Here is an 87,441-nt window from a genome sequence, read left to right as displayed (position 1 = left end):
CTGGGAGAACAAGATCGCCTTCTTTTCGCCCAAGGGCATCAAGGTGCCGGTCGCGTTAAGCGTCTTCCCGGACGAATTATTCGCAACACCGCGAACCTGGGCCGAGGCCGCCTACCCTAACCTCATCCACTACAACAAGGTGGCAAAAGGCGGGCATTTCGCAGCCTGGGAACAGCCGAAGCTCTTCACGGACGAGGTTCGGACGGGCTTGCGAAGCCTGCGGAAAGCTAGCTGACCTGTCCGGCGCGCGCATATGCGCGCCTCCCTCCTCCACCAGGGTACGAACATGCAACATGTGCATACTGCCAGGACAGAGACAATCGGCAGCCGAGAGAACGGCTTCGCGCGCAGCTCGGACGGTGCTCTCGACATTAGACTTTCAAATCCCGCCGGCCATCGGCTCGGCACGAACCCGGAGCAGCTTGTCGCGATTGCCTGGTCAGTGAGTTTCGCAAGTTCGCTGAAACATGTCGCCGACCTCAAGCGAGTCAAGCTCCATTCCGATGTCAGGATATATGCCAATGTGGATTTATCATCGGACGATCAGGGATATGTCGTTGGTGTCCGCCTTGATATCTATCTCCCAGGACTGGATCGCGACATTGCATCGCGTTTGATTGAAGCGGCTCGACTTGAGTGTCCATATTGCCGGGCGACCCGCGGGAACATCCATGCCTTTTACAATCTCGTCTGAGTGCTCGGGGCGTGCGAAGCGAATGTTGAGCCACAATGGCCCCGAAGAAGGCGTTAGAGTATAACGAGGCTCGGTGGAGGTGGTTAGAGGGAATGAAATGACGCGGGCGACAGGCGATGCGGCAGGTGAGCTGTTCTTCGGCCCCTTTTGTCTGAACGTGGGTCAGCGCCTCCTTGCGAAGGAAGGAGTTCCTGTCGATCTTGGTGCGCGCGCTCTGGACCTTTTGATCGCACTTGCATCCGCTCCAAATACCCTTTTGAGCAAGCACGAGCTGATGTCCCGGATATGGCCGGACGTTGTCGTAGAAGAAGGCAACCTGCGCTTCCATATGACCGGTTTGCGCAAAGCTCTCGGCGATGGGCAGGATGGGGCCCGTTACATCACCACGATTCCCGGCCGCGGCTACTGTTTCGTTGCACCGATCAAAAGCTCGTCCCCTGCACATGTCCCCGGTCACGACGCCATAAAATTCAGGCATGCCAATCTTCCCCATCGTTTGGAACGCATGGTCGGGCGCGATGGTGATATTCTTAATCTCTCGGGTCGGGTGTCGAAGTATCCGGTCGTTTCCATCGTCGGAGGTGGAGGCGTCGGCAAAACCACCGTCGCGATTGCGTTGGCCAATCATTTGGCGGGGTCGTTCGATGGGGCCGCGGTACTTGCCGATTTTGGAACGTTAAGTGATCCATCTCTCGTTTCGCCGGCCCTGGCGTCCATGCTCGGAATACCAGTCGGCTCCCACGACGTACGCCCCAGCTTGCTCGCCTATCTTCGTGACAAGCACATCCTTCTAGTGTTCGATACCTGCGAGCACGTAGTGGACACCGTGGCAGACCTCGCGGCGAGCATAATCGATGCCGCGCCACAGGTGCGCATCCTCGTCACGAGCCGCGAAGCGCTTAGGATCGAAGGTGAAAGCATCTACAAACTCGAAACCTTGGCTTGCGCTCCGGACGAGCCGGGGATCACTGCCGAAACCATCCTCTCCTATCCAGCCTCGCAATTGTTCGTCGAACGGGTTGCCGCGAGCGGAGCTGCCTTCGCAGCGAGTAAGGAGGACGCCCATATCATTGCAGCAATCTGCCGTAAGCTCGATGGTATGGCACTTGCGCTGGAGCTGGCTGCCAGACGGGTCGAGACCTACGGCCTCTCCCAGACGGCTGCCCTGCTCGATCAGCATCTTGCCCTGGCATGGGTGGGCTCGCGCAACGCGCCACCTCGTCAGAAAACGTTGCAGGCAACCCTCGACTGGAGCTTCGGGCTGCTGTCGGAACTTGAACGCACAGTTCTACGAAGACTGGCAATCTTCGTGGGCGATTTCACGCTTGATGCCGCGTGGGAGGTTATCGCCACACCTTCCCTTGACCGACCTGCACTCTTTAGTGCCATCGATAGTCTCGTTGCGAAGTCACTGCTCAGCGCGACCTCGTTCGGCGCTATGATGCGCTATCGATTGCTGGATACCACGCGCGCCTACGCGCTCCATGGGCAGACCGCAGACGATCGCGCCGGGCTGGCGGCGAGTCACGCGTCGTACTACCGGCGTTGGTTGGAGCAGTTCGGCCCGGATTGGCCAACACTCTCGAACGGACCTGAGCGACTGCCCTATTTCCTTGGCATCAACAACGTCCGGGCGGCCTTGGAATGGGCGTTCGGCGACAACGGTAACGCCGACATAGGCATCAGTCTGGCCGCTGCGGCAGTTCCCGTCTTTCAGGCGATGTCGCTCTTTCCGGAATGCCAGCGCTGGTCCGAGCGCGCTCTGTCCTCAATGGGCGACCATTATCAGGAAAGCCGTGAGGAGATGCATCTTCAGGCTGGCCTTGGCATGTCCCGCATGTATCTCCACGGCGGCCGTGACGCGCTGCCCGCGCTCACGAGGAGTCTGGAGATTGCCGAAGGTCGAGGAAATGCGGTCGATCAGCTGAAGGTCCTCGGCCCATTGAACATGTTTCATCTCCGAACGGGAGATTTCAAATCGGCGCTCCAGTGTGCCTATCGCTGCTCTTCCGTCGCTGAGGCGACCGAAGAGCCGTCCGCGATTTCGCTTGGGCATTTCTTTCTGGGCAATTCATTGCACTTCGGCGGCCAACTTAGCCGCGCCAGGCTCGAACTGGAGGCCGCGTTAGCGAGCGATCCGCTCCCCATCCGCGCGCCGGGAAGCTATGTCGGCTTCCAGGGACGCGGGCTCTCTGGCGGAATACTTGCCAGGAATCTCTGGCTTCAAGGCTTCCCTGACCAAGCGGCCGCCCGGGCGCGGCAAGCGATCAAGGAAGCGGCTGAGGCGGACCATTCGTTGACACTTTGCATCGCGCTGCTCGGTGGCATCGCCGTTTTCCTCTGGCGCGGCGACCTAGAGAGTGCACAAGAGCACATTGATTGGCTGATTTCGCGTGCCGGGCTGCACTCCCTGTCGCCATACGTGTTAGTAGCGAGAGGCTTCGAGGCGGAAATAGCTATCCGCCGGGGAGACCCCAGCGCAGGCGTCGACGGCCTCCGTCGGTGCATTGAACGGCTGCATGCCTCCACCTATGAGGTCTTCACCACCATGCTTGAAATCTCGCTGATAAAAGGGTTAGCGGCGCTCCGCAAAGTCGACGAAGGATTGATGCGGGTCGAGAAAGCCATCCAATCGGTCGAAACCAAAGGGGACTTCTGCTACGGCCCGGAACTCCTGCGAATAAAGGGGCACCTTTTGGGATCGACTTCCGCTTCGGATGAGGCACGCCATTGCATTGCAGGTGCCATCGCCGCCAGTCGAAAGATGAGCGCACGCAGCTGGGAACTGCGCGCCTCGTGCGATCTCGCTGCACTCGAAGCGGACCTGGGAAAGAAAAAGGAAGCCGCAACGATCCTTCGGCTAGTCCTTGATGCGTTCGACGAGGGCCACGATACAAACGATCTGCGACTAGCCAAAGACATGTCGATGCATGACGGTGATGTCCCGATCGGAATCCATCCCCCACAAGCGAACGGAGTTCCAAGAAGCAGACAGTTATGAGCGAGCCGGCAGCACGCAGCCGCAAAATTTTCGCAAACACCTCGCTCAAAGGTACACGATTGCTCCCATAGCGCCTTGATTCTTCGAACGGTTAGCGAAGTTAAAGTGACCGGCGCTCTTACCGGGACAAACCTGTGGCGGCCGACAACAAACTCCGCGCGGTTTCGCCAGTGGTCGTCTACGCTGTAAGCCAGGGCAACTTTTGACGGTTCGCGGATATTCCAGCCGTCTTCTGCAAGCCGCACCTTCTCGATCGCGGACTGAAGCGTGATGAGCGCCATCACGCAGGGAGGGGTGCGAGCTGGCCAGGCCTCGATCTAGTTTCGGCTGAGCTTACGATCGAGGAAATCGTGGATCAGAGGCGCCATCTCTGGCAGCTTGTCTTCGAGCGCGAAATGCCCAGTGTCGAGAAAGTGCATCTCGGCGTGGGGCAGATCCCGCAGGTATGGCGACGCGCCATCGGCCGGGAAGATCTTGTCGTTCTTGCCCCAGACAATAAGGGTCGGCGGCTTCTTTTCGCGAAAGAACTCCTGGAATTTCGGATACAGGGGGACGTTGGTCCCGTAGTCGTGGAAGAGGTCCAACTGAATGTCATTGTTTCCGGGACGATCAAGAAGCGGCTGGTCGTGCCCCCAGTTGTCGGGGTCGATGTGTGCGATGTCGCTCATCCCATCTGTGTACTGGAACTTCGTGGTTTCAGGCTTGATCAGCACCATCAGGGCCTGGCGGTTCTCAGGCGTATCGTTCTTCCAGTATGCCTTGATCGGGTCCCAGAATTCCTTGAGCCCTTCCTCATAGGCGTTGCCATTCTGGACGATTAGCGCCGACACGCGATCGGGGTGCTTCAAAGCGAGCCGATAGCCGACAGGGGCGCCGTAATCCATGACGTACATCGCGTACTGCTTGACATCCAGCTTGCCCAGCAGGCTATCGACGATGTCGGCATAGTGCTGGAAAGTATAGTCAAATTTGGTGTGGTCGGGCGCGTCGCTCTGCCCGAAGCCGGGATAGTCGGGTGCGATCACATGGTACTTGTCGGCGAGTATCGGAATCAGGTTCCTGAACATGTGAGACGACGTCGGGAAGCCGTGCAGCAGGAGCACGACTGGAGCGTCGGCTGGTCCAGCCTCACGGTAAAACACCTTGGTGCCGTCAATATCAACCGTGTGGTAGGTAACCTGCGGCACGACGAGCCCGTGCTCGACTGCGGACTTCTTGGCAGCAAGGGATATCGTTGGAATGGCTGTGGACGCGGAAAGCGCGAACACCAAGACAAGCGTTGCCCTGCTCAACATCAATCTGTTCATTTCAACCTCCAAAGTGACGGCGAAATTGATGGATCTTGGGCATGGTCGGCCGTCGGATGCCATGGATTGCTACGCCTGTCGAAGCTCCAGGACGAGTTAATTGTCGCAAGGCGTCGTGAATTTGCGTGAGGTATCGACCTCCAGAGGTCGCCGATCTGGGAGGGAGTGGCAGCCAGGCTCCTTAGGACTCTGTCGTCGCCATCGCAATTCCCTTGCTTGGCCTCAAATACGACTCCGATTATGTCTCGACCCAATTGAAGTCGATCAATGGCCCGGTCATAATTGTCGGCTGCTCTTACACCAGCTCCCTCATAATCGGCGCGGCGATCCAAGAAACAAATGTCAAGTCAGTGGTGTTCGTCGCAGACTTGCACCGGACATTGACGAGAGTGCCAGCGGGCTGGGCAAGAAGTCCCCAACGGAACTTTTGCCGCCGCGCTCGCACCCCTGTCCTCCAGCCCGAAGGCAAACAGGATCCCGCATTCAAGCTTTCTGACATTTCGGATCCATCTTTCGCGCCAGACACCTACATCCGACGCAATCGAAAGCCCCCGGAGTAGATACGAGCTATATCTGGCTTGGCATCGAATGGCGGGCCGTCAAAGCCAGCTACTCACGCGCTCGTGATCTTCACGAGTGCACGACCGTCAAGAGGCGAGAGCGCTTATATCGCTCCTTGCGCCCTTATCGAACTCCTCAACAGCCCGGGCATGCTCGGGCCGAATGCCTTCGCATGTCCCAACTATGGAGAAAAGAATGACCAACCGGCTAAAAAACAAGATCGCCGTTGTCACCGGAGCCAACGGCGGCATCGGCTTGGCGACTGCCAAGCTGTTCGCTGCCGAAGGCGCCCACGTCTACATCACCGGGCGCCGCAAGGAGCTGCTCGACGCGGCGGTCGCCGAGATCGACGGCAAGGTAACGGCGGTCAACGCTGACTCCACGAAAATGGAAGACCTCGACCACCTGTTCGCGCAGGTGAAGACCGACCACGGCCGCCTGGATGCCATCGTCGTCAACGCAGGCGGCGGCACCGTGCTTCCGCTCGGCCAGATCACCGAGGAGCAGGTTGATGACACTTTGGCGCGGAACGTCAAGGCCGTGATCTTCACGGTGCAGAAGGCGCTTCCTCTTCTCGGCAAGGGATCTTCGGTGATCCTGATCGGGTCCACGACGAGCATTGAAGGAACTGAGGCATTTTCAGTCTACTCGGCCTCGAAGGCAGCTGTTCGCAATCTTGCCCGCTCCTGGGCGCTCGACCTCAAGGGGACGGGTGTTCGCGTAAACGTGCTGTCGCCTGGACCGACTCGCACCCCCGGTCTCGTGGAACTCGCAGGCGATGACAAGAACGCACAACAGGGCTTCCTCGATGCTCTGGCGTCCACGATCCCGCTGGGTCGCGTCGGTGAGCCGGAGGAGATCGCGAAGGCTGCGCTCTTCCTGGCGTCGGACGACTCCAGTTTCGTCAACGGCGTCGAACTCTTCGCCGACGGAGGGAAGGCTCAGGTCTGATTTTTCGGTGGCGGTCGCTTCCCTCGGCTGCCACGCCAGCCGCCATCATGCGCCTTCTTGACGTGGGACGCTCCTGCACTGTCAATAGCGCGGACATCAACAGGCCACGTGAAGATTACAATCATGGACAAAGTCCTGCAGCTTGCGCTCGATCCGATCACCCAGTTCGCGGCGCTTGTCCTCGTCCTGGTGTTCGCGAGAACCCTCGTCCGCGGTAGGCCGACAGAGCGGTTCCTCGTTCACATTGCATTCTTCGTTATCCTCACCATCTTGCTCGTGGGCAACGACGTGGCCCCCTGGACTGCGGGCGTCGCCGATGAAGATCTGACCCACAAGACGTTCATCGGTATCGCCAAGGCGACATGGTGGGCTGGCGGCGCGATGGTTCTGGCCAGCTCGGTGCGCGTCTACCTCATCTTCGAGCGAAAGCCCCGAGAAGGACGCCTAATCCAAGACTTGCTGGTCGCGTTTATCTATCTCGGTGCGGCTCTCTCCATAATAGCCTTTGTGTTCGACCTTCCGGTGCGAACCCTGATCGCTACCTCCGGGGTTTTCGCGATCGTGCTGGGTCTCGCACTACAGAGCACTCTGAACGACGTTTTTTCGGGGATAGCACTGAACCTCGGGCGTCCGTACACCGTCGGCGACTGGATCGAGGTCGAGGGAGGCGTCCGCGGTCAGGTGGTTGAGACGAACTGGCGTTCGACGCATCTCTTGAACGACACCAACGACCTCGTGATCGTTCCCAACAGCACACTCGCGAAGGCCACACTGACCAATCTAACTGGTGCTGACTCCATCCATGGATCCAAGGTGGTCATTAAGGCACTTCCGACACGAACGCCGGCAGCCATCGAGGAGACGATGAGAACCGTGCTCCTTAGCGCGAACTCGATCCTGAAGTTCCCTCCGCCGTCCGTGTCAGTAACAGGCCTCGACGGTTCCGCGGTCGAAGTCGAATTGTCCTTCAAGGTCGCCAGCCTCGGCCAAACCGGAACTGCCAAGAGCGAGATCTTCGACCTGGTTTATCGGCATGCCAAGGCGGCAGGCATCCAGCTCTCCACGGCGGCGAACGTTCCAATCGAAGCAGCGTCGTCAGACCCTTCCAAACATCCCGGCACGCCTTGGCGGCTCCTGACATCGATCCCGCTGTTCTCCGCCCTCACCGAGGACGAGATGGAGACGGTCGCAAATAGCATGACGCGCTGCACGTTCAAGAAGGGGGTGGTGATCGCACCGCAGAATGCCTCAATGACGTCTTTGATGATCGTGCGCAGCGGAGTGGTGTCGGTCGAGCTGGACGACGACAATGGAGGGCGCGAGGAGCTGACCCGACTGGCTCCTGGAGATCTGTTCGGCGAACGTGGGGTGCTGATGGGGGCGCCGGAGCCCGCCACCATGCGCGCCCTCACCTTCGTCGTCGTCTACGAGATTTCGAAGGACCATCTCGCGAGTGTGATGCACGAGCGTCCGGCGCTCGTGGAGGAACTGAGCCAGCTCCTGGCGAAGCGCGTCGAGACCGAGGAGCATTTAAGGGCGGATGGCAGCGCGGGCGTGGAGGCGCATCCGATTTCATTGGCGGCCAAGATACGGCACCTGTTCAGGCTTCCGCATTGAGCTACTCGGCCGCCGGAACGTGTGAAGAGGGCAATAGTTTTCCCTGTGCGAGCAGCGCTATCGTTCCGACGGCAATCGCCCCTACCAGCACGTTGGCGAAGATGAACAGATACGGCGCAAGCTGGGTTCCGATACTGTCACCGCCACGGGACACCATCCTCATGGAGGCGGAAGCCAACGCGGTGGCACCCAGAGTTGCCGCCCAATAGGACGGAGCGAACGGCTGCTTCATGATCCAGGGCGAAACCCGGATCAGAAGCGCGGCCTGAAGCAGAGAGTAGCCCAGCAACCCGTTGGCGAAGAGATCCGGCGGGCCGGACGTCAGGCTGAGATACGCGGCACAAGCCACGGCAGGAGGTGCCAGGAGTATCCCAAGCGTGGGCCTGAGTGGCAACGCCATCTCGGGCGCAGTGAGAAGCCGCTGGAGAAGCACAGACTCCGTCGCAGCCCATGTGAACATTCCGGCACCGAACAGAAGCTGCGCAAGCGCCGTGTATCCGAATGAGCCGAGCACGAGGGCGGATACAAGCGACCCAGCCACTGTAGGCAAGTATAGTATCGCCGTGGTGGCTTCATGGTCGCGTCCACCGCGCCACATGATGCCGGTCCGCCAGGTAGCAAACAGGATTGAGAACCCCATTCCGAGGGCTAGAAGAACTACCGCCATCGAGTGCGAATACGGAAGGACAGCCCGCGCGACAAGCATCGTCGCGACGCCCGCAAGGCCGATGAAGCAACAATGGACGGGATGCTCGGCCTCCTCCATGGCTTCGTCTCGGGCAAAGATCCACTTGGCGGCGAAGAAGACGCTGATGATAGCCCAGACGCAGACGGCAATGACGTTGACCGCCTCGCCGATCATGTCAGGAAGCCCCCATAGCTCGTGCGCCAACCTCCAGTCGCCGCCAAGTCCGGCGAGGCCCAGCACCATCCCGTACATACCCGCGGGCACTCTCGGGAAACCCGGATGATCTCCAGCATGCATGTCCCTAGCCCTCCACAAACTTGTAGGCGCTTCCGTATCGGTCGACGTAACCGACACCGGGGTAGGTCCAGTGATAGCCGAGTACGCGAAGCTTCTCGTTGGCGGCCTTGTCCAGAAGCCCCGCGCGGTTTGCGAGGGCTATTTCCGGCTCGGTGTCGAAGCCGAAGTGCCAGGCGGGGTTTTCGAAAGATATGATATTGTTCGGGATGACATCTCCTGCGATGAGCAAGTTGCCGTCCCCGGCAAGCTCCAGCGAAATGTGGCCGGGTGTGTGCCCGCGTGTGCTGACGACGCTCATGCCGGAGACGATCTCGTCTCCCGGCTTCACGAGGGAGAGTCTGCCGTCGACCGCGAATAGATCCCTCTGCGCGCCGCGGGCAAATTCATGCAAAGCCTTCGGCATCGCGGTTTCGTATTCCGGATTCATCCAGAACGCCCATTCGGCCTCGCTGACATAGTAGTGCGCGTTGGGAAAAAGGAGCGAACCGTCCGGTCGCGTGGTGCCGCCGGAATGATCGGGATGGGCGTGGGTGAAAACGACCTTGGTTATGGATGCCGGATCCGCCCCGATAAAGTGGAGATTGGCAACAAGGCGCCCGTCGGTTGGCTGGAAGTTGGCTCCGGCCCCGGTGTCAACCAGGATGATATCTCTACCTTTCCGGATGAGCGGAACGTTGGTCTGCAAGGGAGCGCTGTCCGAGTCCCCGCCAAGCCGCCCAAGGGTGTCCACCCGCTCCCCGCTTCTGGCATCAGGCATGAGTATCTCGCCCGGCAGCATAATGTAGCCGTCGCTCAAGACCGTAATGTCAAACAGGCCGTGCCGGAGCGTGTGGAAGCCGTTGGAGAAGACACCGGGCGGAAGCATTTCGCGTTCTGGACTCATCGTCAGATCCTTAGCTCGCACGCGGGCGAAACCGTCCCGCTTCAAGCCGCAGTTTGTCGCGTCGAACCCGCTATTGCGAATGCGTTGTAGTGAGTTGTTGTGAGCCGCCGCAGAGCCGATCCCAAGCCTGTTCATCTCTGTGAGTTCTGGTTAGAAGCCCACGAAAAGGACCGCCTCATAGTTGCAAATAATATGACACGGCAGTACCCGATTGAGGCACCTATGGTGAGCGGGAGCAGTCAATGATTTTCGATCTCCAGTCGATCGGCGCCTTGGAACTGGAAGAGGCAGGCATTTTCACCTGGAACGTAGGGACGGATCTCGTTTTTGGCGATAGCTCCGTGGCCCTGCTCTTCGGCTTTCCTTTCGAGGTCTCAATGACCGGGCAAAAGATGTCCGCCTACCTGGCCCGCATACACCCGGACGACCTCCCGGAAGTTGCGCTCCAGATGCACAACGCCATCGCATCGTGCGGTACCTACAGCGTCCAGTACCGGGTTAGAGGCGCACTCAATGTATACCGTCTCGTCGCATCCCGCGGTCGGTGTTTCAGGGGCGGCGAGCGCGACATGACTCAGTTCGCCGGGATCATCTACCCCGTCGACCCAATAGAACCCGTACAGTAGCGATCGTCGCCGTCAGGTTAAGTCTGGACTACGGCCCCTCCCTTCAGCGTGAACGAGAACACGCTGCCCGTCGGTTCGTTCGGCGCCACCCAGAGAGTGCCGCCATGGGCTTCGACAATCGAGCGGCATATCGACAGGCCCATGCCCAGACCCGCTTCCTTCGTCGTGAAGAAGGCGTCGAATATCTGGTCGCTCTTCTGTGGATCGACCCCCGTCCCACTGTCGGCCACCACGATCAGTACCTTGCCATCGTCCCGGCGTTCCGTTCGCAGATGAAGCTGTCGCTTTCCGCCTGGTACCGATGCCATGGCTTCGGCAGCATTCAAAATCAGATTGAGGACGACCTGCTGCAGCTGAATACGGTCCCCGACAACCGCTCCGGCACTGGGATCGAGGTCCGTCGAAAGCACTATGCCCTGCCGCTGCAGTTCCCCTCGCGTCAACACGATCACGCTCTCGATCATCGAATTGACTTCGAGGATCTCCATGGACAACGGTGCCTTTCTTGCAAGCGCACGGATGCTGGCGATGACATCCCCTGCTCTGTGACCGTCGCGGATGATCCGTTCCGCTGCCTCCCGTGCCTCCCCGACGTCGATCTGATCCTCGCTAAGCCACTTCAGACAGGTTGCAGCGTTCATGACGATGGCCATTAGGGGCTGATTGACTTCGTGGGCAATGGAGGCTGTCAGTTCCCCCAGCGCCGTCAACCTGCCCGCTCGCGCGAGCAGGCTTTGGGCCTCCTCCATTCTCTTAAGGTCATCAATGTCGATGTTGGTGCCATACCACTTGATGATGGCGCCGTGCTCGTCCCGCATGGGGGTCGCCCGGATAAGAAAAGTGCGGACGGCGCCGTCAGAGCGGCGCATGCGCGCCTCGATTTCGCCTGCCTCGCCTAGGTGAAGCACCTCCGCCCACTTCCGCTGGACCTTCCCAATGTCTTCAGGATGTATGGCCCTTGCCCAGCCTTCACCCATCGACTGCTCCCGCGTCAGTCCCGTGAAGTCGTACCACCGCTTGTTGAAGCTCAGAAGCGTGCCATCGATGTCGCTGGTCCATGCAAGCGCTGGGATCATGTCGTACGCCTGTCGAAGTTCCTCGGCCGCGCGCCGGGCCTTTTCCTGTGTGTCTCTCGCAGCTTGGTACAGCCCGGCGTTTTCCAGGGATATTGCGGCCTGCGACGCCAGAAGCTCCAGGACAGCCACCTGTTCCTGCGTGAAGAGGTTGGTGGAAAGCCCGTTCTCAAGGAAGAGGACGCCGACCAGTTGTTTCAGCTTGACGATCGGGACGCATAGTATCGAAGTCGAAGGAGCATCCTGGAAGTAGGGATCGCTGGCAAAGGAGTCGTTCAGGACCCCGTCGAGGATCACGACTTCCTGCGTCCTCGTCACATACGCCAGCACCGTTTCCGGAAGGCTGCGCGTGAAATTTTCGAGCCTCACCGAAATCCGGTCGTCGTCGGTGACGGCTTCGGCGACGATCTGCATCTGACCGTCCCTGGGGAGCAGCAATAGCCCCCGGACCGCGCCGGAGTGCTCCAGGACTGTGATCATGAGACGTTCGATCAGGCGATCGAGCAGGATTTCTCCTGAGACCGCCTGCGACATCGTGAACACTGCCGCCATATCCAGCGGCTGGGAATCTGCCAGGACACTGTTGGCCTTCTCTGTTTGTTCAATCAGACCGGGCCACTGTTCGTCCAGCTGCCGTACCTTCGCGAGCGCACCCCAGCGGACGTAGCAGGATCGAGCGCTCCTGAGGAAATTATCCGCGGTAGCCCTCAGGCCGAGGTGAGCGCAGAACCGCGCGGCCAGTTCGTTTGCCAACCCTTCGTTCTGAACGAACCCATAATGGCGGGCGGAACCAGCCGCCTCCTCGTAGAGTTGGAGAGCTTCCACCTGCCTGTCGTCGAGGCGCGCCGCTTCGGCCGCGAGAAGTAGGCTTCTGTTGGTGAAGTTCTCTGGGCTGCTCCGCGCCCAAGCATCGATCTGGACCCGATGGCTGCGGATGGCTTCGAGATGCGATACCCGATCCGCTTTGTTTGCCTCAGTGGCTAAGGTTGCGTGGGCCAGCGCCTTGTAGAAATGGAACTCCGCTATCTCGATGAAAGACCGAACGTGCACGGCGCCCCCCGTGCGGCGGGCGGCCTCTAAAACTCCGGGATAGTCCCCCGACAGGAACCGGGCCTGCATGCGATAGATCCAGTGCCATTCAGACACAATCTTCAGCCGATCACCCGCTTCTTGGAGATAAGATTCGAACGAGTTCATCTCCGGCAGAGCGTCGCCTGTTTCCGGTCGGTCAAAACCGCCGAGCTCTCGTATCAGTAGCAGCTGTGCGACCGCACCGTCTGCCGCGAGCGAGAAACCGGTTCGTCTCGCCCCAACGAGGAAGCTCTGCGCATCCCTCTGCACCATGTCGAGGGGTACACCGCCTACAAGAAGGTGTGAAACGAGGGCCTGCGCCGGAGCGACACTGAACACCACATCCGCCCCGGCAATCGCAACGGCCATCGCCTGGCGGGAGTAATGCTCCGAGGCCGGGAGATGCTGGGTCCAAGGGACTACAAAGCAGCCGTAGCAGGAGTAGACCCGAGCCTTGAAGCGATCCAGCCCATGACTGTCAACGAGGTCCAGACCCAGCTTTCCGAAATGCTTCCCAGTTTCGTAATCGCCGAACCTCAGCCCCAAGGGAATGATGACTGAGACGTAGGCGTAGCAGGATGCATCGCAGTTGCCATGGCTAAGGCTGAGGGAAACCATCTTCGCATAGATGAGGTCTTCGAGGTTTCGGTCCGTAACGATGGCTGGGAGGATGGTGTAGGCCAGGACCTCCATCGCGGCGAGCCAATCCGGATCTCTCATTCTCGGCAGTTCCACAAGCTTATTTACGGGCCGCCCTGCCAATTGCCGATAAAGCTCTTCGACGCCAGCACGCACTTCGTCGTCCGCTGGATGGGCCGTCCATTCGATCCCGAAATCCCGAAGGTATTCCAACGCCACTTCGACAGCCTTGTCCTGATCGCCGAGCGTAAGGTTCAGCGAGGAGCGGAGCCCGACCACCGCCCCACGATCGACGCGGTTGCGGGCATGCGCGGCTAGTCCGCCGAGGTGTGTTTCGGCGACAGCGTGTTCGCCCGTAAGGAACTCGCACTCGGCTTGTTGCAGTTCGAGGGCGAATCTCAGATCGTATTGTTCCCAGGCATCGTCCCCGAGAAGGCTCAAGCCCGTCCTAAGGTACTTCAAGGCTGCGTGATAGGCCACGTTAGCCTTGGCGAGCCTGCCAGCATCGAGGAATGCTTCGGCTATCTGGACGCTTTCGTCCCCGGACAACACTTGCCCAAGTCCCCGTGCAAGCTGGTCTGCGACCTGGAAAATGCGGGTCTTCAATGCATCCGGTGGAAGGTTGGATAATAGCGCCTGACCGATCCGGAAATGGATTTCGGGCCTCTCGGCCTGCGGTATCATCCGGTAGGCCTCTTCCTGAACCCTGTCGTGAACAAGGACGAAGTCGTCTTCAGAGCGGAAAAGCAGCCCTCCAGCTACAGCCTCCTGCAGGATTTCGGCGATCTGCTGTTGCGTCTTGCCCGTGATCACCGCGATGATCTCAGCCGAGGCGCCGTTGCCGAGACATGACATCAACTTCACGATTTCGAGGGCCCGTGAAGGAAGCCTCCCAAGCTTGGAAACGACCAGATCTGCGACGTTGTCAGTGATCCTGGTCGCACTGATCCGACTCTCGTCCCAAGTCCACTCGCCGCGCTTCTGGTCGAATGCGAGCTGCCCCTCTAGCTCAAGAGCCTCAAGAAAGTGCAGGACAAAGAATGGATTTCCTCCGGTTTTTTGTCCCACGAGCTGTGCCAGAAAAGCAACTGATCCGATCTCTCTTCTGAGTATGTCGGCAAGAAGCTGGGCGATCTCGGCCTCGTCCAGCGGGCCGAGCTTCACCTCTTCGAAATGGCGGATCCCATTTCTCAGCGCTTCCCGCGCACCAAGCACCGGGTGTCCGGCCTGAACCTCATCGTCGCGGTAGGCGAAGATCAAGAACAGATGACGGACGTGGTCGTCGAGGGTGATCGTCTTGATGAGCTCGATGGTCGCGACATCCAGCCACTGGACGTCATCGATGAACAGCACCAGGGGGTGTTCCGCGCGCGCGAATACTTCGATGAATCGCTGAAAGACTAGATTGAAGCGCGCTTTGGCCTCGTGAGGCTGCAATTCCGGTGCGGGCGGCTGCTCGCCAATGACGAGGGCGAGCTCCGGGATGAGGTTGATCATGAGCTGAGCGTTTGGACCTAGAGAGGCCAGCAAGGTCGTGCGCCAGCGGCCCAGCTCGCTTTCCCCTAAAGCGAGGATCTGGCGCACCAGACCGCGGAACGCCTGCGCGATGGTCGCATACGGTATGTCGCGGGTGTACTGATCGAACTTCCCCGACGCGAACATGCATTCACTTGACGAAATCAGCTTGCGGAGTTCGCGGATCAGAGACGATTTTCCCACCCCTGTCGGACCCGATACGAGCGCCACGGCCTTGCCGCCTTCCGATCTGACAAAATCGAATGCGGATGCGATGGTCTCCATTTCGGTGGAACGACCATAAAGCCGATCCGGTACATTCAGCCGATCCGCCCCGTCGGCGGTGCCGACTTCGAAGTCTTCGAGAGCACCGGTCGAATTCCAGCTATCCAGACAGCGCCTCAGATCGCTGACTAGTCCCGCAGCGGTTTGATATCGTTCGTCGGAATTCTTGCTTAGAAGTTTGAGTACGATCGACTCAAGAACAGGAGGGACCGCCTCGTTTCGCTCGCGCGGCGGGATGGGTCGGCGCGCGACATGTGAGTGGATCCATTCCGTCGCATCAGTTGCCATGAACGGCAGTTCACCCGTCAGCATCTGGTAGAAGACGACGCCAAGGGAATAGAGGTCACTGCGGCTGTCGACGGGCCGCTTCATCCTGCCCGTTTGCTCGGGTGACACGTAAGGGAGGGAATCTGCCATTCCACGAGCGGTGGCAGGCAGTTCGCAGACGTTTGTCTGTGGACCAGCCTTTCCGAAGCCGAGCAGCCAAACCCTTCCCAAGTCGTCGGCAAGAAAGCGGTCTGCGCGGAGATCCCGGTGGATCAATCCTCTTTCGTGAACCTGTCTCACGGCTGCGGCCGCGTTGGTGGCTACGGCAAGAAATCGGCCCAGCTCGAATGGACGGCCTAGCTCGGCGGTCAGCGGCAGCCCGCCCTTGTCCTGAAGCACCAGGAACTCTCGCCCGTCATGACGTTCCAGCGATAATGGCGTTGCGGCCCACTTTTGATCGAGGCGGTCCGCCAAAGACAGCACGTATTCAAAACGCGGGTGGCATTCGCTGACAGTGTCGGGGGAAGCTGCCGTTACCAGTAGGAGGGGAGCACCGCCGTCACTCGACGTTGCCCGATAAAGCGCGCTGACGGCGTCCTGGCGTAGCAAGTGCATCTGGTAGCGCGACAGGTCCATCACGAAGCTCCGCTATGCCCTCGAGAGGAGGCGGCTCGTGATCCTAATCGAATTTTGAGGAGGCGGCACGGCCTGCCCGACATTATTTTCAAGCTGACTTAAACTACGCGGCGCAGCTCAGGCGGACATGGAAATTAGTGTGAGATACCGTGAGTTACTGTGAGTTTCGGCCGCTGGTTTGGGCGAGAGCCTAGCGATCCGGCTCCCGCCCAGCAGGATTATGCTTTAGCCTTGATGAAAGCCAGGATGTCAGGATTAAGGACATCGGGGTTTGTCGAAAGCATCCCGTGCGGATAGCCCTCGTATGTCTTGAGGGTGGCGTTCTTCAGCAGCTTCGCCGACAGCGGTCCGGCATCGGCGTACGGCACAACCTGGTCGTCAGTGCCATGCATCACGAGTACCGGAATCTCGATCTTCTTCAGATCTTCGGTGAAGTCGGTCTCCGACCAAGCCTTGATGCATTCGTAGTGCGCATTGGCGGCTCCCATCATTCCCTGGTGCCACCAGTTATCGATAAGTCCTTGGGAGACCTTCGCGCCCGGCCTGTTGAAGCCGTAGAAAGGCCCGGTGGGCACGTCGATGTAGAACTGCGAGCGGTTGTCGGCGAGAGCCTTCCGGAGACCGTCGAACACCTCCATCGGGAGGCCGCCGGGGTTCTTCTCGGACTTGATCATCACAGGGGGCACGGCGGCAACGATGACGGCCTTCGAGACCCGACCGGGCTTCGCGCGCGCAACGTAGTGCACGACCTCGCCGCCTCCGGTCGAATGCCCGACGTGGATCGCGTTCTTGAGGTCGAGCGCCTCGACGACTTCCGCCACGTCCGCGGCGTAGGTGTCCATCTCGTGTCCGGTGCGGCTATGTGAGGAGCGGCCGTGGCCGCGGCGGTCGTGCGCGATCACGCGATATCCCTGGGCGATGAAGAAGAGCATCTGGTTGTCCCAGTCGTCGCTGCTCAGGGGCCAGCCGTGATGGAACATGATGACCTGGGCATCCTTCGGACCCCAGTCCTTGAAGAAGATTTCCGTGCCGTCCTTTACCTTCACTTTGTCCATATGCTTATCCTCCGTTTCTGTTGGCTGATGTTTCTGCTTACTGGCGGCCGACGCTGTTGGTGCAATCGCCAGGGCGAGCGCTGCAGCGGATCCAGCGATCATCGCGTCCCGCCTTGTGAGTTCGAAACCCGTCTTCGATGTCATCGGTGTATCCTCTGGTTCTTGGATGGACGTCGGGGCGCGATCACGCGGCGGAGAGTCCAGGTGGTGTTTTGAAGAACGGCACAAAGTGCGGCAGGGACTCGATCCTGCGGAGCCACGCCTGCACATACGGATAGTCCGTGAGATCGATGCCACCTTCCGAAGCACGGGCGACATAGGCATAGAGCGCGATGTCCGCGAGCGTCAGCTTCCCGGTGAGCCAGTCCCGAATTTCGAGTTCGCTATCGAGAACTTTCAGGAGAGCGTAGGATCGGGAAGTCACGTCTCCCGGGACGGGCTTGGCGCTGAACAGCCGCGTTCGCCGTGCGGCGGCCATTCCATAGGCGAGTTCGCCCGCGGCGATGGACAGCCAGCGCTGGACTTGCGCGTCGGGAAGCCAATCCGCCCGGCGATATTTCTTTGCGAGGTAGATCAGGATCGCGTTCGAATCCCCGAGCACGACATCGCCGTCACTCTGAACGGGAACCTGGCCCAGCCTGTTCATCTTCAGGAATTCGTTTTTCTTCTGCTCGCCGCGTCGTATGTCGACTTCAACAAGTTCTACGCGCTGGTTTATGAGCGAGAGGAACAGCCGCACACGATGCGAGTGGCCTGACAATGGATGGCAATACAGAAGCATTCCTGGTCTCCAATCCCACGTGCGTTGTCGGCGCCGTTTGAGATTCGAGTATCCGGGCTCAGTCCATTCAGGTCTTTCTGAATCGTCGGCTGGTCGCTAGCCAATCGGCGGCGCACTAGATGACGACAAAAACGCCAGCGCGTGGCTCATGTTCGCAGTCGGCAGTGGACATTCCGATCCGAAACCCCAAGTCAACTTTGCGCCTCCATTCCGGCCATTAAGATAAGTCGAGCGGAATGTCCAAAGCCGACGTTCCGCTGGACGCCTGAGCCACCTACTGTATGGGCGGCAAGCAGCCATTCCGGACGCCAAACCATGGTACCTACTTTGTCGCGTAGCCGAAACAAGCGAGGCTCTAAAGCCACCTTCTCACGTTACGCGCGTAGTCGTCGAAAGCCGGGCCGAACTGGCGGCGCATCTTGGCTTCCTCGAAGGGGATGTGAACCCAATTGGCGGTAGCAAACACCAAGAGGGGGGCGACGAACATAAGAATAGCGCCCGTCGCCACAGCCACACCGAGGCTGAGGACGACGAGGCCCAGATACATGGGATTGCGGGTGAACTGAAAAGGTCCGCCGGTGACCAGCTTGTTGTTGGTTTCCGAGGTGGGATTGATCTGGGTGCCCTCACGTCTGAACAGTATCAAAGCCCAAACTGGAGCAATGAAACTCACCGCGATAAGCCCGATCCCGACGAAGAGGCTATGTACCCAAGGGACGACGGGCCACCCGGCCAAGTAGCTGGCGCCCGCAGTGAGGATCAAGAAGAGAAGGGCCCATATCGGTGGCGGAAGTTTCAACATATTCGTTCACCTCGCGCAAGGTGACCGGCGCTCTATTGCCGGCACCGGGAGCGACTATAAGGAATGTTGCCCCTCAAAGCCATTTGCGGCCGCTATGGGCCGATGCCGCCATTCTTAAATGGCGGCTTTGCGCCACAAGCGACCTCGATCTGGATTGATCATTTCCGATATGGCGATGCCGAGCTACGAAGGATAATCGAAGACGATCGACTGCTTTGCCATCCGAGCGTGATCGGAGAGTTGTCTCTTGGCAGCCTTCGGGATCGTGGCAGTGTCATTGCTTTTTTGGCAGCTCAGCGCGGAGCTGTTGTCGCCACGCACGACGAAGTCATGACGATGATCGATCGATACGGCATTTTCAGCATGGGTATTGGCTACACTGATGCGCATCTGCTGGCATCCGTTCGCCTTGAGCAGAAAGCAACCTTGTGGACCAGAGATAAGCGACTGCGAACAGCGGCTGAAAAAGCGGGCGTGTCACTACATATTCCGGCTGATGAGCCTCACTAGATGCCCGAGTTTTATGTTCAAAGGTTTTGCGAACCTTTACTGCTCTTGATGAGATACGAACTCATGACCACCACATAAAATCGCTTGTAAAATGAATCTGAACCATCGTTCGCGCGGGCTTCCCAGAATTGGCGTCCCTAAGTGGCGACCACGCGATTGGTGAAGGTTGACATCACCTCAGGAAGTGTATGACCCTGGTCAATCAAGATGCATTGACCGGTAATGAGCCTCTATTCCTTGAAGCTAGGAAAAGCGCGCCGTTGGCGGCTGCCCGGCGTTCTACGCCAAACAGAGGCGGCTCCGGCGGCGAACATCATTGTCCGCCAGCCGGCTCTATGGCACCGCGTAATCGCGTCGAGTCTGCGAGCGGGTGACCGTTCGTCCGCGGCTCAGCTTTGTGTCATGCGGCGGCCGACAAGGCTGATATCGTCGGGATTGATGAGGTCGTCGCTTGTCCAGCCGGACAAGTCGTATTCGCTCATGCAATCCTTGACCATCGCCTGCATGGCCGCGAGATCGCCGGTGGCGGTGGCAGCTCCCAGGGTCTCGATGCGGAGATTTTCGTAGTTACCGGCGTAATTGCGCTCGTAGAGTTCGTGGCGGCCACCGAATTCCGTGCCGATTGCGTCCCAAAGAAGCTTGAGGAGCTTGACGCGGTCGAGTGCTGCATAGCCGTTCGATCCACGGACGAAGCGGTCGAGATAGGGGCGAACGGCCTCGCTTTCGAAGTCTGCGGCGCTGGACGGCAGATAGATGAGACCGCTGGCGACATGGCGCTCTATCAGTTCCTTGATCCGCGGATAGGCCTGGGGCGCGAGCACGCGATAGGCAAGCCCGGCATTCAAGTTGGGCAGGTTGTAGCCGTCGGTGCCCTGCCAGTGAACGGGCGACTTGACCATGGCATCGCTCAGCGCGTGGAACGTATTGCGCCAGGCGATAACTTCACCGACACCCGCCTGCACGCCGCGGAAATCCTTCGAACCGGTCGCTTCCACTGCCATCGAGAACAGGCCGGCGATGAAGTCCAGTTTGACGGAAAGACGCGTGAGACCGTGCAGGGTGAAGCGCGGAATAAAGCCGGATGCCGGGAAGAACTGGTTGATCTTGTCGACATCGCCATAGATGAAGATGTTTTCCCAAGGCACGAGCACGTTGTCGAAGACCAGAATGGAATCATTCTCGTCGAGCCGGCTGGAAAGCGGATAGTCGAACGGGGAACCGGTCGCGGCAGCATTGAACTCATACGACGAGCGCGCAATCAGCTTGATACCAGGCGAGTCCATCGGTGCCGTGAAGATCAGCGCGAAGGACTTGTCCTTGATCGGGATGCCGTAATGGGCGATGAAGTTGTAATGGGTGAGCGCAGATCCCGTGGCCACCACTTTGGCACCCGAGACGATCAAACCCGCATCCGTTTCCTTCTCGACATGCATGAAGACGTCGCGGACTTCCTCGATGGAGCGGTCACGGTCTATGGGCGGATTGACGATGGCGTGGTTCCAGTAATCGAGACGTTCCTGCGTCCGACCATACCATCTGCGGGCATTTTCGGCATATTCACCGTAGAAGGCGGAGTTTGCGCCCAGGGTGCCGAGGAAGGATGCCTTGTAGTCAGGCGAACGGCCCATCCAGCCGTAAGAAACCTTTTGCAGTTCGGCGATGGCATCGCGCGATTTCACAAGATCTTCCGTCGTCTTGGAGCCGAGGAAGAAGGGGTGAGTGAGCTTGCCCGAACCCGTATCGGTCAACACGCCGATTTCGCTCTTCTTCTCATGGAAACGGTCGTACCAGCGGGCGACCATGCGGGCCGAATTCCGGAAGGCGGGATGCTCGGTGACGTTTTTCACGCGTTCGCCGTAGATATAGATCTCGCGGCCGTCCTGAATGCTTTCCAGGAATTCCGCGCCTGTATAGGCATCGGTCGTTCCCTGATGTTCAGGACTCCGCTTGGCAGCCATGTTGTGCATGTCGTTTCACTCCTCCGTTGGCCGGCCAAGAGATCTGCAAGCCGGTTTTCGACGTCGGGGAGCGCACTCCTGACGCTTCCCGTTCGTCAGATTCATGCGCCGGAATGGGCCCGAACGATAGGTATCATGCGATACCGGATCGGGTATCGCCATGACCCATGTCCAGCGGTAGCATCCAGCAAGATCGACGCTTGAGTGCCCATTATCAGGGCTGCGCTCGGTAGCGATCCATCGGAGGAGACCATGGACCAGCATCTTGAATTCCCCACCTCGTTCCATGGACAGGACACTCTGAAACTGTCGGGCTGCGTTCTGACGATTGGTGCGTTCGATGGTGTCCATCGCGGTCATCAAGAGCTGATCGGCACTGCCGTATGCCACGCCCGCAGGCTTGGTCTCCCCTCCGTCGTCTATACGTTCGATCCGCCGCCAAAGGTCCTACTGGCCGGCGCCCAGCCGCTGACCGAAATTGGCGACAAGCTTGCCCGAATGTCGGCGCTCGCACCCGATCATATCGTCGTCGCGCCTTTCGATACCGCCTATCGGGCACGGACGGCGGAGGATTTCATCAGAGAGATCGGCGCCTTCAACCCGCACATGATCTGGGTTGGCGAAGATTTCCGCTTCGGTTCCTGCAAGCGCGGAAATAGCGAGATGCTGGCGCATTACTTCGACACGCGCATTTTGCCGGCCGTACGTTGCGAGGCAGGCGAAATCGTCTCCAGCAGCCGGATCCGCGCACTCAAGGCGGCAGGCCGGTCGACCGAGGCCGCCAGCCTTGAGGGGTGGCCTGGCATTCGGTTCGATAGATGTCCGTCGGCGAATTTTCCTCTGACCAATGGTGCCTATCATGTCTGATGTCGAGCCTCGAGCCTTCCGCGACGCGTGCGGCGCTTTCGCCACGGGTGTCAATGTCATCACCGCACATTGCGACGGGCACGATCACGGCATGACGGCCAACGCCTTCATGTCCGTTTCGCTCGATCCGCCGCTTATAGCCATTTCCATTGCCGAGAAGGCGAAGATGCTGGGCAAGATACAGCGTGCCGGAAGGTTTGCGGTCAGCGTGCTTGCCTCCGGCATGGATCCGGTCGCCTGGCATTTTGCGGGAAAGCCGAACGACAACCTGCAGAATCTCTTCGAGACCATTGGCGGTCTGCCGGTTGTTCGAGGCGCCCTGGCGACCTTTGTCGCCGAGGTTCACGACGAGATTCTGGCTGGCGACCATACGATATTTCTGGGTCGCGTAACCACGCTCGTGCAGGCTCCGGAGCCGCAACCGTTGCTGTTTTTCAAGGGCAAGTTCGGGGAGATCGAGGACACCCGGCGCGCCCCGGCCAGCATGCTGAAAATCGAAACAGAGCTGATGTGGTGAGATTTCCTCATCGGTCCGCAAATACAACGAGACGCATCCAAGGAGGAGAAAATGCGAAACGTCACCCAGCAGAACATATCCGATGTCGTGATCGCGGCATTGTCGGCGGATATTCCCGCTCGTAACCGGGAGATCCTGACGAGCCTCATCCGCCATATCCATTCATTCTGCATCGAAGCGAAGATCACACATGCGGAACTCATCGCTGCTTGTCAGTTCCTGGTTCGCGCCGGCCACATTTCCGATGACGCCCGCAACGAGTTCATCCTGCTGTCCGATATTCTTGGCGTGGAAGTTCTCGTAGACATGCTCGACCACAAGGTGACCGATGGCGAGAGCGAATCCACCGTCCTCGGTCCGTTTTATCGCGAAAATCCGCCCGTACTGCCTAAGGGCGCTTCCATCATCCAGAAGCATTTTGAGGGCAGCCAGACAGTGCGGGTCAACGGCACGATCCGCGATACGGCAGGCCGGCCCATTTCCGGCGTAATCATCGATGTCTGGGAAGATGCGCCAAACGGCCTTTACGAACAGCAGGATCCCGAGCAGCCGGATTACAACCTGCGCGGCCGCTTCATGACCGACGCGAACGGCGAATATAGTTTTGTCGGCATTCGGCCGGCACCTTATCCAATCCCATATGATGGCGCTGCCGGCGAGTTGCTCAATTACATGGGTCATCATCCGTGGCGGCCCGGCCATATCCACTTCATGATCCAGAAGGATGGTTATCAGGGGCTCGTATCGCAGATCTACGATGCCGATACCCAATATCTCGACAACGACTCGGTCTTTGCCGTCAAGGAAAGCCTGATCGGCAAGATGAACCAGACTCCGGCTGGCTCCGACACGGATCTTGTCATGCAGTTCGATTTCAAGCTCAAGCCTCTCGCAGGCCAGACGGCAATCGCTGCGGAATGATGGAAACACCCCGCTCGGTCTTTACCACGGTCGGGCGGGGGGCTCGTTTTTGAGAGGTAATGTAGACATGTCGCTCGCTTTCCCCGAGACCGTCCCCCATGATCGCGCACCGGATCTTCTGCGCGACACGCTGATCCGCTCTGTGAAGGCGACGATCATCGAAGCACCGACCGTGCGTCAGCACAAGCTCTCGAATACCGAGATCGCCTATCAGGGGTTCGTTCTGGTGCGCGTGCAGCTCGAGAACGGCGTGGTGGGCGTGGGGGAGGCCTCGACACTTGGAGGCCCGCGCTGGGCCGAGGAAAGCGTTGAATCAATATGGGCGGCCATCACCCATTACCTGGCTCCGGCCCTAATCGGCCAGCCGGCCATGCATTTCGAGGCTAACGCGGTGCGGATGGGCAAGGCCGCAACGCGCAACTTTTCCGCAAAGGCTGCAGTCGAATCCGCGCTTTTCGATGGCGTCGGACACTCCCTGGGCCTGCCTGCGAGTGCCCTTCTGGGCGGCGCGGTGCGCGACCGTATCGGCGTGATCTGGGCGCTGGCGTCAGGAGATCCGGTTCAGGAACTTGAGGAGGCGCGCGAAAAGCTTCGCCTGCGTCAGCATAAGGAATTCAAGATCAAGCTAGGGTTCAACACGCCGGAAGCCGATATCAAGCGTTTGCAGCAGCTGCGCAGCGGCCTGGGCGATGACGTAAAGCTCATCGTCGATGTCAACCAGGCATGGAGTGAAGCGCAATGTATCCGTCTGTTTCCGGCTCTCGACGAGCTGGATGTCGCGCTGATCGAACAGCCTGTCCCGGCCAGTCAGCGGGAGGCCATGGCCCGTATCGCTGCCCGCACCCGCATCCCTCTTCTGATTGATGAAGCCGCCTTTACCAAGGAAGAACTGGCAAGCGTTGCGGCCATTGGCTGCGGCAGCGTCTATTCGCTTAAGCTGGTCAAGAGCGGAGGGCTTCTGGAGCTCAAGCGCGCCGCCGGCGTGGCTCAGTCATTCGGTATAGAACTTTATGGTGGCTGCCTGCTCGAGAGCAGTATCGGCGCGGCAGCGCATATGGCGGTGTTTTCCACCCTGCCAAAACTGGAATGGGGCAGCGAGCATTTCGGCCCCCGCATTCTGGTTGATGATCTGGTTGAAGAACCGCTGGTCTTCGAGGAATTCGAGATCCGTCTGCCGCAAGGCCCGGGTTTGGGAATTGCGCTGGATGAAGACAGGGTGCGTGCTATGGCGCGCAGGAAGTGAGACGTGCCATGAGTATCAACCGGCAGCAGGCGCGCCAGAGGCTGGAAGACATGGCGGCCGCTCTCGACCGCACGCCCTATATCGTGCGCATGGGACGGCTCTTCAACGAAACCGTCCTGATCGAGATTGATGGAAATGAATTCTATCTCGCCTTCGATAAGGGCAGAGTGGCCGAGATCAAGGAGGGTCCGAGCAAGAAGGTGCCGTGGCGGTTTGCCCTGCGCGCTCAGGGGCAGGCGCTCTGGGAGTTCTGGCAACCCCTGCCGCGTCCCGGCTATCACGATATTTTCGGTCTTGTGAAATACGGGTACGGCCGCATCGACGGCGATATTCTGATCCTGGTCAAGAACTTACGCTTTTTCAAAGAGTTCATGGCGCTCGGACGTCAGGAGGCAAATCCATGACAGCTCATATTGAAGCAATCCTCGGCCGTTACGTCAATCTCGCCATCAGCGGCGTTGCCCACCGCATTTACTTCGAAGAAGCGGGCCAAGGCACGCCGGTACTCTGCCTGCACACGGCGGGTGCCGATACGCGCCAGTGGCGTTTCGTGCTGAATGATCCCGACTTCACGAATGAATACCGCTACATCAGCTTTGACATGCCCTGGCACGGCAAGTCATTGCCGCCCGAGGGATTTGAAACGGAAGAATATCTGCTGACCACCGAAGCCTATATCGACACCATTCTTTCCCTCTGCGACGCGCTGAAGCTCGACAAGCCGTTGCTCGCCGGTTGCTCGATGGGTGGACGGATCGCTCTGCAACTGGCGGCGCTCTACCCCGACCGCTTTTCCGGCTTCATAGCCATAGAGGCGTCCGATTTCCAACCCGCTTGGTACGAAATCGACTGGTTCCACCGGCCGGATGCGCATGGTGGCGAAATGGGGGCGGCACTGGTGTCTGCCAACATAGCCCCACAGGCACCGAAACCAGAGCGCTGGAACACGCAGTGGATGTTCATGCAATCCGGTCCGGGGGTATTCCGCGGTGACCTGAGCTTTTACACCCAGGACGACAGTCTAACTGCACGGCTTGGTGCAATCGATACGACGAAAACCCCCGTTCATATCATGTGCGGGGAATATGATATGACCTGCACGCCGGAGGACGCACGCCGCACGGCGGAAGCAATTCAAGGCGCGAACCTTGCGATCATGAAGGATCTCGGCCATTTTCCGATGAGCGAGAACCCGAAAGCCTTCAAGCCCTATTTCATGAGGGCCATGAAGCACATGGCAGCTTCGACTGTAGAACTGACGGAAACCTGAAGAAGCGATGGACTTCAAGCGACTGAGTTATTTTCTTGCCGTGGCGGAGGAACTGCATTTCGGCCGCGCTTCGACGCGGTTGGGGATCGCTCAGCCGCCTCTAAGCCGGCAGATAGCACAGCTTGAGAAGGAGATCGGCGCGGTCTTGTTCGATCGCAGTCGTAGCCAGATTCGTCTCACACAGGCAGGAGAGCTTCTGCTGGAGCGGGCGAAGGAAATCCTCGAACGCGTCGACCAGACCGAGCGCGAGGTCATGAGGATCGGCCAAGGTGTCGCGGGTCGATTGCGTATCGCCTTTGTCGGCACGGCGACCTATGGATTGCTGCCCAACATAATTCGGGCCTTCCGCACAGCCAATCCCGCGATCGAGTTGGCGCTTTCGGCCATGAATAACGCTGATCTCAAACGAGCGCTCATCCAGCGCGAGATCGACATTGCGGTCGCCCGGCCCTCTATCGAGGATCCGGAAGTGAAATCGGAATCGCTTGGAAAGGAACCGCTGATCCTCGCGCTTCCCGATACCTTTGCGGAAGGCGAGCACGTCCTTGCCGATCTGAAGGGAGAGACGTTCATTCTCTACCCCCGCCGGCCCCGACCGAGCTTCGCCGATTTCATCATCGACGTCTGCAAGAGGGACGGCTTCATTCCCGCCTCGCAGGTCATGGCGCAGGACTATCTCACGGCGATCAGTTTGGTTTCCGTCGGGGTCGGAATCTCGCTCGTTCCCCTGTCGGTGTCTCAGAACCAGCGCCCCGGGGTCGTCTATCGTGCCTATCGGGGTAGCAATCCCGGCACGGAATTGTCACTGAATCACCGCCGCGACAATCGCTCGCAGCATGTGTTCCGTTTCGTCTCCCTGGCCCGTCAAATGGCGCGCGAGCAAAGCCCGCCTCATCTTTGTTAGCGGCGCCGTCGATCTAGTCCCCGGCAAGAGGTGCGCCATGTGCTTCAGCCCAGGATCGGCGACAGGATCAACCTTCGGCTGATCCGCAAGAATTGGCCCAATGCCTGCCGCTCGCAGCCAGCACGGCCGCCGGGACCGCCGTGCCCAACGAAATTTCTTCGAAAAACGTGGCGTCTATACACATCAGAACAGCCTGGCAGCGACACTCAGAGAGGCCTGGCGTCTCGCGCGTTCGACCTTCATGCTCGACTGGCTGAGCGACATCGATCTACAGCGCCGCGCGCAAACCGGATTGAACAAGGGTGGAGGCCTATCACGCCCTCAAGCGTGTGGTTAACTTCAACAGGCAAGGTGAAATCCGAGACGGGTGGCCTGACGGACAGCAACATGAGTGCTGGCCTCAACTCCTCACTGCCATCATCCATTCAAACGCATGGAAGCCCGGCGAAGTCACCGAGCAAATTGACGGCGGTGAACAGACCGACCTTTGGCTCTTGCCCCACGTCTCACTGCTCGGACGGGGAGCATACTACCCTTACCGGAAAACACCGATGGCCGCCGTTAAGGTAGTATATCGCCCCCTCCGGCAAACGCGCCCTTTATGGACGTCAAAAGCTCGACTCCGGCGTTATACTGTTTATCAAAAACAGTATAACGGTTGAGGGTAGGTCGCAAGATAGGAGGCTAGCTCTATCGCCTTGATGGGAACAGAACTTCACACTCCGTTCGACGCGTGGCTTGCAGTTGAAAGCATTCGAGCCGGTGACCACGCTATTTGAGAGCGGCTGGCAGCAGATCTCGTTGCCCATCGCAAACTTCTGTCGTGCTAGTTCGAGGCCAGTTCCGGTGGTTCCTCCTGTAATCAGAACCGTTTTCCAGTAGGGGACCATGTGCCTCCAAACGTTCTCGCCGCTATCAGGATCGGCGCTGGCTGACGAGAGCCTTGCCAACCAACAGGGCTAGAACTTCTCGCCACCCCTGGTGGGAAATGATTGCTCATCAATGTCAGAGAATCTGAGTATCTGGACAAGCCACCGCTGTAGGAGATCGGGTTAACTCGCTGACATTAGGGTCGGCAAGCCCAGCTCTACTATTGCACGGCCTCAACTCAAGGGCGTGCCATTCCTTAACGAGTTGTCGACGGTTGCGCGTGTATCGCTCCGAAAGGACCTGGACGCCGGCAAGATCGTCGATGCTGATTACGCGGAACTGGCTATCGAGCTCGCACCAAGCTGCGATGAAGCGGTTGCTTTCGAACAAGCCGAGCATGATCGGCCACACTGTCTGCTCGCCCAAGTCCGCATGCTCCCCAGAAAACGTAATGCTCAGTTTACGCTGCTCGCGCAGGGCCCGCCGCATATCCCCTAGGTCGAGGGGCGGCGCAGCTTTCATGCATCGGCCAACATAAACCGTGTCGTCATCGAGAGCCGACCGCATTTCCGGCGGCAGAACGGCATTGATCTTTGCGACGGCATTTCTGACTGCCAGACTGAGGGTAACATCAGTCTGGCGGCTGACCCACTGTGCACCGATTACAAGCGCTTGGATCTCTTCCTCAGTGAACGTGAGCGGAGGCAACAGTGAGCCAGGTCGCAGGATGTAACCTACGCCTGCTTCCCCATCTATATCCATCCCCATGCTCTGCAAGGTGGCGACATCGCGGCGTATTGTGCGCAAGGACACACCCAACTCGCGTGCAAGGGTTGTACCCGAGACCGTTCCGCGGTGCCGACGAAGCACTTGCATTAGATCAAACAGTCGGTGACTTCTGGACATTTTCACTCCATTGCTACAACGCCCTTGCCGCCAAGTTTGCGGCCCTTCTCAAGACCGGTGATGAGCTCTATCGAGCCGCTTAGCGGAACGATCTCACCAATCGGGAGGCCGAACTTGCCATTGCGCGCGGCACCCGCAATCTTGTCCAAAATCTCGACGCGCGGGGAGCACACGACGACCTTGAAGCGGCGAGTAAACATCGCTCGGATGAATTTCGCGGGGCCGGGGTTCAGATCCACATAGACGCCGTTCTTGCGCAGCATGGAAAGGCCGGTTGACACGGTCATCGTCGCGGCAGTGTCATAGACGACGTCGAAACGTGCGGCGATCGCCGCCAGATCTGTCGTACGATAGTCATAGACTGTCTGCATGCCAAATGACTTCGCCCGCTCTATATCACGAGCGCTGCAACTGCCCGAGACGGTGGCGCCCAAGAGGCGCGCAATCTGTACGGCCGCTTGACCCACCGCCCCGCCACACCCGTTGATGAAGACATTCTGACCAGGCTTCAGCTTTGCCTTGTCGACCAAACCGTTCCACGCTGTGACTCCCGGTGTTCCAAAGCAGGCAGCCTCCTCGAAGGAAATTTGGTCAGGTTTCCTCACCAGGAAACTTTCTTTCGTCACAACCGCTTCCCCCAGCGCGCCGGATTCCTTGAAGCGCGCGAGCCCAAATACTGCATCACCCACCTTCAGCCGCGTCACACCGGATCCCACCGCCGTGACGACGCCCGAGAGGTCAATGCCCATCGCGCGGGGAAAGGTCTTGCCGGTGACGATCTTCATCGCCCCGCCGCGCAGTTTCCAATCGATCGGGTTTATGGCGGCAAACTTGACCTCTACTGCCACCTCATCCTTACTGGGCGCGGCAAGCTCGAAATCCTCGACCCGCATCACTTCCGGACCACCATAGCTACTGTATTGAATGCGTTTCATAACTGTCACTACCTTAACTCAAAGGGCTCGATATTGATTTTGTTTTCTGAGCCAACTTAAAGGCAGGTGGTGCCAGTTTCTGGCACCATAGTTTTAGGATTCGATATGTGGAACGGAAAGAGGCAGAACACCGGTACCGTGACATTGTTTGACGTGCGGGCGCATTGAAACCGCAAGGCGGATTTAAGGCGAGTTGCAGCGCGGCCATCCTCCATTGGGTAGTCGCGGCTTGACGGAAGGATCGGATCAGGGCTTCAACCGACGCAGCTCTCGAGGTAGGCGCGGCACATGGCAATCAGTTGCCGACGTAGATCGTTCACCTCCTGCTCCGAATGGGATCGCTCGAAAGAATTCCGCACGGTCCCGAAGATCACCGTGACGAGAGCGCGGTTGACGGACTCAACGTCGGAGAAGCTCCGGTTCGAGGCGCTCGCGAACATGGCGGTTGTCGCCGCTTCCGTCCGCGCCGCGAATTCGGCGATCAGCGCCTCGTTGTCCATCTCTACGACGGACCGGTAGAGCGCCCGCGTGACATCGGGCCGTTCGGTCTTGGCTGCCCAGTAGGTGTCGATCAACGCTTCGGCCATCGCGGCGGCAGGCAGTCCAAGGGCTGCTCGGCAGGTGTACTCGATCTTTTCCGCGAGGATCTCGAGGTAGCGTTCGTTGACCGCGTAGATCAGGGACTGCTTGTGAGGAAAACATTGGTACATCGTCCCGACCGAGACACCTGCCCGCTCCGCAACGCGGGTCGTGGTCAGCAGCGGGTAGCCGTCCTTCACCAAAAGCTGAATGGTCGCCTCGAAAATGGCATCGAGCGTAGCGCTGGCGCGAGCCTGTTGCGGCTTTTTCCGGGGCTTCAGAGAAGACGGAGCGGATGTGGTCAAAAGCGAATCCTCAAACTGAACAATCCTTCATATCATGTCCGTCTCAACTATGAAGGAAGGTTGGAAATGACAGAACAGCGTGTCGCCCTCGTCACCGGAGGGAACAAGGGCATCGGACTACAAATCGCTCGACAGCTCGCGCAGGCAGGCGTCCATGTCGTCATCGTAGCCCGTGACGACGAGCGGGCTCAGGTTGCAGTCGAGGAACTCGTCCGGCAGGAGCTGAGCGCGGATTCCGTCAGGATCGATCTCGACGATCTGTCGACCGTCGCCACTGCTACCGACGAGATCCGATCACGCTACGGACGGCTCGACATCCTCGTTAACAACGCAGGCATCTTCGACTTCGCGGATTCGACTCCAAGCAAGGCGTCGATCGATGCCGTGCGCCGCGTGATGGAGATCAACTTCATTGGCGCGCTCGCGGTGACGCAGGCGGTGCTGCCGCTGCTGAGGGAATCCCCAGCCGCACGTGTCGTGAACGTTTCGAGCACGCTAGGATCGCTTGCTCTCAATGGCGATCCAGAGTCCACATACTATTCGCAGCGGTTCATCGGGTACAATGCGTCAAAGGCGGCCTTGAACATGCTGACGATCCAGTTGAACGAGGAGCTGAAGGGCACGGGTATCGTCGTGAACTCGGTGAGCCCTGGCTTCGTGAAGACTGACCTTACCGGGTACGGCAACATGACGGCTGAGGAAGGCGCGCGGCTGCCCGTCCGACACGCGCTGGAAGGGGCGACTTCCGGGGGCTTCTTCGAACCGGACGGCACGACGCCCTGGTAACAACTTTCGGGGGCGCAGTCGCAGGTCGCGCCCTGTTTCCGTTTCGGGTGGAAGTCAGCCCGGAGTGCCAGAGGCCTCGGCTAGACGGTAGAGCAGACCTTTTCTTTTGTCTCTTGGACAGATCTGCTACAGACCGACCGATCTCCGGGAAGCTCCCGCACAAGCATCCGAAGGGGAAGATCAAGAGCCGCCAGTGGGGTCTCGACCATCACAGGAGTGCCGACGTCGGGGTTGCCATAGACCAGGACACGCGTTTGCAGCATCGATAGACCGTGTTCGCGCGCAGCCTCTGCGTGGTCGATCTCCGCAAAGATGGCCATTCCGGCCTTCAGGATTGCCGTCTTGATGGCTTCCAGGGATTCATCGAACGTGTGGGTTGTCCGGTGCTCGATAGGCTTCATCAATGTGTCCTCAGTCAGGAGCGGTGTCGCCTTTGCGCGAAAGCCTGCCTTCCTCTGCCTTGTAGAAGTACTGGCTCGCAATCAGCCACCCCTTGAGGGGCCGCAGCGGCGGGATGCAGGTAGCGATCAGAAATGGCCCGGTGACGAAGATCTGCGTCCAGATCGAGGCGTGATGCGCGACTTCGAGCCATACGGACAATAGGACGGTCGGGATACATGCGAAGCAGATCACGAAGAAGGCCGGGCCGTCGGCTGGATCCGCGAAGGAGTAGTCCAGCCCACAGACTTCGCAGTTTGGGCGAATCGTCAGGAAGCCGTTGAACAGACGTCCCTTGCCGCACCTCGGACACAAACCCCGCACGCCGGTGTGCATCGGTGAAAGTGGCGGATAGTTGTCGTTTGTGAGCGTGTCGACGTGAGCGTGCTTTGACATCATCGTCTCCATGGATACGAACGCTAGAAGCCGAAGTGGCTCAAGCCCCAATGAGCGTCCGGGCGGCGACCGAGAGGCCATTTGAAGGCGCGGTCCTCGTCCTTTATCGGATGCTCGTTGATGCTAGCGTGACGGTACTTCATCAGTCCGTCCTCATCGAACTCCCAGTTCTCGTTGCCGTAGGCTCTGAACCAGGTTCCGCTGTCGTCGTGGTGTTCGTAAGCGAAGCGGACGGCGATACGATTTCCGGAGAACGCCCAGAGTTCCTTGATCAGTCGATAGTCGAGTTCCTTCGCCCACTTGCGAGCAAGGAATGCCTCTATCGCCGGACGACCGACCACGAACTCGGCCCGGTTTCGCCAGCGGCTGTCGACGGTGTAGGCACTCGCGACCTTCGCGGGGTCGCGAGTGTTCCAGCCGTCCTCGGCAAGCCTGACCTTCTCGGTCGCGGATTGAAGGGTGAAGGGAGGCAGTGGCGGGCGTGTCATTTTGTGTTCCTATCCAGATTGTTGGGAGCCGCTTTGAGTGCGGCTATTTCGGCTTCCAATTCCTTGATGCGCGAATCTCTTGTTTCGATTGCCTTTAGAACTTCCGCGGCTTCGAACCGGAGCGGGATGTGCTGCGGGCAGTTTGCGTCCCAGGCCGACACGTTGAACAGCAGAACCTGCTCCGGCCGCGCGGCATAGTCCTTGGGCATCAATTGGTCTACGAGTTCGTGGTCGCTTTCGACGAAGCTGGCTGTGCCCCAGATTTTCACGCGCGAGCGACTGCCGTAATCGATCAGAAACAGATGAGCCTTGTCATTCTCGACGAGGTTTCCTTGCGAGATGAACTGTCGATTTCCTACGAAGTCCACGAAGCCGAGCGTGTTCTCGTTGATGACTCGGAGAAAGCCGGGCGGTCCACCGCGATGCTGCACGTAGGGCTGGCCTTCCGCATTGGCCGTCGCCAGAAAAACGCTGATCTGCTTCTCGATGAATTCCTTGAGGTCGGGTGTGATGGCAGTCGCCCATCCCCCTCGCTCTTCCATTCGTGAGTACGATCTGCGGGACCCCTTGCGTTCCTGGATCGCTTTCACGCTTGGGGTGAACGCGACGTCGCTCGAGACCTGGTGCATCGTGTCCATCGCGCTCTCCTCCGGCGGTTTTTTCGGGCAGAGAATGCCCTCAAACGCCCTCGTAGACAACGCGTGTGAACAGCGCCGGGGGGATCACCCACTGGCCGAACTTGGCATCCCACTGCTTGGTCGGGTTGGCAGCGATGGTCTCCTCGACAGAGCGCCCGGCCTTTTTCAGCCTGGCCACCTTGTCCCTGGCACCGACGAGCATGTCGAGCCAGACCTTGATGTCTTCGCGGTTCGCGATGTCGCCATGACCGGGGATGACGATGGTCTCCTTGTCGATCATCTTGATGTTCGCCTCCGCTGCAGCGATCTGGCCGTCGATACTGCCGCCCGTCGAAGAGTCGATGAACGGGTACAGCCCGGTCCAGAGCGTGTCGCCGACATGGATCACGTTGTCCTCCTCGAAGAAGACCGAGATGTCGCTGTCGGTGTGTGCAGGGCCGTAGTATCTGAGCTTTATCGACTTGCCGTTCAGCTTCAACGTCTCCTCGTCGCCCTTCATCAGGCGGGTCGGCAGCGCGCCTTTCGGAGAAGGCGGGAATTCGAAGTTCCAGTCGTCGACACGGGTGGCGGCTTCAAGATGCTTCAGGGTGTTCGGATGCGCCATGATGGCGGCGCCTTCCGAGTTCAGCCACTCGTTGCCGTCGGTATGGTCGAAGTGCCAGTGGGTGTCGATGAGATGGGTGATCGGTTCCGGCCCGATATTGGCCAGGGCCTTTTCGAGACGTGGCCGTGTCGCGGTTATCCCGGCATCGACCAGGAGCTTGCCGTCCTTGCCAGTGACGACGGCCACGTTGCCGCCAGATCCCACGAGAACGTTCACGCCGCCACGCAGCTTGGTAGTCGCGACGTCGGCCTTGGCGGCAGCCTCGCGGATGATCAGGACCTGGCTCTTGGCGGCGGCGAAGGCCTCGCGGGGCGTCAGCCACGCGCCTGTGGCCGCAATCGTCGCGCCCCCGAGGCAGCAGAGGCAGAAGCCGCGTCTTGATAAGGCATAGTCGTGCTTGGTCATCACCAACTCCATTGGTTGACTGCGTGCCTGAAGAAGTGCCACCACGCTGGGAGGTAGCGTGGTGGCGGCCTCGATCTAAATCCGGCCGAGCTTCGATCGAGGAAAACTGATCTGCATGAGGCGCATGCCGTTTTCGTTCGATGCCAGGTTCGCTCGAACCCATATGCTAATGTCGATGAGCAATACTCTCCTCCGACGGCTATCACGAGGTAGTTGTCGTGAAGCCGGGTGAGATCCCGTGAGATGCCCGAAGCCAAATGGAAGACCTAGACTTTGGTCGAGTCCGGCTCGACCTTGGCCGTGTTTCAGAGACAAGAGTCGCATTGTTCGCCGTTGCCTGTAGGGTTAGGTTGCTCGTGCGATGAAATTGATGTTGATGCCTCCGCGCGCCGGGGAAAAGAACGAAGCAAACTTCGCGCTCCCACATATGCGGCGACATCCGCAGCCGACTGGGGAGTCAGCCATGCAAGTTCCGTTCGCAAATTCGACAGACCGTCCGGCGTCTCGGGACGCACAGCAATCGTACCTCAAAGAGACCCCGCGCCAAGCAGGCGACGACGCCATCCGCTTCGGCCGCTTCTGCGCCGTCCCGCACTCCAGGCAGCTCCTCATGGACGGCCAACCGCGCGCAATCGGCGGGCGGGCTTTCGATCTCCTCATGGTCTTGCTCCGCTCGAACGGTGGCATCGTGAGCAAGGAAGAGATCTTCGACGAAGTATGGCCCTCGATGGTCGTCGAGGAGTGCAACCTCCGTTTCCAGATCGGATCGCTTCGCCGGGCATTGGGCGACCACGGGGATATGATCAAGACTATCGTTCGCCGCGGCTACATGCTCGTTCGGGACGATACCATGCCGGAAGGCGGCGCCGCCCTGTCACCCGGCATCACACCGCGATCGGCAATCGACATTGTCGAGAGGGTCGACAAAGACAAACCATACATCGTTCTGATTGACGACGACGATGGCGTCCGACGCGCTATAACCGGGCTGCTCCGGTCGGTGGGCCACTGCGTGGGATCATTTCCCTCGGTGAAGGCGTACGAGGAGAGCGATAGCGTGCACCGCGCCGACTGCCTGATACTCGACGTCGGCCTGCCGGGACAAAACGGTTTGGACTTCCAGGCCGAACTCATGAAGTCGGGCCTTCGCCAGCGGATCGTCTTCATCAGCGGCAATGCGGACATTCCGATGTCGGTTCGCGCCATGAAGGCTGGCGCCGTAGAATTCCTGACAAAGCCCGTTCGGCACCAGGATCTGCTGTCTGCGGTGGATCTGGCGATCAACGCCTGATCGAAGCCGCTTAGCAACGCTTCCATGGAGCTACCGAATCCCAGAGCGACGACGTTCATCGGCGGCAACGAGGGCGAATGGGTGGTCGTTTCGCAGCGCGCCCTCTTGGGACCGCCAATTGCGGCGTCTCCCGAGTGGCCGTGATATCCGGAAGCACTCCAGCCGGTGGCAAAGACGCCGCCTGGATACTACGTGGGTCGCTACCAACGATCGATACACGACTCGCGAGGAAAAGCATTTGCTGGTCGAAATGCAGGTGCCGATCGGTCGACCGAAAGCCACAAGAGCGGCGCTTATCCTGCTGCGAAAGAACACCGACTGGTGGACCATGCCCCAGGACGAGCGCCGCGCCGTACTCGAGGAGCAGTCGCACCACATGGCGATTGGACTGCGCTACCACCCTGCCGTTGCTCGGCGGCTGCTTCACTGCAGGGACATGGAATCCGAGGCGCCGTTTCGAGACATGCTTGGCCAACTCAGGTCGACCGAGGAATGGAGCTTCATGGAGCGGGAGATCGATATCCCGATTGGTCAAGTCCGATCGCTAAAATCTTGCGGAATGGCCGATACGTGGAGACGGCGACGCGGAGCCGCGCGCATGCAAAAACTCTCTCGTCACCCAACCGCGTCTAACACCCATTCCCGACATCTCACACTATCTCTGCGCTGCAAGATGTAGCGTCACCTCAATGAAACCAGTGCCCTAGGACGTTCGGATCCCGGCGCTCACAGAGGTGACATCCATGAAGAAGTTCCTGTCAGGCTCCGCAATGTTGTCGGCGCTTTTAATCAGCGGCTCGGCGCTCGCAGCCTCCAAGCCCACTGTCGTCCTCGTGCATGGCGCCTTTGCCGAGTCCGCGAGCTGGGACGGGGTGGCAGCCAAACTCCTGAAGGACGGCTATCCCATCGTGGCGGTCGCCAACCCCCTGCGTGGCCTGAAGTACGACGCCGACTACGTCGACGAGGTGCTGAAGAACATCAAGGGGCCGATCGTCCTCGTCGGCCATTCCTACGGCGGATCCGTCATCAGTGACGTCACCACCAAGGATACGGGCGTGATGTCGCTTGTGTTCGTGTCGGGCCTTGCTCCGGACAAGGGTGAAAGAGTCAGCGAGCTCGGCAAGAAATTCCCCGGCAGCACGCTAGGCGGCACGCTCGCACCGCCCGTCCTCCAGCCGGACGGCAAGCACGACCTCTACATCGAGCAGAGCAAGTTCTGGAAGCAGTTCGCCGCCGACGTCCCGGAGCACAAGGCTGCCCTGATGGGCGCCGAGCAACGCCCGATCGCGGCGGAAGCATTCGAGGAACCCTCAACCGAACCGACATGGAAGTCCCTGCCCTCGCACTTCATCTACGGTTCCGAGGACAAGAACCTTCCTCCGGCGCTGCATGCCTTCATGGCCAAGCGCGCCAAAGCCAAGGAAGCAGTCGAGGTCAAGGGATCGTCACACGTCGTGATGATCTCGCACCCGGACGAGGTGGCAGCGATGATCGAGCGCGCCGCCGCAGACAAGTGACAGCCCCAGCAGCCGGAAACTTCCCAAGAAAGGAAACGCGGATGCAAACCGACATCGCCATCAAGGTGAGCCTCGGCACGATAGGCGACGTCTTCGAGACCATCGATGACTGCCTTCGTGTGGAGCACTTCAAGGTCAACGACCCCAACATCTTTCTCGCAAAGGTGACGCGGGAGAATGGCAGCAGACCGATCACGACGTCCCTCGGCTCAGGAGTCGGCACCTTCCTCGTCGCCGCCCGGGATTCCGAGCTCAGGCTCGAACAGAAGGGGCGGCTGCTCTATCACGGTGTCATGGTCGAGGACAGCGTCACCTTCATCGAGGGTTCCGACCCGATATCTCTCGAGCTGCAGTCCGATGCCTGCCTCTACGTCCTGACGTACTTGCACGAACGCTACCAGGGGCCTTGTCCGGTTGTCGGCGGCCGCTTCAACATCCGTGACACCCGGCTGGCAGAGCTGATAGCCGAGATCTCGGACGGATCGGCGGCGCGCCGCAGCGACATCTCGCGCGACTTCTCGAAGCTTGCCTTCGAGCGGTATCGGTCGCTTCCCCGTGTACATCCTCTTTCGGCGTGGCGGCTGAACCGTGTCAGGCGTCATGCGGAATCGAGGCTTGACCAACGGCTTACACTGGAAGAGCTCGCTGACGTGGCCGGGTTCTCGCGAGCACACTTTGCGGCCACGTTCAAGGCCGCGACGTCCATGGGCGTGCACGAGTTCCTTCTGCGGCTGCGAATACAGACCGCAGCGAAGCTCCTTCTCAGCACCGACCTTTCACTCGTCGACATATCGCTTCAGACCGGATTCCAGAACCAGGCACACTTCACGACGGTCTTCAAGAAGATGACGGCGTCGACACCGGGAAGATGGCGCGGCTCCAGACGCTCTCCAGACGTCCGGTCGCTTGGCAACGTTGAGCTTTCCTTGGCTCCCGTCATCGAACACGTCGATCCCAATGCCTCCGAACACACCAATCTTCACTGAGGCCGGACGCAGACCGCGTCCGCTTCCGACAGCCCAGGGAGTTTTGCCATGACTACACGCATCCCGCTCCATCCGTTCATCGAAGCCTCACCGGAAGCGGCACGCCCCACCTTGGAGGCGATCAAGGAGCAGATGGGCGGCGTCCCCAACGTCTTCAGGATGATGGCAAACAGTCCCGCAGTCCTCGAAGCCTACTCCTCTCTGAACGGCGCGCTCGGCAAGGGCAAGTTGGACAAGAAGATCCGTGAGAGGATCGCGCTCGCCATCGCACAGAAGAACGGCTGCGGTTACTGCCTCGCCGCTCACACCTATACCGGGACTCATGTGACCAAGCTCAGCGTCGACGAGATCGCGGCAGCCCGTCGGGGCGGATCCTCGGATGCGCGAGCCGATGCTGCCGTGAAGTTCGCGGTCAAGATCGCCGAGGAGCGCGGATCCGTTAGCGAGGGCGAGCTGCACGCGATGAGGGCCGCGGGATTTGATGACGAAGAGCTACTTGAAATCGTGGCCCACGTCGCCGCAAACACCTTCACCAACTACATGAACGAGGTCTTCAAGACCGAGATCGATTTCCCCAAGGTCGAGCATCACGCGGCCTGACGGTAGCAGTCGGCAGGTATCCGCGCCCTGCCGACCGAGTGCAGCCGACGTCGACCTGGTCGTCTCTCCCCGGCACCTCCACGCGTCGGCGGCACGCAAACAATGGACAAGCGGCGCGCCGCCGATGGAGGAACGCATGAAAGCCACCGTCCTTCGATCTGCCTGCTTTGGCAGCCTGCTGGTTCTGTTCGCGGCCCCCGCGGGCCATGCGCAGAGCCCGCCTCCGCCCGTGACAGTCGCCAAGCCCGTGGTGCGGGACGTAGTCGACAACGACGAGTTCATCGGACGCTTTGAGCCAGTCGAACAGGTGTCAGTGAGATCGCGCATCGGCGGCTACCTGCAGGAAATCCATTTCTCCGACGGTGCTCTGGTCAAGCAAGGCGACCTGCTCTTCGTCATAGACCAGAGGCCGTACGTAACCGCCTTCAATGAGGCGACGTCCGCGCTCGAGGTAGCGGAGTCGACGCTCACCTATGCCGACGCGCAGTTCAAGCGGGCGGAATCGCTCTCACAGAACGGTAGCCAGTCCATTTCCATCCTGGACGACCGCAGACGGGAATGGATCTCGGCGCAGGCAAACGTTCGGGGCGCACAGGCGGCACTCGACCGCGCCGCTCTCGACCTCGACTACACGAAGATCACCGCACCGTTGACCGGACGCATCGACCGCCATCTTGTCTCGATCGGCAACCTCGTCCAGGCGGACTCGTCCGTCATGACGACGATAGTAACCCTCGACCCCATCGATTTCTATTTCGACGTCGACGAACGGCGGCTGCTGAACTTCCAAGCGACCGCCCAGAAACGCGGGGTCGACCTGCAGGCATCCGGAGGCGGCGTAGATGTCATTGCGACGATCGGCGACAACTCCGGACGCGAGTTCAAGGGAAAATTGAACTTCGCCGAAAACCACGTCGATAGCGACAGCGGCACCATGCGTGTCCGCGCCCGGTTCCCGAACCCGGATCTGACACTTCAGCCGGGCCTGTTCGGCCGCATACAGGTCGAGGCCTCGAACACCTACTCGGCTATCCTCGTCCCCGACGAAGCGATCTCGTCGAACCAGAACGAGCGCATCGTCTACGTTGTAGACGACGACGGCACGGTTCGGACGAAAGCGGTGCGAACAGGACCCCGGCTCTACGGCTATCGTGTCATCCGTGCGGGCCTCGATGGCAGCGAGACAATCGTCGTCAACGGCCTCATGCGCATCCGGCCGGGTGCGAAGGTCACGCCGAAGATGACCGAATTGCCGCAGTCGGCCGCAGTTGTGGAGGCAGCACAATGAGGTTCGCCCATTTCTTCGTCGATCGACCGATCTTCGCGGCGGTCATATCTATCCTGCTTCTCGTGGTCGGCGGGATCGCCTACACGCAGTTGCCCGTCTCGCAATATCCCGAGATCGCGCCACCGACGATCATCGTCCGGACGTCCTATCCCGGCGCGGATCCGCAGACGATAGCCGACACCGTTTCCACCCCATTGGAACAGCAGATCAACGGCGTCGAAGACATGCTCTACATGTCCTCCTACTCCAGCGCCGATGGCGCGATGGCCTTGACGATCACCTTCAAGCTCGGCGCCGACCTCAACAAGGCGCAGGTGCTGGTGCAGAATCGCGTCGCAATCGCCCTGCCCCGGCTTCCCGACGAAGTCCGCCGCATCGGCGTGACGACCGACAAGAGTTCTCCTGATCTCATGATGGTGGTTCATCTTCTCTCACCGAACCATCGCTACGACCAGCTCTATGTATCGAACTACGCCCGCACTAAGGTTCGCGACGTCCTGCTGAGGCTGGATGGCGTGGGCGACATCCAGTCCTTCGGCGAACGCCAGTATTCCATGCGCATATGGCTCGATCCGGAGAAACTGTCAGCATATGGCATGACCTCAGACGACGTCGTCGAGGCCCTTCGGGAGCAGAACGTGCAGATATCAGGTGGGCGCATCGGCGCGCCTCCGGTCGTCGGCAAGAACGCCTTCGAATACACCGTCCGATCCGATGGCCGCTTCTCCGACGCCCGCGAGTTCAGGTACGTGATAGTAAAGTCCACCGCGAGCGGACGATTGGTCGAACTGCAGGACGTGGCACGGGTCGAGCTGGGCGCGCAGGACTACGTCACCAATAGCTATCTGACCAACGATCCTGCTATCGCACTCGGCATCTTCGCGCGTCCGGGCACCAACGCATTGTCGACGGCAAAGCAGGTGCGCGACATAATGGCGAACCTGTCGAAGAGCTTCCCGGAAGGTCTTGAGTTTCAGATCAATTACGACACCACCGAGTTCATCGATGATTCGATCTTCGAGGTCTATCGGACGATGGGCGAAGCCGCGATCCTGGTCGCCATAGTCGTGATCATCTTCCTGCAGTCCTGGCGCAACGCGCTCATCCCGATCATCGCCATACCGGTGTCGCTGGTTGGTACGTTCGCCTTCTTGCTCGCCTTCGGCTTCTCGCTGAACATGCTCACGCTGTTCGGGCTTGTGCTGGCGATCGGCATCGTCGTCGATGACGCCATCGTCGTGGTCGAGAACGTCGAACGAAACCTGGCGCGCGGGATGTCGCCCAGGGATGCAGCGCACGTCACCATGGACGAGGTCGGCACGGCCGTGGTCGCGATCTCGCTCGTGCTGATCGCCGTGTTCGCGCCGACCGCGTTCATCCCAGGTATTTCCGGACAGTTCTACAAGCAGTTCGCGGTCACCATATCTGTGACGACGGCAATATCTGCTTTGAACTCGCTCACCCTATCTCCGGCGCTAGCAGGCATCCTGCTGCGGGCGCACGACGACGTCCCGCACCGGAAGAACGTCTTCAGCCAGGCGGGACACGCACTGGCCAATGGCTTCAACTCGGGTTTCGATGCGATCAGCGGCGGCTATTCGTGGATCGTCAGAAAGCTCGTCGGCGGCTGGTTCGGTCGGTTGGCGGCGCTGGCCATGTTCGCCGCCCTGCTTGCGGCCACATGGTTCATGTCGACGGCCGTCCCGTCAGGCTTCGTGCCGATTATGGACCAGGGCTATTCCATCGTCGTCGTTCAGCTGCCGGACGGAGCATCGCTCGCCCGCACCGACGAGGTCGTCAAGAAGGTCGGTGCCATCGTCAAGACGGTGCCCGGCGTGCGCAACGCGATCCAGTTCTCAGGCTTCAGCGGTGCGACGTTCACTGCCGCCTCGAACGCAGGTGTCATCTTCACTCCGTTTCAGTCGTTTGAGGAACGGGAGAAGATCGGAGCCACTGCCGACAAGATCATCGCCGACATCAATTCGCGAGTCAGGGAGATCGAGGACGCGTTCATCATCGATATTCCGCCTCCGTCCGTTCGCGGCGTCGGCAACTCCGGCGGGTTCAAGATGCAGATCCTCGACGAAGAGAACCCCGACATGACGAGAGCGCTCGGGCTCGCCCGCGAGATCATGGCTGAGGCCGCCACCACCGAAGGACTGACAGGCGTCTTCACCACGTTCTCGGAATCCAGCCCCGAGTACTATCTCGCCATCGACCGGGACAAGGCACGCTACCTGGACGTTCCGATTTCGAACGTCTTCAGCGCCCTCTCCGTCAATCTCGGAACGTCGTATGTGAACGACTTCAATGCCTTCGGGCGGGTTTATCAGGTCCGGGCTCAGGCGGATCGCCAGTTCCGAAGGGACAAGGACGACATCCTTGCGCTCAAGGTCAGGTCTGCGAAAGGCGCCCTTGTTCCCCTTGGAACCATAATGGACATCCAGGACACGAGCGGGCCGACACTCGTCGAGCGCTACAACATGTACGTTTCGGTTCCGCTCCAGGGCAACCCGACGCCGGGCACCTCCACCGGAACGGCAATCAAGAAGATGGAAGATATCGCTGCGAGAGTGCTCCCGCCCGGCGTCTCCTTCGAATGGACCGAACTCGCCTATCAGGAGACGCATACTGGCAGCTCTGGAACCTACATCTTCGCGCTGTCTGTGATCTTCGTGTTCCTTGCACTCTCTGCACAGTACGAAAGCTGGGTCCTTCCCCTGGCGATCATTCTAATCGTCCCCCTCGCCGTCCTTGCAGCTCTGATCGGCGTATTGCTCCGTGGCATGGACAACAACGTGCTGACCCAGATCGGGCTCATCGTGCTCATCGGCCTCGCCGCAAAGAACGCGATTCTGATCGTCGAGTTCGCCCGGCAGGCAGAAGCGGATGGAAAATCGATCGTCGATGCGGCGGTCGAGGCTAGCCATCTGCGGCTGCGCCCTATTCTCATGACTGCCTTCGCCTTCATCTTCGGCGTCCTGCCGCTGGCGATTGCCACCGGCCCCGGCGCGGAGATGAGGCAATCGCTTGGCACGGCCGTGTTTTCGGGGATGCTCGGTGTGACCTTCTTCGGCCTGTTCCTGACCCCCGTGTTTTACGTGGTGCTCAGATCGCTACCAAGGCGCCCGCTGATGCGGCCATTTCCCAAACTAGAGATCGTGAAACAGAGTGAGGGGTGACGTGCAGCCCTCACTCCTGTAGCGGGTTTCCGAACAGGTCGGTTGGGACCACCGCAGTGTCGGCGCCGGAGTTCGGTTTCCGCCAAACGTACGGACACTACCCGGCTTCCCCACCCAAAGCGCAATCGCGATTTTCTCGCCCGCCTTGATATCACGATGTGCAACGAAATAGCCGCGGTGATCCGGCCAGCCACTTACTCAAATGTGGAAGGTGGTTCCACATCACCGCAAAGTTTTCGTCAGTGCCATTTTCACGTTCGAAAGCTGGCAGTCGAGCGCCTTACTTGAAAAACCCAAGTTGTTAGGTTATTTTGGAGCATGGTCACCGTTCTCCGCGAAGCAGGAATGCGATTTGTCATTTACACGGATGACCACGAACCGGCCCACACCCATGTCTATGGTGATGGGGAAGCCCGCATCAATATCCTTGATCTCACCGTGATATCAAACCGGGGGATGAAGAAGCGGGATTTAAGCGTAGCCCTTGCCATTGTTCAGGCGAACAAGCGTTTATTCATCGAAAAATGGGAGAGCATCCATGGGTGAAGTTATCTTTGAGGATCGTCACTACCGCGAAGCTACCATGAAGGGGGAGGCAGAGCGCGCCCGCGCGCCAATTCCTGCTTCGGTTCGTTTCGATGAGGCATCCGGCCGCATCGTCGTGGATTTCACCAACGGCGCTGCCTTCATGGTGCCTGCCCGATCGATACAGGGCCTGGAGAAGGCAACGGCCGCTCAATTGGCGGAGGTCGAGCTTCTCGGCGAAACAGGCCTGCACTGGGAAAGCCTGGACGTTGATTTCACCATCTCTGGGTTGATGAACGGCATATTCGGCACTGCGAAGTTCATGGACGCGCAGCGCCGAGGCGGTCAATCCCGATCCGCTGCGAAGATCGAAGCAAGTCGTGCCAACGGTGCTAAGGGCGGACGCCCCCGGAAGAACGGCTAGGCGCTTGCAGATAGCTGATGCAGAGCCCGGCCGTCACGAGCGTTCGATATTGCCACTCCCAGTCGCCAAACTGTTCTGCCAGGATAAGACCCTAGCGTAGATGAAAGGTTCGCCTGAGGCCCAACCCGGTCATCTACTGTGGGCAAGGACATGCCCGCAATTTGCGGGTAGTTGTCATCGCACTTCACGGACGAAGGCAGGCCCGATCCCAATTCTTCGGGCTTGGCGACCATTCGAAGTGCAAGTCCGCCAGGGCCAGTCGCAGCCGCTCTGGGTCTTCTGCAAAAATCTCCGGCATCAGCAATACCCCGACAACCGATGCTGTAACGGACATTGATACCGATCATTCAAACGAATCCACATTTAGGTAAGTGGCTGGGGTGATCCGGTGCGTTTTCGTGTCCAGCTTTTTCGTTTTCGAAGATACAGATCTCGCCTGGTTTTGGTTCGTAGGGCAATTTGCCTCCTTAGCGATGGTTCTTCAAGGGAAAGGGGAAGTTGGCCCAATTAATGCAGCCTACGCAATGGCTGCGCTAGAGGGGCGTCTATGTCGTCTACTTCGTCTGAAACACCATTGAACCGTTCGGACAGGCTGGCAACATAGCTGATGCCCTGCTCGAGCAAGATCTCGGCCGCCCGAAGCATGTCAGTAGATGTTTCTATCTCGCACCCTCGAATCGAGCAGGCGAGATAGATCGCGTTTCGGGCAGACTGATGGTCACCACGTCCGTCAGCATCCTCGGCGACGCTTTCCAGAGCGTCTACTACGAGCGAAACCATGTCGTGTCTTTCGCCCGAAGACATTTCGTTCAAAGTTCGTCCGTTCATGATCGTCATCCATTCTTCCGCCATAGCAAGCGCGCAAGGCACTGTTGGCAATATCATTGATGGTGGAGAGGCATCGGTGGACAGCTTGTGTCCGTCGTCGTCACAAGTGGCAATCGAGAGCACTGCCTGCAAGCCTGCCATCTATGCCCAGAAGGCACTGGAGACCTGCGCGAGGCGATCATCTCCTCGCAGGAGGGACTGTCGTTTAGACTGGGAATTTTGGTGACGAGGGCGCTAGTCGTCTGCAAAGCGCGGTGGAGCAGCCTGGCGCCTTGTGCGGCCTCGATATCCAGGGCGAGTTTGGCGCGTCTCTCGTCAAGTTCCTCGGCGGTCGGCTCGGGCCACAGAAGGACACCTACCCGGATTTGAAGTGCGTTGGTGGTTGCGGGTTTTAAAATCAGGACTTCCTGCTGCGCCAGGCGATCTCTCTACGGGTCTGCAAGGAAGAGGCCCCCGCCGGGGGAAGAACGGGGGCCTCTCATGAGGTGATCGCGGCCTAAGCGAGGGGACGGCCTTGCGGTGGGGGCTGAGTTGAACCGCTGCGATCGCCTTGGGAGCTATGGATTCTTCAATCTGTGTTCGGGACGACAAACTCGATCGTCTCCGAAGCGATGACCCGGTGAGTTGGATCCGCCAGTTCAACGAGGATCCGATGTCGGCCGGGCGTCAGTCCGACTATGATGAGTGTCTCGCCACTCGCGTCGACGAAGTGCCAAGGCAGGTCGTCGACCATGATATGTAGGTGGCCATCCCCGGCGAGACGTCGAGGGTGCCCTTACCGAATACGGGGACGATACGAATGTTCTCGGTCCGGTACTGAATGAACACCCGCCCATGTGACAGCGGCTCGGGGAGCGGATCATCGACTACAAGTTTAGGCTCAGCTTCGTTCTCGATGGCGACCAGCGGCGACGGGCCTTTAACGTCTCCGGCACTCGGGAACTTCAGACTGGCATCGGCCATGGCGGTCTCCGAAATTTCCGGACTGTAGCCGCAATTTTAGTCCAGCGGCCGTTGTCTCGCCTATGAGATTGCGCCTGTGACCGTCTGGAGTCGAGCAAGATGCAGTGAGGCGCCGTTAGGAGGCGTTTGCCAGCGCCGTCCGGATTGCCTGCAGCAGCTCGGAGGGGCTGACGGGCTTCAGGAAGACTTTCATGGCCCCCGAGCTTCGTGCACGGTCGCCCACGGCAACGTCAGTATGCGCGGTGATCAGGATGGCGGGGATGACGACGGACATCCCGGCAAGCCGATCCAGGAGGTCGAGACCCGAGATGCCGCCGAGCTGTATATCCGTCACGAGGCAAGTCGCCGTCTGCAGTTCGTCGGAGTCGAGAAACTCCTCGGCCGAGGCAAACGACGCCGCGTTGATGCCCGAGGCTCGCAGGAGACCTCTCAAAGCGTCCCGCACGGGTTCGTCGTCCTCAACACAGACCACCAGCGAAGGCTTTGTCATCGCGACCATAGGCTCAGTCCTTGGCGTGGCCGAAAGGCTCGTTCAATTCCAGCAAGTCGTAGTGCCGCACTAGTTCCGGCAGGGTTTGCACGTGCATCTTCTGCATCACGTTTCCCCGATGGAGCTTCACGGTAGCCTCGGTGATACCTAGGGCGGCCGAGATCTGCTTGTTCTTCTGGCCTTCCACAACGCGGGCCAGAACTTCCTGTTCCCGCCTCGTCAAGGAAGCGAAGTCGGCACGTGCGCTGCTGGCGGCTTCCTGCTTCATGGTAGCCCGGTTATCAAGCTTCACCGCCTTGTTCACGGCGTCGAGAAGATCTTGCTCGCGGACCGGTTTCGTCAGGAATTCCACTGCTCCTGCCTTCATCGCCCGCACCGCGATCGGAACGTCGGCGTGGCCGCTCATGAAGATGACGGGCCGTTGAAATCCGCTTGCCCGTAATTCCTCGAAGAACTCGATGCCGCTCTGTCCTGGAAGCCGGACGTCGAGGATCATGCAGCCTACGGTCGCCAGCTTCCCTTTGCTCATGAAGTCGGCGGCGGAGGAGAAGGCCGTGACGTTGAACTTCATCGAGCCCAGGAGGCCAACCAGCGACTCTCGCACGCCAATGTCATCCTCGATGACGACTATGTGGGGGGCGCCTTCGTGGCGTGGTTTCTGGGTCATCTGCTTTCCCCTGCAAATGGTATAGAGAATTCGAACACAGCTCCGCCCCCCTCCCGAGGCCGGGCGGACAGCGTTCCGCTATGGGCACTGATGATCGACCTGGAAATGGCCAAGCCCATCCCAGTGCCTTGCTGCTTGGTGGAAAAGAATGCTTCGAAGATCCGTTCCGATGCAATCGGGTCGATCCCCTCGCCCGTATCCTCGACCCTCACGACAACGGATCGCGAACCATTGTCAGCGGCGAAAAGGTCGATCCGGCGCGTCCCGTCGTTGGCGTCGATTGCCTCGGCCGCGTTGAGTAGCAGATTGAGCAGCACTTGCTGAAGCTGAACCTTGTCGCCGCGGATTGCCGGGATGTTCGGGGAAACCGAGACAAACACATCAATCTGACGGATCCGAAATTCGCTGCGAAGCATCGTCAGCACATGCGACACCACTTCTGCGATATCGACTATTTCCATGGTGGGTCTTGAGTTCCGGGCCATGCTCCTGACGTTGAGAAGGACGTCTCCCGCTCTCTTCCCTTCCTCCACAAGACGCTCGGCGGCCATCTTTGCTTCCGCTACGTCCGGAACATCGCGGTCGAGCCAGCTCAGACAGGTCGCGGCGTTCGTGACGATTGCCATCAGAGGCTGGTTCATCTCGTGAGCGATGGAAACGCTCACCGCGCCCATCGCCGTAAGCCTGTTCATCCGCACAATGTCTGCCTGCGCTTTCTGGAGCGCTTCCTCGCTCTTCACCCGTTCTGTGATGTCGATGATGGCTCCGAAAACCTCCAGCTCTCCCTCAGTGTTCGTCTCCACGCGCGTAACGCAGTGCACGTACCGGATCGCGCCGTCAGGCATCAGGAGCCTGTGCTCGATCTCCCATGGTTGGCGGTCGCGCAGGCCCTTGTCAAAAACCGCGGCTACCATCTCTCGGTCACTCGGATGCACTCGCTCCCTGATCGCTTTGGACGTCAGCGGGATCGATGGGCCGAAGCCGTAGATGTTATACGTCTCTTCAGACCAAACGACTTCCCCTTTCAATGGCTTGATCCGGAAGCTGCCCACGTGGCTGAGCTTCTGGGCTTCCGCAAGAGATGCCTGTGCGCGCTGCGCGTCGGCCAAGGAGCTCCGTATCCTGTCCTCGGCGAGTCGAGTCTCCGTCACGTCCACGATCGTGCCAATATAGGCGCGAGGAGACTGAACCTCATCGAGGATGAGCCGTCCGCGAGCGTGTATGAACTTCACGGTGCCGTCTGGGAGCAGAAACCGATGTTCAACGTTCAGCTCCTCGCCCTGCAAGGCCCGCTGGTGGGCTTCAGCAACTATCTGCCTATCGTCCGGATGAACGCGCGAACTCAGCGTTTCAAAAGTGATTTCGTTGGCATCGAGACCTACTATGCCAGCGCATTCGGGCGAACAGGTGAACACGTCCGTCGTCATGTCCCAGGACCAGGTGCCTGTCTCGATGATCCGCTGAGCGACTGCCATCACGAGCTGGCTTTGAGCAAGCTCGAACTCAATGCGCTTGAGCTCGTCGATATCGGTATTCACCCCATACCATCTGATGACGTTGCCGTCGTCGTCCAGCAATGGAACGGCACGCAGAACGAACCAGCGTGCCTCGCCGTCATGCCGAAGCATTCGAGCGTCAACCCCTCCAGGCTTGCCGGAGGTGCACAGATCCGTCCAGACCTTGATGACCTTGTCGAGATCGTCAGGGTGAAATGCGGATACGAAGCCGAAGCCGAGGGCAGCCTCGCGGGTGAGCCCGGTGTATTCGAACCACTGCTTATTGCCGTCCTCAAATCCTCCGTCCGGCGCCCCGATCCAGGCAAGGGCTGGTATCATGTCCCACCCTAGTCTGGGGTCTTCTGTCGCTCCGGCGGCAGTGCTTCGGGGCTCAGCCCGCCCGTGATAGTTGTTGGCGACAGCAGCGGCGGAGAAGGCCGTCGCCAGCCACTCGATATCTTCGATCGGCCTGGGTGCTACGTCGCTGGACATTTCGAGATAGATCACGCCGTCGCCTGAATTTGGCAGAGCCACAGGCAGGCAGATCGTCGTTTGCGTACTTCCGCCCCGCCCGGTCGAGATGACATCGCGGACCGTCGCTTCGTTGATCCCGTAGGTTCGAGGGCTTTCGGTCAAGAATGAAACCGACGCAGAGTCCGCCATCGCAGCTACCGAAAGCTCGCTGCCGTGCCCTACGATAAGGAATCCGCGCTTGGCGCCGGACATTGTGACAGCAGAGCGCATGAAAGGGCCGAGATCGTGTGCTTCAACCGCTCTCGAACCCTCGTCCATTAGCGACACAGCTCCGAGCCGGGATCGTACGCCGACCCTGACCGAATACACCGTAGCTCGCCTGCGTCAGGCATTAGGGAACCCAACATATGCGGAGGCCCTTGAGATCCGAGGATCAAGGATGCGTTTCGCCAACTGTCCGAAGATCGCTCCGAGGCCTCCCCAGACGATAAGTTGGAGCATTGCCGACTGTGCGCGGAATGTAAATAGAAGGCTGTCCGGGAAGTCGCTCGGCACTCCCGAAATGTCCGGAAAGGCGGACACGAGGAGCGTCGCCATCGATGCGAAGGCCAGCGTTCCGACGGGTACAGAGAACACACTCCCATGGCTGCGCCGGATCCGAACCCCGATCCAGAAGGAAACGGCCATCAAAGCGAGGGACAGCAGGACCAGCAGGAAATAGAGTTCGGTCCGGCTTCCGATCGTCTCAGCGCTGCCGACGCCGGGAGGGTTTGCCGGGTACTTGAGCTGCGGTACGAGTACTAGCGAAACGTAACCAAGGGATGCCAGCGTCCACACTATCGAGCGCGGTCCCAGGCCGAGCCGCCCGTGCAGGCATCCGAGACCGATCGCCAGCATGCCCCCAAGTGCGACGCAATAGCTTCCGATCCCTGTCAGGAGACCGAGGTTGCGCTGAGTGGCTCGGCTGACGGCTTCCTTTCCCGCGTGGCCATGATCGCTGTCGGTCTGTTCTTCGAGAACGATGGCCCGTTCGACCGTCGGCTCGAAAAACACCCGGGCGAAGCCGAAGGATAGGAGCGCCACGAGTAGGCCGGACAGCATTCCTGCGAGGAGAAGCCGCTGAAGCATTGTAGTACCCTCAGTGGCAGGGAAAGCCGAGGAGGTGACGGCCGTCGTGCACGAACTCGTGGATGGTGTTCCCCCGGACGATCGACGTCGCCCCCTGTTCGCCCCCAACAAAATAGAGCGTCGTCAGGGAGAGTATCCCGACAAAGACGACCCATGGCAGCAATTCGCCTGCGGTCAGCGGCATAGCTGGGGTCGGGTGAGTGATGATGTGCGTCATTGAAAGTCTCCTGAAGGATTGTGACGCCACATCATGAGCGGGTCCTCGAACGCGATCTTTCGTATTCGTTCGATGCTCGCGGGACGACCGAAACTCCGTCATCGCACAAATACGAAAGATCGATGCCAGCCAGGTTCGTACCCTTCTTGTAGATGCAGGAGGTACCGATGAACCCAACTTCCAAACAAAGAAAGATCGCGGGCGTTGTCCCCGCCCCCGCCGACCTACCGCGGCTCCGGGCGGGGCAGCGTGTCCGTGTCGGCAACCTTACGCCAGTGGGCCACTACCGCGTCCCCACGTACCTTCGTGGCAAGGAAGCGGTGGTCGAGGCGATCATGTCACACAGGGCCGTCAACAACGAGGAGGAAGGGTTCGGGCGCAACGCCGGATCGCTTGGCGTCTACTACAGGATCGCCGTCCCGATGACTGAGATCTGGAAGGACTATGCTGGATCGCTCGGCGACAATCTCCGCATCGAAGTCTTCGAAACCTGGCTGGAGGAACTCGACGATGACCGTCCATGAAGATCATGACCACGACCACGATCATGGTACCGGGCACTCGCCGATCGAAACGACGGAGAAGCCGGGCTACTACGACATCATGGAGCAGGCCTTCCAGGAGTTGATGATCGAAAAGGGCTACATCGGCGCCGACGAGATCCGACACCAGATCGAGGTTCTGGATTCCAGGAACCCTGCTCTCGGCGCCAAGGTCGTTGCCCGCGCGTGGACGGATCCGGACTTCAAGGCGCGCCTGCTCGAAAACGGCCGCACCGCATGCGAGGGGCTCGGCATCACCTTCTACGACCTCACCGAACTCATAGTTCTTGAGAACACGCCCACCGTTCACAATCTGATCGTCTGCACACTCTGCTCATGCTACCCGCGCCCCGTGCTCGGACTGCCGCCCGACTGGTACAAGGCGAAGCCGTATCGTGCCCGCGCGGTCTACGAGCCGAGAAAGGTGCTTGCGGAGTTCGGTACGATCATCCCAGACAACGTCGAAGTCAGGGTGAGCGACTCCACCGCGATCCAGCGATATCTCGTCCTGCCGATGCGCCCTTCCGGAACCGACGGGTTTAGCGAAGAGCAACTCGCCGCTCTCGTCACCCGTGACGCGATGATCGGCGTAATACCGGTGAAATCTCCGACCGAAGGAGTAGCGGCATGACCGGAAGCGAACACCTCCTCAAGCGTTTGCCGAACGACATCGGCGGATTGGAAGCGCCGAAGATCGAGCAGACCGATCACGAACTTCTCCCTTGGGAGAAGCGGTGTCATGCGCTCGCCGACGTGCTCGACTTCCACAAGATCATCAACACCGAGGAGAAGCGCCGCGGTGTCGAAGCCTTGGGATCCGAGATGGTGGCCAAACTCACCTATTACGAGCGCTGGATCGCCGCCTTCGCCAACATCGCGTTTCAGAAGCAGCTGATCACTCCACACGAGCTGGCCGCGAAGATGGCCGAAGTGGAGGATCGATGGGAAGCTCACTCCTAAAGCTCGTGCCCCAGCGCCCGTCTCTCTGTTTCATCGAGGACGACGCCACGCGCCGCTGGTCAGACGGTCGCTCGCCGAAGCGGTTGGCACGATGTTACTGATGGTGGCCGTGCTGGGTGCTGGCATAGGCGGCAAAGCTGCGTCCATCTCCTCGGCGATGGCCATCTCAGGCACCTTGATCGATCTGGTCCTGGCACTGGGCTCGGTGTCGGGCGGCCACTTCAATCCGGTCATCACCGTTCTCCAGTGGCGCGCACGACAGCGAGGTTTCGGATGCACGACCTGGTACGTGGCCGCGCAGATCCTCGGGGGCATAGCAGGCGCGTTGCTGGTCGATGCCATGTTCGCGGTCTCGCGCGGCACTCCGACGGCAGAACTGCCGAACGCCGCCGCCGTAGTTAGCGAGGCGCTGGCTACCTTGGGGCTGGTGATGGTCGTATTCTGCAGCATCCGGAGCAGCAGCAAGCTGACCGGGCCGTTCGCAGTCGGCCTCTGGCCACTTGGAGCGATCATCGCCACACCAACCGGATCCATCGCCAACCCCCGCCGTCGCCATCAGCATGCTCGTGTCTCCGTCGAGCGCTTCGTTAAGCGCGGTGACCCTCTTCGTGGTGGTTCAGATCGCTGGCGGCACTCTGGCGGCGGAATGCGTCGATTTCCTTTATCCATCCGCCGGACGCTGATCGCGCGCGGCCAGATTCTCCAAGGAGAAGACAATGTCGACGACGAAATTATTGGCCTCAACAGTTGTCCTATTCGTCATATCGGCCGCCGCGGCGAGCGGGCTGACAGGTGACGCCTCCCCAATTTATGGGTGAAAATCCCCGAAGGATACCGGGAATGGCAGCTGATCACCGTCGCGCACGAAGCTGGGAAGAACAACGACATCAGAGCGGTCCTCGGCAACGACATCGCGATTAAGGCCTTCCGAGATGGGACTAGGCCGTTTCCGGACGGCGCTATCATCGCGCGGCTGGCCTATGTCTATCAGTCGTCTCCGGAGAACGACAAAGTCTTCCCGGCGCCGCAGTCCTTCGTCGCCGGCGACCCGACGAATGTGCAGTTCTCGGCGAAGGATTCGAAGAAGTACGCCGACACGGGTGGCTGGGGCTACGGCCAATTCGAGAACGGCGTCGCCAATCCCAGCGAGCCGCTGATCAAAAGCTGCTTCGCCTGTCACGTAAAGCTCGACGCCTCAAAGGACTTCGTCTTCAGCCACTATTCGCCTTGACGGCAAATGCACGAGGCCGGACCACAGGAGGTCGCCGTGAGAACCAAATGCATGATGACCTCGGCCGAGACCATGTCCGCAATCCGCGAGATGTGGCAATGCGGTCGCGTTTATGAAGCTGTCGCTCATTTCGCAGAGGCATGCCGTCGGACGCGCGCCGACTTCGATTTCTCGTGGTCGAAGACCGGGTTGTAATCCAGCGCGGGAACATCGCACTTCACCACGCGCGTTGGACTGCGAAGTACGTGAAGTCGGCGACGTCGCAGCACTCCCTTTGGCGTGAGCGAAGGTGGCGTAGGCTGACAAATGACGATTTGGAGAGCCGACCGTAGCACTATGGCAGGCTGCGGGATTTCGGATTTGGTCGTTGGCGAGCACAGCTCGCTTCCTGCGTCGACGCGCCGTGGCGCCACTGCGAGACGAGCGCTCAACCGGAGGGTGGCCCGCCTTGGCTAAATGCAGACCGGCTTGTCTCGGTCATTTGTCGGCCTCGATCAAAACGTGTTTCCGTTCGAAATTCCGAACGGCGATACTTGATGATAGCGCGTCGGCCTCGCGCATACTCGAGCGTGTTGGGTTCTACAGAAAACCGCCACCATCGTTCAAAAACGCTGATGGTATCCATAAACTCTATTCGTTTGATTGATGGGAGCGAAGCACCCATATTTCTAATCAAGAAACAAGCGTCATCCGACGAGGAAAGGAAACGGATATGACGACGATTACGATCAGGCACACCAAGACGCCTTCAAGCGAAGCCCACCTGCATATCGTCGACTTTGCGCGCAAGTTAGTTCATGCATGGCATCAGTGGCAGGTCGCCCGCGAAATCGAAGCCATGCCATTCGACGTGCGAAAGGACATTGGCTGGCCGTCGGCAGACGGCGCGAATGAACGCAAAATCACGCACTGAAACCGACAATTCTCCCTAATGAAAGCGGAGCCCTGCGTTCATGCAGCTCCGCTTTCTCCGTGTTTTGGGCAGCCTTAATAAATCTTGAATTTCAGACACATATATTCTCCACTTTGAACATTTGAAGACAGCGATCGTCATTTGATCATCGTCAATTTCAGCAATGTCGCAAATTTGCTCTTTGCGGCCGCATATATCTATGAGAATGTCGCTTTTGGGATATCGAAACGACGTATTCCAAGCAACGAATAGAGCATCGACCTCGAGCACGGATTTGTCTCATGAACAAGATGTCGCATAAGCAACGCTCTCTCGTCTTCTTCATGGTTCCGCAGTTTACGATGCTGCCGTTCTCGGCGGCAATCGATACGCTGCGAATCGCCAACCGCATGCTTGGCTACCAAGCCTACACATGGCGGCTGACTTCGGTTGACGGACAGAAGGTCCATTCTTCCTGCGGCATTGGGGTCGAGGCAAATACGTCGCTTGCTGACGAGCGTCGCAATCTCGGCGGTGAGCATCGCCCGAGCATGGTGCTGGTCTGTTCCGGCATCGATGTCGAAGACTTCAACAACAAGTCTGTCAGCGCTTGGCTGCGCGAATCCTACAATCGCGGCGTCGCTGTTGGCAGCCTCTGTACGGGCGCACATATACTCGCGCAGGCGGGGCTGCTGAACGGCAAACGCTGCGCGATCCATTGGGAAAACCTGCCGGGATTCTCAGAAGCTTTTCCGCAGGCCGAGGTCTATGCCGACCTCTATGAGGTGGACAGCAATCTCTATACCTGCGCCGGCGGCACCGCCTCGCTCGATATGATGCTGAATTTGATCGGCGAGGATTTCGGTGAAACACTGGTGAACCGAGTCTGTGAGCAGCACCTAACCGATCGCGTGCGCAGCCCGAACGACCGCCAGCGCCTGCCGCTGCGCGCACGCCTTGGCGTCCAGAATGCCAAGGTTCTTTCCATCATCGAATTGATGGAAGGCAACCTTTCCGAGCCACTGTCGCTTCTGGAAATCGCGGACGGCGTAGACCTGTCACGCCGGCAGATCGAACGGCTATTCCGCCAAGAAATGGGGCGCTCGCCCGCCCGCTATTACCTGGAAATACGGCTGGATCGCGCTCGCCACCTTCTCGTGCAATCGTCCATGCCGGTCGTCGAAGTGGCCGTCGCCTGCGGCTTCGTTTCGGCCTCGCACTTCTCCAAGTGTTATCGCGAACTTTATCATCGCTCGCCGCAGCAGGAGCGCGCAGAGCGCAAGATGACGATGGCAACGGCACGCCAAGCTATTGCAGCGTAATAAAGCTGGGGCGGTTATTGGGCCGCCTCCTCCGTCATACGCGCGTCGGAATAGACCTGATTGCGACCCTTGTGCTTGGCCATATAAAGAAACTGGTCAGCTGCATTCAGATAATTGTCGAAGGTTTCATAGTCGGAAATTTCGGCAACGCCAATCGATACGGTGACGGAAAGCTCTTCGTCATCCGCCATAACCTTCAGGCGTGAGATATCTGACCGTATCTCGTCGCACAGCTTGCTCGCGGCAATCGAATCCATCATCGGGAACAGGATGGCAAACTCTTCCCCGCCAAGGCGCGAAAGCAGGTTGTCGCCACCGTTGAAGATAGTCGCCAGCCGATCTGCGACGGCTTTGAGCACTTCATCGCCGATCTCATGCCCATACGTGTCGTTCAGCCGCTTGAAATGATCGATGTCGAGTACTGCAACGGCAGCGGTAGCGTTCTGACGCAGGCAGTCATTCACCAGCTTCGGTCCGAGATCATAGAAATAGCGGCGATTATAGAGGCCAGTCAGATAGTCGCAGGCGGCTGCTGCCCGGAGCTGCTTCAGCTGTGTTAAGGTCTCGACGTTGTTGGCAATCCGGCACTGCAGTTCCTCGGCCACGAATGGCCTGTAGAGAAAGTCGGATGCACCAGCCTTCAGGAAACTCGCAGAGAGCATGCGATCGTTCGAGGACGAAACCCCGATGATCCGCAGCCTGTCCGAGCCGAAGCGGCGCCGTATCCGACGTGTCAATTCGTAACCGCTGATGTCGGGCATGTGATGATCCGTGACGACAATCTCGATGTCGTCATAAGCCTCGAGCGCGGCGAAGGCTTCGGGCCCGGACGCAGCCTCGACCACCACGTATTGCTGCGCTTCGAGCAGGCCGACAAGGACATTGCGCGTCGTATCAACATCGTCGACCACCAGAACCCGCGTTTTCCTGTTCGACAACACCCGTCTGACGCTGGCGACGACATTATCAAGCGCGGACTCATTATCCTTCAGCACGTAGTCGATGACATTGCGCTCCATGATGCGGTTGCGCGTACCGAGATCGAACGTAGCAGTGAAAACTATGGCCGGAATACCAGCCTTTATGGCGCAGTCGAGCGCTTCGCCATAGGGGGCGTCAGGAAGGTTGAGGTCGACAATCGCCATTGTGTAATCACCTGGCCCCTCGGCGATCGTTTCCTTAAGGGCTTTCAAGGAGGAGCACGGCTTGACGTTCAGCCCCAGTTCCGCATGAATCCTGTGGCAGAGAACGGCGGAAAACATCCGGGAATCCTCAACCAGGAGTAGTCGTTGACCACCATGACGTGGCCCGGACCCATCCCGATGGAGATCCCCCGCGAAAGCCATTCACCCCCATCCCCCTGAAAGCCGCAGCGGTCCGAATCGACCATCTCTTCGACTTATGTGAAGATAACTCACAGAAACACGCGTGAGAAGATATCGAGACTTGGCAACACCTGAAATTGCATAAATCTCGGTTTCGGGTGGTTGGCGCGCTCCCGCCTAACATCGTTGGGCAGAGGCTGTGTGTTAGGCAACGGCCCGTTCCTTGCGCATCGACTGAATCTGCAGCAGCGTATCGAGGTTCTGGTTGACGCGGCAGTAGAACTCCTCGTCGATGAACGGCCGCAGCATGAAGTCGTTGCCGCCAGCCTTAAGGAAGCGCGCCGACAGCAGCCGGTTCGACGATGACGACACGCCGATGATGCGCAACTCGTGCGAACCGATGCTGGCGCGGATGCGCCGGGTCAGTTCGAAGCCATCGATATCGGGCATGTTGTAATCGGTGATCATCAAACCGATGTCGCGGTTGGCCTTGAGGATTTCGAGCGCCTTGGCACCGCTGTCGGCTGTGCTGACCCGGAAATTGTACCGCTTGAGACGGCTCGACAACAGCGCGCGAGCCGTCGGGCTGTCATCAACGATGAGAACGTGATGACGATGGTTGGTCAGGAAGCGGCAGATCGACTCCGCAAGGAGATCGACAGCGAAGACGTTGTCCTTGAGGATGTAGTCGACGACGTCCTTGGCCATCAGCTTGTCGCGCATACCTTCCTGGAACGTCCCGGTGAAGACGATGGTCGGGATGCTGAGATCGACAAGGTATTCCAGTGCCTCGCCGTTCTCGGCGCCCGGCAGATTGATATTGGAGATGGCCAGCGTAATCGGGTCGGTCGACTTGTCGTAGGAGAGCTGCAGGTCCTCGAAATTCCGGCAGATTTCCACGTCGATATCGAAAAGTTCCTTCAGCCGCTTGCCGATCATCGACGTGAATACGTTCGAATCCTCGGCGAGAATAATTCGCGCATGAGCAAACATGCCTCCGGAATACTGCATTCCCGAAATACCCAAAAATGCCATTTCGAAACCTTTTGATAAAACTCCTGTCCCCGACTGAAATCGGTACGATACCTGGTTTGAATAAGTATTAATCGGCGGTCTTCGTCGGCCAACAAAAAAGCAGCCACGAGGGCCGCTCTGATATTCTTCAAAACATGATTAAGAGACTATGCGCGCAGCGCCGCGTTCTCGGGGACGAAGGGGCTCTCGCCGACGACCGTCGCGTTGTATGTCATGCCAAGGATCTTGATCTTGAGCTTCGTGCCTTCCTTCGCATAGTCGGGCCGCAGCATCGCCAGCGCCAGCGAGCGGTTGATGCGGAAGCCGAACGTGCCATTTGTCGCACGCCCGACGAGCTCGCCCGCCTCATTGTAGATCGCCTCCGAACCGCGGGCATCAACATCATTGCGGGCAATGGCAGTCTCGATATGCGGCATCAGGCGATCAAGCTCTTCCTGGAAGAGTTCGTATTCGCTCTCGTCCGACGGACCATTGACATAACATACCGGTGCGCCGTGCTCATAAGGCCCGAGAATGAGGCCTCCGTTTTCCTCGCGCATGTACCAGGCGCTGTCGGATTCGCGCAGCACGCCCATCTCTGGCAAACCCTTGGCCTCGCGCTCGAGGATGGCCGGATGCGGCTCGGTGACGATGTACTGGTGCTCGACCGGGATGACCGGAATGTTGATCCCGACCATCTCGCCGGTCTTGCGGGCAAAGTTGCCGGTACAGCTAACGACATGCTCGGCGGTGATTTCGACGCCGCCGCCGCCGGTGACCACTGCGCGCATGTGTCTTCATGGAGAATAACCTTCTGTTCTACTAATCTGTCCGACGAATGCCGCCGACGGAAATCGCCTTCACGAACTATCCAGGGAGGCCGGGCTTGCCAAACGCCTGTTTACGACATGGGGAAAGCTTGCCGCGACTGCATGCAAATAGGCAAGCCACAAAAGCGCTTTGCCTGAAAATCCGTGGACAGAAACTGTGGTCAGAGAGAGCGGTCGCTTACTTTACGACGGCCGATCCCTTGACGATGTCGATCGTTTCGCCGCCATCGAGGCCGATACGATCACCGTCGGGTGCGGTGATAAAGCAGCCCGACGCGCAAAACGTTTTCGATGCGCCGGGATCGAGCACAAGCTGCATCTTGTTGCCGCCTACGGTGAGGACGATCACAACGGCGGCGCTGTCGGTATTCGTGATGGAAGCTGCGTAAGTCTGGCCTGCGGCCACAAGTGAAAGAAATAGTACGACGGCAAATCTTGCCATGCAGCGTGGCGCGGATGAAGCGCCCTCCCTTGGAGCATCTCGGCGCTGCTGCCCCCAGCAACGACAACCCGATTGCAGACGCTATACGGCGACCGCTCTGAACGGTCGCTGAACAACGCCTTCACCCCTTGAGATTGCCATCAGCCGCCTTGCCGCGCAACCGCCGCACGGTGCCTGCTTCTTCCTCCAATTCGCCCTCGGAGACATCCTCGATCTTCGCCGGCATCTTGCCTGCGGCGGGCGTGGTTGCGACCTGATCAGCCTGGCGATGGAACACGACATCGCTCTGAGGAAGCGGGATTTCGATCCCCTCCTCCCGGAACCTTTTGAGGATCGCGATACGCAGATCGTTGCGGACCCTCAGACCATCACCCATGTCGGCAAGCATGAAGCGAAGCTCAAAGTCGAGCGAATACGGCCCGAAGCGCAGGAACTCCACATGCGGCTCTGGATTGCGCAGGACCACGGGCACCGCGTTGACGAGCTCGAGCAGAATATCCATCACCTTCTGCGGATCCGAGTCATAGCTCACCGAGACGGGTATCTCAGACCGGCCCATTTTGTTGCGATGGGTCCAGTTGCCGACGGACGCGTTGATCAGCTCGGAATTCGGGACGATGATCGACTGCTTGCGGAACGTCTCGATTTCGGTCGCGCGGACCGAAATCCGCTTCACGATACCTTCAGCCGTGCCGGAGACGACGTGGTCGCCGACCTTGAACGGACGCTCGACGAGCAGGATCAGCCCGGAGACGAAGTTCGACACGATGTTCTGGAGGCCGAAACCGATACCGACCGACAGGGCGGAGGCAACCAGTGCGAAGCTTGACAGGTCGATGCCCGCGGCAGAAACGCCGACGATCGCCGCAAGACCGACACCGAGGTAGCCGATACCTGTCTTGACCGAATTGCGGACCCCGAGGTCCACATGGCTGCGCGCCATGATGTTGCCGTCAAGCCAGCGCTGGATCCAGCGCGTCAGCAGATAGCCGCCTGCAAAAAGCAGAATGCCGGTCATTATCCCGATCAGCGAGATGCTAATCCCGCCCAGCCTGACTTCGGTAAGAAGGCGGTAGCCGATCAGTTCAAGATCCTGAATATGGAAACCCCACAGGAGCAGCACCAACGGAATCCCAACCATCAGCGCGATGGCCGAGATGCACATGCCGACCAACAAGCCTGCTTGATCGATCGCGACTGGACCGAGTTTGAAACGCTTCTCGAGGAAGCGACCAAGCGATGTCTCGCCAAAAGTCTCGCTGCGTGAAATCGCTTTGCCGGACAGCAGCCCAATATAAGTCGTGACGATGATGGCACCGGTGATGATCAGCTGCGTTGCAACGAAGCGCGCGAGCCCGACATAACCGGTCAGGGCCGTTATGATCAGGCTTGCGCCCAGCACACGCAAGATGATCGCCATGCCGTGCGGCCAATGGCGTCCCGGCGCATCCGGATCCCCGTTTCGAGCCAACATCGGCCGACCGAAGGACGCAGCGATCAAAATGAAACCGATGATCAAGGCAGCGATCAGACTCTTGACGACGGTAAGGACGAGCGGAGAGCCCATCGCTTCGCTGATGCTGCCGAAGAGGTAATCAAGCGCATTGACGATGGCCATCGCCAGCAGGCAGGCGCCGATCGAACTTGCACCACGGTTCGAAAGCTTGACGAGACGCCAATGCGGCTCCTTTGGCGCAAATACTGCGTTGGTGAAACGCCTCACGAAATAGATCAGCCCGATCGCGGCGAAGAGCGCCCCGATGATCGGCGCAATGTCCGGCCTCAGGACATTGAAGCTATTGAGGAAAAAATAAGACGTCACCAAGAGCGCCGCGAGAGCAAACGTCCGGATCAGGGTGGACCAGAAAGCGATGGAGAGACGATTGATATACGAGGGCTGCTCGTCCGTCTCCTTGCGCTGAAGGTAGCGTCCGAAGATGCGGTAGCCGCCGGACAAGAGCACCAATGCCGTCACGAGCGACATGGCGATGGCCGCAAAGAACGCAAAAGCCTTGAATTTCAGTACGAATCCGAGCCAGCTGCCGAGAGCCTGGATGAACTCCGCGCCCTCTCGGACGAAGGCGCTGGCTGCATCATCGATAACGGAAAACGAGACATCGGTACGCCGCAGCAAGGTGGCAGTAAAGAGCTGGCGGCGGGTTTCGGCAATAAGGTTGCCAAGCTTGCCAATGGACGCTGATAGCGTTTCGGCATCGCCGGTAACGGCGTTGATCTGGGCACGCTCCGCCGTCAAGGCGTTGCGTTCGGTCGTAACGATCTCCGCTTCCGCCGGCTGACCCTCCTTCGGCGGATCGCCCAGCTCGGCAAGGCGGTTTTTGATCTGATCGAGCCGCGGTCTGAGGCCAACAGAAATGTTCAGAACCGCGCGACCGAGTTCGTCGGTCTTACCTGCAAGAGCTACCAACGCGTCGTCATCGTCGTTCTTCTGCTTTACGCCATCCTCAAGAGAAGCAAAATTCTGCTTTGCTTTCTCGATCGCCTTCGCCGCCTGCTCGATTGGACTATCTGCGACAGATGCCTCGGTCGCTTGCGGCGGCTGCGAGGCCTGCGGTGCGGTAGTCTGCGCGCCCGCGAGATTCGCTCCGGCACCCAGGAGCGCCGCGACTAGGAAAATGCGAAGCAAGAGTTGTGTCGGCCGCAAAATATCCCCGCTCGGTTAATTGGATTGGATTCCAGGTTTTCATAAGAAAGAAAGGCGACAGAAAGGCGACGCGATCAGAAGCCTGCGCCCGGCTGTGCCAGATACTCCAGTTCTGCCGGTGTCGATGGACGTCCGACGAGAGCATTTCGATGCGGAAAGCGACCGTAGGCCGCAATCACTTCCCGATGGCGAAGCGCATAATCGATATATTCCTCGTCACCAAGAGCCTTGAACAGAGCGACTGAACGTTCCTGCTCTTCCAGGTCTTCGCAATGCTCGAAAGGCATGTAGAAGAATGTCCGGCATTCCGGGGCAACCTGTTGATCCGCTCCAGCTGCCAAGGCGAGCTTTGCCTCGCGCAGCGCAAGCCCGTCGGTGGCAAAGGCGAGCGGTGTAGCCCGATAAATATTGCGTGGAAACTGGTCGAGCACGATCACGGCGGCAAGCCTGCTGTTCGGCGTCGAGCGCCACTCCTCCGTCACGGCGCGCGAAAGCGCAAGATGGGTGTCGCGGAAGCGCCCGCGAATATCTCGATCGAACTCCAACGTCGCCTTGAACCATTGATCCCGCCCGCACTCTTCGAACCAGAAGTCGTAGACCTCAAGGGGCGTGCAGACATATCCAAGTTCCATGTTTTCTCCTGATAAAGGCCGTTCGATTCCAGGCTGATCGACTATTTCGTAGCAATCTTGTGACCTGACACCTCGGCACCCGCATCGGGCGCCAGTTGCAGGAAGCGCATTGACGACATGACGCCAATCGCACCAACGACGAGAAACGCCCAGCGGAAATCAACGAGCCCCGGCCCCTCAACACCGCGCAAGGCGACGGAAATGTTGAGTACCGCTGCCGCAATCGCGACACCAAGCAGCATTGAAACCTGCTGCAGCATACTCGACAGCGTCGAAGCGGAGCTCCGCTGCGCTGGATTGATATCGGCAAAAGCGAGAGTGTTCAGTGCTGTAAATTCCATCGACCGCGAGAGACCGGCAATCATCAGCAACACATAGATGATGGCGCGTGGCGTCCCAGGCACGAGAAAGCCACAGGCGGCAATCGACAATGCAGCAATCAGGCCGTTGAAGAAGAGCACGCTGCGAAATCCAAGCTTGGCAAGCAGCGGTGTCGTCACGGCCTTCATGCCGAGATTTCCAAGGAAGTAGACCAAGAGATAGGCGCCAGCCTCGATCGCGCTCAATCCGAAGCCGAGCTGGAAGAGAAGCGGCAAGAGGAACGGCGTCGCATTGATAGCAACACGGCTCGCCGTTCCGGCTGAAAGGGTCGCTATGGCAAAAGTCTGTGCTCTGAAAGCGGACAGGTCGAGCAGCGGATTGCTGACCCTGAGAAAATGTCGCGTCGCGATGGCGGACAGGACAACCCCCGCCAGCAACATCAACAGGATTGGTAACAAACCACCGTGCGATTTTACCGAGAGCTCAAGCGCCGCAAGCAGGAAGGTCAAGCCACTGGCGCTGAGAACGAACCCAAGCAAGTCCAGCCGCCCGGCCTCCTCCTCACGTTCTTCCGGCACGAAACGGAGAACCAGCGCCATGCCGAGCACCCCGATCGGCAGATTGATGAGAAAGTTCCAATGCCAGCTTGCATAGGTTGTGATCAAGCTGCCAAGCAGCGGACCGATGACTGGAGCCGTCAGCGCAGGCCAGGTAATCAGTGCGATTGCCTGGACGAGTTCGGATTTGCGGGCATTCTTCAGGACGATGATCCGGCCGACCGGCGTCATGAGTGCGCTCCCGGCGCCCTGCACGGCGCGCGCCACGACAAACGCGGCGAGACCCTCGGATAGCCCGCAGAACAGCGAGGCAACCGTGAAGACGGCAATGGATGCCATGAAGACCCGACGAGCACCGAACCGATCCCCAAGCCATCCCGAGAGCGGAATGAACGCCGCCATCGTCAGCATGTAGACGGTGATGCCGATGCTCATCGATACCGGTTGAACGCCGAAACTGGCTGCCATCTGTGGGAGGGACGTGGTGACGATGGTGCCATCGAGAATCTGCATGAAAAACGAAACGGCAACGACAAGAGGGACAATCTTTGCCCTGCGGGTGCCCTTCGCATCGTCCTTTTCTGTCGTCTGAATAGCTGTCATTTACCTGCCGATGTGAATTGGATGCCTTCGGAGACGAAAGGGCAGAGACGCCGGATCCGATGTGCCGAGCGGCACTAGCGCTAGATAGGCCGATCAGCGCAGCGCGGAAAGAGAAAATCCTGATATCTCATAGGATTTTGACTTCCGAGGGACGCACTCACGCCACGGCCAATCCGGCATGCGCAAAATGACCACGCAACAACAATTGACAGATACTCCTTCTACGACCACCGTGACGCGCAGGGGCAGCGTCAGTCCTCCTGGCTGGGCACCCATGTTCCTGACCGGACTTGGAGCACAATTCGATGATCGACACGCTGCTCGTTCTCAACACCGGCTCATCGAGCCTGAAGTTTCAGATTTTCGAGGATCGGACTTTGAACGTGCTGATGAGTGGCAAGGTCACGGGTATCGGTGACACACCTCGGTTGCGCGCCAAGCTCCCTGATGGGCGAGGAACTCAAACCTCCCTGCCCGCTAATACCAATCACAATTCGGCCCTTAGCGCCGTGATGGATCTCATCGCAGGGTACGACCACGCCTGGCGGACTGCGGCAATTGTGCATCGCGTTGTCCATGGCGGGGAAGCTTTCATTGAGCCTGTCATCGTCACCCCGGACGTGATGCGTAGCCTCGAAGCGCTGATCCCGTTGGCGCCACTTCACCAACCGCACAATCTTGCCGGCATCACGGCTTCGGCTAGGCTGGCAAGCGGAGCGCCCGATATTGCCTGTTTCGACACTGCCTTTCACGCGGGACATGACAAATTGATCAGCAGCTTCGCCCTGCCGCGAGAGATACGTGACAAGGGCATTCGCCGCTACGGTTTCCACGGCCTTTCCTACGACTGGATCTCGCAGGTGCTGGCCAAGGACCACCCCGATCTCCATGCCGGTCGCGTCGTCGTCGGCCACCTTGGCAACGGTGCCAGTCTCTGTGCACTGAGGAATGGTATCAGCGTCGATACGACGATGAGCATGACCGCGCTTGACGGCATTCCGATGGGAACGCGCAGCGGATCGATCGATCCCGGTGCTGTTCTTTATATGCTTCACGACTTGGATCTTGGCGTCGAGACCGTCCAGGATATCCTCTATGAGCGTTCCGGCCTGAAAGGATTGTCGGGCATGAGCAACGATGTCGAGGCGTTGCTTCGAAGCGACGATCCACAAGCCGCCTTCGCCCTTGAATATTTCGCCCTCAAGACCGCCCAGCATGCCGCGATGATGGCCGTCTCGATGGGCGGGATCGATGCCTTTGTCTTCACCGGCGGGATCGGCGAGCATGCCGCTGCGGTGCGTGAAGCAATCATTGGAAGGCTCGCCTTCCTTGGTGCTTTCAAGACGCTGGTTATCCCGACAAACGAGGAACGCCTTATGGCAACGCAGGCCCAAAAGCTGCTGTGCCGGGCAGCCTAAGGTATTCCGATCAGGCCAAACTCAGCTTATCGACGAGGCCGCTGACGCCCTTGACGTTCTCTACGAGCACGCGGATGGCGCGGCGTTCCAATTCGCTGGATACAATCCCTTCAAGCACGGCCCTGGAATCCTGAACCGATACTTTGACCGCATCGGGATCGAGACCAAGGTCGCCCTGCAATCGCGCACGAATGGCGCGAGCAAGTGCATCGTCACCACTTGCGGTTCTCGCCGCCGGCGCCGCGACGATGCCCTTGAGGAGATCGATGCGGCTGACGATGCCGAGAAGGCGCTTTCCGCTGACGACTGGAACACGCTTGATCCTGTTCTGGAACATCACCTCGGCGACGGCGGCGACCGGCGTATCCAACGTAACGCTGATCACGCTCGTGGACATGATATCGGATACCCGCCAACTGCGGCTGCGAATGTAATCGTCGAAGTCGACGAGCGACGTCTTATCGGGGTTGCCGGCTGATCGACCGCCACCGAACTCGATGCGCCGCATCAGGTCGCCCTCCGTCAGGAGGCCGCAAAGGTTGCCATCATTGTCGATGACAGGCAGGCCGCTGATTTCCTTGGCGACCATGAGGTCGATTGCTTGATACACGCTGCTGTCGGCGCTGATCGTCGTGATATCGGTGTTCATGATATCTTGAGCAAACATGATAATCCCATTGCACTCTGGAGGAAGTCGAATGGTGCCGATCTGATGCCCGGCGCAAACAGCGCCCGCATCGGTCATGGAAAATATTGCGCAAATCCGCACGCAAGTCGATCAGGGATCGAGATCTAAGTTTCAACCTCAGGGAATTAATTTTCGGCCCCACCCAAGAAGGTTGCCAAGGCACTTCGCCGAACTGATCTGCCGTGACGCATGGGCGCGGCTTTTACACCTCGGGCGGACCGTTCGATGGCTGGCGGCCGGAAAGCCGCAAGCTGCTTTCAGCCGAGGATGTTCCTGATGACCCTCATGAAAACCCGCGCACCAATGGCAATGAGCGCATCGGGAAAGTCGTAGTCCGGATTATGCAGTCGCGGGTGATCTTCGCCTGCTCCGAGAAAGAACATTGCAGCAGGCGCCACGGTCAGGAACAGACCGAAGTCCTCCGACGCTTTCATTGGCAACAGGCTGTTTACGGCATCGTGGCTGACGCCTTCTTCATCCAGCGCACGGCGCAACTGCGCAACCGCCTCAGGCGAATTGCAGCACTGACCGAACACGTCCTCGTAGCTGATGTCCACCTGCAGCTGCCTGGCCCTTGCCTCGGACTCCACGAGCTCCTCGGCGCGCGAGACCAATGTGGCCATTGCTTCGTCTGTGAGTGTTCGCAAGGTGGCCCAGATCTGCGCCTCGCCGGGGCTTATGCCGAAAGCCGGTTCCCCGAGACGCGCGTGCGTCACGGTCACCAGCGAGTAATCCGGCCCCAGCGGACCGTTATTCCCCAGTCCCGTCAGGCTATCGAGCAGCCGTGCCACTGCGAAGGTCGGCGCGATTCCCTGCTCCGGATTGGACGCGTGCGACGTCTTGCCCCTCAGGACAATCCTCATTCCGCGCGACGCACAATTGACCGGTCCTTCCCTGAGAAGGACGTGACCTAGCCGAACACCTGGAAAGTTGTGGAGCGACAGCGACATATCCGGCACCAGCGCGGCAAACTTCGGATCTGCGAGAACCGCAGCGGCACCAGCGCCATTTTCCTCCGCAGGCTGAAACATCAGGATTGCCCGCCCTCTTGTTGGTCGATCCCGACCGAGCCCCTTGGCGAGCGCCATCAGGATCGCCATGTGGCCGTCGTGCCCACAGAGATGCCCCCTGCCCGGCACCGTCGAGCGATACGCAACATCGGAGATTTCTTGAATCGGCAGACCGTCCAGCTCCGCTCTGATCAAGACAGTCGGGCCCGGTTCTGCCCCGTAGACGGCCGCTAAGCCGTGTCCGCCGATGCCAGTAACGACACTATCCGGTCCCGTAAGACTGAGTTCTTCCTTCAGTCGCAATGCGGTCTGCGCCTCGTCTCCGGATACCTCTGGCTTCTGGTGAAGTTCTCGCCGAAACGCCGTGATTTTGCGAAGTTCTTCGTCAGTCAAAAACATCGTCAAAATCCCTGGATAGATGCTGCCCAACGGCACCAGACGCGCTGGAATCGAATTTAGCCTGGCGGCCATTCGTCGTCGAGCCAGAAGACTTGCCTGGCAAATTTCCGGCATCACCATCTCAGATATAGGTCTTGTTTTTATATACGAATAATATTGGCTTTTCAGCGCCGCGGGCATTTGTATATGTAAGACGATATTTACAGGAGAGCTCGGATGGATGCAGATGATGCCGACCGGTACCGCGCGCCAGCACTGGACAAGGGGCTTGATATCCTTGAGCTTTTGGCCGGTGTCGAGGAAGGGCTGACGCAGGCGGAGATCGCCAAGCGGCTCGATCGCAGCCCCAACGAGTTCTATCGCATGCTCGACCGTCTGGTTCGGCGCGGTTACGTGACCAAGCTCGAAGGCGATCGCTTCACACTTACCCTCAAGCTCTTCGGCCTATCGCAACTACATGCGCCAACGCGCCGCCTGGCTTCCTTCGCCACGCCCTTGATGCGCGAGCTCGCACAACGCACAAAGCAGGCGAACCACCTGGTCGTCTTTGACCGCGGTTCGGCGGTGGTCATCGCCCAACACGAGGCGCCCGACTACTGGGGCCTCTCAATCCGCGTCGGTTCACATATCAGTCTGTTCGACACTGGTTCCGGCCACGTCTTGCTCGCCTTCCGGAGTGAGCAGGAGCGGCAGATGATGATCGCCGAACATGCGCGCAGCCGCGAGGAGGTGAAGCTCGGAGCCGAATTTTACGAGCGCCTCGCCCATATCCGCGAGTGTGGCTACGAGATGATGCCGAGCGCCCAGACGGCAGGCGTCCATAATCTTTCCGCGCCGGTCCTGGCGCCGGACGGGCGTTGCATCGCGGCCCTCACCTGTCCCTATATCCCGCTCGTCAATGCGCCGACCGCGCCCGACATCAACGAGACGATCGCCATGGTCATGAAGACTGCGGGCGATCTTTCCGCGCTGGCCGGTTCTAACGTCAGGGCCTCGGAATGATTTGACGGTCGCCAAACGATATCTCCGCTGGGCCGGATGCTTGCAGGCGACTGCCTCAAAGACTTCACAGCTGATTTCAAACCCAATCCCTATGCTGCTTTAAGGCCATTGTCAGCTAACGATCCCATTAGAAATGCTGGCGACGTAGTCCGGCGCCCAAGCGAAATGTCGTGGTAACCAAACATGCTGCCGCAGGGCGCGGCGAGCACCAGCGGAGAAGACGTGTGAATGTATTGTTGGTCGAGGACAACTTGGTTTTGGGAGACGCAATTAGCGATCACATTGCCGCGGACGGTCATTCGGTCGATTGGTGCCTGAACCTCGCAGATGCAACGGAAGCGGCCGGCACCGGCAAGTATGCTGTCATCCTGCTCGACTTGCGCCTACCGGATGGCAACGGCCTCACACTCCTTAAGACGCTTCGATGTGAGGCGAACTCCGTCCCGGTCATCATTCTGACTGCTCACGATCAGGCCTCGGATCAAATCGAGGGCCTCCAGAGCGGCGCAGACGATTTTCTCGTGAAGCCCTTTGGTCTCTCGGAACTTTCAGAGCGGATGAACTTGGTAGAGCGCAGGCATTGACATGGAATTGGCCGCGCCCCGAACAAGACACGGCCAACTAGAACATGAAGCCCTACCCGGTGCGTTCGGGACCAGGGCCACTCATTCCATCACTTTACGCTCGCGACCTTCTCCGTGAGCCGACGGCACGCGGAAAAAACATCAAGATTCGGATCGTACACCTTGGTCGCCACGTCCATCAGACCAAGCACGCTATGGAAGATGTTGTCGTGCGACCGGTCGCCGTCGGCTCGCTTGGCCATGCAGCTCATATCGAAGCCGGCGGATTTGGCGAGATCGTCGCCGACCCAGACAAGGAAGGGCACGTGCGTCTGCTGAGACGGGGCAACGATATAGGGCGCACCATGCAGATAAATCCCGTTTTCGCCAAGAGATTCGCCGTGATCCGACACGTAGATCGCCGCACCCGCAACGTTTGCGGAATGTTGCTTGAGCTTATCAATAACGGTCGAAACGATGTGATCGGTGTAGAGAATCGTGTTGTCGTAGGCGTTGTTGATCTCCTGCGAGGTGCAGCTGCCAAAATCATTGGCTCTGCAATCGGGAACAAAACGCCGGTACTCGTCGGGATAACGAGCGTAATAGGCAGGTCCGTGACTGCCAAGCTGGTGCAGGATCAAGACGCTGTCACCCTTCACGTGATCGAGCCAATCGTCCACCTTGTCGAGTAGTATGGCATCTTGGCACTCGCCGTCCTTGCAAAAGCGTTGATCATTGGACGGCGGCAGCAAGGTATATGCGACGCGATCGGTGACGTGATAGCTGCCGGTGTCGTTATCTAGCCAGGACACGTCAACCTTGGCATGGCTCAACACGTCGAGAAGATTCTCGGTCGCAAGACCCTTGTGATGCGTATAGCTCGTCCGCGGATAAATCGAGAACATGCAAGGAATCGAGACTGCCGTCGCCGTGCCACAGCTGGTCGTATTTTGAAAGTACACGACGTTCTGCTTTTCGAGTTCCGGATTGGTTTTGCGCGCGTAGCCGCCAAGCGAGAAATCATCGGCACGCGCTGTCTCGCCCGCGACGATGATCGTCACGCGCGGCTTATTGAGGCCGGCTGTATTTACACGATGCGCATCTGTGCCAAGCGGCTCAGCGACGACGTGTGCATCCTCTTCGGACGAAACCGCAAAGCGAATGGTGCTGGTGATCGGCAGAAACGGGTTCAGCCGGTCGAGGATATCTCTGTGGGCGCGCCCGACGCCTGCAAACGCCCTATAGTCGCCGAATCCGACCACGGCAAAGACGGCCAGGCACGCCAGAACCACGGCCGTATTGTGCGCCAGCTTGGACAGCACCGGGCGATGCTGGATTCGCACCCAAATGATAAGAAGTGATGGCAATATCCCGGTGAGCAGCATGTGGAGCGCAAATCGCGCCGTTATCAGATGTCCCGCCTCCGCACTCGTCGAGACCGCCGCATTGCGGATCATCTCCTTATCCACGATCACGCCAAACTGATCTGTGAACCATGAGCCGGCGGCAGCAGTAAGCACGAACAGGATCAGAAACGGCTTGGTGACGTATTTGGCGGAAAAGGCCGTGACGATTGCCATGCTGATAGCTGAAATGCCGATCACGAAGAGCAAAAACGACAAGTGATCAGTCGCGAAATAGCCGTAGGCTGTGCTCCAGAACGAATAATTCGTCGCAAGGAGCAGGTAGACAGTCGTGAGGAAACAGAGGGTGACGCTACCGATTGCAGGTCGCCGGTCAACCAGGCGGACCCTGATGCCATTGTCTTTCAAATTTATGGTCTCCGTCTCAAATCTGGCGTCGACGGGAACTAAAAGCGAATCGCAAGGCAGTCCGTGGCCGTCGATGATATTCGCCAGCTGCCATGGCGGGATTTTCTGACAGTAGCCTGAACGAGCTTTGATCGTTGCGCGAACGCGCGTGGCCCCGACACGAGCCCGTCGACCGTTCAGGCCATCTGATTGCCATATTGCGCGCCGGACAGCGTGCGCGACACAGCGTTACGCCAACCAGCGATCTTCGTCTGCCGTTCGGCCTCCTCAATCGACGGCTGGAAGCGCCGGCTGCAGGCCCAGGCCTTGCTGAATTGTTCCTGGTCCGGCCAGACCCCGGCTCGCGATCCCGCAAGCCATGCCGCACCAAGTGCCGTCGTCTCGGTGACGGCAGAACGGTCTACCGGATTGCCGACCACGTCGGCCAAGCGTTGCATGGTCCAGTCGGAGCTCGCCATGCCGCCGTCCACACGTAGCACCGTCTCGATGTGGTGACCGCCCCAATCCTTTCTCATGGCAACCAAGAGATCGAGTGTCTGGTAGGCCACGGATTCAAGGACGCCACGGGCCAACTCGGCAGGACCGCTGTTTCTGGTCAAACCAAAAATGGCACCGCGCGCCTCCGGATCCCAGTAAGGTGCGCCCAGTCCCGTGAAGGCGGGCACAACATAGACCTGCTGAGTAGGGTCGGCCCGCAGTGCCAGGGCACCACTTTCTGAGGCCTGCGAGATGAGCCCGAGCCCATCGCGCAACCATTGCACGGCTGCGCCTGCGATGAAAATCGAACCTTCCAGCGCATAGGTTGTCATGCCACCGAGCCGATAGGCGACCGTTGTGATCATGCGGTTGCTGGAGGTTACGCAATCCTGTCCGGTATTGAGAAGTGCAAAGCAACCCGTCCCGTAGGTGGATTTCATCATGCCGGGCTTGAAGCAGGCATTGCCGATGGTTGCCGCCTGCTGGTCCCCAGCAGCACCGAGGATCGGGATGGCGGCACCGAAAATGCTCGCGTTCGTCACGCCGAAATCGTCGGCGCAATCCTTGACCTGCGGGAGCATGGATGCCGGGATCCTGAGAAGGGCAAGGAGCTCCTCGTCCCACCGACCCTCCGTTATATTGAAAAGGAGCGTTCGTGACGCGTTGGTTGCGTCCGTCGCATGAACGCGCCCCCCGGTCAGATTGAAGATCAGCCAGCTGTCGATCGTACCGAAACACACCTCACCCGCCTCGGCGCGCTTCCGCAATCCGTCGACGTTGTCCAGCAACCAGCGCAGCTTGGTTCCTGAAAAATAGGGGTCGAGCAGCAGACCGGTCTTGGCACTGAAAAGTTTCTCATAACCGTCCGCCTTGAGACTGTCGCAAACCTCCGCCGTGCGCCTGTCCTGCCATACGATCGCCTTGTAAAGCGCTCTCCCCGACTTGCGCTCCCAGACCACAGTCGTCTCGCGCTGGTTGGTGATGCCAACCGCGGCGATATCCGTCAGGGGAATATTGGCCTTCGTCAGCGCCTGTCGTGCAGTGCCAACCACACTTGTCCAGATCTCATCTGGATCATGTTCGACCCAGCCCGGCTGGGGATAGAATTGCTTGATCTCTTCCTGTGCGGACGAGATCATTTTCATCCCGGCGTCGAAGACAATCGCACGTGAGGATGTCGTGCCCTGGTCAATCGCGAGAATATGGCCGCTCATTATCTTCTCCGGCGCAATAGTTCGCCCGCTGCCGCAAGCGCGCCAGCGATAGATAGGTCATGTCATAGGGGTGGTTGGGTACCGACGGCGACTCCTCGCCGCCGTCGGCACAGCTATTGGCCGGGCTTCGTACCCAACCAAAGGCCGCCGATCACTTGGACTGCCAGCTCTTGACCAGCTCGTCGTAATTGACGGTAATCGGCTTTTCCTTCTCGTTTTCGATCTTCAACTGTGGAGCGAGGTTACCCTTGGCGACAGCGTCCTTGTTCCAGTATTCAAGATCATGCTCCTCGGCGAGCTTCGGCCCGATATCGCCCTGCACCTTGGCGCGCTCCAGGCGCTGCAGGACCTTCTCCTGCTCAGAGCAAAGCGAGTCCATGGCTTCCTGCGCGGTCTTCGCGCCGGACGACGCATCGCCCACCGCCTGCCACCACAGCTGCGCTAGCTTCGGATAATCGGGCACGTTGGTACCGGTCGGCGTCCACTGCACGCGAGCCGGCGAGCGGTAGAACTCGATCAGACCGCCGAGCTTCGGCGCGCGCTCGGTGAAGCTCTTGTCGCGAATGGTGGATTCGCGGATGAACGTCAGCCCGACATGGCTCTTCTTCACGTCGACCGTCTTCGACACTACGAATTGCGCGTAAAGCCAGGCGGCCTTGGCGCGGTCGACGGGAGTTGACTTCATCAGCGTCCAGGAACCGGCGTCCTGATAGCCAAGCTTCATGCCGTCCTTCCAGTAGACGCCGTGCGGGGACGGTGCAAAGCGCCATTTCGGCGTGCCGTCGTCGTTAACCACCGGCAAGCCCTTCTTGACGAAGTCGGCAGTAAAGGCCGTGTAGGTAAAGATCTGCTGCGCAACCTCGCCCTGGGACGGAACCGGCCCCGACTCGGAGAAGGTCATGCCCTGCGCCGCCGCCGGTGCGTAAGCCTTCAGCCAATCCAGGTACTTTTGGATGGAATAGACTGCCGCCGGGCCGTTGGTGTCGCCGCCACGCGCGACGCAGGAGCCGACCGGACGCGAATTCTCGTCGACCTTGATGCCCCACTCGTCAACCGGCTTGCCGTTCGGGATGCCCTTGTCGCCGTTACCAGCCATGGAGAGCCAGGCGTCGGTAAAGCGCCATCCGAGCGACGGGTCCTTCTTGCCGTAGTCCATGTGGCCAAAGACCTTCTTGCCACCGACTTCGCGGCCGGTGAAGAACTGGGCGATATCCTCATAGGCCGACCAGTTGACCGGCACGCCGAGGTCGTAGCCGTACTTCGCCTTGAAGTCGGCCTTGTTCTTCTCGTCGTTGAACCAGTCGTAGCGGAACCAGTAGAGGTTCGCGAACTGCTGGTCGGGTAGCTGGTAAAGCTTGCCATCCGGCGCGGTGGTAAAGGACTTGCCAATGAAATCGTCGACATCGAGGCCCGGGTTGGTAACGTCCTTGCCTTCCTTGGCCATCCAGTCCGTCAGGCTGCGTGCCTGCTGATAGCGCCAATGCGTACCGATCAGATCCGAGTCGTTGATATAGGCGTCGTAGATGTTTTCACCCGACTGCATCTGCGTCTGCAGCTTTTCGACGACGTCGCCTTCGCCGATCAGGTCGTGGGTGACCTTGATGCCGGTGATTGCGGTAAACGCCGGCGCCAGCACCTTGGATTCGTATTCATGCGTGGTCAGGGTTTCCGAAACAACCTTGATGTCCATGCCGGCGAAGGGTTTTGCCGCATCGACGAACCACTGCATTTCCTTTTCCTGATCAGCGCGGGAAAGTGTCGAGAGATCACCGACTTCCTTGTCCAGGAAAGTTTTCGCCTCATTCATGCCGGCATAGGCGGAGCCCGCCATGGCCAGCAACATGCCTGTCGTTGTCGCTAGTAAATGCTTTCGCATAGTATCCTCCCAGGGTTGCGATTGCAGTCGTCACGTTTCAGGCGGCCAGTACCCCCGGCCATCTGTCATTTCCTACCATCACACGTAGCGGAAGACGCCAATGGCGTAGACTACGGAGAGGGCAAGAGCCCACCATAGGTTGGGTCCGACCAGACCCAGCCATGCGAGATGGATGTATGCTGCACCGAGCAGCGACACGAAGAGCCGATCCCCCCGCGTGGTTTCGAACCTGAGGATTCCGACACGCGGCGAACCGCCCGGCGCGAAATACTCCCAAATGCTCATGCCAACGAGCAGCATGAAAATAGCGAGGAAAAACAATGCCGTCGGCAGCGTCCACGCCATCCAGGAAAAGTTCATGAGTGGTCCTTTCTTGTCAGACGCGGCCGAGCGCGAAGCCCTTGGCGATGTAGTTGCGTACGAAGTAGATGACGAGCGCGCCGGGAATGATGGTCAGAACGCCAGCCGCCGCTAGCACGCCCCAGTCCATCCCCGCCGCCGAGACGGTGCGCGTCATGATCGCCGAAATCGGCTTTGCGGCAGTCGTCGTCAGCGTCCGGGCCAGCAGCAATTCCACCCATGAGAACATGAAGCAAAAGAAGGCGGCGACACCGATGCCGGATGCGATCAGCGGCATGAAGATCCTCACGAAGAAACGCGGGAAGGAATAGCCGTCGATGTAGGCCGTCTCGTCGATCTCCTTTGGCACGCCGGACATGAAGCCTTCCAGGATCCAGACTGCCAGAGGCACGTTGAAGAGGCAGTGGGCGAGCGCCACCGCTATGTGCGTGTCGATGAGGCCAAAGGCGGAGTAGAGTTGGAAGAATGGCAGGGCGAAGACTGCCGGCGGTGCCATTCTGTTCGTCAGTAGCCAGAAGAAGAGATGCTTGTCGCCCAAAAACCGGTAGCGTGAGAAGGCGTAGGCGGCCGGCAGCGCCGCCAGTACCGAGATCACCGTATTCATGACGACATAGATGATCGAGTTGATGTAGCCGTTGTACCAGGACGGATCCGTAAAGATCACACCATAGTTGCGCAGTGTCGGGTTTTGGGGCCAGAGCGAGAAGGTGCCGGTTATCTCGGCATTCTCCTTGAAGCTCATGTTGATCAGCCAGTAGATCGGCAAAAGCAGGAAGATGATGTAGACGGTCGAAACGACCCAGGAGAAGTTGCCCGCAGGCTTGTATTTCATAGTCTGAGCCATGGTCCTCTCCTTTCTCAGGCGTTTGCGTCGCTGCTGGTCATCACGGTGTAGAATACCCACGACAGCAACAGGATGATCAGGAAGTAGATGATCGACATTGCCGCTGCAGGGCCGAGGTCGAACTGGCCGACGGCCATCTTCACAAGGTCGATCGACAGGAACGTAGTCGAGTTACCGGGGCCGCCGCCGGTGACGACGAAAGGCTCGGTATAGATCATGAAGCTGTCCATGAAGCGCAGCAGCACGGCGATCAGCAGGACGCGCTTCATCTTCGGCAGCTGGATGTAGCGGAAGACGGACCAGCGCGACGCGCCATCGATCTTCGCCGCCTGATAGTAGGCATCCGGGATCGAAACGAGGCCGGCATAGCAAAGTAGCACGACAAGGCTTGTCCAATGCCAGACGTCCATCACGATGATGGTGATCCATGCATCGAGGGGGTCGCGGACATAGTTGTAGTCAAACCCCATTGCCTCAAGCGTGTGGCCAAGCAGGCCGATGTCGACACGACCAAAAACCTGCCAGATGGTGCCGACCACGTTCCACGGAATGAGGAGCGGCAGCGCCATCAGCACGAGGCAGACCGGCACGCCGACGCCCTTCTTTGGCATGTTGAGCGCGATGAAGATGCCGAGTGGAATTTGCAGCACCAGAACGATCAGTGAGAAGGCGAGATTGCGCTGCAATGCCGCCCAGAAGCGGTCGGAATGAAGCGTCTGCACGAACCAGTCCGTACCCGCCCAGAAGAACTCGTTGTTCCCAAACGTATCCTGCACCGAGTAGTTCACCACGGTCATCAGCGGGATGACCGCTGAGAAGGCAACGAGCACCAGGACCGGCAGAACCAGAAACCAGGCTTTGTTGTTCCAGGTCTTTTCCATGCTCAGCCCTCCCTGCCGACGCGCCAGGAATCGGCGTAAATGTTGATTGCCGCCGGATCGAAGGTCACCCGCGCATCGGCCGGAATTTCGGAGTCCTCCGTCACGACGATGGCAATCGGCTGGCCGGCAAACGTGGCACGGACGATCTTCTGCCGTCCGATGTCCTCGACACGGTTGACGGTGACCGGCATTCCTTCGCGGCCGATATTGACGAATTCCGGACGGATGCCGAGCTCGGTCTTGGCGCCGGCGGCCGTTTGCGGCGAATAGTCCAGTGACAGTGTCTCAGTCCCGATATGGACGGCATTGCCGTGCAACTGCACGGGTAAAACGTTCATGCCCGGAGAGCCGATGAAGTAACCGACGAAAGTGTGGCTCGGCCGCTCGAAAAGCTCTGCCGGCGTGCCGATCTGGACGATCTGCCCCTCGTACATGACGACGACCTTGTCGGCGAAAGTCAGCGCCTCCGTCTGGTCATGGGTCACGTAGACCATGGTGAAACCGAACTGCTTGTGCAGTCGCTTCAACTGAGAACGCAATACCCACTTCATGTGGGGGTCGATAACGGTCAAAGGCTCGTCGAACAGGATCGCGTTTACGTCGTTGCGGACCAATCCGCGGCCGAGCGAAATCTTCTGCTTCTGATCTGCCGTCAGGCCCTGCGCCTTGCGCTTTGCCATCCCGCCAAGATCGATCATTTCAAGGATGTCCCGGACGCGGCGGTCCACTTCCGGCTCGCCGACGCCACGATTGCGCAGCGGAAAAGCGAGATTGTCGTACACGGTCATGGTGTCATAGATGACCGGGAACTGGAACACCTGGGCGATGTTGCGCGCCTGCGTGGACAGGTTTGTCACATCGTACCCGTCGAACAGGATGCGGCCATGCGATGGCTGCAGCAGCCCGGAAATGATGTTCAGCAGTGTTGTCTTCCCGCAACCGGATGGACCAAGAAGCGCGTAGGCGCCGCCGTCCCTCCATTCGTGATCGACTTCGCGAAGTGCGTAGTCGGTGTCCGACTTCGGGTTCGGTCCGTAGGCGTGGCGGATGTGGTCGAGCGTGATGCGTGCCATGTCCTTCTCCCTTACGCCTTTGCGCCAGTTGCAATTGCGCGACCGTCGGTTCCAAAAGCCATGACGTGACGCGTATCGAGGTACACGTTGACCTCGGCATCAGGATCGATGTTGTGAATGCCGTGTGCGAGCATGACCCAGCGCACGCCATCGAAATCCAAGTGCACGAAACTTTCGGAGCCGGTGATTTCCGAGATCTGCGTGCGAGCCTGCAGCCTTGCAGCGGCCGCAGTTTGCGATGAAAGACCGAGATGGTGCGGATGGAAGGCAATGGTGACTGGACCATCAGCCATTCCGGCCAGATGCCCAGGCACGGGTAGCATCGTCGCACCCTGCCGTTGAAACGCTTCACCAACCTTGACGACATCGATGAAATTGAGTGGCGGATCGGCAAAGGTCTTCGCCGTCACGAGGTCGAGCGGGCTTCGATAGACTGAAATGGTCTGTCCGAACTGTGTGACACGTCCCTCCGAAAGGGTCGCCGTATTGCCGCCGAGGAGAAGCGCTTCGGACGGCTCCGTCGTGGCATAGACAAAGATCGCGCCAGATTGCGCAAAGATCTTAGGCAACTCGGCACGCAGTTCCTCACGCAATTTATAGTCGAGGTTTGCCAGCGGCTCGTCCATCAGAACCAGGCTGGCATTCTTGACGAGCGCGCGGGCAAGCGCGGTACGCTGCTGCTGACCGCCCGAGAGATTGAGCGGCGTACGGTCGAGATAGGGTGTGAGGCGCAGTAGGTCGGCTGCCTTGCGCACTTCCCGGTCGATCGTCGCGGTATCCTTGCCTGAGATCCGCATCGGGGAGGCGATGTTTTCGTAGACGGTCAGGGCCGGATAGTTGATGAACTGCTGGTAAACCATCGCGACGTTGCGCTTCTGTACCGGCATGCCGGTCACATCGACGCCATCGAAATGGACTGAACCACTCGTCGGTCGATCGAGCCCGGCCATCAGTCGCATCAACGACGTCTTGCCGGACAGGGTCGGCCCGAGCAGCACATTCAGCGTGCCTTTTTCAAACGCAAGATTGGTCGCGTGGATATGATACTCCCCGCCCACCATCTTCGCGGCGTTCCGCAATTCAAGCATTCCGGTTCCCGTGCCTCCTCAACAGCGGGGACATTACCGCTTCACCCAGCCATCTGTGCCAGTCGCGCGGCCATGTACTCCTCCAATAGCGCTGCCTGTTCCTTGGTCAGACGCAGGCCGTCCTTCGTTCTTCGCCACAGCACATCGTCTGCGCTTCGGGCCCATTCGTGATCAATGAGATAGCGGACCTCTGCTTCATAGAGATCGCCACCAAAATAGCGTCCAAGCTCCTCGATGCTGGCCGCACGGCCAAGCAGGACCGATGCCTTCGTACCGTAGCGTCGCACCAGCCGCCGGGCGTGACGATCGGAAAGGAACGAATAGCGACCCTTCAGCTTGTCGACTTCGGCCTCGTAGCCGGTCGCCGCAAAATCGCCTCCCGGCAGATGGCTCTTGGCTGTCCAGGGCACACCTTTGACACCGATCGCCGCGCCGATCTTTTCCAGCGCGTGCTCGGATAGCCGCCGATAGGTCGTCAGTTTGCCGCCAAAGACGTTTAGCAGCGGGGCATCCTTGCCCTCGCCTTCGACTTTCAACACGTAGTCGCGGGTTGCCTCCTGCGCTTTGGAAGCGCCGTCGTCAAACAGCGGACGCACGGCCGAATAAGTCCACACGATCTCTTCCGGCCGTACCGGTTCCTTGAAATACTCGCTGGCCGCGTTGCAGAGATAGGCCGTCTCTTCCTCAGATATCTTCACATCCTTCGGATCGGCCGAGTAATCGCGGTCGGTGGTGCCGATCAGTGTGAAGTCCTGTTCGTACGGGATCGCGAAGATAATGCGATTGTCCGGGTTCTGGAAGAAATAGGCCCGCGGATCGTCGAACTTCTTCTTCACGATGATGTGGCTGCCCTGCACGAGGCGTACATGGTGAGCCTCGTTCTGTCCAAAAGCCGCGCGAATGACATGATCGACCCAAGGACCGGCCGCATTCACCAGCATTCGCGCCTGGAAGCTGCCGGCGCCCCCGCTGACGGTATCGATGGTTCCAATCGACCACAGTCCGTTCTCGCGCCGCGCCGAAACAACCTTCGTCCTCGGCATAATTAGCGCACCGCGATCGGCCGCGTCCCGCGCATTGAGGACGACCATGCGTGCATCGTCGACCCAACCGTCCGAGTATTCGAAAGCCTTGGTGAAGAGGGCCTTTAACGGCTTGGCCGCCGGATCCTTTCGCATGTCAAGGACCGCGGTCGGCGGCAGCAGCTTGCGACCGCCGAGATGGTCATAAAGAAACAGGCCGAGGCGGATGAGCCATGCCGGGCGGATACCGCCCTTGTGATAAGGCAGCACGAAGCGCATCGGCCAGATAATGTGTGGCGCCATTGCCCACAGCACTTCGCGTTCCATCAGAGATTCGCGCACAAGACGAAATTCGTAATGTTCGAGATATCGCAGGCCGCCGTGAATGAGTTTGGTCGCGCCGGAGGACGTGCCTGAAGCGAAATCGTTCATCTCCGCAAGCGCAACCGAGTAGCCGCGTCCAACCGCATCACGAGCGATCCCGCAGCCATTGATGCCGCCGCCGATAATGAAAAGATCGTGAATCTGACGGCTCACGTTCCCCCTCCGAGCCAGAATATACTGCAACGCAACATGCATGCGCATTTGCGAAAGTAAATGCAGTTAAAGCGAAGATTATTCGAATGTCAAACGAATGTTTTTCGAATTTGTGGAACACCCACCATTGCTGGGAACGTTAATGGACGGCGCGGGTCTCGTGCGACGTCGCGGCATAGCCAATCCACGCTCTGGAATAAGCTCAATATTGTTCAGGCGCTTTGAAATAGGCGCGAGGAGCGGCCCCCATCATCCGCCTGAACATCGTCGTGAAGGCGGCGACGCTGTCGTAACCGAGGTCAAGGGCAACAGCCGTGACGGTCTCTCCGCCAGCGAGGCGGGGCAAGGCGGTGAATACCGCCGCTTGCTGGCGCCAGGTCGACAGACTGATTCCCGTCTCCTTCCGGAAGAATCGGGTAAAAGCACGCCTGCTCATGGCAAGCTGCTCCGCCAAATCGTCTATGATCAATCTAGCGCTTGGAGTTTCCATGAAGCCACGGCATAGCGCCGCCAGGCGCGTATCTGAGGGAAACGGCAATCCCAACGGCCTGTCTGGAAGCCGCAGAACTTCGTCGAGCAACAGCGCCATGACGAGGTCGCGCCGTCCGCTTTGGGCATCCAGCGGCGCGACAGCCGCGATAATCAGTGCCCTGGCAAGGTCGCTCACCGCCACAACCCGGACAACCGTCGGCGGATCGGCGAGGGCAGAAGGGGCGACATATGCGGACAACATCGTGACATCGCCCAGCATGTCGACCGTGTGCACGAGACCGGCCGGGATCCAAAGCGCATGCTGCGGCGGCACCATCCAGCGTCCCTGTATCGACGAGACCATCATGACGCCGGCACGGGCATACACGAACTGCACACGGGTGTGGCTGTGCGGTTTCACATGGTAGCCGGCCGGGTATTCCGAGGGGATGGCGTAGACCGGCTCGGAGGCGGCCTCGATGGCTGCAAGCCGCTCCACATGGAGCTTGGCCAACTCGCTCATCGCCAGCGTTTGCTTGAACTTTGCCATTTTGGCCCACTCTCGAAATACCAAGACCAAAACACGAAAGCGGGACAGCCGCAAGTCCGCTATCTCCGGATCGTCAAGGGACGGAGTAAAATCGTGACAAACAGCGCAATGACGGCAGAGGGGCACTCTGCGGAACAGACGGTTTTCGGCATCATCATGGCGGTGAGCTTCTGCCATCTCCTCAACGATACCATGCAGTCGCTGATCCCCGCTCTCTACCCGATGATCAAGGATGGCTACGGCCTCGACTTCACGCAGATCGGCTTCCTCGGCCTCGTGTTCCAAGTCACTGCATCGCTTCTACAACCACTGATCGGCATCTTCACTGACAAGCGCCCGTTGCCCTATTCATTGTCTGTCGGCATGGGCTTCACGCTCATCGGCCTGGCGCTGCTCGCCTATGCGCACGCCTATTGGGTTCTTCTCATCGGTGCAGGCGTCGTCGGCCTCGGCTCGGCCGTATTCCACCCCGAATCCTCGCGCGTTGCCCGACTGGCATCGGGCGGACGCCATGGCCTTGCTCAGTCACTATTCCAGGTTGGCGGCAACTTTGGCTCGGCGCTTGGTCCGCTCCTGGCCGCCTTCATCGTCCTGCCGCGCGGTCAGCATAGCGTTGCCTGGTTCTCGCTTGCAGCGCTGACCGGAATGATCATCTTGTGGCGCGTCGGCGCCTGGTATGCCGACCACCGCAGGAACAATGCCGGCCGCAAGGCAGCGGTTTCTGCCCTTCATCTCCCGCGCGCCAAGGTGTTCGCCGCGATCGGTATCCTCGCACTTCTGGTGTTTTCGAAATACGTCTACATGACAAGCCTGTCGAGCTACTACACCTTCTACATGATCGAGCGCTTCGGCGTGTCCGTGCAGCACGCGCAGATTCTCCTGTTCGTATTCCTGGGCGCCGTCGCCATCGGCACCGTTGCTGGCGGTCCCGTTGTCGACTGGTTTGGCACCAAGTTCGTGATCTGGTTCTCGATCCTCGGAGCCCTGCCCTTCACCCTTGCCCTGCCCTATGCCGACTACGGCTGGACGGTCTTCCTGACCTTCCTGATCGGCCTCATTCTCGCCTCGGCTTTCTCGGCCATTGTCGTCTTTGCGCAGGAGTTGGTTCCAGGTCGTGTCGGCATGATCGCAGGTCTCTTCTTTGGCTTTGCCTTCGGCATCGGCGGCATCGGCGCAGCAGGCCTCGGCATGGTAGCCGACCATATGGGCATCGAGTTCGTCTACAAGATCTGCTCGTATCTGCCGCTGCTCGGCCTGCTCACCATCTTCCTGCCCGATATCGGCAAGGGTCGACGCCACGCCGAGAAAGCGGGCAAGTAAGCGAGTTCTGGAGCGCACGAACGACAAGGGCCGAGATCCCGATTTCGGCCCTCTTGTTTTGCGCTGGCGAGTTTCGCGCAATTAGCGAGCGTCGCGCAATTAGATAGCGGTGAACCCATTATCGACAAAGAGATGCGCGCCGTTAACGAACATCGACTCGTCACTGGCGAGATAGAGGGCGGCGCGCGCCACATCCTCGGGCTCGCCGATCCGGCCCTGCTGAGCGGCAATGGCAGCGTCCGACACATCGACGCCAAGCTTCTGCAATTCGCTCACCTCGCGCAGCCCGTGCGGCGTGCGTATGAAGCCGGGACAGACGGCGTTGCAACGAATATTTCGATCCCTGAACTCCACCCCGATCGCACGCGCAAACATATGCACCGCGCCCTTCGTTGTGTCGTAGAGCACCTCCATCGGCGTTGCGGCCACGGCCGAGATCGAAGACGTGCAGACGATGGAACCGCCGCCCGCAGCGATCATCCCCGGCAGGACGGCTCGCGTCATCAGGAACATGGAACGCACATTGACGGCATGGAGCCACTCCCACTCCTCAAGCGTGGTCTCAAGGAACGGCTTGATGACAATTGTGCCGGCGTGATTAAAGAGCACGGTGACGGCTCCGAACTTTTCTTCCGCACCCTTGACTGCCGCAAGGACCGCGGCCTCTTCCGACACGTCAGCGATCCAGTAATCGGCGACATGGCCTGCAGCGCGTATCTCCTCCGCCGTTTGGCGAGCCGCCGCCTGATTTCGGTCTACGATCGCCACCTTGGCGCCCTCTGCAGCAAAGAGGCGCGCGGCCGCCCCGCCCATGCCTGTCGCGCCGCCCGAGATGATGGCAACTTTCCCCTTCAGTCGATCGACCATGAGCAATCCTCTTTTGCGTTGTTCAGCCTCGCTGCATGTAGTGTTGAAGAGAGTCCCGTCCTATGTCCAGACGATACGGCGAAGCGGCGGTAACCTTACCAAATAACCAACAAAGCAGCTTTCGGTTGTCTCAAGGCGCGACACCGGGCATTTGTATTTTCAGCGGCTCACCATCAGCCGCGGTCCGGAGGGGTCCGGATCGATAGAGCCCGCCCCTGAGGGGCCTGGGGCGGGCTTCCTCAAACACAACAAAGACATAAGTATTGGTGACATTGCGCCGACAAGGCTTGCCGCGCACTAATTGTCGCTGCCTGCGCCGATGCAGACGCCAACGGTCGGCACACGCTAAAGCTGCTCGGCCTTTCGCTGCCCAGCCTAGCTTACGAGAAAAGCGCGGAAATCGTTCACGTTGGTACCCGTCGGTCCGGGTACAAAGAGATCACCCGCAAGATCAAAGGCCGACCATGCATCGTGACGGGCGAGAAACGCCCGCGCATCGCCGCCGGCGCTCCTGATGCGCGCCACTGTACCGGCGTCGCAAAACGCGCCGGCATTGTCTTCGGACCCGTCGATGCCGTCGGTATCCGCAGCCATCGCCACGACACGGTCGATGCCCTGAAGATCGATTGCTGCTGAGAGGAGAAACTCGGAATTTCGCCCGCCTTTGCCGTAGGTTCCTGATCCGATACTGACGGTGGTCTCCCCCCCGGAAAGCAGCACCAGAGGCTTTGGAACCGGAGATTTCACCAAGAACTCGCGAGCGAGCGCCGCGTGCATCCGTCCGATATCCTTCGCCTCGCCTTCGATCGAATCCGAAAGAATAAGAGGCTGCACGCCAAGAGATCTTGCCCGTTCGGCGGCCGCTTCCAGGGACACCCGCGCGGAGGCAATCACATGAACCTCGTTATTGGCAAAGATGCGATCGCCGGCCCTTGGCGCTCTGGCATTTCGGATACAATCGATTACACGCGCCGAAAGATCGATCCGGTAATCCCGGATCACTCGTAATGCCTCTTCCGCATCGCTGCTGTCGGGCACGGTTGGCCCCGACGCAACGAAGGCCGGATTGTCTCCCGGAACATCGGAAACGACGAGGCTGACGACCTTTGCCGGGTGAGCAAGAGCGGCAAGCCGCCCACCCTTGATGCGGGAAAAATGCTTCCGCACGACATTCATGCCGGAGATCGGAGCACCGGACGCGAGGAGCGCTTCGTTCAGGGCGCTTTCGTCGGCGAGGGTAAAACCGGTCGGTGGGGCCGGCAGAAGGGCAGAACCGCCACCGGATATCAGGGCAATAACCAAATCGTCGGAAGTCAGCCCGTGCAGATGGTTCATGAGCGCTTCGGCGGCGATGAGACCGGCTCTATCCGGGACAGGATGAGCCGCCTGCAGAATCTTGGTCGACCGGCAATCCGCGACCGGCCCGTGCCTGGCAACGACCAGACCGTCGAATGGGTGAGACCAGGCGCGCTCGAACGCCGCAGCCATTTGGCTTGCTGCCTTTCCTGCTCCGACAACGATTGTCCTGCCTTTCGGCGGATCTGGTAGATGGCGAAGCAATGCCTCGTACGGGTCGGCGGCCTTGACTGCCTCGTGAAACAGGGCTTGCAGGAAAGCGCGTGGATCGGAAGTCAATCCCTACTCCATATTCAAAGTTCGCGGTCCGAACACTCGGTCTAGCTGACGACTGCCCTCGCCCTCGGTCGCGTCTCGTTGCGCTCGTGGGCGAAGATCGCTGCGGGCAACGGTGGCAGCCCCCGGATAAGATCGGAGCCCCGTTCGCCAACCATGATGGTCGGTGCGTTGGTGTTGCACGATGGAACCCGCGGCATGACCGACGAATCGCAGACCCGAAGCCCCTCGATACCATGGACCTTGAGGTCGAGACCGACAACAGCGTCGGGCCCAGTTCCCATCTTGCAGGTGCCAACCGGATGGTGATCCGTCTTCGCGTTCGCGCAGCCGTAATCAAAGAGTTGCTCGTCGGTCATGACCTTCGGGCCCGGCAGTCGCTCGGCCAGTACGTAGGGCTTGAGCGCGGCCTGCTGCATGATCTCACGCGCAATCTTCAGTCCTTCCAGTGACATGGCCCTGTCATGCGGATCGGACCAATAGTTCGGATCGATCAGAGGGGCAGCACTCGGATCCGCCGAGGAAAGCCGCACCGTTCCGCGTGAACGTGGGTGCAGGTAGGCTGAGTTCAGGGTTACACCGGCGTTTTTCAGACGCTCGACCCCAGCCTCGATGCCGGATCCAAGGCCGAGGTGGAACTGGATATCAGGCGACCGCGCGTCCGGATCGGCATACCAGAAGCCACCGGTCTCGAAGAGAGAGGAGGCAACCGGGCCCGTTTTGAACAGGAGATACTGGACACCCGCCCAGATCGTTCTGTGAAGTTTCGCGACACCATCGTAGGTATGGTCGCCGGTGCATTCGGAAATGACGAAGAGATCGAGGTGGTCCTGCAGGTTGCCGCCGACGCCAGGGAGGTCGTGGTGTACCTTCACCCCTACCGATCGAAGATGGTCGGCTGGGCCGATCCCCGATTGAAGGAGCAACTTGGGCGACCCGATCGCACCCGACGACACAAGTACCTCTCGTTCGGCGCGGACGATTTCGCGGCCCCGCTCCGCGGCGATCTCGACACCGACGGCACGATGACCCTCAAGGACGACGCGCGCGACCCTTGCGCCAGTCCGAACCACCAGATTGTTGCGCGCCTTTACCGGGAAAAGATAAGCCAAGGACGCCGAAGAACGACGCCGGTCGCGTTGCGTCAGCTGGTAGAAGCCAACACCGGCCTGCTGACGGCCATTGAAGTCATGATTATAGGGAATGCCGAGTTCCTGCCCGGCCCGGATATAGGCGTCGCAGATCGGTAGCGGAGAGGCAGGCATCGAGACACCGAGCGGACCGCCATAGGAGTGATAGTCATCGGCAAAGCGCTGATTGTCCTCGGCGCGCTTGAAGTACGGTAGTATGGAGCGATAGTCCCATCCCTCACATCCATCCTCGCTTGCCCAGAGGTCGTAGTCTGCGGCGTTACCCCGGGTATAGAGCTGTGCATTGATCGATGAGCCGCCGCCGATTACCTTCGCCTGCGTATAACGCAGGACCCTGCCCTTCATGTGCTTTTGCGGAACGGTCTCCCAACCCCAGCTCGCGACGCCCTTCGTCATTTTCGCGAAGCCCGCGGGCATGTGGAACAAGGGGTTCCAATCGCCGCCGCCCGCTTCAAGCAGCAATACATTGACGCTCGGGTCTTCGCTCAGCCGGTTGGCCAGCACGCATCCCGCGGGGCCGGCGCCGGTAATAATGTAGTCGAAACGCATTTTTCTATCCCGTTACAAGCGAGGAATGGACAGGCCACCATCGGCGTCGATCACGGTGCCGGTGGCAAAACCGAAGTCGCCGGACGCCAGTGCTGCGCAGATTTTCCCAAGGTCATCGGCCTCGCCCCATCGTTTCATCGGCACGAGGCCGCTTTCGATGAGGGCGTCATACTTTGATGTCACGCCGGCAGTCATGTCGGTCCGGATAATCCCGGGGCGCACCTCAAAGACGGCAATTCCAGAATCCGCGAGCCGCAGTGCGAGCCCCTGCGAGAAGGCGGCAAGACCGGCCTTGCTGATGCAGTAGTCCAGTCGCTCAGGCGAACTCGCCTCGGCTGAGACCGACGTGATGTTGATGATCGATCGCGGATGGGGAGCCGCGCCTGTTACCAGCATTGCCTTGACGACTGCCTGCGTAAAAAACACCGTGCCCTTGAGGTTCGTCGCCATGATCGTGTCGAAGTTTTCAGGAAGCAGGGTGAGGAAATCACCGCGGACGACCGCTGCCATGCCGGCATTGTTGACGAGGCAATCGATGCGGCCGAAGTTCGAAAGCACCGCGCGCACGGTCTCGTGATGCCGAGAAACATTCGAAACATCCGCCTGTAGATAAATCGCATCCACTCCGAAACCGCGAAGCTCGTTGACGACGTCTTGGCTCTCCTCTGTTGCACCCACGCCCGTGATTGCGATGTTGTAGCCGCCCTTGGCCAGGGCGCTCGCAATCCCGAGACCGATGCCGCGGCGTCCGCCGGTGACTATGGCAACTGGCCTTTCAACACCTTCCGTCATGCTTGCAAATCCTTCGAAGCGATGTGGTCGGCAACCCGCAATGCCTGACTGGCTACCGTGAGAGCCGGGTTCACCGCGGCCGAGGTCGGCAGGAAGCTTGCATCCACCACAAAGAGGTTCTGGTGGTCATAGGAGCGGCAATAAGGATCGAGCGGCGCGCTCGCGGGGTCGTTGCCGATCCTGATGG

General features: G+C 59.4%; 82 protein-coding genes and 4 pseudogenes (1 of these 86 only partly in view). 38 read left to right on the top strand and 48 right to left on the bottom strand.

Annotated elements, in window-relative coordinates:
* From BN77_RS20225 to BN77_RS35920, 3 genes and pseudogenes are all read left to right on the top strand, one after another.
* Positions 1-235 (top strand): annotated as a pseudogene (locus tag BN77_RS20225) (epoxide hydrolase); the annotation flags it as partial.
* 51 nt (positions 236-286) lie between these two features.
* Positions 287-694: an Ohr family peroxiredoxin gene (locus tag BN77_RS20220; RefSeq protein WP_007535354.1), complete on the top strand. Its 408-nt coding sequence runs from the start codon at positions 287-289 to the stop codon at positions 692-694.
* 97 nt (positions 695-791) lie between these two features.
* Complete coding sequence (locus BN77_RS35920) at positions 792-3,695, top strand: ATP-binding protein (RefSeq protein ID WP_007535353.1); 2,904 nt, start codon at positions 792-794, stop codon at positions 3,693-3,695.
* Positions 3,696-3,772: 77 nt separating this feature from the next.
* Here the strand turns inward: BN77_RS35920 and BN77_RS35915 are convergent.
* Together BN77_RS35915 and BN77_RS20210 are read right to left on the bottom strand one after the other, a co-directional pair.
* Positions 3,773-3,976: pseudogene (locus BN77_RS35915) on the bottom strand (DUF1348 family protein); the annotation flags it as partial.
* A gap of 36 nt (positions 3,977-4,012) precedes the next feature.
* Positions 4,013-5,002, bottom strand: a complete 990-nt coding sequence (locus BN77_RS20210; RefSeq protein ID WP_007535352.1) for an alpha/beta fold hydrolase — start codon at positions 5,000-5,002, stop codon at positions 4,013-4,015.
* A 756-nt stretch (positions 5,003-5,758) separates the two neighbouring features.
* Between BN77_RS20210 and BN77_RS20205 the strand changes: the two genes are divergently transcribed.
* Entirely contained in the window at positions 5,759-6,514 is a 756-nt protein-coding gene (locus BN77_RS20205; protein WP_007535350.1) for an SDR family NAD(P)-dependent oxidoreductase, read from the top strand.
* 123 nt (positions 6,515-6,637) lie between these two features.
* The gene (locus BN77_RS20200) at positions 6,638-8,131 is read left to right on the top strand and encodes a mechanosensitive ion channel family protein (protein ID WP_007535349.1); all 1,494 of its coding nucleotides are present in this window, start codon (positions 6,638-6,640) and stop codon (positions 8,129-8,131) included.
* A 1-nt stretch (position 8,132) separates the two neighbouring features.
* Here the strand turns inward: BN77_RS20200 and tehA are convergent, their stop codons facing one another.
* Both tehA and BN77_RS20190 read right to left on the bottom strand, forming a co-directional pair.
* A complete protein-coding gene (gene tehA / locus BN77_RS20195; protein ID WP_040677468.1) occupies positions 8,133-9,116 on the bottom strand; it encodes a dicarboxylate transporter/tellurite-resistance protein TehA in 984 nt (327 codons plus the stop codon).
* A 4-nt stretch (positions 9,117-9,120) separates the two neighbouring features.
* A complete protein-coding gene (locus BN77_RS20190) occupies positions 9,121-9,999 on the bottom strand; it encodes an MBL fold metallo-hydrolase (RefSeq protein WP_007535347.1) in 879 nt (292 codons plus the stop codon).
* A 242-nt stretch (positions 10,000-10,241) separates the two neighbouring features.
* Here BN77_RS20190 and BN77_RS20185 point away from each other — a divergent pair, with 242 nt between their 5' ends.
* Positions 10,242-10,625 (top strand): PAS domain-containing protein, encoded by a 384-nt coding sequence (locus BN77_RS20185; protein ID WP_007535344.1) that lies wholly within the window; start codon positions 10,242-10,244, stop codon positions 10,623-10,625.
* A gap of 17 nt (positions 10,626-10,642) precedes the next feature.
* Here BN77_RS20185 and BN77_RS20180 read toward each other — a convergent pair whose 3' ends face one another.
* The 4 genes from BN77_RS20180 to BN77_RS20165 form a co-directional block, all read right to left on the bottom strand.
* Positions 10,643-16,111 carry an AAA family ATPase gene (locus tag BN77_RS20180; protein WP_007535342.1) on the bottom strand — a complete coding sequence of 1,823 codons (5,469 nt, stop codon included), beginning with the start codon at positions 16,109-16,111 and terminating at the stop codon, positions 10,643-10,645.
* 218 nt (positions 16,112-16,329) lie between these two features.
* Positions 16,330-17,166, bottom strand: a complete 837-nt coding sequence (locus BN77_RS20175) for an alpha/beta fold hydrolase (protein WP_040678007.1) — start codon at positions 17,164-17,166, stop codon at positions 16,330-16,332.
* Between the two features lie 184 nt (positions 17,167-17,350).
* Positions 17,351-17,947, bottom strand: coding sequence for a glutathione S-transferase family protein (locus BN77_RS20170; RefSeq protein WP_007535339.1), 597 nt, complete (start codon positions 17,945-17,947; stop codon positions 17,351-17,353).
* Between the two features lie 355 nt (positions 17,948-18,302).
* A complete protein-coding gene (locus BN77_RS20165; RefSeq protein ID WP_007535337.1) occupies positions 18,303-18,749 on the bottom strand; it encodes a methyltransferase family protein in 447 nt (148 codons plus the stop codon).
* A gap of 102 nt (positions 18,750-18,851) precedes the next feature.
* Here BN77_RS20165 and BN77_RS34885 point away from each other — a divergent pair, with 102 nt between their 5' ends.
* Positions 18,852-19,259 carry a type II toxin-antitoxin system VapC family toxin gene (locus BN77_RS34885; protein ID WP_051177207.1) on the top strand — a complete coding sequence of 136 codons (408 nt, stop codon included), beginning with the start codon at positions 18,852-18,854 and terminating at the stop codon, positions 19,257-19,259.
* Between the two features lie 389 nt (positions 19,260-19,648).
* Here BN77_RS34885 and BN77_RS20155 read toward each other — a convergent pair whose 3' ends face one another.
* Positions 19,649-21,226 (bottom strand): 4-hydroxyphenylacetate 3-hydroxylase N-terminal domain-containing protein, encoded by a 1,578-nt coding sequence (locus BN77_RS20155; RefSeq protein ID WP_007535332.1) that lies wholly within the window; start codon positions 21,224-21,226, stop codon positions 19,649-19,651.
* Between the two features lie 243 nt (positions 21,227-21,469).
* Here BN77_RS20155 and BN77_RS20150 point away from each other — a divergent pair, with 243 nt between their 5' ends.
* The 9 genes from BN77_RS20150 (at position 21,470) to BN77_RS36135 (ending at position 27,601) form a co-directional block, all read left to right on the top strand.
* Complete coding sequence (locus BN77_RS20150; RefSeq protein ID WP_007535329.1) at positions 21,470-22,084, top strand: Riboflavin kinase (fragment); 615 nt, start codon at positions 21,470-21,472, stop codon at positions 22,082-22,084.
* On the top strand, positions 22,077-22,601 hold the full coding sequence (locus BN77_RS20145) for a flavin reductase family protein (RefSeq protein WP_040677465.1): 525 nt from the start codon (positions 22,077-22,079) through the stop codon (positions 22,599-22,601). Before BN77_RS20150 ends, BN77_RS20145 begins: the two co-directional genes overlap by 8 nt.
* A gap of 51 nt (positions 22,602-22,652) precedes the next feature.
* Positions 22,653-23,522, top strand: coding sequence for a dioxygenase family protein (locus BN77_RS20140; RefSeq protein ID WP_007535326.1), 870 nt, complete (start codon positions 22,653-22,655; stop codon positions 23,520-23,522).
* Between the two features lie 67 nt (positions 23,523-23,589).
* The gene (locus BN77_RS20135) at positions 23,590-24,765 is read left to right on the top strand and encodes a muconate/chloromuconate family cycloisomerase (RefSeq protein ID WP_007535325.1); all 1,176 of its coding nucleotides are present in this window, start codon (positions 23,590-23,592) and stop codon (positions 24,763-24,765) included.
* Between the two features lie 8 nt (positions 24,766-24,773).
* Positions 24,774-25,169 carry a hypothetical protein gene (locus BN77_RS20130; RefSeq protein WP_007535324.1) on the top strand — a complete coding sequence of 132 codons (396 nt, stop codon included), beginning with the start codon at positions 24,774-24,776 and terminating at the stop codon, positions 25,167-25,169.
* The gene (locus BN77_RS20125) at positions 25,166-26,035 is read left to right on the top strand and encodes an alpha/beta fold hydrolase (RefSeq protein WP_007535323.1); all 870 of its coding nucleotides are present in this window, start codon (positions 25,166-25,168) and stop codon (positions 26,033-26,035) included. The genes BN77_RS20130 and BN77_RS20125 overlap by 4 nt, the downstream gene beginning before the upstream one ends.
* Before the next feature lie 7 nt (positions 26,036-26,042).
* The gene (locus tag BN77_RS20120) at positions 26,043-26,939 is read left to right on the top strand and encodes a LysR family transcriptional regulator (protein ID WP_007535322.1); all 897 of its coding nucleotides are present in this window, start codon (positions 26,043-26,045) and stop codon (positions 26,937-26,939) included.
* Positions 26,940-27,039: 100 nt separating this feature from the next.
* Entirely contained in the window at positions 27,040-27,276 is a 237-nt protein-coding gene (locus BN77_RS35680) for a Tn3 family transposase (RefSeq protein WP_007535321.1), read from the top strand.
* Positions 27,242-27,601, top strand: coding sequence for a Tn3 family transposase (locus BN77_RS36135; RefSeq protein ID WP_007535319.1), 360 nt, complete (start codon positions 27,242-27,244; stop codon positions 27,599-27,601). Before BN77_RS35680 ends, BN77_RS36135 begins: the two co-directional genes overlap by 35 nt.
* A gap of 343 nt (positions 27,602-27,944) precedes the next feature.
* Here the strand turns inward: BN77_RS36135 and BN77_RS20110 are convergent, their stop codons facing one another.
* The 3 genes from BN77_RS20110 to BN77_RS20100 all read right to left on the bottom strand — a co-directional run bounded on the left by BN77_RS20110 (position 27,945) and on the right by BN77_RS20100 (position 30,534).
* Entirely contained in the window at positions 27,945-28,715 is a 771-nt protein-coding gene (locus BN77_RS20110) for a helix-turn-helix transcriptional regulator (RefSeq protein ID WP_051177166.1), read from the bottom strand.
* Between the two features lie 2 nt (positions 28,716-28,717).
* Positions 28,718-29,650 (bottom strand): NAD(P)-dependent alcohol dehydrogenase, encoded by a 933-nt coding sequence (locus BN77_RS20105; protein WP_007535313.1) that lies wholly within the window; start codon positions 29,648-29,650, stop codon positions 28,718-28,720.
* Positions 29,651-29,904: 254 nt separating this feature from the next.
* Positions 29,905-30,534: a TetR/AcrR family transcriptional regulator gene (locus BN77_RS20100; protein WP_007535312.1), complete on the bottom strand. Its 630-nt coding sequence runs from the start codon at positions 30,532-30,534 to the stop codon at positions 29,905-29,907.
* Between the two features lie 66 nt (positions 30,535-30,600).
* Between BN77_RS20100 and BN77_RS20095 the strand changes: the two genes are divergently transcribed.
* Complete coding sequence (locus tag BN77_RS20095; RefSeq protein ID WP_007535310.1) at positions 30,601-31,320, top strand: SDR family oxidoreductase; 720 nt, start codon at positions 30,601-30,603, stop codon at positions 31,318-31,320.
* Between the two features lie 80 nt (positions 31,321-31,400).
* On the opposite strand, the gene BN77_RS20090 is transcribed toward BN77_RS20095, so the two are convergent.
* From BN77_RS20090 to BN77_RS20070, 5 genes are read right to left on the bottom strand one after another with little or no spacing between them, the layout of a single operon-like run.
* Positions 31,401-31,721 carry a DUF302 domain-containing protein gene (locus BN77_RS20090; RefSeq protein WP_007535308.1) on the bottom strand — a complete coding sequence of 107 codons (321 nt, stop codon included), beginning with the start codon at positions 31,719-31,721 and terminating at the stop codon, positions 31,401-31,403.
* Positions 31,722-31,731: 10 nt separating this feature from the next.
* Positions 31,732-32,154 carry a DUF983 domain-containing protein gene (locus BN77_RS20085; RefSeq protein ID WP_007535305.1) on the bottom strand — a complete coding sequence of 141 codons (423 nt, stop codon included), beginning with the start codon at positions 32,152-32,154 and terminating at the stop codon, positions 31,732-31,734.
* A 23-nt stretch (positions 32,155-32,177) separates the two neighbouring features.
* Positions 32,178-32,642, bottom strand: a complete 465-nt coding sequence (locus tag BN77_RS20080) for a nuclear transport factor 2 family protein (RefSeq protein WP_007535303.1) — start codon at positions 32,640-32,642, stop codon at positions 32,178-32,180.
* Positions 32,639-33,280, bottom strand: coding sequence for a pyridoxamine 5'-phosphate oxidase family protein (locus BN77_RS20075; protein WP_007535301.1), 642 nt, complete (start codon positions 33,278-33,280; stop codon positions 32,639-32,641). Before BN77_RS20075 ends, BN77_RS20080 begins: the two co-directional genes overlap by 4 nt.
* A gap of 40 nt (positions 33,281-33,320) precedes the next feature.
* The gene (locus BN77_RS20070) at positions 33,321-34,289 is read right to left on the bottom strand and encodes an MBL fold metallo-hydrolase (protein ID WP_007535299.1); all 969 of its coding nucleotides are present in this window, start codon (positions 34,287-34,289) and stop codon (positions 33,321-33,323) included.
* 463 nt (positions 34,290-34,752) lie between these two features.
* On the opposite strand from BN77_RS20070, the gene BN77_RS20065 reads away from it, so the two are divergent.
* From BN77_RS20065 to BN77_RS20025, 9 genes are all read left to right on the top strand, one after another.
* Complete coding sequence (locus BN77_RS20065) at positions 34,753-35,580, top strand: response regulator (protein WP_007535296.1); 828 nt, start codon at positions 34,753-34,755, stop codon at positions 35,578-35,580.
* 238 nt (positions 35,581-35,818) lie between these two features.
* Complete coding sequence (locus BN77_RS33270; protein WP_007535294.1) at positions 35,819-36,259, top strand: hypothetical protein; 441 nt, start codon at positions 35,819-35,821, stop codon at positions 36,257-36,259.
* Between the two features lie 64 nt (positions 36,260-36,323).
* Positions 36,324-37,097 carry an alpha/beta fold hydrolase gene (locus BN77_RS20055; protein WP_007535293.1) on the top strand — a complete coding sequence of 258 codons (774 nt, stop codon included), beginning with the start codon at positions 36,324-36,326 and terminating at the stop codon, positions 37,095-37,097.
* Positions 37,098-37,138: 41 nt separating this feature from the next.
* On the top strand, positions 37,139-38,083 hold the full coding sequence (locus tag BN77_RS20050; RefSeq protein WP_007535292.1) for a helix-turn-helix domain-containing protein: 945 nt from the start codon (positions 37,139-37,141) through the stop codon (positions 38,081-38,083).
* A 48-nt stretch (positions 38,084-38,131) separates the two neighbouring features.
* Entirely contained in the window at positions 38,132-38,683 is a 552-nt protein-coding gene (locus BN77_RS20045) for a carboxymuconolactone decarboxylase family protein (protein ID WP_007535291.1), read from the top strand.
* A gap of 136 nt (positions 38,684-38,819) precedes the next feature.
* Positions 38,820-39,971: an efflux RND transporter periplasmic adaptor subunit gene (locus BN77_RS20040; protein ID WP_007535290.1), complete on the top strand. Its 1,152-nt coding sequence runs from the start codon at positions 38,820-38,822 to the stop codon at positions 39,969-39,971.
* Entirely contained in the window at positions 39,968-43,153 is a 3,186-nt protein-coding gene (locus tag BN77_RS20035; protein ID WP_007535289.1) for an efflux RND transporter permease subunit, read from the top strand. The genes BN77_RS20040 and BN77_RS20035 overlap by 4 nt, the downstream gene beginning before the upstream one ends.
* Positions 43,154-43,471: 318 nt before the next feature.
* Positions 43,472-43,699 carry a DUF4160 domain-containing protein gene (locus tag BN77_RS20030; protein ID WP_007535288.1) on the top strand — a complete coding sequence of 76 codons (228 nt, stop codon included), beginning with the start codon at positions 43,472-43,474 and terminating at the stop codon, positions 43,697-43,699.
* Positions 43,692-44,102 carry a DUF2442 domain-containing protein gene (locus tag BN77_RS20025; RefSeq protein ID WP_007535287.1) on the top strand — a complete coding sequence of 137 codons (411 nt, stop codon included), beginning with the start codon at positions 43,692-43,694 and terminating at the stop codon, positions 44,100-44,102. Before BN77_RS20030 ends, BN77_RS20025 begins: the two co-directional genes overlap by 8 nt.
* Before the next feature lie 507 nt (positions 44,103-44,609).
* On the opposite strand, the gene BN77_RS20020 is transcribed toward BN77_RS20025, so the two are convergent.
* The 7 genes and pseudogenes from BN77_RS20020 to BN77_RS19990 form a co-directional block, all read right to left on the bottom strand.
* Positions 44,610-44,930, bottom strand: coding sequence for a hypothetical protein (locus BN77_RS20020; RefSeq protein ID WP_244426197.1), 321 nt, complete (start codon positions 44,928-44,930; stop codon positions 44,610-44,612).
* 568 nt (positions 44,931-45,498) lie between these two features.
* Positions 45,499-45,893 (bottom strand): annotated as a pseudogene (locus BN77_RS20015) (DUF6130 family protein).
* A 115-nt stretch (positions 45,894-46,008) separates the two neighbouring features.
* Positions 46,009-46,392 carry a response regulator transcription factor gene (locus BN77_RS20010; RefSeq protein WP_007535279.1) on the bottom strand — a complete coding sequence of 128 codons (384 nt, stop codon included), beginning with the start codon at positions 46,390-46,392 and terminating at the stop codon, positions 46,009-46,011.
* 4 nt (positions 46,393-46,396) lie between these two features.
* Positions 46,397-47,050: a response regulator transcription factor gene (locus tag BN77_RS20005; RefSeq protein ID WP_007535277.1), complete on the bottom strand. Its 654-nt coding sequence runs from the start codon at positions 47,048-47,050 to the stop codon at positions 46,397-46,399.
* On the bottom strand, positions 47,047-49,338 hold the full coding sequence (locus tag BN77_RS20000; protein WP_007535274.1) for a PAS domain-containing sensor histidine kinase: 2,292 nt from the start codon (positions 49,336-49,338) through the stop codon (positions 47,047-47,049). Before BN77_RS20000 ends, BN77_RS20005 begins: the two co-directional genes overlap by 4 nt.
* Positions 49,339-49,404: 66 nt before the next feature.
* Positions 49,405-50,148: a CbtA family protein gene (locus BN77_RS19995; protein WP_007535272.1), complete on the bottom strand. Its 744-nt coding sequence runs from the start codon at positions 50,146-50,148 to the stop codon at positions 49,405-49,407.
* A 10-nt stretch (positions 50,149-50,158) separates the two neighbouring features.
* The gene (locus tag BN77_RS19990) at positions 50,159-50,365 is read right to left on the bottom strand and encodes a CbtB domain-containing protein (RefSeq protein ID WP_007535270.1); all 207 of its coding nucleotides are present in this window, start codon (positions 50,363-50,365) and stop codon (positions 50,159-50,161) included.
* 167 nt (positions 50,366-50,532) lie between these two features.
* Here BN77_RS19990 and BN77_RS19985 point away from each other — a divergent pair, with 167 nt between their 5' ends.
* From BN77_RS19985 to BN77_RS19950, 8 genes are all read left to right on the top strand, one after another.
* Positions 50,533-50,889: an SH3-like domain-containing protein gene (locus tag BN77_RS19985; RefSeq protein ID WP_007535267.1), complete on the top strand. Its 357-nt coding sequence runs from the start codon at positions 50,533-50,535 to the stop codon at positions 50,887-50,889.
* Positions 50,876-51,538: a nitrile hydratase subunit alpha gene (gene nthA / locus BN77_RS19980; protein WP_007535266.1), complete on the top strand. Its 663-nt coding sequence runs from the start codon at positions 50,876-50,878 to the stop codon at positions 51,536-51,538. The genes BN77_RS19985 and nthA overlap by 14 nt, the downstream gene beginning before the upstream one ends.
* Positions 51,535-51,867 carry an SH3-like domain-containing protein gene (locus BN77_RS19975; protein WP_007535263.1) on the top strand — a complete coding sequence of 111 codons (333 nt, stop codon included), beginning with the start codon at positions 51,535-51,537 and terminating at the stop codon, positions 51,865-51,867. The genes nthA and BN77_RS19975 overlap by 4 nt, the downstream gene beginning before the upstream one ends.
* Before the next feature lie 91 nt (positions 51,868-51,958).
* On the top strand, positions 51,959-52,663 hold the full coding sequence (locus BN77_RS19970; protein WP_244426196.1) for an aquaporin: 705 nt from the start codon (positions 51,959-51,961) through the stop codon (positions 52,661-52,663).
* A gap of 18 nt (positions 52,664-52,681) precedes the next feature.
* Entirely contained in the window at positions 52,682-53,098 is a 417-nt protein-coding gene (locus BN77_RS19965; RefSeq protein ID WP_007535259.1) for a cytochrome P460 family protein, read from the top strand.
* Between the two features lie 36 nt (positions 53,099-53,134).
* Positions 53,135-53,293 carry a hypothetical protein gene (locus tag BN77_RS19960; protein ID WP_157224474.1) on the top strand — a complete coding sequence of 53 codons (159 nt, stop codon included), beginning with the start codon at positions 53,135-53,137 and terminating at the stop codon, positions 53,291-53,293.
* Between the two features lie 517 nt (positions 53,294-53,810).
* The gene (locus BN77_RS19955; protein WP_007535255.1) at positions 53,811-54,011 is read left to right on the top strand and encodes a hypothetical protein; all 201 of its coding nucleotides are present in this window, start codon (positions 53,811-53,813) and stop codon (positions 54,009-54,011) included.
* Positions 54,012-54,292: 281 nt separating this feature from the next.
* On the top strand, positions 54,293-55,312 hold the full coding sequence (locus tag BN77_RS19950; protein WP_007535253.1) for a GlxA family transcriptional regulator: 1,020 nt from the start codon (positions 54,293-54,295) through the stop codon (positions 55,310-55,312).
* A gap of 14 nt (positions 55,313-55,326) precedes the next feature.
* Here BN77_RS19950 and BN77_RS19945 read toward each other — a convergent pair whose 3' ends face one another.
* The 7 genes and pseudogenes from BN77_RS19945 to BN77_RS19915 all read right to left on the bottom strand — a co-directional run bounded on the left by BN77_RS19945 (position 55,327) and on the right by BN77_RS19915 (position 63,698).
* Complete coding sequence (locus tag BN77_RS19945; protein WP_007535250.1) at positions 55,327-56,658, bottom strand: GGDEF domain-containing response regulator; 1,332 nt, start codon at positions 56,656-56,658, stop codon at positions 55,327-55,329.
* A gap of 183 nt (positions 56,659-56,841) precedes the next feature.
* Positions 56,842-57,672, bottom strand: a complete 831-nt coding sequence (locus BN77_RS19940; protein ID WP_040677462.1) for a response regulator — start codon at positions 57,670-57,672, stop codon at positions 56,842-56,844.
* 146 nt (positions 57,673-57,818) lie between these two features.
* Positions 57,819-58,433, bottom strand: a pseudogene (locus BN77_RS33625) (glycine cleavage T C-terminal barrel domain-containing protein); the annotation flags it as partial.
* A gap of 226 nt (positions 58,434-58,659) precedes the next feature.
* Positions 58,660-58,923, bottom strand: coding sequence for a hypothetical protein (locus BN77_RS19930; RefSeq protein WP_007535245.1), 264 nt, complete (start codon positions 58,921-58,923; stop codon positions 58,660-58,662).
* Between the two features lie 121 nt (positions 58,924-59,044).
* Entirely contained in the window at positions 59,045-61,585 is a 2,541-nt protein-coding gene (locus BN77_RS19925; RefSeq protein WP_007535242.1) for a mechanosensitive ion channel family protein, read from the bottom strand.
* 74 nt (positions 61,586-61,659) lie between these two features.
* A complete protein-coding gene (locus tag BN77_RS19920; RefSeq protein ID WP_007535240.1) occupies positions 61,660-62,217 on the bottom strand; it encodes a DUF924 family protein in 558 nt (185 codons plus the stop codon).
* Between the two features lie 41 nt (positions 62,218-62,258).
* Entirely contained in the window at positions 62,259-63,698 is a 1,440-nt protein-coding gene (locus tag BN77_RS19915) for an MFS transporter (RefSeq protein ID WP_007535238.1), read from the bottom strand.
* A 305-nt stretch (positions 63,699-64,003) separates the two neighbouring features.
* On the opposite strand from BN77_RS19915, the gene BN77_RS19910 reads away from it, so the two are divergent.
* On the top strand, positions 64,004-65,116 hold the full coding sequence (locus BN77_RS19910) for an acetate/propionate family kinase (RefSeq protein WP_007535236.1): 1,113 nt from the start codon (positions 64,004-64,006) through the stop codon (positions 65,114-65,116).
* A 10-nt stretch (positions 65,117-65,126) separates the two neighbouring features.
* Here the strand turns inward: BN77_RS19910 and BN77_RS19905 are convergent, their stop codons facing one another.
* Together BN77_RS19905 and BN77_RS19900 are read right to left on the bottom strand one after the other, a co-directional pair.
* A complete protein-coding gene (locus BN77_RS19905; RefSeq protein ID WP_007535234.1) occupies positions 65,127-65,783 on the bottom strand; it encodes a CBS domain-containing protein in 657 nt (218 codons plus the stop codon).
* Positions 65,784-66,061: 278 nt separating this feature from the next.
* Positions 66,062-67,213, bottom strand: a complete 1,152-nt coding sequence (locus tag BN77_RS19900; RefSeq protein WP_007535232.1) for an amidohydrolase — start codon at positions 67,211-67,213, stop codon at positions 66,062-66,064.
* 216 nt (positions 67,214-67,429) lie between these two features.
* Between BN77_RS19900 and BN77_RS19895 the strand changes: the two genes are divergently transcribed.
* On the top strand, positions 67,430-68,215 hold the full coding sequence (locus BN77_RS19895; RefSeq protein ID WP_007535231.1) for an IclR family transcriptional regulator: 786 nt from the start codon (positions 67,430-67,432) through the stop codon (positions 68,213-68,215).
* A 224-nt stretch (positions 68,216-68,439) separates the two neighbouring features.
* A complete protein-coding gene (locus tag BN77_RS19890; protein ID WP_007535229.1) occupies positions 68,440-68,799 on the top strand; it encodes a response regulator in 360 nt (119 codons plus the stop codon).
* 89 nt (positions 68,800-68,888) lie between these two features.
* Here BN77_RS19890 and BN77_RS19885 read toward each other — a convergent pair whose 3' ends face one another.
* The 10 genes from BN77_RS19885 to BN77_RS19840 form a co-directional block, all read right to left on the bottom strand.
* Positions 68,889-70,550 (bottom strand): phosphoethanolamine transferase, encoded by a 1,662-nt coding sequence (locus BN77_RS19885; RefSeq protein ID WP_007535228.1) that lies wholly within the window; start codon positions 70,548-70,550, stop codon positions 68,889-68,891.
* 176 nt (positions 70,551-70,726) lie between these two features.
* Positions 70,727-72,241, bottom strand: a complete 1,515-nt coding sequence (gene glpK / locus BN77_RS19880; RefSeq protein WP_007535225.1) for a glycerol kinase GlpK — start codon at positions 72,239-72,241, stop codon at positions 70,727-70,729.
* A 151-nt stretch (positions 72,242-72,392) separates the two neighbouring features.
* Positions 72,393-74,117, bottom strand: a complete 1,725-nt coding sequence (locus BN77_RS19875; protein WP_007535223.1) for an ABC transporter substrate-binding protein — start codon at positions 74,115-74,117, stop codon at positions 72,393-72,395.
* Between the two features lie 78 nt (positions 74,118-74,195).
* Entirely contained in the window at positions 74,196-74,477 is a 282-nt protein-coding gene (locus tag BN77_RS19870) for a DUF2160 domain-containing protein (protein WP_007535221.1), read from the bottom strand.
* Positions 74,478-74,493: 16 nt separating this feature from the next.
* Positions 74,494-75,321: a carbohydrate ABC transporter permease gene (locus tag BN77_RS19865; protein WP_040677460.1), complete on the bottom strand. Its 828-nt coding sequence runs from the start codon at positions 75,319-75,321 to the stop codon at positions 74,494-74,496.
* 14 nt (positions 75,322-75,335) lie between these two features.
* A complete protein-coding gene (locus BN77_RS19860) occupies positions 75,336-76,202 on the bottom strand; it encodes a carbohydrate ABC transporter permease (RefSeq protein WP_007535217.1) in 867 nt (288 codons plus the stop codon).
* Between the two features lie 2 nt (positions 76,203-76,204).
* Entirely contained in the window at positions 76,205-77,275 is a 1,071-nt protein-coding gene (locus BN77_RS19855; RefSeq protein ID WP_007535215.1) for an ABC transporter ATP-binding protein, read from the bottom strand.
* Between the two features lie 11 nt (positions 77,276-77,286).
* Positions 77,287-78,363, bottom strand: coding sequence for an ABC transporter ATP-binding protein (locus tag BN77_RS19850; protein WP_007535213.1), 1,077 nt, complete (start codon positions 78,361-78,363; stop codon positions 77,287-77,289).
* A gap of 41 nt (positions 78,364-78,404) precedes the next feature.
* The gene (glpD, locus tag BN77_RS19845) at positions 78,405-79,922 is read right to left on the bottom strand and encodes a glycerol-3-phosphate dehydrogenase (RefSeq protein WP_007535211.1); all 1,518 of its coding nucleotides are present in this window, start codon (positions 79,920-79,922) and stop codon (positions 78,405-78,407) included.
* A 202-nt stretch (positions 79,923-80,124) separates the two neighbouring features.
* A complete protein-coding gene (locus BN77_RS19840) occupies positions 80,125-80,943 on the bottom strand; it encodes an AraC family transcriptional regulator (RefSeq protein ID WP_007535209.1) in 819 nt (272 codons plus the stop codon).
* A 108-nt stretch (positions 80,944-81,051) separates the two neighbouring features.
* Here BN77_RS19840 and BN77_RS19835 point away from each other — a divergent pair, with 108 nt between their 5' ends.
* Complete coding sequence (locus BN77_RS19835; protein ID WP_040677458.1) at positions 81,052-82,263, top strand: MFS transporter; 1,212 nt, start codon at positions 81,052-81,054, stop codon at positions 82,261-82,263.
* Between the two features lie 99 nt (positions 82,264-82,362).
* Here the strand turns inward: BN77_RS19835 and BN77_RS19830 are convergent, their stop codons facing one another.
* From BN77_RS19830 to BN77_RS19810, 5 genes are all read right to left on the bottom strand, one after another.
* Positions 82,363-83,130: an SDR family NAD(P)-dependent oxidoreductase gene (locus tag BN77_RS19830; RefSeq protein WP_007535206.1), complete on the bottom strand. Its 768-nt coding sequence runs from the start codon at positions 83,128-83,130 to the stop codon at positions 82,363-82,365.
* A gap of 375 nt (positions 83,131-83,505) precedes the next feature.
* A complete protein-coding gene (locus BN77_RS19825) occupies positions 83,506-84,765 on the bottom strand; it encodes a glycerate kinase type-2 family protein (RefSeq protein WP_007535205.1) in 1,260 nt (419 codons plus the stop codon).
* A 41-nt stretch (positions 84,766-84,806) separates the two neighbouring features.
* Positions 84,807-86,462, bottom strand: coding sequence for a GMC family oxidoreductase (locus BN77_RS19820; protein ID WP_007535204.1), 1,656 nt, complete (start codon positions 86,460-86,462; stop codon positions 84,807-84,809).
* Positions 86,463-86,474: 12 nt separating this feature from the next.
* Positions 86,475-87,254: a 3-ketoacyl-ACP reductase gene (locus BN77_RS19815; protein WP_007535203.1), complete on the bottom strand. Its 780-nt coding sequence runs from the start codon at positions 87,252-87,254 to the stop codon at positions 86,475-86,477.
* On the bottom strand, positions 87,251-87,441 hold the 3' end of the coding sequence (locus BN77_RS19810) for a GMC oxidoreductase (RefSeq protein WP_007535202.1). Its footprint extends 1,315 nt past the window's final position; 191 of the gene's 1,506 nt are visible here — the last part of the coding sequence; its start codon lies beyond the right edge, outside the window — the gene reads right to left on this strand; it ends in the stop codon at positions 87,251-87,253. Before BN77_RS19810 ends, BN77_RS19815 begins: the two co-directional genes overlap by 4 nt.

The sequence above is a fragment of the Rhizobium mesoamericanum STM3625 genome (assembly GCF_000312665.1).
Lineage (GTDB): Bacteria > Pseudomonadota > Alphaproteobacteria > Rhizobiales > Rhizobiaceae > Rhizobium > Rhizobium mesoamericanum.
The sequence above is the reverse complement of the archived record's forward strand: the minus strand, read 5'-3'. Positions and strand labels throughout refer to the sequence as shown.

Bases quoted from the DNA above. Each gene is read 5' to 3' on its own strand.
- BN77_RS20220 (WP_007535354.1), top strand. From the start codon at position 287: ATGCAACATGTGCATACTGCCAGGACAGAGACAATCGGCAGCCGAGAG.
- BN77_RS35920 (WP_007535353.1), top strand. From the start codon at position 792: ATGACGCGGGCGACAGGCGATGCGGCAGGTGAGCTGTTCTTCGGCCCC.
- BN77_RS20210 (WP_007535352.1), bottom strand. From the start codon at position 5,002: ATGAACAGATTGATGTTGAGCAGGGCAACGCTTGTCTTGGTGTTCGCG.
- BN77_RS20205 (WP_007535350.1), top strand. From the start codon at position 5,759: ATGACCAACCGGCTAAAAAACAAGATCGCCGTTGTCACCGGAGCCAAC.
- BN77_RS20200 (WP_007535349.1), top strand. From the start codon at position 6,638: ATGGACAAAGTCCTGCAGCTTGCGCTCGATCCGATCACCCAGTTCGCG.
- tehA (WP_040677468.1), bottom strand. From the start codon at position 9,116: ATGCATGCTGGAGATCATCCGGGTTTCCCGAGAGTGCCCGCGGGTATG.
- BN77_RS20190 (WP_007535347.1), bottom strand. From the start codon at position 9,999: ATGAGTCCAGAACGCGAAATGCTTCCGCCCGGTGTCTTCTCCAACGGC.
- BN77_RS20185 (WP_007535344.1), top strand. From the start codon at position 10,242: ATGATTTTCGATCTCCAGTCGATCGGCGCCTTGGAACTGGAAGAGGCA.
- BN77_RS20180 (WP_007535342.1), bottom strand. From the start codon at position 16,111: ATGGACCTGTCGCGCTACCAGATGCACTTGCTACGCCAGGACGCCGTC.
- BN77_RS20175 (WP_040678007.1), bottom strand. From the start codon at position 17,166: ATGGACAAAGTGAAGGTAAAGGACGGCACGGAAATCTTCTTCAAGGAC.
- BN77_RS20170 (WP_007535339.1), bottom strand. From the start codon at position 17,947: ATGCTTCTGTATTGCCATCCATTGTCAGGCCACTCGCATCGTGTGCGG.
- BN77_RS20165 (WP_007535337.1), bottom strand. From the start codon at position 18,749: ATGTTGAAACTTCCGCCACCGATATGGGCCCTTCTCTTCTTGATCCTC.
- BN77_RS34885 (WP_051177207.1), top strand. From the start codon at position 18,852: ATGCCGCCATTCTTAAATGGCGGCTTTGCGCCACAAGCGACCTCGATC.
- BN77_RS20155 (WP_007535332.1), bottom strand. From the start codon at position 21,226: ATGCACAACATGGCTGCCAAGCGGAGTCCTGAACATCAGGGAACGACC.
- BN77_RS20150 (WP_007535329.1), top strand. From the start codon at position 21,470: ATGGACCAGCATCTTGAATTCCCCACCTCGTTCCATGGACAGGACACT.
- BN77_RS20145 (WP_040677465.1), top strand. From the start codon at position 22,077: ATGTCTGATGTCGAGCCTCGAGCCTTCCGCGACGCGTGCGGCGCTTTC.
- BN77_RS20140 (WP_007535326.1), top strand. From the start codon at position 22,653: ATGCGAAACGTCACCCAGCAGAACATATCCGATGTCGTGATCGCGGCA.
- BN77_RS20135 (WP_007535325.1), top strand. From the start codon at position 23,590: ATGTCGCTCGCTTTCCCCGAGACCGTCCCCCATGATCGCGCACCGGAT.
- BN77_RS20130 (WP_007535324.1), top strand. From the start codon at position 24,774: ATGAGTATCAACCGGCAGCAGGCGCGCCAGAGGCTGGAAGACATGGCG.
- BN77_RS20125 (WP_007535323.1), top strand. From the start codon at position 25,166: ATGACAGCTCATATTGAAGCAATCCTCGGCCGTTACGTCAATCTCGCC.
- BN77_RS20120 (WP_007535322.1), top strand. From the start codon at position 26,043: ATGGACTTCAAGCGACTGAGTTATTTTCTTGCCGTGGCGGAGGAACTG.
- BN77_RS35680 (WP_007535321.1), top strand. From the start codon at position 27,040: ATGCCTGCCGCTCGCAGCCAGCACGGCCGCCGGGACCGCCGTGCCCAA.
- BN77_RS20110 (WP_051177166.1), bottom strand. From the start codon at position 28,715: ATGTCCAGAAGTCACCGACTGTTTGATCTAATGCAAGTGCTTCGTCGG.
- BN77_RS20105 (WP_007535313.1), bottom strand. From the start codon at position 29,650: ATGAAACGCATTCAATACAGTAGCTATGGTGGTCCGGAAGTGATGCGG.
- BN77_RS20095 (WP_007535310.1), top strand. From the start codon at position 30,601: ATGACAGAACAGCGTGTCGCCCTCGTCACCGGAGGGAACAAGGGCATC.
- BN77_RS20090 (WP_007535308.1), bottom strand. From the start codon at position 31,721: ATGAAGCCTATCGAGCACCGGACAACCCACACGTTCGATGAATCCCTG.
- BN77_RS20085 (WP_007535305.1), bottom strand. From the start codon at position 32,154: ATGTCAAAGCACGCTCACGTCGACACGCTCACAAACGACAACTATCCG.
- BN77_RS20080 (WP_007535303.1), bottom strand. From the start codon at position 32,642: ATGACACGCCCGCCACTGCCTCCCTTCACCCTTCAATCCGCGACCGAG.
- BN77_RS20075 (WP_007535301.1), bottom strand. From the start codon at position 33,280: ATGGACACGATGCACCAGGTCTCGAGCGACGTCGCGTTCACCCCAAGC.
- BN77_RS20070 (WP_007535299.1), bottom strand. From the start codon at position 34,289: ATGACCAAGCACGACTATGCCTTATCAAGACGCGGCTTCTGCCTCTGC.
- BN77_RS20065 (WP_007535296.1), top strand. From the start codon at position 34,753: ATGCAAGTTCCGTTCGCAAATTCGACAGACCGTCCGGCGTCTCGGGAC.
- BN77_RS20055 (WP_007535293.1), top strand. From the start codon at position 36,324: ATGAAGAAGTTCCTGTCAGGCTCCGCAATGTTGTCGGCGCTTTTAATC.
- BN77_RS20050 (WP_007535292.1), top strand. From the start codon at position 37,139: ATGCAAACCGACATCGCCATCAAGGTGAGCCTCGGCACGATAGGCGAC.
- BN77_RS20045 (WP_007535291.1), top strand. From the start codon at position 38,132: ATGACTACACGCATCCCGCTCCATCCGTTCATCGAAGCCTCACCGGAA.
- BN77_RS20040 (WP_007535290.1), top strand. From the start codon at position 38,820: ATGAAAGCCACCGTCCTTCGATCTGCCTGCTTTGGCAGCCTGCTGGTT.
- BN77_RS20035 (WP_007535289.1), top strand. From the start codon at position 39,968: ATGAGGTTCGCCCATTTCTTCGTCGATCGACCGATCTTCGCGGCGGTC.
- BN77_RS20030 (WP_007535288.1), top strand. From the start codon at position 43,472: ATGGTCACCGTTCTCCGCGAAGCAGGAATGCGATTTGTCATTTACACG.
- BN77_RS20025 (WP_007535287.1), top strand. From the start codon at position 43,692: ATGGGTGAAGTTATCTTTGAGGATCGTCACTACCGCGAAGCTACCATG.
- BN77_RS20020 (WP_244426197.1), bottom strand. From the start codon at position 44,930: ATGAACGGACGAACTTTGAACGAAATGTCTTCGGGCGAAAGACACGAC.
- BN77_RS20010 (WP_007535279.1), bottom strand. From the start codon at position 46,392: ATGGTCGCGATGACAAAGCCTTCGCTGGTGGTCTGTGTTGAGGACGAC.
- BN77_RS20005 (WP_007535277.1), bottom strand. From the start codon at position 47,050: ATGACCCAGAAACCACGCCACGAAGGCGCCCCCCACATAGTCGTCATC.
- BN77_RS20000 (WP_007535274.1), bottom strand. From the start codon at position 49,338: ATGGACGAGGGTTCGAGAGCGGTTGAAGCACACGATCTCGGCCCTTTC.
- BN77_RS19995 (WP_007535272.1), bottom strand. From the start codon at position 50,148: ATGCTTCAGCGGCTTCTCCTCGCAGGAATGCTGTCCGGCCTACTCGTG.
- BN77_RS19990 (WP_007535270.1), bottom strand. From the start codon at position 50,365: ATGACGCACATCATCACTCACCCGACCCCAGCTATGCCGCTGACCGCA.
- BN77_RS19985 (WP_007535267.1), top strand. From the start codon at position 50,533: ATGAACCCAACTTCCAAACAAAGAAAGATCGCGGGCGTTGTCCCCGCC.
- nthA (WP_007535266.1), top strand. From the start codon at position 50,876: ATGACCGTCCATGAAGATCATGACCACGACCACGATCATGGTACCGGG.
- BN77_RS19975 (WP_007535263.1), top strand. From the start codon at position 51,535: ATGACCGGAAGCGAACACCTCCTCAAGCGTTTGCCGAACGACATCGGC.
- BN77_RS19970 (WP_244426196.1), top strand. From the start codon at position 51,959: ATGTTACTGATGGTGGCCGTGCTGGGTGCTGGCATAGGCGGCAAAGCT.
- BN77_RS19955 (WP_007535255.1), top strand. From the start codon at position 53,811: ATGACGACGATTACGATCAGGCACACCAAGACGCCTTCAAGCGAAGCC.
- BN77_RS19950 (WP_007535253.1), top strand. From the start codon at position 54,293: ATGAACAAGATGTCGCATAAGCAACGCTCTCTCGTCTTCTTCATGGTT.
- BN77_RS19945 (WP_007535250.1), bottom strand. From the start codon at position 56,658: ATGGCTTTCGCGGGGGATCTCCATCGGGATGGGTCCGGGCCACGTCAT.
- BN77_RS19940 (WP_040677462.1), bottom strand. From the start codon at position 57,672: ATGGCATTTTTGGGTATTTCGGGAATGCAGTATTCCGGAGGCATGTTT.
- BN77_RS19930 (WP_007535245.1), bottom strand. From the start codon at position 58,923: ATGGCAAGATTTGCCGTCGTACTATTTCTTTCACTTGTGGCCGCAGGC.
- BN77_RS19920 (WP_007535240.1), bottom strand. From the start codon at position 62,217: ATGGAACTTGGATATGTCTGCACGCCCCTTGAGGTCTACGACTTCTGG.
- BN77_RS19915 (WP_007535238.1), bottom strand. From the start codon at position 63,698: ATGACAGCTATTCAGACGACAGAAAAGGACGATGCGAAGGGCACCCGC.
- BN77_RS19910 (WP_007535236.1), top strand. From the start codon at position 64,004: ATGATCGACACGCTGCTCGTTCTCAACACCGGCTCATCGAGCCTGAAG.
- BN77_RS19905 (WP_007535234.1), bottom strand. From the start codon at position 65,783: ATGTTTGCTCAAGATATCATGAACACCGATATCACGACGATCAGCGCC.
- BN77_RS19900 (WP_007535232.1), bottom strand. From the start codon at position 67,213: ATGTTTTTGACTGACGAAGAACTTCGCAAAATCACGGCGTTTCGGCGA.
- BN77_RS19895 (WP_007535231.1), top strand. From the start codon at position 67,430: ATGGATGCAGATGATGCCGACCGGTACCGCGCGCCAGCACTGGACAAG.
- glpK (WP_007535225.1), bottom strand. From the start codon at position 72,241: ATGAGCGGCCATATTCTCGCGATTGACCAGGGCACGACATCCTCACGT.
- BN77_RS19875 (WP_007535223.1), bottom strand. From the start codon at position 74,117: ATGCGAAAGCATTTACTAGCGACAACGACAGGCATGTTGCTGGCCATG.
- BN77_RS19870 (WP_007535221.1), bottom strand. From the start codon at position 74,477: ATGAACTTTTCCTGGATGGCGTGGACGCTGCCGACGGCATTGTTTTTC.
- BN77_RS19865 (WP_040677460.1), bottom strand. From the start codon at position 75,321: ATGGCTCAGACTATGAAATACAAGCCTGCGGGCAACTTCTCCTGGGTC.
- BN77_RS19860 (WP_007535217.1), bottom strand. From the start codon at position 76,202: ATGGAAAAGACCTGGAACAACAAAGCCTGGTTTCTGGTTCTGCCGGTC.
- BN77_RS19855 (WP_007535215.1), bottom strand. From the start codon at position 77,275: ATGGCACGCATCACGCTCGACCACATCCGCCACGCCTACGGACCGAAC.
- BN77_RS19850 (WP_007535213.1), bottom strand. From the start codon at position 78,363: ATGCTTGAATTGCGGAACGCCGCGAAGATGGTGGGCGGGGAGTATCAT.
- BN77_RS19840 (WP_007535209.1), bottom strand. From the start codon at position 80,943: ATGGCAAAGTTCAAGCAAACGCTGGCGATGAGCGAGTTGGCCAAGCTC.
- BN77_RS19835 (WP_040677458.1), top strand. From the start codon at position 81,052: ATGACGGCAGAGGGGCACTCTGCGGAACAGACGGTTTTCGGCATCATC.
- BN77_RS19830 (WP_007535206.1), bottom strand. From the start codon at position 83,130: ATGGTCGATCGACTGAAGGGGAAAGTTGCCATCATCTCGGGCGGCGCG.
- BN77_RS19820 (WP_007535204.1), bottom strand. From the start codon at position 86,462: ATGCGTTTCGACTACATTATTACCGGCGCCGGCCCCGCGGGATGCGTG.
- BN77_RS19815 (WP_007535203.1), bottom strand. From the start codon at position 87,254: ATGACGGAAGGTGTTGAAAGGCCAGTTGCCATAGTCACCGGCGGACGC.